Annotated in this window: 110 protein-coding genes, 2 tRNA genes, 2 pseudogenes and 1 riboswitch (1 of these 115 running past the window's edge); of the genes and pseudogenes, 51 read left to right on the forward strand and 63 right to left on the reverse strand. The window is 71.2% G+C overall.

The features are described from left to right. Positions 1-107: 107 nt before the first annotated feature. On the reverse strand, positions 108-647 hold the full coding sequence (locus FDO69_RS41650) for a DUF6415 family natural product biosynthesis protein (RefSeq protein ID WP_199838347.1): 540 nt from the start codon (positions 645-647) through the stop codon (positions 108-110). Next, positions 644-1,177 carry a hypothetical protein gene (locus FDO69_RS33575; protein ID WP_167526730.1) on the reverse strand — a complete coding sequence of 178 codons (534 nt, stop codon included), beginning with the start codon at positions 1,175-1,177 and terminating at the stop codon, positions 644-646. Before FDO69_RS33575 ends, FDO69_RS41650 begins: the two co-directional genes overlap by 4 nt. A gap of 199 nt (positions 1,178-1,376) precedes the next feature. Here FDO69_RS33575 and FDO69_RS33580 point away from each other — a divergent pair, with 199 nt between their 5' ends. Together FDO69_RS33580 and FDO69_RS33585 are read left to right on the forward strand one after the other, a co-directional pair. Continuing rightward, positions 1,377-2,120 (forward strand): helix-turn-helix domain-containing protein, encoded by a 744-nt coding sequence (locus tag FDO69_RS33580; protein WP_104785828.1) that lies wholly within the window; start codon positions 1,377-1,379, stop codon positions 2,118-2,120. After that, positions 2,120-2,590, forward strand: a complete 471-nt coding sequence (locus FDO69_RS33585; RefSeq protein ID WP_104785831.1) for an NUDIX hydrolase — start codon at positions 2,120-2,122, stop codon at positions 2,588-2,590. The genes FDO69_RS33580 and FDO69_RS33585 overlap by 1 nt, the downstream gene beginning before the upstream one ends. Positions 2,591-2,858: 268 nt before the next feature. On the opposite strand, the gene FDO69_RS41385 is transcribed toward FDO69_RS33585, so the two are convergent. Together FDO69_RS41385 and FDO69_RS33590 are read right to left on the reverse strand one after the other, a co-directional pair. Further along, entirely contained in the window at positions 2,859-3,032 is a 174-nt protein-coding gene (locus FDO69_RS41385; RefSeq protein ID WP_159030674.1) for a hypothetical protein, read from the reverse strand. 568 nt (positions 3,033-3,600) lie between these two features. Continuing rightward, positions 3,601-4,113 (reverse strand): GNAT family N-acetyltransferase, encoded by a 513-nt coding sequence (locus FDO69_RS33590; RefSeq protein ID WP_104785834.1) that lies wholly within the window; start codon positions 4,111-4,113, stop codon positions 3,601-3,603. Positions 4,114-4,471: 358 nt separating this feature from the next. On the opposite strand from FDO69_RS33590, the gene FDO69_RS33595 reads away from it, so the two are divergent. After that, positions 4,472-4,936, forward strand: a complete 465-nt coding sequence (locus FDO69_RS33595; protein WP_104785837.1) for a hypothetical protein — start codon at positions 4,472-4,474, stop codon at positions 4,934-4,936. 1,000 nt (positions 4,937-5,936) lie between these two features. Further along, the gene (locus FDO69_RS33600) at positions 5,937-7,295 is read left to right on the forward strand and encodes a lipase family protein (RefSeq protein WP_104785839.1); all 1,359 of its coding nucleotides are present in this window, start codon (positions 5,937-5,939) and stop codon (positions 7,293-7,295) included. Between the two features lie 773 nt (positions 7,296-8,068). Here FDO69_RS33600 and FDO69_RS33610 read toward each other — a convergent pair. Beyond that, on the reverse strand, positions 8,069-8,953 hold the full coding sequence (locus tag FDO69_RS33610) for a LysR family transcriptional regulator (RefSeq protein ID WP_104785845.1): 885 nt from the start codon (positions 8,951-8,953) through the stop codon (positions 8,069-8,071). 133 nt (positions 8,954-9,086) lie between these two features. Between FDO69_RS33610 and FDO69_RS33615 the strand changes: the two genes are divergently transcribed. Further along, positions 9,087-9,539, forward strand: coding sequence for a nuclear transport factor 2 family protein (locus tag FDO69_RS33615; protein WP_104785848.1), 453 nt, complete (start codon positions 9,087-9,089; stop codon positions 9,537-9,539). Between the two features lie 75 nt (positions 9,540-9,614). Beyond that, positions 9,615-10,457 (forward strand): NAD(P)H-binding protein, encoded by an 843-nt coding sequence (locus tag FDO69_RS33620; protein ID WP_104785851.1) that lies wholly within the window; start codon positions 9,615-9,617, stop codon positions 10,455-10,457. A gap of 385 nt (positions 10,458-10,842) precedes the next feature. Here the strand turns inward: FDO69_RS33620 and cdgB (FDO69_RS33625) are convergent, their stop codons facing one another. After that, complete coding sequence (cdgB, locus tag FDO69_RS33625; RefSeq protein ID WP_234388218.1) at positions 10,843-12,372, reverse strand: diguanylate cyclase CdgB; 1,530 nt, start codon at positions 12,370-12,372, stop codon at positions 10,843-10,845. Between the two features lie 1,928 nt (positions 12,373-14,300). Here cdgB (FDO69_RS33625) and FDO69_RS33630 point away from each other — a divergent pair. The 4 genes from FDO69_RS33630 to FDO69_RS33650 all read left to right on the forward strand — a co-directional run bounded on the left by FDO69_RS33630 (position 14,301) and on the right by FDO69_RS33650 (position 17,222). Beyond that, the gene (locus FDO69_RS33630; protein WP_104785857.1) at positions 14,301-14,501 is read left to right on the forward strand and encodes a hypothetical protein; all 201 of its coding nucleotides are present in this window, start codon (positions 14,301-14,303) and stop codon (positions 14,499-14,501) included. 358 nt (positions 14,502-14,859) lie between these two features. Beyond that, positions 14,860-15,489 (forward strand): DinB family protein, encoded by a 630-nt coding sequence (locus tag FDO69_RS33640; protein ID WP_234388208.1) that lies wholly within the window; start codon positions 14,860-14,862, stop codon positions 15,487-15,489. A 133-nt stretch (positions 15,490-15,622) separates the two neighbouring features. After that, entirely contained in the window at positions 15,623-16,045 is a 423-nt protein-coding gene (locus FDO69_RS33645) for a YciI family protein (RefSeq protein ID WP_104785864.1), read from the forward strand. Continuing rightward, positions 16,038-17,222: an RNA polymerase sigma factor gene (locus FDO69_RS33650; RefSeq protein ID WP_104785866.1), complete on the forward strand. Its 1,185-nt coding sequence runs from the start codon at positions 16,038-16,040 to the stop codon at positions 17,220-17,222. The genes FDO69_RS33645 and FDO69_RS33650 overlap by 8 nt, the downstream gene beginning before the upstream one ends. Positions 17,223-17,286: 64 nt before the next feature. On the opposite strand, the gene FDO69_RS33655 is transcribed toward FDO69_RS33650, so the two are convergent. The 3 genes from FDO69_RS33655 to phoU all read right to left on the reverse strand — a co-directional run bounded on the left by FDO69_RS33655 (position 17,287) and on the right by phoU (position 18,794). Beyond that, positions 17,287-17,538, reverse strand: coding sequence for an SCO4226 family nickel-binding protein (locus FDO69_RS33655; RefSeq protein WP_104785869.1), 252 nt, complete (start codon positions 17,536-17,538; stop codon positions 17,287-17,289). 143 nt (positions 17,539-17,681) lie between these two features. Beyond that, the gene (locus tag FDO69_RS41390) at positions 17,682-17,837 is read right to left on the reverse strand and encodes a hypothetical protein (RefSeq protein WP_167345925.1); all 156 of its coding nucleotides are present in this window, start codon (positions 17,835-17,837) and stop codon (positions 17,682-17,684) included. 255 nt (positions 17,838-18,092) lie between these two features. Then, on the reverse strand, positions 18,093-18,794 hold the full coding sequence (phoU, locus tag FDO69_RS33660) for a phosphate signaling complex protein PhoU (RefSeq protein ID WP_104785871.1): 702 nt from the start codon (positions 18,792-18,794) through the stop codon (positions 18,093-18,095). Between the two features lie 246 nt (positions 18,795-19,040). Between phoU and phoR the strand changes: the two genes are divergently transcribed. Beyond that, positions 19,041-20,327, forward strand: coding sequence for a two-component system sensor histidine kinase PhoR (gene phoR, locus FDO69_RS33665; protein WP_104785874.1), 1,287 nt, complete (start codon positions 19,041-19,043; stop codon positions 20,325-20,327). Next, entirely contained in the window at positions 20,324-21,004 is a 681-nt protein-coding gene (gene phoP / locus FDO69_RS33670) for a two-component system response regulator PhoP (RefSeq protein ID WP_104785877.1), read from the forward strand. Before phoR ends, phoP begins: the two co-directional genes overlap by 4 nt. Before the next feature lie 84 nt (positions 21,005-21,088). Here phoP and FDO69_RS33675 read toward each other — a convergent pair whose 3' ends face one another. Beyond that, positions 21,089-21,775, reverse strand: coding sequence for a copper chaperone PCu(A)C domain-containing protein (locus FDO69_RS33675; protein WP_104785879.1), 687 nt, complete (start codon positions 21,773-21,775; stop codon positions 21,089-21,091). Between the two features lie 581 nt (positions 21,776-22,356). Between FDO69_RS33675 and FDO69_RS33685 the strand changes: the two genes are divergently transcribed. The 6 genes from FDO69_RS33685 (at position 22,357) to FDO69_RS33710 (ending at position 28,812) form a co-directional block, all read left to right on the forward strand. Next, positions 22,357-22,839 (forward strand): CarD family transcriptional regulator, encoded by a 483-nt coding sequence (locus FDO69_RS33685; protein ID WP_003953493.1) that lies wholly within the window; start codon positions 22,357-22,359, stop codon positions 22,837-22,839. 328 nt (positions 22,840-23,167) lie between these two features. Beyond that, positions 23,168-23,932: a 2-C-methyl-D-erythritol 4-phosphate cytidylyltransferase gene (gene ispD, locus FDO69_RS33690; RefSeq protein ID WP_104785885.1), complete on the forward strand. Its 765-nt coding sequence runs from the start codon at positions 23,168-23,170 to the stop codon at positions 23,930-23,932. Continuing rightward, entirely contained in the window at positions 23,922-24,416 is a 495-nt protein-coding gene (gene ispF / locus FDO69_RS33695; RefSeq protein ID WP_104785887.1) for a 2-C-methyl-D-erythritol 2,4-cyclodiphosphate synthase, read from the forward strand. The genes ispD and ispF overlap by 11 nt, the downstream gene beginning before the upstream one ends. 101 nt (positions 24,417-24,517) lie before the next feature. Continuing rightward, positions 24,518-25,915, forward strand: a complete 1,398-nt coding sequence (gene cysS / locus FDO69_RS33700; protein ID WP_104785890.1) for a cysteine--tRNA ligase — start codon at positions 24,518-24,520, stop codon at positions 25,913-25,915. A gap of 129 nt (positions 25,916-26,044) precedes the next feature. Next, positions 26,045-26,986: a 23S rRNA (guanosine(2251)-2'-O)-methyltransferase RlmB gene (rlmB, locus tag FDO69_RS33705; protein WP_104785892.1), complete on the forward strand. Its 942-nt coding sequence runs from the start codon at positions 26,045-26,047 to the stop codon at positions 26,984-26,986. A gap of 128 nt (positions 26,987-27,114) precedes the next feature. After that, on the forward strand, positions 27,115-28,812 hold the full coding sequence (locus FDO69_RS33710) for a DoxX family protein (RefSeq protein WP_104785895.1): 1,698 nt from the start codon (positions 27,115-27,117) through the stop codon (positions 28,810-28,812). A gap of 168 nt (positions 28,813-28,980) precedes the next feature. On the opposite strand, the gene FDO69_RS33715 is transcribed toward FDO69_RS33710, so the two are convergent. Then, on the reverse strand, positions 28,981-29,385 hold the full coding sequence (locus FDO69_RS33715; RefSeq protein ID WP_104785898.1) for a MerR family transcriptional regulator: 405 nt from the start codon (positions 29,383-29,385) through the stop codon (positions 28,981-28,983). An 80-nt stretch (positions 29,386-29,465) separates the two neighbouring features. On the opposite strand from FDO69_RS33715, the gene FDO69_RS33720 reads away from it, so the two are divergent. Together FDO69_RS33720 and FDO69_RS33725 are read left to right on the forward strand one after the other, a co-directional pair. Next, positions 29,466-30,275 (forward strand): alpha/beta fold hydrolase, encoded by an 810-nt coding sequence (locus FDO69_RS33720; RefSeq protein ID WP_104785900.1) that lies wholly within the window; start codon positions 29,466-29,468, stop codon positions 30,273-30,275. Continuing rightward, a complete protein-coding gene (locus FDO69_RS33725; RefSeq protein WP_199838348.1) occupies positions 30,272-31,480 on the forward strand; it encodes an MFS transporter in 1,209 nt (402 codons plus the stop codon). The genes FDO69_RS33720 and FDO69_RS33725 overlap by 4 nt, the downstream gene beginning before the upstream one ends. A gap of 262 nt (positions 31,481-31,742) precedes the next feature. Here FDO69_RS33725 and FDO69_RS33730 read toward each other — a convergent pair whose 3' ends face one another. The 4 genes from FDO69_RS33730 to FDO69_RS33745 form a co-directional block, all read right to left on the reverse strand. Next, a complete protein-coding gene (locus FDO69_RS33730) occupies positions 31,743-32,474 on the reverse strand; it encodes a nucleotidyltransferase family protein (RefSeq protein ID WP_104785903.1) in 732 nt (243 codons plus the stop codon). Between the two features lie 100 nt (positions 32,475-32,574). Then, the gene (locus FDO69_RS33735; RefSeq protein ID WP_104785906.1) at positions 32,575-33,024 is read right to left on the reverse strand and encodes a hypothetical protein; all 450 of its coding nucleotides are present in this window, start codon (positions 33,022-33,024) and stop codon (positions 32,575-32,577) included. A 217-nt stretch (positions 33,025-33,241) separates the two neighbouring features. After that, a complete protein-coding gene (locus FDO69_RS33740; RefSeq protein ID WP_104785909.1) occupies positions 33,242-34,330 on the reverse strand; it encodes an ABC transporter ATP-binding protein in 1,089 nt (362 codons plus the stop codon). A 186-nt stretch (positions 34,331-34,516) separates the two neighbouring features. Further along, entirely contained in the window at positions 34,517-35,509 is a 993-nt protein-coding gene (locus FDO69_RS33745) for a helix-turn-helix transcriptional regulator (protein ID WP_170320982.1), read from the reverse strand. 105 nt (positions 35,510-35,614) lie between these two features. Here FDO69_RS33745 and FDO69_RS33750 point away from each other — a divergent pair, with 105 nt between their 5' ends. Then, positions 35,615-36,067: a DUF3224 domain-containing protein gene (locus FDO69_RS33750; RefSeq protein ID WP_104785914.1), complete on the forward strand. Its 453-nt coding sequence runs from the start codon at positions 35,615-35,617 to the stop codon at positions 36,065-36,067. A gap of 57 nt (positions 36,068-36,124) precedes the next feature. Beyond that, positions 36,125-36,198, forward strand: a tRNA-Thr gene (locus tag FDO69_RS33755). A gap of 406 nt (positions 36,199-36,604) precedes the next feature. Here the strand turns inward: FDO69_RS33755 and FDO69_RS33760 are convergent. From FDO69_RS33760 to selD, 6 genes are all read right to left on the reverse strand, one after another. Continuing rightward, positions 36,605-37,816 (reverse strand): ferritin-like domain-containing protein, encoded by a 1,212-nt coding sequence (locus FDO69_RS33760; RefSeq protein WP_234388209.1) that lies wholly within the window; start codon positions 37,814-37,816, stop codon positions 36,605-36,607. Further along, the gene (locus FDO69_RS33765) at positions 37,764-38,615 is read right to left on the reverse strand and encodes a phosphate/phosphite/phosphonate ABC transporter substrate-binding protein (protein WP_104785917.1); all 852 of its coding nucleotides are present in this window, start codon (positions 38,613-38,615) and stop codon (positions 37,764-37,766) included. The genes FDO69_RS33760 and FDO69_RS33765 overlap by 53 nt, the downstream gene beginning before the upstream one ends. Further along, complete coding sequence (locus FDO69_RS33770) at positions 38,612-39,742, reverse strand: acyl-CoA dehydrogenase family protein (protein WP_104785920.1); 1,131 nt, start codon at positions 39,740-39,742, stop codon at positions 38,612-38,614. Before FDO69_RS33770 ends, FDO69_RS33765 begins: the two co-directional genes overlap by 4 nt. A gap of 115 nt (positions 39,743-39,857) precedes the next feature. Further along, the gene (selB, locus tag FDO69_RS33775) at positions 39,858-41,630 is read right to left on the reverse strand and encodes a selenocysteine-specific translation elongation factor (protein ID WP_104785923.1); all 1,773 of its coding nucleotides are present in this window, start codon (positions 41,628-41,630) and stop codon (positions 39,858-39,860) included. Beyond that, positions 41,621-43,039, reverse strand: a complete 1,419-nt coding sequence (selA, locus tag FDO69_RS33780; protein WP_104785926.1) for an L-seryl-tRNA(Sec) selenium transferase — start codon at positions 43,037-43,039, stop codon at positions 41,621-41,623. The genes selB and selA overlap by 10 nt, the downstream gene beginning before the upstream one ends. Continuing rightward, a complete protein-coding gene (selD, locus tag FDO69_RS33785; protein WP_104785929.1) occupies positions 43,036-44,079 on the reverse strand; it encodes a selenide, water dikinase SelD in 1,044 nt (347 codons plus the stop codon). The genes selA and selD overlap by 4 nt, the downstream gene beginning before the upstream one ends. Before the next feature lie 76 nt (positions 44,080-44,155). Here selD and FDO69_RS33790 point away from each other — a divergent pair. Next, positions 44,156-44,248, forward strand: a tRNA-Sec gene (locus FDO69_RS33790). An 80-nt stretch (positions 44,249-44,328) separates the two neighbouring features. On the opposite strand, the gene FDO69_RS33795 is transcribed toward FDO69_RS33790, so the two are convergent. The 9 genes from FDO69_RS33795 to FDO69_RS33835 all read right to left on the reverse strand — a co-directional run bounded on the left by FDO69_RS33795 (position 44,329) and on the right by FDO69_RS33835 (position 49,446). Beyond that, entirely contained in the window at positions 44,329-44,613 is a 285-nt protein-coding gene (locus FDO69_RS33795; protein ID WP_104785931.1) for a hypothetical protein, read from the reverse strand. Then, complete coding sequence (locus tag FDO69_RS33800; RefSeq protein ID WP_104785934.1) at positions 44,610-45,062, reverse strand: hypothetical protein; 453 nt, start codon at positions 45,060-45,062, stop codon at positions 44,610-44,612. The genes FDO69_RS33795 and FDO69_RS33800 overlap by 4 nt, the downstream gene beginning before the upstream one ends. Before the next feature lies 1 nt (position 45,063). Beyond that, positions 45,064-45,639 (reverse strand): hypothetical protein, encoded by a 576-nt coding sequence (locus FDO69_RS33805; protein WP_104785936.1) that lies wholly within the window; start codon positions 45,637-45,639, stop codon positions 45,064-45,066. A gap of 82 nt (positions 45,640-45,721) precedes the next feature. After that, positions 45,722-46,036: a hypothetical protein gene (locus FDO69_RS33810; RefSeq protein ID WP_104785939.1), complete on the reverse strand. Its 315-nt coding sequence runs from the start codon at positions 46,034-46,036 to the stop codon at positions 45,722-45,724. After that, positions 46,033-46,569, reverse strand: coding sequence for a hypothetical protein (locus FDO69_RS33815; protein ID WP_104785942.1), 537 nt, complete (start codon positions 46,567-46,569; stop codon positions 46,033-46,035). Before FDO69_RS33815 ends, FDO69_RS33810 begins: the two co-directional genes overlap by 4 nt. After that, positions 46,566-47,120 (reverse strand): MauE/DoxX family redox-associated membrane protein, encoded by a 555-nt coding sequence (locus tag FDO69_RS33820; protein ID WP_104785945.1) that lies wholly within the window; start codon positions 47,118-47,120, stop codon positions 46,566-46,568. The genes FDO69_RS33815 and FDO69_RS33820 overlap by 4 nt, the downstream gene beginning before the upstream one ends. A 37-nt stretch (positions 47,121-47,157) precedes the next feature. Further along, positions 47,158-47,664 carry a hypothetical protein gene (locus FDO69_RS42425; RefSeq protein WP_234388210.1) on the reverse strand — a complete coding sequence of 169 codons (507 nt, stop codon included), beginning with the start codon at positions 47,662-47,664 and terminating at the stop codon, positions 47,158-47,160. A 626-nt stretch (positions 47,665-48,290) separates the two neighbouring features. Continuing rightward, the gene (locus tag FDO69_RS33830; protein WP_159030675.1) at positions 48,291-48,944 is read right to left on the reverse strand and encodes a L,D-transpeptidase; all 654 of its coding nucleotides are present in this window, start codon (positions 48,942-48,944) and stop codon (positions 48,291-48,293) included. After that, entirely contained in the window at positions 48,934-49,446 is a 513-nt protein-coding gene (locus FDO69_RS33835; RefSeq protein WP_104785951.1) for a SigE family RNA polymerase sigma factor, read from the reverse strand. Before FDO69_RS33835 ends, FDO69_RS33830 begins: the two co-directional genes overlap by 11 nt. A gap of 215 nt (positions 49,447-49,661) precedes the next feature. Here FDO69_RS33835 and FDO69_RS33840 point away from each other — a divergent pair, with 215 nt between their 5' ends. After that, positions 49,662-50,009, forward strand: a complete 348-nt coding sequence (locus tag FDO69_RS33840; protein ID WP_104785954.1) for a hypothetical protein — start codon at positions 49,662-49,664, stop codon at positions 50,007-50,009. 60 nt (positions 50,010-50,069) lie between these two features. Here the strand turns inward: FDO69_RS33840 and FDO69_RS33845 are convergent, their stop codons facing one another. The 4 genes from FDO69_RS33845 to FDO69_RS33860 form a co-directional block, all read right to left on the reverse strand. Beyond that, the gene (locus FDO69_RS33845; protein ID WP_104786196.1) at positions 50,070-50,960 is read right to left on the reverse strand and encodes an aminoglycoside phosphotransferase family protein; all 891 of its coding nucleotides are present in this window, start codon (positions 50,958-50,960) and stop codon (positions 50,070-50,072) included. A 210-nt stretch (positions 50,961-51,170) separates the two neighbouring features. After that, the gene (locus FDO69_RS33850) at positions 51,171-52,673 is read right to left on the reverse strand and encodes an MFS transporter (RefSeq protein WP_104785957.1); all 1,503 of its coding nucleotides are present in this window, start codon (positions 52,671-52,673) and stop codon (positions 51,171-51,173) included. Positions 52,674-52,741: 68 nt separating this feature from the next. Next, positions 52,742-53,725 carry a zinc-binding dehydrogenase gene (locus FDO69_RS33855; protein ID WP_104785960.1) on the reverse strand — a complete coding sequence of 328 codons (984 nt, stop codon included), beginning with the start codon at positions 53,723-53,725 and terminating at the stop codon, positions 52,742-52,744. A gap of 63 nt (positions 53,726-53,788) precedes the next feature. Then, entirely contained in the window at positions 53,789-54,949 is a 1,161-nt protein-coding gene (locus tag FDO69_RS33860; RefSeq protein ID WP_104785963.1) for an FAD-dependent oxidoreductase, read from the reverse strand. Positions 54,950-55,078: 129 nt separating this feature from the next. On the opposite strand from FDO69_RS33860, the gene FDO69_RS33865 reads away from it, so the two are divergent. Then, complete coding sequence (locus FDO69_RS33865; protein ID WP_104785966.1) at positions 55,079-55,756, forward strand: pentapeptide repeat-containing protein; 678 nt, start codon at positions 55,079-55,081, stop codon at positions 55,754-55,756. Between the two features lie 67 nt (positions 55,757-55,823). Here the strand turns inward: FDO69_RS33865 and FDO69_RS33870 are convergent, their stop codons facing one another. After that, a complete protein-coding gene (locus FDO69_RS33870) occupies positions 55,824-56,324 on the reverse strand; it encodes a hypothetical protein (protein ID WP_104785969.1) in 501 nt (166 codons plus the stop codon). 7 nt (positions 56,325-56,331) lie between these two features. Here FDO69_RS33870 and FDO69_RS33875 point away from each other — a divergent pair, with 7 nt between their 5' ends. Beyond that, positions 56,332-57,771 (forward strand): M1 family metallopeptidase, encoded by a 1,440-nt coding sequence (locus FDO69_RS33875; RefSeq protein ID WP_234388219.1) that lies wholly within the window; start codon positions 56,332-56,334, stop codon positions 57,769-57,771. 256 nt (positions 57,772-58,027) lie between these two features. Here the strand turns inward: FDO69_RS33875 and FDO69_RS33885 are convergent, their stop codons facing one another. Beyond that, on the reverse strand, positions 58,028-58,603 hold the full coding sequence (locus FDO69_RS33885; protein ID WP_030829245.1) for a TerD family protein: 576 nt from the start codon (positions 58,601-58,603) through the stop codon (positions 58,028-58,030). Positions 58,604-58,763: 160 nt separating this feature from the next. Between FDO69_RS33885 and arfB the strand changes: the two genes are divergently transcribed. Beyond that, entirely contained in the window at positions 58,764-59,201 is a 438-nt protein-coding gene (gene arfB / locus FDO69_RS33890; RefSeq protein WP_104785975.1) for an alternative ribosome rescue aminoacyl-tRNA hydrolase ArfB, read from the forward strand. An 83-nt stretch (positions 59,202-59,284) separates the two neighbouring features. On the opposite strand, the gene FDO69_RS33895 is transcribed toward arfB, so the two are convergent. Together FDO69_RS33895 and FDO69_RS33900 are read right to left on the reverse strand one after the other, a co-directional pair. Further along, the gene (locus FDO69_RS33895; RefSeq protein WP_104785978.1) at positions 59,285-59,752 is read right to left on the reverse strand and encodes a GNAT family N-acetyltransferase; all 468 of its coding nucleotides are present in this window, start codon (positions 59,750-59,752) and stop codon (positions 59,285-59,287) included. Positions 59,753-59,821: 69 nt separating this feature from the next. Continuing rightward, positions 59,822-60,406 (reverse strand): flavin reductase family protein, encoded by a 585-nt coding sequence (locus FDO69_RS33900; protein ID WP_167526731.1) that lies wholly within the window; start codon positions 60,404-60,406, stop codon positions 59,822-59,824. 337 nt (positions 60,407-60,743) lie between these two features. Between FDO69_RS33900 and cdgB (FDO69_RS33905) the strand changes: the two genes are divergently transcribed. Together cdgB (FDO69_RS33905) and FDO69_RS33910 are read left to right on the forward strand one after the other, a co-directional pair. Next, positions 60,744-62,402 carry a diguanylate cyclase CdgB gene (gene cdgB / locus FDO69_RS33905; RefSeq protein WP_104785981.1) on the forward strand — a complete coding sequence of 553 codons (1,659 nt, stop codon included), beginning with the start codon at positions 60,744-60,746 and terminating at the stop codon, positions 62,400-62,402. Positions 62,403-62,519: 117 nt separating this feature from the next. Then, entirely contained in the window at positions 62,520-63,467 is a 948-nt protein-coding gene (locus tag FDO69_RS33910) for a CBM35 domain-containing protein (RefSeq protein WP_104785984.1), read from the forward strand. Between the two features lie 42 nt (positions 63,468-63,509). Here FDO69_RS33910 and FDO69_RS33915 read toward each other — a convergent pair whose 3' ends face one another. The 3 genes from FDO69_RS33915 to FDO69_RS33925 form a co-directional block, all read right to left on the reverse strand. Continuing rightward, positions 63,510-64,439, reverse strand: coding sequence for a 1-phosphofructokinase family hexose kinase (locus FDO69_RS33915; protein WP_104785986.1), 930 nt, complete (start codon positions 64,437-64,439; stop codon positions 63,510-63,512). 120 nt (positions 64,440-64,559) lie between these two features. Then, positions 64,560-65,771: an N-acetylglucosamine-6-phosphate deacetylase gene (gene nagA / locus FDO69_RS33920; protein WP_199838349.1), complete on the reverse strand. Its 1,212-nt coding sequence runs from the start codon at positions 65,769-65,771 to the stop codon at positions 64,560-64,562. Then, a complete protein-coding gene (locus tag FDO69_RS33925) occupies positions 65,771-66,712 on the reverse strand; it encodes an ROK family protein (protein WP_104785989.1) in 942 nt (313 codons plus the stop codon). The genes nagA and FDO69_RS33925 overlap by 1 nt, the downstream gene beginning before the upstream one ends. Positions 66,713-66,841: 129 nt before the next feature. Here FDO69_RS33925 and FDO69_RS33930 point away from each other — a divergent pair, with 129 nt between their 5' ends. Next, the gene (locus FDO69_RS33930; RefSeq protein ID WP_170320983.1) at positions 66,842-68,095 is read left to right on the forward strand and encodes an ABC transporter substrate-binding protein; all 1,254 of its coding nucleotides are present in this window, start codon (positions 66,842-66,844) and stop codon (positions 68,093-68,095) included. 40 nt (positions 68,096-68,135) lie between these two features. Then, a complete protein-coding gene (locus FDO69_RS33935; RefSeq protein ID WP_104786203.1) occupies positions 68,136-68,381 on the forward strand; it encodes a DUF3263 domain-containing protein in 246 nt (81 codons plus the stop codon). A 104-nt stretch (positions 68,382-68,485) separates the two neighbouring features. Here the strand turns inward: FDO69_RS33935 and otsB are convergent, their stop codons facing one another. The 3 genes from otsB to FDO69_RS33950 all read right to left on the reverse strand — a co-directional run bounded on the left by otsB (position 68,486) and on the right by FDO69_RS33950 (position 71,838). Beyond that, positions 68,486-69,424 (reverse strand): trehalose-phosphatase, encoded by a 939-nt coding sequence (gene otsB / locus FDO69_RS33940; protein ID WP_104785995.1) that lies wholly within the window; start codon positions 69,422-69,424, stop codon positions 68,486-68,488. Between the two features lie 7 nt (positions 69,425-69,431). Next, positions 69,432-70,820 carry an alpha,alpha-trehalose-phosphate synthase (UDP-forming) gene (locus tag FDO69_RS33945; RefSeq protein ID WP_104785998.1) on the reverse strand — a complete coding sequence of 463 codons (1,389 nt, stop codon included), beginning with the start codon at positions 70,818-70,820 and terminating at the stop codon, positions 69,432-69,434. Between the two features lie 73 nt (positions 70,821-70,893). After that, positions 70,894-71,838, reverse strand: coding sequence for a glucosyl-3-phosphoglycerate synthase (locus FDO69_RS33950; RefSeq protein ID WP_104786001.1), 945 nt, complete (start codon positions 71,836-71,838; stop codon positions 70,894-70,896). 180 nt (positions 71,839-72,018) lie between these two features. Further along, a riboswitch (SAM riboswitch) is annotated at positions 72,019-72,175 on the forward strand. A gap of 18 nt (positions 72,176-72,193) precedes the next feature. Here FDO69_RS33950 and thrC point away from each other — a divergent pair. The 6 genes from thrC to FDO69_RS33980 all read left to right on the forward strand — a co-directional run bounded on the left by thrC (position 72,194) and on the right by FDO69_RS33980 (position 79,436). Continuing rightward, positions 72,194-73,480 carry a threonine synthase gene (thrC, locus tag FDO69_RS33955; protein WP_104786004.1) on the forward strand — a complete coding sequence of 429 codons (1,287 nt, stop codon included), beginning with the start codon at positions 72,194-72,196 and terminating at the stop codon, positions 73,478-73,480. 91 nt (positions 73,481-73,571) lie between these two features. Beyond that, the gene (locus FDO69_RS33960; protein WP_003991133.1) at positions 73,572-73,847 is read left to right on the forward strand and encodes a MoaD/ThiS family protein; all 276 of its coding nucleotides are present in this window, start codon (positions 73,572-73,574) and stop codon (positions 73,845-73,847) included. A 446-nt stretch (positions 73,848-74,293) separates the two neighbouring features. Next, complete coding sequence (locus FDO69_RS33965) at positions 74,294-74,497, forward strand: cold-shock protein (RefSeq protein WP_003949956.1); 204 nt, start codon at positions 74,294-74,296, stop codon at positions 74,495-74,497. 335 nt (positions 74,498-74,832) lie between these two features. Then, a complete protein-coding gene (groL, locus tag FDO69_RS33970; RefSeq protein ID WP_031103577.1) occupies positions 74,833-76,455 on the forward strand; it encodes a chaperonin GroEL in 1,623 nt (540 codons plus the stop codon). A gap of 210 nt (positions 76,456-76,665) precedes the next feature. Continuing rightward, positions 76,666-77,793, forward strand: coding sequence for an NADH:flavin oxidoreductase (locus FDO69_RS33975; RefSeq protein WP_104786007.1), 1,128 nt, complete (start codon positions 76,666-76,668; stop codon positions 77,791-77,793). 89 nt (positions 77,794-77,882) lie between these two features. Next, positions 77,883-79,436 (forward strand): carboxylesterase/lipase family protein, encoded by a 1,554-nt coding sequence (locus FDO69_RS33980; protein ID WP_104786009.1) that lies wholly within the window; start codon positions 77,883-77,885, stop codon positions 79,434-79,436. A 4-nt stretch (positions 79,437-79,440) separates the two neighbouring features. On the opposite strand, the gene FDO69_RS33985 is transcribed toward FDO69_RS33980, so the two are convergent. The 5 genes from FDO69_RS33985 to FDO69_RS34005 all read right to left on the reverse strand — a co-directional run bounded on the left by FDO69_RS33985 (position 79,441) and on the right by FDO69_RS34005 (position 82,837). Beyond that, positions 79,441-80,010, reverse strand: coding sequence for a hypothetical protein (locus FDO69_RS33985; protein ID WP_104786204.1), 570 nt, complete (start codon positions 80,008-80,010; stop codon positions 79,441-79,443). Between the two features lie 14 nt (positions 80,011-80,024). Next, a complete protein-coding gene (locus FDO69_RS33990) occupies positions 80,025-80,705 on the reverse strand; it encodes a Uma2 family endonuclease (RefSeq protein WP_234388211.1) in 681 nt (226 codons plus the stop codon). A gap of 59 nt (positions 80,706-80,764) precedes the next feature. Further along, positions 80,765-81,571 (reverse strand): hypothetical protein, encoded by an 807-nt coding sequence (locus FDO69_RS33995; RefSeq protein ID WP_104786011.1) that lies wholly within the window; start codon positions 81,569-81,571, stop codon positions 80,765-80,767. Positions 81,572-81,822: 251 nt separating this feature from the next. Then, positions 81,823-82,005: a DUF397 domain-containing protein gene (locus FDO69_RS34000; protein ID WP_324828167.1), complete on the reverse strand. Its 183-nt coding sequence runs from the start codon at positions 82,003-82,005 to the stop codon at positions 81,823-81,825. Then, on the reverse strand, positions 81,998-82,837 hold the full coding sequence (locus FDO69_RS34005) for a helix-turn-helix domain-containing protein (RefSeq protein WP_104786016.1): 840 nt from the start codon (positions 82,835-82,837) through the stop codon (positions 81,998-82,000). The genes FDO69_RS34000 and FDO69_RS34005 overlap by 8 nt, the downstream gene beginning before the upstream one ends. A 114-nt stretch (positions 82,838-82,951) precedes the next feature. On the opposite strand from FDO69_RS34005, the gene FDO69_RS34010 reads away from it, so the two are divergent. The 5 genes and pseudogenes from FDO69_RS34010 to FDO69_RS34030 all read left to right on the forward strand — a co-directional run. Beyond that, entirely contained in the window at positions 82,952-83,197 is a 246-nt protein-coding gene (locus tag FDO69_RS34010; protein WP_104786019.1) for a hypothetical protein, read from the forward strand. Positions 83,198-83,332: 135 nt separating this feature from the next. Next, positions 83,333-85,393, forward strand: a complete 2,061-nt coding sequence (locus tag FDO69_RS34015) for a CDP-glycerol glycerophosphotransferase family protein (RefSeq protein ID WP_234388212.1) — start codon at positions 83,333-83,335, stop codon at positions 85,391-85,393. A 65-nt stretch (positions 85,394-85,458) separates the two neighbouring features. Next, complete coding sequence (locus FDO69_RS34020; protein WP_234388213.1) at positions 85,459-86,100, forward strand: hypothetical protein; 642 nt, start codon at positions 85,459-85,461, stop codon at positions 86,098-86,100. Positions 86,101-86,152: 52 nt separating this feature from the next. After that, a pseudogene (locus FDO69_RS34025) lies at positions 86,153-86,239 on the forward strand (VOC family protein); the annotation flags it as partial. Positions 86,240-86,253: 14 nt separating this feature from the next. Beyond that, positions 86,254-86,442 (forward strand): annotated as a pseudogene (locus FDO69_RS34030) (TipAS antibiotic-recognition domain-containing protein); the annotation flags it as partial. A 5-nt stretch (positions 86,443-86,447) separates the two neighbouring features. Here FDO69_RS34030 and FDO69_RS34035 read toward each other — a convergent pair. From FDO69_RS34035 to FDO69_RS34050, 4 genes are all read right to left on the reverse strand, one after another. Next, positions 86,448-86,861 (reverse strand): VOC family protein, encoded by a 414-nt coding sequence (locus FDO69_RS34035; RefSeq protein ID WP_104786025.1) that lies wholly within the window; start codon positions 86,859-86,861, stop codon positions 86,448-86,450. Continuing rightward, on the reverse strand, positions 86,858-87,445 hold the full coding sequence (locus FDO69_RS34040) for a dihydrofolate reductase family protein (protein ID WP_104786028.1): 588 nt from the start codon (positions 87,443-87,445) through the stop codon (positions 86,858-86,860). Before FDO69_RS34040 ends, FDO69_RS34035 begins: the two co-directional genes overlap by 4 nt. Positions 87,446-87,615: 170 nt before the next feature. After that, positions 87,616-88,548 (reverse strand): N-acetylmuramic acid 6-phosphate etherase, encoded by a 933-nt coding sequence (murQ, locus tag FDO69_RS34045; RefSeq protein WP_104786031.1) that lies wholly within the window; start codon positions 88,546-88,548, stop codon positions 87,616-87,618. A gap of 46 nt (positions 88,549-88,594) precedes the next feature. After that, a complete protein-coding gene (locus FDO69_RS34050; protein WP_104786034.1) occupies positions 88,595-89,530 on the reverse strand; it encodes a MurR/RpiR family transcriptional regulator in 936 nt (311 codons plus the stop codon). 55 nt (positions 89,531-89,585) lie between these two features. Here FDO69_RS34050 and FDO69_RS34055 point away from each other — a divergent pair, with 55 nt between their 5' ends. Both FDO69_RS34055 and FDO69_RS34060 read left to right on the forward strand, forming a co-directional pair. Then, the gene (locus FDO69_RS34055; RefSeq protein ID WP_104786037.1) at positions 89,586-89,969 is read left to right on the forward strand and encodes a hypothetical protein; all 384 of its coding nucleotides are present in this window, start codon (positions 89,586-89,588) and stop codon (positions 89,967-89,969) included. 100 nt (positions 89,970-90,069) lie between these two features. Continuing rightward, positions 90,070-90,357: a DUF4031 domain-containing protein gene (locus FDO69_RS34060; RefSeq protein ID WP_104786040.1), complete on the forward strand. Its 288-nt coding sequence runs from the start codon at positions 90,070-90,072 to the stop codon at positions 90,355-90,357. Here FDO69_RS34060 and FDO69_RS34065 read toward each other — a convergent pair. Beyond that, positions 90,327-91,382: a GNAT family N-acetyltransferase gene (locus FDO69_RS34065; RefSeq protein ID WP_104786043.1), complete on the reverse strand. Its 1,056-nt coding sequence runs from the start codon at positions 91,380-91,382 to the stop codon at positions 90,327-90,329. The genes FDO69_RS34060 and FDO69_RS34065 overlap by 31 nt on opposite strands. 34 nt (positions 91,383-91,416) lie before the next feature. After that, complete coding sequence (locus FDO69_RS34070; RefSeq protein ID WP_104786046.1) at positions 91,417-92,079, reverse strand: HD domain-containing protein; 663 nt, start codon at positions 92,077-92,079, stop codon at positions 91,417-91,419. 46 nt (positions 92,080-92,125) lie between these two features. On the opposite strand from FDO69_RS34070, the gene FDO69_RS34075 reads away from it, so the two are divergent. Continuing rightward, on the forward strand, positions 92,126-92,806 hold the full coding sequence (locus FDO69_RS34075; protein ID WP_104786048.1) for a maleylpyruvate isomerase family mycothiol-dependent enzyme: 681 nt from the start codon (positions 92,126-92,128) through the stop codon (positions 92,804-92,806). A 546-nt stretch (positions 92,807-93,352) separates the two neighbouring features. Beyond that, complete coding sequence (locus FDO69_RS34080; RefSeq protein WP_104786051.1) at positions 93,353-94,045, forward strand: copper homeostasis protein CutC; 693 nt, start codon at positions 93,353-93,355, stop codon at positions 94,043-94,045. A 143-nt stretch (positions 94,046-94,188) separates the two neighbouring features. Here the strand turns inward: FDO69_RS34080 and FDO69_RS34085 are convergent, their stop codons facing one another. The 3 genes from FDO69_RS34085 to FDO69_RS34095 form a co-directional block, all read right to left on the reverse strand. Continuing rightward, positions 94,189-94,929 carry an ABC transporter ATP-binding protein gene (locus tag FDO69_RS34085; RefSeq protein ID WP_234388214.1) on the reverse strand — a complete coding sequence of 247 codons (741 nt, stop codon included), beginning with the start codon at positions 94,927-94,929 and terminating at the stop codon, positions 94,189-94,191. Next, entirely contained in the window at positions 94,926-97,025 is a 2,100-nt protein-coding gene (locus FDO69_RS34090; RefSeq protein ID WP_104786057.1) for a hypothetical protein, read from the reverse strand. Before FDO69_RS34090 ends, FDO69_RS34085 begins: the two co-directional genes overlap by 4 nt. 65 nt (positions 97,026-97,090) lie before the next feature. Beyond that, on the reverse strand, positions 97,091-97,384 hold the full coding sequence (locus FDO69_RS34095; protein WP_104786060.1) for a lactococcin 972 family bacteriocin: 294 nt from the start codon (positions 97,382-97,384) through the stop codon (positions 97,091-97,093). Between the two features lie 433 nt (positions 97,385-97,817). Between FDO69_RS34095 and FDO69_RS34100 the strand changes: the two genes are divergently transcribed. Next, positions 97,818-99,218 (forward strand): glycosyltransferase family 39 protein, encoded by a 1,401-nt coding sequence (locus tag FDO69_RS34100; protein ID WP_104786207.1) that lies wholly within the window; start codon positions 97,818-97,820, stop codon positions 99,216-99,218. Between the two features lie 77 nt (positions 99,219-99,295). Here FDO69_RS34100 and FDO69_RS34105 read toward each other — a convergent pair whose 3' ends face one another. Continuing rightward, entirely contained in the window at positions 99,296-101,335 is a 2,040-nt protein-coding gene (locus FDO69_RS34105; RefSeq protein ID WP_104786063.1) for a HelD family protein, read from the reverse strand. Positions 101,336-101,602: 267 nt separating this feature from the next. On the opposite strand from FDO69_RS34105, the gene FDO69_RS34110 reads away from it, so the two are divergent. Next, complete coding sequence (locus FDO69_RS34110; RefSeq protein ID WP_104786066.1) at positions 101,603-101,794, forward strand: hypothetical protein; 192 nt, start codon at positions 101,603-101,605, stop codon at positions 101,792-101,794. Between the two features lie 227 nt (positions 101,795-102,021). Here the strand turns inward: FDO69_RS34110 and FDO69_RS34115 are convergent, their stop codons facing one another. Continuing rightward, the gene (locus FDO69_RS34115) at positions 102,022-103,665 is read right to left on the reverse strand and encodes a DNA repair helicase XPB (RefSeq protein WP_104786069.1); all 1,644 of its coding nucleotides are present in this window, start codon (positions 103,663-103,665) and stop codon (positions 102,022-102,024) included. Positions 103,666-103,855: 190 nt separating this feature from the next. On the opposite strand from FDO69_RS34115, the gene istB reads away from it, so the two are divergent. Then, positions 103,856-105,295, forward strand: coding sequence for an IS21-like element helper ATPase IstB (istB, locus tag FDO69_RS34120; protein ID WP_234388215.1), 1,440 nt, complete (start codon positions 103,856-103,858; stop codon positions 105,293-105,295). Here the strand turns inward: istB and FDO69_RS34125 are convergent. The 3 genes from FDO69_RS34125 to FDO69_RS34130 form a co-directional block, all read right to left on the reverse strand. Then, positions 105,273-105,461, reverse strand: a complete 189-nt coding sequence (locus FDO69_RS34125; RefSeq protein WP_104786075.1) for a hypothetical protein — start codon at positions 105,459-105,461, stop codon at positions 105,273-105,275. The two genes, istB and FDO69_RS34125, sit on opposite strands and share 23 nt — an antisense overlap. A 138-nt stretch (positions 105,462-105,599) precedes the next feature. Beyond that, complete coding sequence (locus tag FDO69_RS42780) at positions 105,600-105,731, reverse strand: hypothetical protein (protein ID WP_267896267.1); 132 nt, start codon at positions 105,729-105,731, stop codon at positions 105,600-105,602. A gap of 232 nt (positions 105,732-105,963) precedes the next feature. Further along, a complete protein-coding gene (locus FDO69_RS34130) occupies positions 105,964-108,510 on the reverse strand; it encodes a helicase C-terminal domain-containing protein (protein ID WP_104786210.1) in 2,547 nt (848 codons plus the stop codon). A gap of 152 nt (positions 108,511-108,662) precedes the next feature. Between FDO69_RS34130 and FDO69_RS34135 the strand changes: the two genes are divergently transcribed. Further along, positions 108,663-109,679: a hypothetical protein gene (locus FDO69_RS34135; RefSeq protein ID WP_104786078.1), complete on the forward strand. Its 1,017-nt coding sequence runs from the start codon at positions 108,663-108,665 to the stop codon at positions 109,677-109,679. A 64-nt stretch (positions 109,680-109,743) separates the two neighbouring features. After that, positions 109,744-110,114 carry the 5' portion of an HAD family hydrolase gene (locus tag FDO69_RS34140; RefSeq protein WP_104786081.1) on the forward strand. Its footprint extends 253 nt past the window's final position, so only the first 371 of its 624 coding nucleotides appear in the window; it begins with the start codon at positions 109,744-109,746; the stop codon falls past the right edge of the window.

The raw sequence follows: 110,114 nt of genomic DNA on the forward strand, positions 1-110,114 counted from the left end.
GATCTCGAACATCGCACCCCTTGAGCTGGGGTGTTGCGACGATCGCTAGAACTCAAGTTCTTCGCGGGTCGGGGGCCTTTTGGCGGGGGCGGGCCGTCTCCGGTCCGTCAGAGACCATTCCCGGGGGCAGGACCGCGCCGGGCCTGCCGGAACTCCTCGTAGAGCCGGTCGCCGGCCACACAGTTGCCGACGGCCTCGCCGTTGTCATCCACCATCCGGCAGTCCCGGCACCCGGAGCAGTGCAGCAGCATGCGGACGTAAGCGGCTCGCTCGGGGGCGCCAGGGCACTGATGGTCCTCACTCTCGTAGTGGTCGCAGAGCGTGCGGACGGAACGGGCAAGGCGTTGCGCGTGAGCGGTCCGGGCCCCGGCAGACAGAACGCGGCCGGGCTCGGCGCTCAACCGCAGGCGGGCCTCCCCTACGCAGAAGAGCGCACATGCCCGCGCCACGCTGTCCTCGGGCAGAGCCAGCGCCGCCGTCTCGACCTCGGGGATTGCCAGCATGAGATGTCCGTGCAGCTGACGCGTGAGCTCCTCCAGTCTGTCCGGCGCCGACGCCTCAGTGTCGTTCGCGAGGAGCCGGTCCGCGCAGGCGCGCATCGTCTCGAGATCCAGCGGGGGCGCGGTCTCGCCGACGGGCACGGTCACGACTCGTCCTCCTCGACCGGGGATCGGCCCGCCACAACGAGCGCCAGCACGTCAACTGCCGCGCAGAGGCGGCCCGGTCGGGCCATGGGCACGGCCCAGTACGACGCCCGTCTGTGCTCGTCGAGCTCGACGCGGTCGACGCGCGGCACACCGAGATAGGTCCCTTCCCCCAGACACTCCGCGACCGGCGTGCACCACGTCCGTGTGGTGCAGTCCGGTACGAGGGCGTAGTAACGGCGGAAGCCGGGGTCATGGATGACTGGCCCACCGTTGAGGCGATGAGCGAGCCAGGCGGACGCGACCGGCCGGGTGTCGCTCCCGTAAGCGCGTCGGACGACGTCCTGCGAGATGCGGACCGCCTCGAAGCTCCGGCCGAGCGGGATCAACGCGAGTTCGGCGACGCTGCCCCATTCACGGAACGCGGTGCCCGGTGAAGGGTGGGCGGAGGCCAGCCATCTCTCAACCGTTCCAGGCGATGGTGAGCTCACCGGGGCTGTGCGGCCCGCTGCGCGAACCGTGGTCTCGGCCATGTCGACCTGCTCTCTCAGGTGGGTCACGCCCCGAGGCCGTCGTCAGCAGTCGCCGGGGCACCTTCGTTCCGCGATGGTCGTGCGCATCCCCGGGACGAAGGAACCTCTCCGAAAGGGCACTCCGAGGACGTCTTGGAGGGGGTAGAACGTCCTCGGGAACGTCCCGCCGAAACACGGGCGTTGGGGGGGGGGCAGTCAGATGCCGAACGAGAGGCTGCGAGCCGTCATGGTGGCCGGCGGCTGGACGTACGAATCCCTCGCTACGAAGGCGCAGGTGGACCCGAAGTCCGTGGAACGGTGGGTGAATCTGGGGCGGGTGCCCCGGCGTCGCACCGCCTTCAAGGCCGCCGACCTTCTGGGAGAGGACGTACATGCCTTGTGGCCGGCGCTGCGGCAGGGGAAGGCGGTACGGCAGGTCGGCCCGGAACTGGTCGGCCTGTACGCCCACCGCGCCGACCTGCCGGTCTCCGTGTTCATCGACCTGATCGCCGCAGCGCGTGAACGCATCGACGTCCTGGTGTACGCGGCCGTGTACCTGCACGAGGCGTACCCTCGCCTGAACGACTTGCTACGCGAGCGGGCAGAGGCCGGCTGCACGATCCGCTTGGCGGTCGGGGACGCGGACTCCCTCGCCGTTCGACAGCGCGGTCTGGAGGAGCAGTTCGGTTACGGCATCGACTCACGGTGCCGCTTGGCGCTCATGCACTATCAGCAGTTGCTGGAAGTGCCCGGTGTCGAGGTGCGGACGCATGGGACGACCCTCTACAACAGCCTGTACCGCGCCGATGATCAGCTGTTGGTCAACGCGCACGTGTTCGGAGTGAACGCCTACCGTGCTCCGGTGTGGCGGCTGCGCCGCAACGGCGACGGTGGCATGTTCGACACGTACGCCGACAGCTTCAGCGCCGTGTGGGAAACCGCCCGGCAAGCAAAGGGGACCTAGTGGCCCGGACCGAGTACTACGACGACCCCGCGGCCCCGACCCCCAACAGCCTCGTCGTGGCCGCTTCGGCGGTGGTCACCGACGACCAGGGCCGCATCCTGCTCCAGCGACGGCGGGACAACGATCTGTGGGCCCTGCCCGGCGGCGGCATGGAGATGAACGACTCCCTGCCAGGCTGCGCCGTGCGCGAGGTCAAGGAAGAGACCGGCTATGACGTCCAGATCACAGGGCTTGTCGGCACCTACACCGACCCCCGCCACGTCATCGCCTACACCGACGGCGAGGTACGCCGCCAGTTCAACGTCTGCTTCACCGCCCGCATCATCGGAGGAGAACTGGCCGTCTCCGACGAGTCCACGGAGGTCTGCTTCACAGCCCCCGCAGACCTGAACGCCCTACCCATGCACCACACCCAGCGCCTACGGCTTCACCACTTCCTCGAGAACCGCCCGACGCCCTATTTGGGGTAGTGGCCTGCCAGTCGGCCGTCCGCCAGGCTCTGGCCCGGGCACCGGTGCGGTGTCTAGTCCCAGGTGATGTTTGACGTTCTGGTCCCAGCTGATGCTTGACGGTGGGCCTAGACAACATCAGAAACTTTGTGGGGCTTGCAGGTCCACAGACTGCCCGACGCGCCGGAAGCTTACGGGGCCATGATCACTCGCCCCATGGCAGCTCCAGCCCAAAGTCGCTCCGCCGACCTCGTACTTTGTCCTGGGCTTCGTGCTGTCCGGCTCGCAGCTACTCAGCGCGTCCCTGGTTGCGGCTAGACCGGAAGTGCAGGACAAGCGAGGCGCCGGCACCGGCCACGACGGCGAAGACGGCGCCGCCGTAGTTGTCCTGAACGAGGACGCCAGCGGCAATCACGGTGCCGATGACGAGGGGTAAGCCAGTGGTCATGCTGTTCTTCTTCACGAAAGCTTCTCCTCAGGAGTATCTGCGGTCGAAAGCACCACGGAGATGGACAGGTCGTCCACACCAGTGCACGCGGCATGATCTCAGGTTCGCCGATGCCGGACCAGGCTGATCACGTTCGACGATGCGCTGCTGGTGTGCTGATCAGCAGACAGAGCGGAGCTCCTCGTAGGCGAACCGAGGAACCGCGGCCCCGCAAGGGGGGCCGTGGCCATGCCCCCCACGTGCCCGGTCAGATGGCCTGCGGCGGGGAACAACGGGGAGCGTCGGCGAGCTACCGGGGAATGCACAGGTCACCGTCTTGCCAGGTCAGCGCCGATCCGCATACGCGATCTTCCAAGCTGGTGCCGTACAGCAGCGAAGTACAGCAACCGCAGCAACCGGCCCCGGCCGGTTGAGCACTCACCCGGCCGTACCGCGACCGGTATGACCGCCAGCGACCGATCCACATAGAGCTACCGATCAGAAGGTCGCAGGTCGGCTCTCCGCTCAGTACGCAGGAACAGAGGCACCGGCTGGATCCGAGGCCTCTGTTGTGTTGGCCCCGGGGCTCTCCGCCCCGGGGCGATCAAATGGGTACTGTCATCCGCAGCCGGACGTAGTCATGGCCCAGTGGCCCAGTGCGGCGGGAGCCGTCCGGGCGCCAGCCGTGCCGGGCATAGAACGCCTGCGCCCGCGCGTTGGCCTCCCAGCACTCCAGCACTCCGTCGGTGAGTCCGTCCGCCTGCAGCCGCCGCGCGAACGCCTCCTGCAGCAGGCTGCCGACACCGCGCCCCCGGCCGTTCGGTTCGACTCCGATCTGCTGCAACTCGCGTACCGACGCGGCATCGAGGTCGTCGAACTTCGGCGGTCCATCCATGACGAAACCGACCACACGGTCCTCGGGGGTTGCAGCGACCTGCGCCCGGCCTTCAGCGACCGCGCGCTCCCAGTAGGCGCTGATGCGTTCCGCGCTCGCCAGCTCCTCCGGCGGCACGCCGCCCGCCGTGTAGTACGCCGTGCGAGTACGGGCATGCAACGCGGCGAGGGCCGCAGCCTCTTCCTCACGGGCCGAGCGGATGCTGATCCGTGTATCAGTCATGCGGACGAAGACGCCCCATGCCGTGACCTGGTTCCGACCGCAGCGGAAGCCGTCACATGCGCCCCAGCCGGGTGCCAGCGCAAAGCCGCTGGTGATAGGCGACAGAGGCTCCAGTCAGCTTTCGAACGGCCTGGTCGGACGGTGCCCGCGCGTCTCAGTTTCCGTCTCATTCAGCGCCGTTCACGGCCGTTCAGGCGAGACCCGGGGCCGTTCCCACCCGTCCGAACAACCGCCCATGAACCCAGGTAAACGGCCCTGCACGCACCCCTATCACCCCACCAACACAGTTGGAAATCGTGTTGGCGTGAGAACAGAGCGGGTACTGCGCCCGGCCGGTGATACATGATCAGCTTGGGGTGTGGAGACCATCATCGCCAGTGCCATAGCCGTTCTGAGAACCCTGCTCGGCTCGGGGCTCACCCTGGCGTTTCAGCAGCGCACCACCGACAAAGGGCATCAGTTCACCCGCCACGAGAGGCTCCGCCAGGAGCGACTCGATGCTTACTCCGCCTACGCCGGCGCACTCATCAACTACCGCCGCTGCCTGGTACATCTCTGGTTCTGCGAACACGAACAACCACCACACGAGGACCCCAGCGTGGTGCGAGTCCGCGCATACGACCTGCGTTCCAACGCCCAAGAAGCTCTCTTCCGGGTGCAGATGCTCACCGATGACGACGCCTTGAGCGAGGCGGCAGAAGCCACACTTGCGGACGTCACAGCCCTGCCCAAGACGGACAGCAGGACCGAACTGGACCAGCGCAGGGTGAAGACCCGCGACGACATCAGTCGACTGGTCAGAGCGTCCAAGCGCCATCTCTGATGCGCCTGCCAACGCGTCTGCACGTGCGGTCAATCCGTCAGAGCCGTGCGCCGGGCGGGCCGCACCACAAGCGCGCCAGATCAGGCGGGGAACAGCGGGGAATCACGGTGCAAGCGGTCCAGCCTGAGGAGGCGGCAACCGGGGCGTTCCCCCAGGTCATTGCCCGGACAGGCGTCAAATGCCCGCAGCTTCCCAAGCTGATGGCTCCATATGCGGAGCTCAGCAGCCTTCGCCAGCGGTTGCCCCACAGCCGCCCCTGCCCGCGCGCTCTGCCAGACTCGCTGCATGGGGAGTTGCGCCGGGGTGACACGGCAGGGACGAGCGTGCGGAAACCCCGCCGGATGGAACGGCTACTGCCATCTGCACGGTGGTGGAGGCCGACGAAGCCGAAGCCCACGTGTCTCAACTCCTCCCCGACTTCCGAGCATGCCGGCGCGTCCGGAACCGCAGCCCCAGGGCAGGCGGAGAGGCTGGTTCTGGTGGCTGAGGTGGCTCTTCATGGGTTGGTTCGAGGTACTGCGTAACGCGGTAAGCCGACGCTCATAACGGTGCTGGCTGGGCCGTCCCTGGGCCGTCCGAGGCCGCTCGGCAACGGCCAATGACGACCAACGACGACCACCAGGCGCACGATCCCACCGCCCCTGACCAGCAAAAACCCAGCACACCAAGATCCCCGACAAGACCCAGGGCAAGAAGAAGTAGCCCGACGCCATCAGGCCCCCGCCCCGCGGTTTCCTCGCGGGGCGGGGGTTTTTTGGTGGGGCGGGGCCGGCTCTGGTCCGTCAGAGGTTGTTTCCGGGGGCAGGGCGGGCGTTGGGCCTGTCGGCTGCCGGTCTTCTCGCCGTTCCGGGCGAGGGCAACGCCCAGCCTGCTTCGTGACGCCATGCGCTTGCTCGGGCAAACAGTTACCCGAACGTAACTCACGACGACGTTACCAGCGGTAACTACCAGTGCTAGTTTTTCGCGCAATCACGCACCGCAGCAGCGCGAGGAGTGAGCTGTGAGCCGTTACCGAAGCCGTCCGCGTTCCACCCCCAACCGTCTGGCCGCCGCCGCGCTCGCCACCGTGGCCTGCGTCTTCGTCGGCGCGAGCACTGCCGACGCCACCGCGACCGACACCGGACCCGTCGTGTCCCGGGGGGTCGGCATCCCGGCCTTCTACACCCCGCCCACCCAACTGCCCGCGACCAACGGCGCCTTGATCCGGCAGGAGCCGCTCCCCCTCGGGCTGTCGTTGCCCGGCCTCGACGGCCGCCCCCTGCCGGGCACCGCCACCCGGCTGATGTACAAGTCCACCGACTCCGACGGCCGGGCCGTCGCGGTGACCGGCGCTTACATCGAGCCGTCCGCGAAGTGGGAGGGCGACGGGCCCCGCCCGCTGGTGGCGGTGGCCTCGGGGACCATGGGCCAGGGCGACCAGTGCGCGCCCTCGTTCGCCCTGCAGCACCCGCTCACCGTCAACGGGCAGACACTGTCCGTCGGTTACGACAACCTCGCGATCTACCGTCTCCTCGCCACCGGGGCGGCCGTCGTCGTCACCGACTACGTCGGACTGGGCGCCACCGACCGTCTGCACACCTACGTCAACCGCCTGGACGAGGGGCACGCGGTGCTGGACGCCGTCCGTGCGGCGCGCGCTCTCCCCGGCACGTCCCTCACCTCCGGCTCCCGCGTCGGCCTGTACGGGTACAGCGAGGGCGGCGGCGCCAGCGCGTCGGCGGCCGAACTCCAGCCCACCTACGCGCCCGACGTACACCTGGCGGGCACCTATGCGGGCGCGCCGCCCGCCGACCTGACCGCCGTCATGAAGGGAATCGACGGGAGCGCTCTGGCCGCTGCCCTGGGCTGGGCGATCAACGGCTTCGTCCAGGCGTACCCCGACATGCGGGACGTCGCCGAGGCGAACCTCAACGACGCCGGGCGCAAGGCCCTCGCCGACGCGTCGACCATGTGCGTCGGCGAGGCAGTCGTCCGCTACGGCTTCGCCCGGAGCAGCGCGTGGACGACCAGCGGCAAGTCCGTCGCCGAGATCATCGCCGGGGAACCGCGCGCCCGGGCGGTCCTCGACGAGCAGCGCATCGGGACGCTCAAGCCGGCCGGTCCGGTCCGGGTGAGCACCGGCGTCCAGGACGACATCGTTCCGCACGCCCAGGCCCGCCAACTGGCCGTGGACTGGTGCCGTAAGGGCGGCAGCGTCACCTACGCGGCCGTCGACCTTCCCAACCTCGGCGACAGGCTCCTCACCAACCACCTCGCTCCCCTCATCACCGACCAGGGAGCGGCGATCTCCTGGCTCACCGACCGTCTTGAGGGCAAGCCGACCGCGTCCAACTGCTGGACGATGCCCTTCCAGCGCTGACCGGGCCGTCCCCGGGCCCCGCCCGCCCCTACGGAGCTTCCGGTCGTCGCAGTTCAGGAGCCGGTGGAGTCCGACGGCGGGCGTGGGCCGCCGAACCGTGTTCCGAGAGGTCGAACCAATTGCCCTCCGGATCCATGGCGCGGTACTCGGCGAAGGGGCGGTCGGTGAAGCGTTCAGTCGGTTTCGGAGTGCCGGCCGCCACCAGGGCCTCGGCGGTGGTCGCCGTGTCCTCGATGTGGAAGCCGACCGGGGTGAGTGGTTGAAGCCGACCGGGGTCGCCCCGTCGAGCTGATGCTTGATCAGGGCGAGCGAGAAGTATCCGTCGGAGAAGAAGCAACTTCCGTCCGGATCGCGGTGGAAAGGCTCCATCGCGAAGACCGAGCAGTAGAACTCGGCCAGCTTCTCCGGGTCTCGGGCCACGATCGCCGGGTGGCTGAGTCCGGGCCGGGGGGAGGTGGGTTCGTCCACGGCGGATTCCTTCGGCTCCACGGCGGGTCTTCGGATCCGGGGCGGGGGCCTGCTGCGCCGGGCGGGGCGCGGGGATCATGTTGTGGAACGCGCTGATCGACCACTGACGCTCCGCCGTCCGTTCCACGGAGTCGGGCGCGTTCGTCACAGCGGACATGGCGTGTGGTCTCCGGAGAAATGGGGGTGGGGAGGCCATGGAAGCGAGGCGCCTGGTACTTGCAGCCGCAGGGCGTGCCGCTTCGACGCCGTCCGTGCAGACCGCGCCGTCCTACGGAGTCGGACACCAAGGTCCCGACCCAGCCGGGTCACAACACGATCGGCCCGATATCCGCGGCTGTTTCGGCCAAGGCGTGGATCATGGGGTTGTCGGGCGAGGACCGCCACGTCAGGGCCCATGGGAGGGCGGGGGCGTCGGGGATGGGCAGGAAGACGATGCCAGGGGGGTTGTTGTAGCGGGCGGCGACTTCGCCCAGAGGCTGGACGCATTCTCCGGAGGCGACCAGGGAGAGCACCTCGTGGAAGGTCCGCGCGCGTGGTCCACGTGGGACGCGCCGGCCGAGCGGCGTGTGCAGGGGGATCATGGACGCCACCCAGTAGCCGGGGGCGTCGGGGCCCAGGTCGACCACGCGGTTGTCGGCCAGGTCCTCCAACGACGCGCTGCCGCGTGCGACCAGCGGATGATCTGCCGCCACGGCCAGCACGCGGGCTCCGGTCAGTACGGTGGGGCCCACCGTGAGATCCGGCTCGGCGACGGGCAGCCACACCACGTGCACGTCATGCTCGCCGGTGCGCAGGGCGGTGAACGGATCGCTGCCGTTGATCTCGCCGAACTGGATGTCGCTGCCCGGGTTGCGCGTGCGGAACTCGTCGACGAGAGGGCGCAGTTCGTGTCCGGCGTGGCCGAACACGCCGAGCCGTAGGGTCTGGCCCGCGCCGGCTGCCCGGGCCCGGGCCAGCCCTGCCTGGAGGAGGTCGACGGCCTGCTGGAGGTCTTCGCGCAGGCGCCGGCCGACAGGCGTCAGGGTCACCCGTCGGCTGGTGCGGTCGAACAGGGCGACGCCGAGGCGGCGTTCCTGCCTGCTGATGGCCTGGCTGACGCGGGCCTGGGACACGCGAAGCCGCTCGGCGGTACGGCCGAAGTGCAGTTCCTCGGCCAACGTCAGGAAGATCTCTATGTCGCGCAGCTCCATACATAACCCCCGCGTTATGGACAGCCTCGCACATTTCATCTTGTTCGGTCGCTGACCTGCGCTGATGCTCGTAACAAAGCCCCATCGGACAGGCGGAGCACGCCTGGCCACCGACCGACAAGGCAGGGTATCGATGAGTGACGTGCAGGCCATCGCCGACCGTGTCGAGATCGAGGCGCTGCGCGCAGAGATCACCGACGCGGTGATGATGCGCGACTACGACCGTGTCGCCTCGCTCTTCACTCCCGAGGGCACCTTGCGGTGGCCGCACGTCGACAGGGAGTTCGTCGGCCGGGAGGAGATCCGCGCGGGGGTCGAACGCGGGCAAGGACTCTGGGAGTTCTTCGTGCAGAACGTCCATCCGGGCGTCATCCGACTGGACGGCGACACCGCGGCCGGCCGTGCGTACATCCAGGAGTTCGGGCGGATGCGTGACGGCAGTTCACACCTGAACTTCGCCCTCTACCACGACCGTTACGAGCGCACTCCCGACGGCTGGAAGTTCAGCGAACGCGTCTACGAGGTCAGGTACCTGGACGCGTCCCCGCTCGCGGGCTCCCCGGCACCCAGGGCGGGGATGGTCTGAAGTCGCCCCACACGCATCCGCCTCACCCGAACCTCACTCGTCACCTCCACGCATCGAGCGAAGGAGCAACCGATCATGATCCTCGTAACCGGAGCCAACGGCGTCGTAGGACGTCAGGTGATGAACCAGCTGCTGCAGGCGGGCACGGCCGTCACCGCGGTCACGCGCGGGCCCGGCGAGGCCCGGCTCCCCGATGGCGTGACAGCCGTCCGCGGAGACCTGTTCCACCCCCAGTGGATCGAGGCGGCGCTGCACGGAGTGGAAGCGCTGCAGATCAGCCCGCGCGCCGTCGGGCCCGGCCTCGGCGAACTGCTGAGGCTCGCCGGCGAGCACGGCGTACGGCGGGCGGTGCTGCTGTCGGCCACCACCGTGGAGTACCCGGCGGGGGAGGCCCGTTTCGCCGCCCGGTTCAAGCACGCCGAGGAAGCGGTCATGAACTCGGGCCTGGACTGGACGATCCTGCGCCTGGCCGACTTCGCCGCCAACGCGCTGGCCTGGGCACCCCAGATCAGGGCCGGTGACGTGGTGCGCGGCGCGTACGGCCGGGCCGCCACCTCTTCCGTTCACGAGACCGACATCGCGGCGGTCGCCGTACGCGCTCTGCGGGGCAGCCTGCACGGGGAGGCGATCCACACGCTGACCGGCCCGCAGTCACTCGACCAGATCGAGAAGGTACGGCCCATCGGCGCCGCCATCGGCCGGACGCTGTCCTTCCAGGAACTCCCGCCCGAACAGGTACGGCAGGGCATGCTGGCCCAGGGGCTGCCCGAGGAGGTTCCCGCCCGGCTGCTCGGCTCCCTGGCCGACTACGCCAACCGCCCGGGCCCCACCACCGACACGCTGCCGGACCTGCTGGACCGACCCGCACTCACCTTCGCCGACTGGGCACGCGCCAACGCACCTGCCTTCGGCGGCTGATCAGACCAGTGCCGACGGCCACCCCGTCACTGCACGGTTCGTCCTACGCCGCTATTTCACGTTGTGCGAGAAGAAGCCGTGGGGGCAGTTGCCGCATTTGCCGTCATCGCCATGCGTCCATCCCTCGCACGCGCTGCACGCCAGACAGTTGAGTACGTCCGTGAAACCCGCGCCCTCCAGTCGGGATGCGGCCGTCCTGTGCACCTCGTCCAGCTGAGGTTCCAGCCTTGCGAGGTCGTCTGCGTTCTCTCTGAACGCTTGCTCCTGCGCGTCGGTCAAGTACGTGTTGAGAGCCACTGTCTTCCCTCATCTCACAGTAGAGAAGCCGTGTACTCATCCATTGTCGCCCCAGCCGGGCAAGGGAGCATCTGTACGCAGACCGCCCTCACGACGCGAACCCCCGTGCCGCGCGCAGGATGTCGCCGGGAGCCGCCCCGCACTGGGCCCATGCGATGCCGACACCCGCGTGCATGCGCACCGTCTGGTCGCCCAGGGGGATCGGCTGATGGATCCGGGACTGCATCCAGACCGCGGTGGTATGCGCGTCGGCGGAGCTCAGGCCGTCGGCCAGGACGACGAACTCGTCACCGCCGTACCGGGCGACCGTGTCGCCGTCGCGTACGGCCTGGCCGAGCCGTCGGGCGACCTCGACGAGGACGCCGTCCCCCGCGTCGTGCCCGAAACGGGTGTTGATCGCCTTGAAGTCGCGGAGGGCGAAGAACAACACGGCCAGGCCATGTGTGTTGCCGTCGCCCACGGGAGCCCGGACATGGGTGTGGGGCATCGCGGCCTCGGCGGCGTGGCCGAGGTAGAGGTCGACGGCCCCCTTCACGGCGTCGGACCCTTGCTCCGGATGTGCGCAGAGCCGGGCGTCGATGCGGGCGTGCAGCTCGGAGGAGTTCGGCAGGCCGGTGAGATCGTCGTGCGAGGCGCGGTGGGTGAGAACGAACTCGCGTCGCTTGCGCTCCTCGATGTCCTCGACGTGCGTGAGGAGGAAGCGCGGGCCGTCCGCGGCTTCCGCGACCACGCTGTTGCGCAGTGAGACCCACAGGTACGACCCGTCGCGGCGCCCGAGGCGCAGTTCCGCGCGCCCGCCCTCGGCGTTGGTGCGGAGCAGGGTGCCGATGTCCTCGGGGTGGACGAGGTCGGAGAACGTGTAGCGGCGCATGATGGAGGCCGGGCGGCCCAGCATGCGGCACAGCGCGTCGTTCGTCCGGAGGATGCGGCCGTGGCTGTCGCCGCCCATCTCGGCGATGGCCATGCCACTGGGCGCGTACTCGAAGGCCTGCCGGAAGCTTTCCTCGCTTGCCCGCAGCGACTGCTGCTCCCTTTCCAGCCTGACCAGTGCGCGTTGCATGTTGGCGCGCAGCCGCGCGTTGCTGATGGCGATGGCGGCCTGGAAGGCGTACTCCTCCAGGTCGCGGCGCTCGTCCGGTCTGGGACGGCGGCGGGTGAGGGGCCGGTCCACGGAGATCACACCGATCAGCTCACCGTGGGAGGCACCCGAAGCGCTGCGGGCGTACATGGGGGCGAAGAGGCGGTCGGCGGGGTGCCACTCGTCCTCGAAGCGGGGGGCGGGGCCGTCGGTGTACCACTGCGGGACGTCGTCGTCGTCGAGGACCCAGCCCTCGGTGTGGGGTATGAACACCAGGTCGCCCCAGTGCTCGCCCATGCCGAGGCGGCGCTCCCAGGACTCGCGCGAGCCGACCCGGCCGGTGATGAGGGCCTCGGCCTCGGGGTTCCCGGCGAAGGCGGCGACGACGAGGTCGCCGTCCGGCCGTACGAGGTTCACGCACGCCAGCTCGTAGCCGAGACCGGTCGCGATTCCGTCGGCGACGATCTGCAGGGTGTCCGCGAGACTGCGGGCGAGATGGAGGTTCTGGACCGCGGCCTGCAGATTGTGGCTCTTGTCGATGGCGAGCGCGCTGCGGGTGGCGAACTCGGCGGCGACCGACAGATCGGCGTCCTGGAAGGCCTGCTCGGCGGGGTGGCGCAGGAGGACCGCCGTGCCGATGATCCGCCTGCGACCGTGCAGGGGCACGAGGACGGTGTGGCCTCCGCCGGGTGTCTCGTGTCCCGCACCGAGCAGTTCCGGCAGCGCGGCCCCACCGACCGGCGAGTCGCCACCGATCGGCAGCGCCCCGTTCAGTACGTCGAAGAGCGCGCTGCCGGGGCGTACCTCGCACCGCGCGGCACCCCCGCCGGCGTGGAGCGGATGCACCTGTTGCAGCCGCAGCACCAGCGGGCCCACGTGTTCTTCGTCGCCCGTCGGGATCGGGTCCCGCAGATACACCATGACCGCGTCGGCGACGGTGGGGACGACGGCCCGGCACAGCCGCTTCACGATGTCCTCCGGGTCCCTGCCCCGGGTGATCCGGTGGGCCGCCTCGGAGATGTCGCCGTGGGGGTCGGCGGTCGGGGACCGCGGGGATTCGAGCGCGGGGAAGGATGTCTCCTGGCTGGTCGGCGGGTTGTTCGGGGTTGTTCCGGACAACCCGGCGGGTTGTCCCCCCGGGTTCTGCCCGACCTGGCCGGGCACGGACACGCCGGCTTCCGCCGGAGCAGCCGAGGGAATCGAGGGAATCGAGGGAACAGAGGGAGCCGAGGACGACCAGTAACCCACCTCGTCGGCGGCCTGCTGAACGGCCTCGTGCTCCTCGTCGAGAACGGCGCGCGCCTTGTCCAGCGCACGGTCCACGTCGTCGAGCGCGGCGTCGTCGGGGCTGAGCGCGCGCAGTTCGGGCTGGGACACGGGCGGCGCCGCCTCCTGGGTCCCGGGGGGCCCGTCCTCCCCCATGCGGAGCCGCAGCTCGGCCAGCTCGGCCTCCAGTTGCTGGATACGGCGTGCCGCGTGGTCGGCGACCTGCTGGGCGATGCCCCGCTCCCGCTCGGCGCGAACCAGCTGTTCGCGCAGGTCCGTCTCCTGCCGTTGCGCCCGTGAGAGAAGCTCCATCACCCCTTGGCCGTCGCCCAGTTCGATGGTCACCGACTCCAGGGCGTCGAGCCGGCGCCGCAGTTCGGCGACCTTCGCCTGGGCCTGTCCGAGCATGACGAACAGCAACGTGGCGATCGACAGGGCCTGTTGCCGCCCGTGTTCGCCTGCCTCGTAGGCCTGCCGGGCGCGCTGCATCTCCTGGAGGACCTCGATGGTGCGGTCCTTGGCCTCCAGTAACTCCCGGGCGGGCACCAGCTCCTGCGCCTCTGCGATCGCCGTGGGGTCCGTGCCCGCCCTGTCCCACAGCGTCCTCGCCTCCCCGAGGCGTCGCCGGGCGAGATCGGCCGGTTCATGGGGGAAACACACGTCGGCCACGGCCTCGACGAGATCCCACTCCAGCGATTCGCCGGCCAGCCGGTCACGCAACCGGCGTAACTCGGGCACGGCCTCGGCGACGAAGTGCTCGGGAGTGAGCCGTGCGTGCAACTCCCGTACGGACACCGCCGATTCGTCGAGCCAGGACCGCACCACCGCGACCAGCTCGTTGATCTCGACGCACGAGCCGCGGGCCGGTCCCCACGGCCGCCCCGCCCGCTTCCTCTCGCCGGCCACCCGTTCTCCCCCGTGGTTTGTTCGCCGGACAACCCCCTGTTGTCACCGGAGAAACATCCAACCGTCCCACCTGCGGTTCCGCCCGGGGATCGTCGTAATTCCCCATCGACATCACACGACAGCCCCCATCGACACCACACGACAGCCCTCACCGACATCACACGACAGCCCCCACCGGGACCGCACGACAGTCCCCATCGACATCACACGACAGCCCCCATCGGGACCGCACGACAGTCCCCATCGGGGCCGTACGACAGTCCTCATCGACACCACACGACCCAGGCGGTGCCTTCATGAACCACACCTTCCCGGCGTTCCTGCTCCTCGCGCTGGCGGTGGCCGTCCTCTTCTCCGTCGTCGCCGCGGCGATCGCCTTCGCCCTGGCCCGCTGGGAGGGAGCCGCGGTGCCGACGGCCCTGTCCCGCTGCGGCATCGCCTTCGCCGCGAGCCTCACCCTGTGCCTGGCGGTCCTGGCGGCGTTCGACCGGACGTAGCGGACGAGCAGGGAGGGGGCAGGCGGACGAGGGGACTTGCGCGACCCAGCCGGCCCTCTCTCCGATTCAAGGGCGTTCGCCGAACTGCAGGAGGCGGCCCACGGAGAAGCACGCGGCGCCGAGGAGGGTGCCCCAGCCGGCGACGCCGGCGCCGGCGGGGCAGGCGGTCGCGGCTGACGTCCGGAGCCCAGCAGGCCGGCTGACGTGCGGGAGCTCAGCAGGCCGGCTGACGTGCGGAGCCCAGCGGGTCGGCTGATGTCCTGAGCCCAGCGGGTCGGCTGACGTGCGGAGCCCGGCAGGACGGCTGACGCCCCGATATTCGGTGGCGGGCCCGCCCCGCCCCGTCCACCATGCCCGCATGGTCTCAGGCGAGCACACCGGCGAAGCAGTGACGCCCGCAGCGGCGGATACGACTCGGTGGACACGGGCGACCGTCCACCCCGACATGTGGGTCGACCCCGACGACGACCCCCGGGAGACCGAGGCCCAGCCCGTCGGCGAACGCGGCGTCCTCCTCGACTGCCTGCGGGCCTACCGCCTCACCCTGGAGATGAAGTGCGCGGGCCTGGACGCCGAGCAGATGGCCCGGAAATCCGTACCGCCGTCCACGATGTCCCTGCTCGGGCTGGTGCGGCACCTGACCGAGGAGGAGCGGCACGTCCGCCGGGTGATGGCCGGCGAGGACGCGCCGAAGCTGTACCGCACGCCGGACGACCGGGACGGCGACTTCAACGGGGCGATCGCCGACCCGGCGGTCGTGGACGCCGCCTGGCGGCAGTGGCGTACCGAGGTCGAGCGCACCGACCGCTACCTGGCCGGTGTCACCGACCTCGACACCGGCAACGCCGGCCACTCCGACTTCGGCCCCGAACCCGGCGGCCGGGTCCGGCTCCGCGACATCCTGGTCGCGCAGATCGCCGAGTACGCCCGGCACTGCGGCCACGCCGACCTCCTGCGCGAACGGATCGACGGCCGCGTCGGGCAGTGAGCACCCTCCGGCCGGACCCCTCGGAGACACTGCCGAAAAAACTTCGCCGACCGATGTCGAGAACCCGCGTCCGGCTCCGTCCCCGGGGTGAAAGCGGCCAAGATGGGCCGCACCGTCACCGAGGAGAACCACCATGGCGAAGTACCTGCTTCTCAAGCACTACCGAGGCGCCCCGACCCCGGTCAACGACGTGCCGATGGACCGGTGGACGCCGGAGGAGATCTCGGCCCACATCCAGTACATGAACGACTTCGCGGCGCGGCTGGAGAAGACCGGCGAGTTCGTCGACGGCCAGGCGCTCGCCCCCGAGGGGGCGTGGGTCCGGTACGACGGTGAGGGGCGCCCGCCGGTCACCGACGGGCCGTTCGCCGAGACCAAGGACCTCATCGCCGGCTGGATGATCATCGACGTCGACGACTACGACCGTGCCGTCGAGCTGGCCGGGGAACTGTCGGCGGCCCCCGGCGCGGGCGGGAAGCCGATCCACGAGTGGCTGGAGGTGCGCCCGTTCCTGACCGCCCCGCCCACCATCCCGGAGTGCTCCGTCCATGGATGAGGTACTGCTCCGCAGCCTCACTCCCAGCGTGCTCACGATCCTCGTCCGCCGCGGAGCCGACTTCGCGGCGGCCGAGGACGCCGTGCAGGACGCGCTGATCGAGGCGCTTCGCGTCTGGCCGGCCGACGGTTCACCGAGCTCTCGGCTTCGCCCGGGCAAGGGAGACCCCCTTCGGGACCCGAAGGGCTGGCTGGTCACCGTGGCCTGGCGCAAGTTCCTCGATCAGTCGCGGGCGGACAGCGCCCGCCGCCGGCGTGAGGACCTCGTCGAGGAGGAGCCGGCGCCCGGACCCGCGTCCGACGTGGACGACACGCTCCAGCTGTACTTCCTGTGCGCCCACCCCTCGCTGACACCGTCGTCCGCGGTCGCGCTCACCCTGCGCGCCGTCGGCGGGCTCACCACCCGGCAGATCGCCCAGGCCTACCTGGTGCCGGAGGCGACCATGGCGCAGCGCATCAGCCGCGCCAAGCGCACCGTCTCGGACGTACGGTTCGACCAGCCCGGCGACGTCGCGACCGTGCTGCGCGTCCTCTATCTCGTCTTCAACGAGGGCTACTCCGGTGACCTCGACCTGGCCGCCGAGGCCATCCGGCTCACCCGGCAGCTCGCGGCCGTGATCGACCACCCCGAGGTGTCGGGGCTGCTCGCGCTCATGCTGCTCCATCACGCCCGGCGCGCCGGGCGCACCGCGCCCGACGGCGGCCTGGTACCGCTCGCCGAGCAGGACCGCGGACGGTGGGACACGCGCCTGATCGCCGAGGGCGTCCAGATCCTCCAGGCGGCACTCGCCCGCGACCGGCTGGGCGAGTTCCAGGCCCAGGCCGCCATCGCGGCACTGCACGCCGACGCGCCCACCGCCGAGGAGACCGACTGGGTGCAGATCGTGGAGTGGTACGACGAGCTCGCGCGCCTCACCGACAGCCCGGTCGTCCGGCTCAACCGGGCGGTGGCCGTGGGCGAGGCCGACGGACCGCGCGCCGGTCTCGCGGCGCTCGCCGCGCTGGACGAGTCGCTGCCCCGCTACGACGCGGTGGCGGCCTACCTCCACGAACGCGACGGCGACCCGGAAACGGCGGCCCGGCTGTACGCCGAGGCGGCCCGCAAGGCACCCAACCTCGCCGAACGCGACTACCTGACCCGCCAGGCGGCCCGCCTCAACACCGGCCGGCGCCGCTGACGGGCCGCTTCCCGCGGCACCCGGCGGGCGGGGACGCGACGCCGGGAACCGTGGGCCGGGCAGGTCACCGCACCGTCAACGGCACGGGGTGCACCTCGTCCGCCTTGTGTCCGGCGCGCTCGTGAATGCGCTGGACCGCTTCGGCCGAGGGGGCCTCGGAGAGGCAGTAGACATGGCCGGACTCCGGATCCGCCCAGGCCGTCTCGAAGTGGACCTGCTCGTCCTTCTCGATCGCGAGGTCCGCGTTGTGGGCTTCACGCAGCTGCTCTTCCGTGATGCCCTCCATGCCGCGATGGACATCCATGAACTTGGGCATGCCTCGCGCCTCCTTCCTTGCCTCCCTCTCATGCTCCGCCCGTACGGCCACCCGGGCGACCCCACGTCCCACGACCCGACGCAGAGGGGCCCCGGCGACACCGCCGGGGCCCCACAGGTCGTACGGACGACGAAGCGTCGGTGTCAGCCGCACTGGCAGGGGCTGCCCGACTGACACCCGCAGCCGCAGCCCGAGCCGCAGCCGCACGCGGCGATCAGGGGCAAGCTCCTGATCTCGGCGGGCTGCTCGGTCTCACGCTGCCGGGCGGGGTCGGGCGTGGTGCTGGGGGATTCGGCCATGGGTCCCTCCTCGAGGCTGGTGCCTGTGCCCATTGGATGCCCGCCCGGCTGGGCGCATCAACGGCGCACTGAGGCGCCCCCGCGCCCCAGCCGACCCCGCCCCCGCTTCCAGGCGGACTCACCCCGGGCACCTGGGCCCGCTCCGGCCGGACTCACCTCGGGCACCTGGGCCCGCTCCGGCCGGACTCACCCGGGCACCTGGGCCCGCCCCGGCCGGACTCACCCGGGCACCCGGGCCCGCCCCGGCCGGACCCGTCAGGCGCTCTCCGCTCCCGGGGCCGCCTGGATCTCCGGCTGCACATCCGCCTGGAGCTCGTCCGCGTGCTCGCCCGTCACCAGGTACACCACGCGCTTGGCGACCGACACGGCGTGGTCGGCGAACCGCTCGTAGTAGCGGCCGAGCAGCGTGACGTCCACGGCCGTCTCGATGCCGTGCTTCCAGCGGTCGTCCATCAGGTGCTGGAAGAGCGTGCGGTGCAGCAGGTCCATCTCGTCGTCGTCCTGCTCCAGCTGGAGCGCCAGGTCGACGTCCTTGGTGATGATCACCTCGGCGGCCTTCGCCATCAGGCGCTGCGCGAGCTGGCCCATCTCCAGGATGGTGGCGTGCAGGTCGCTCGGGACCGCGCGGTCCGGGTAGCGCAGGCGCGCGAGCTTCGCCACGTGCTGGGCGAGGTCGCCCGAGCGCTCCAGGTCGGCCGACATCCGCAGCGACGTGACGACGATGCGCAGGTCCGTCGCCACCGGCTGCTGCCGCGCCAGCAGGGCTATGGCCCGGGCCTCCAGGTCGTGCTGGAGCTCGTCGACCCGCTGGTCGGCCTCGATGACGTTCTCGGCCAGCTTCAGATCGGAGTCGAGCATGGCGGTCGTGGCGCGCCCGATCGCCGACCCGACCAGCCGGGCCATCTCCACCAGACCGTCGCCGATCGAGTCCAGTTCCTCGTGGTACGCGTCCCGCATCAGGCTTTCCCTCTCGTGCGTCTCAGTCGGGGGTCCAAGGGCCGGAGCCCACCGGACGACCGGCGGTACGACCGTCGTATTACCGGCGGTCCGAACCCCACGCTCCCACGTTCCGCCCCGTACGCGTCCGTTTCCGGCATCCCAAATGAACCAATACTGGCTCCAAGGTGAACTCTGGGCGACGAGTGTTCGAGCTCGCACCCCGACGGCTGTGGAGGGCGCCCGAGCCATGCCTAACCTGGGTGCATGGACGTGAACGCGGCGGTCGCCGCAGCGGCAGCGATCGCCGGGGTGCTCACCGGTGTCATCGCCATGCTGGCGTTCCGCTTCAGCGAGCGCGAGCAGAAGCGCCCCACCCGTAGCTCCCTGCACACCGACGCGGTGCTCCCGCCGGGCGTGGACACGGTGCTGTCGGTCCTCAGATCGTCCGCCGTCGTCCTCGACGAGGCGGACGCCGTGGTCAAGGCCAGCTCGGCGGCGTACGCCCTCGGCCTGGTCCGCGGCGGCAAGCTCGCCGTCGAGCCGATGCTGCAGATGGCCCGGGACACCCGGCGGGACGGCGAGATACGACAGGTCGAGCTGGACCTGCCACGGCGCGGCACCGGACGCGGAGAGGCCCTGGCCGTCTCCGCGCGGGTCGCGCCGCTCGGTTCCCGGCTGGTGCTGCTGCTGGTGGAGGACCTGACCGAGGCCCGCCGCATCGAAGCGGTCCGCCGCGACTTCGTCGCCAACGTGAGCCATGAGCTGAAGACGCCGGTCGGAGCCCTCTCGCTGCTCTCCGAGGCCGTGATGGACGCCTCCGACGAGCCCGAGGCCGTCCAGCGGTTCGCCGGGCGCATGCAGATCGAGGCCACCCGGCTCACCAGCTTGGTGCAGGAGCTCATCGATCTCTCGCGCGTGCAGAACGACGACCCGCTGGAGGACGCCGAGCCGGTCCGCGTCGCCGAGCTGGTCGCCGAGGCCATCGACCGCTGCCGGCACCAGGCCGGCGCCAAACAGATCACCATGGCCGCGGGGGGAACCGCCGACCTGCGCGTCTGGGGAAACCGCGGCCAGCTCGCCGCGGCACTCGGCAACCTCGTCGAGAACGCCGTCAACTACTCACCCGCCCGCACCCGCGTCGGCATAGCGGCCCGCAGTGTGAACGCCCCCGGCGGGGACCACATCGAGATCGCCGTGACCGACCAGGGCATCGGCATCTCCGACAAGGACAAGGAGCGCATCTTCGAGCGCTTCTACCGCGTCGACCCGGCCCGCTCCCGTGCCACCGGCGGCACCGGACTCGGGCTGGCCATCGTGAAGCACGTGGCCGCCTCGCACGGCGGGGAGGTCACGGTGTGGAGCGCCGAAGGCCAGGGCTCCACCTTCACCCTGCGGCTGCCGGAGGCCGGTGCGGCCCGCGGCGCACATCAGCCCGCCCGAGAGACACGCGCAGGAGGCGCGGGCCTCGACGAGGAGGCCGGGCGGTCCACCCCTCAATCCCCCGAATCGAACGCGTACGAAACGCTTCCCGCCCCGGAGGTCCTTCCGTGACCCGAGTGCTCGTCGTCGAGGACGAGGAGTCCTTCTCCGACGCCCTGTCGTACATGCTCCGCAAGGAGGGCTTCGAGGTCGCCGTCGCGACCACGGGGCCCGACGGACTCGACGAGTTCGAGCGCAACGGCGCCGACCTCGTCCTCCTCGACCTGATGCTGCCCGGCCTGCCGGGCACCGAGGTGTGCCGCCAGCTGCGCGGCCGCTCCAACGTCCCCGTCATCATGGTGACCGCCAAGGACAGTGAGATCGACAAGGTCGTCGGACTGGAGATAGGAGCCGACGACTACGTCACCAAGCCGTTCTCCTCGCGCGAGCTGGTCGCGCGGATCCGTGCCGTACTGCGCCGCCGCGGCGAGCCCGAGGAGGTCAGCCCGGCGGCCCTGGAGGCCGGTCCGGTCCGCATGGACGTCGACCGGCACGTGGTCACCGTCGGCGGCACCAAGATCGACCTGCCGCTCAAGGAGTTCGACCTGCTGGAGATGCTGCTGCGCAACGCCGGCCGCGTCCTGACCCGCATGCAGCTCATCGACCGCGTCTGGGGCGCCGACTACGTCGGTGACACCAAGACCCTCGACGTCCACGTCAAGCGCCTGCGCGCCAAGATCGAGCCGGACCCGGGTGCCCCGCGCTACCTGGTGACGGTCCGCGGCCTCGGCTACAAGTTCGAGCCGTAAGCCGGCCGGATACGACAGCGACCCGAACGACACGAAGGGCGGGGCCTCTCCCGGGAGAGGCCCCGCCCTTCGTGTCGCGTCTGCTCAGTGCCCGGCGTCGGCGCTCGCGGAGGCCGCGTCGGTCGGCTTGCCGGACGCCTGGTGGCCACCCGGCGTCTCACCGCCGGCCGGCGCGCCCGACTCACCCTCGGCGGGAGAACCGGACGGCGAGCCCGACGGCGAAGCGGACGGGGACGACGAGGCGCCCGGCGCGGCCGGCACCTCGGTCGGGCCCCACTCCTTGAAGTAGTGCTCGGCGGGGACGACGAACGCGCGCAGGCTCACGGCACCCGTCTTGCTGAAGGTGAAGGTGACCTTCTGGGCGTTGCCGTCCTGCACGGCCTCACGGCTGCTCGGCAGCATCGCCGTGGCGTTGTCCTTGCCGCCCAGGACCAGCGAACCGCCGGGCGGGATGCTGAGGCTGCCGCCCTTGGCGGGCTTGAGCTCGGCGGTCTTGCCGGTGCCGGGGAGGGTGATGGACTCCAGCGTCTCGGCAGTCCTGCCGGAGTTGAAGAGGGTCGCGGAGATCGCGGCGGGGCCGGTCGACTCGAGATCGGGCTGTGTGATGACGATCGCGTTCTGGACCTTGATGTCGCCGACGCTGGTCGCCGCGTTGTCCGGCTTGATCTCCAGCGTCTGGGCGTCGTTGCCGGCGCCGCACGCGGCGAGCGAGGCGATCGAGAACGCGATGGCGGCCGCGGCGAGGGTGCCGCGTCGAAGGCTGCTGCTCACGGCGGCGGCAACTCCTTGACTCGAGCGGAGCGGCCGATAAAGCCGCTCTAAGTGTCTGTCAGCGGGCCTTAGGTTACCGAGCCGTCCGCGTCCGGCCGCACCCGACCCCCCGGCGCCGACGATCCCACCTGAGTCACACATGACTCCCGCGTCACATTGGCGTGGTGTCCGTCCGGCATTCACATAAGAGACCCAGGTGGCACCGCAAATGTTCCGTGAAGGAATGCGCGAGCCGCCCGGAATTGATCACCGACGGCCCGTCGGGGCACCTCGTGATCAATTTCGGATTCGACCGGAACCCCGCTCGGGCCGCCGAACGGAGTAGCGGAAGTCGATCATACGGAACCGGACATTTGGGGATGTTCGGCCCTATGGAGGATGCTCCGGATGTGTGTAACGTACGCGTTTCGCTCGCCCCGAAGAGCCGCTCCCACCTGCGAATACCTTCTTCCGATCCCTGTCCGAAGCACGTTCCTGTCGGAGTTGTCAAGCCCCGAGATACGCCCTGACCTGCGAAAACGCCATTCAGAACCCGCGATTTCCGTGTTACCCTGGATAGCCACGGAAGGGGTACCTGTCACATGACGTTCAAGGTTGGCGACACCGTGGTCTATCCCCATCACGGGGCCGCGCTGATCGAGGCCATCGAAACTCGCCAGATCAAAGGCGTGGACAAGACCTACTTGGTGCTGAAGGTCGCCCAGGGCGACCTGACGGTACGTGTGCCAGCGGACAATGCGGAGTTCGTCGGCGTGCGTGATGTGGTCGGTCAGGACGGGCTGGACCGGGTCTTCGAGGTGCTGCGCGCACCATACGCCGAGGAGCCCACGAACTGGTCCCGTCGATACAAGGCAAACCTGGAGAAGCTCGCCTCGGGCGATGTCATCAAGGTCGCGGAAGTCGTGCGTGACCTGTGGCGTCGTGAGCGTGAGCGCGGACTCTCCGCCGGTGAGAAGCGCATGCTCGCCAAGGCCCGCCAGATTCTGGTGAGCGAGCTCGCCCTCGCGGAGAACACGAACGAGGACAAGGCTGAGGCTCTGCTCGACGAGGTTCTCGCCTCCTGAGGCGAAGCCCGTCGCTCAGCGCTCTGCGCCGATCGAAGCTGCTGATCAAGGCTGCTGGTCGAAGCTGATCAAGCGCGCGCCTGCACATCGAAATGCCGCGGTGCCCGATGACGAATTCCTGTCGCCGGGCGCTGCGGCATGTTCGTACTCCGGCGCTGATGCGCCGCCACCCCGGGATGTGTTATCACTCACGCCCCGGTGTTCGGGGTGCCGGGCCCGGGCAGCCGGCTCGACCGGCGTCACGGAAGGGTCCGGTCGAGCGCGTCGCGCCCGGCACTCCTCCAGGCCATACCCACGCCAGGCCAGCACACAAACCTGACAGGAACCGATGTCTGACGATTCGCGACCCTCGCCGTCCGCCGGCCCCTCCGCGGCCCGAACGGCGGCCGTGATCCCGGCCGCCGGCCGTGGTGTCCGGCTGGGCCCGGGCGCCCCCAAGGCGCTGCGTGCGCTCGGCGGTACCCCCATGCTGATCCACGCGGTCCGCGCGATGGCCGCCTCCCGTGCCGTCGGCCTGGTCGTCGTCGTGGCCCCGCCCGACGGCACCGCCGAGGTCAAATCACTGCTCGACGCGCACGCCCTGCCCGAGCGGACGGACTTCCTCGTCGTCCCGGGTGGGCAGACCCGCCAGGAGTCCGTGAAGCTGGGCCTGGACGCGCTGCCGCCCGGCCACGACATCGTGCTGGTCCACGACGCGGCCCGGCCGCTGGTGCCGGTCGACACGGTCGACGCCGTGATCGAGGCCGTACGGGACGGCGCCCCGGCCGTGGTTCCGGCGCTGCCGCTCGCCGACACCGTCAAGCAGGTCGAGCCCGCCGGCACCCCCGGCGAACCGGAGCCGGTCGTCGCCACGCCGGAGCGCGCCCTGCTGCGTGCGGTGCAGACCCCGCAGGGCTTCGACCGGGCCGCGCTGGTCCGGGCGCACCAGACGGTGACCGGCGAGGTCACCGACGACGCCGGCATGGTCGAGCAGCTCGGCCTCACGGTCGTGGCCGTCCCCGGCCACGAGGAGGCCTTCAAGGTCACCCGTCCCCTGGACCTGGTCCTCGCGGAGGCGGTCCTGGCCCGCAGGAGGCTCAACGATGGCTTCTGACCAGCCTGTTCTGCCCCAGGTGGGCATCGGCACCGACATCCACGCCTTCGAGGAGGGCCGTGAGCTGTGGTGCGCCGGCCTGAAGTGGGAGGACGCGGGCCCGGGCCTGGCCGGCCACTCCGACGCGGACGTCGTCGCCCACGCCGCCTGCAACGCCCTCTTCTCCGCCGCCGGCCTCGGTGACCTCGGGCAGCACTTCGGCACCGGCCGCCCCGAGTGGTCGGGCGCCTCCGGCGTCACCCTCCTGACGGAGGCCGCGCGCATCGTGCGCGAGGCCGGCTTCCGGATCGGCAACATCGCCGTACAGGTGGTGGGTCCCCGCCCGAAGATCGGCAAGCGCCGGGACGAGGCCCAGAAGCTCCTGTCGGAGGCGGCCGGGGCCCCGGTGTCGGTCTCGGGCGCGACGACGGACGGGCTGGGATTCCCCGGCCGGGAGGAAGGGCTGATGGCGGTGGCCACGGCCCTGGTCGTACGCGCCGGCTGAGGGGCGAGCGCTCCGGGCGTGCCCGTTGTCAATGTCACGAATCCGGACGCCCCGAGGGTGAAGTACCTGAGGCACACCCCGGGGCCCACTACCCTGGAGGGGTGACTATTCGCCTGTACGACACCAGCGCCCGGCAGATCCGTGACTTCTCCCCGCTCCAGCCGGGTTGCGTCTCGATCTACCTGTGTGGTGCCACCGTGCAGGCCGCCCCGCACATCGGGCACATCCGCTCCGGGCTGAACTTCGACATCATGCGCCGCTGGTTCGCCTACCGCGGCTACGACGTCACGTTCGTGCGGAACGTGACGGACATCGACGACAAGATCATCGCCAAGTCGGCCGACCAGAACCGCCCCTGGTGGGCCATCGGCTACGAGAACGAGCGCGCCTTCAACGACGGCTACACCGTGCTCGGTTGCCTGCCGCCCACCTACGAGCCGCGTGCCACCGGCCACATCACCGAGATGGTCGAGATGATGCGCGGCCTCATCGAGCGCGGGCACGCCTACGAGGCCGACGGCAGCGTCTACTTCGACGTCCGCTCCTGGCCCTCCTACCTGGAGCTGTCCCGGCAGGACCTCGACGAGATGCGGCAGCCCGCCGAGGAGGGCATCACCGGCAAGCGCGACCCGCGCGACTTCGCCATGTGGAAGGCCACCAAGCCCGGCGAACCCGACTGGGAGACGCCGTGGGGGCGCGGCCGGCCCGGCTGGCACCTGGAGTGCTCGGCGATGGCGCACAAGTACCTCGGGGCCGCCTTCGACATCCACGGCGGCGGCCTGGACCTGGTCTTCCCGCACCACGAGAACGAGATCGCCCAGGCCAAGGCCTACGGCGACGAGTTCGCCCGGTACTGGGTGCACAACGCCTGGGTCACCATGAGCGGCGAGAAGATGTCCAAGTCGCTCGGCAACTCGGTCCTGGTCAGCGAGATGGTCAAGCGCTGGCGGCCCATCGTGCTGCGCTACTACCTCGGCACCCCGCACTACCGCTCGATGATCGAGTACAGCGAGGAGGCGCTGCGCGAGGCCGAGTCGGCGTTCGCGCGGATCGAGGGCTTCGTGCAGCGGGTGGTGGAGAAGGCCGGTGCCGTCGAGCCCGCCGCTGAGGTGCCGCTCGCCTTCGCCGAGGCCATGGACGACGACCTGGGCGTGCCGCAGGCCCTCGCCGTGGTGCACACCACCGTCCGGCAGGGCAACAGCGCGCTGGCCGCCGACGACAAGGAAGCAGCCGTGGCCCGGCTCGCCGAGGTCCGCGCGATGCTCGGCGTGCTCGGTCTCGACCCGCTGGATGCCCAGTGGGCCGGGGAGGGCGACCGCGGCGAGGACCTGCACGGCGTGGTCGACACGCTCGTCCGCATGGTCCTCGACCAGCGCGAGGCCGCCCGCGCCCGTAAGGACTGGCCCACCGCGGACGCCATCCGCGACCAGCTGAGCCAGTCCGGCCTGGTCATCGAGGACAGCCCGCAGGGCCCGCGCTGGAGTCTCGGCCCGCGCTGAGACGAGCCCCACGGGCTGATCGACTGTGCCGCCCGGGCCTCCGGGCGGCACACTGCATAGACGGAACAGACATACACAGCCGCGGACGCGGTCGTACGTACGCATCACCTCACGGAGACGAGTAGCTCAATGGCAGCCAACAACCGCCGCATGTCCGGCAAGAAGGGCGCGCAGGTCGGCAGTGGCGGCCAGCGGCGCCGGGGCCTGGAAGGCAAGGGCCCCACCCCGCCCGCCGAGATGCGCAAGGGACACAAGAAGAACCGCGTCGCGGGCGCCAAGGCGAAGCAGGCCGTACGCCGGCCCACCGTGCGCGGCCGCGGCGGCAAGGGCACGTCCGAGCTGGTCGTCGGGCGCAACCCGGTCCTGGAGGCGCTGCGCGAGGGCGTCCCGGCCTCGACCCTCTACATCCAGCAGTTCATCGACAACGACGAGCGGGTGCGCGAGGCCCTCCAGGTCGCCGCCGAGCGCGGTGGCATCAACCTCATGGAGGCCCCGCGTCCCGAGCTGGACCGGATGACCAACGGCCTCAACCACCAGGGCATGGTCCTTCAGGTCCCGCCGTACGAGTACGCCCACCCCGAGGACCTGGTGGCCGCCGCCCACGACGACGGTGAGGACCCGCTGATCGTCGCTCTGGACGGCGTCACCGACCCGCGCAACCTCGGCGCGGTCGTCCGCTCCGTCTCCGCCTTCGGCGGTCACGGCGTCGTCGTCCCCGAGCGTCGCGCGGCCGGCATGTCGGCCGGTGCCTGGAAGACGTCCGCCGGTACGGCGGCCCGCACCCCGGTCGCCCGCGCCACCAACCTCACCCGGGCCCTGGAGGCGTACAAGAAGGCCGGCATCACGGTCGTCGGCCTGGCCGCCGACGGCGAGTCCGAGGTCGGCGAGCTTCCGGCGCTGGACGGCCCCGTCGTCATCGTCGTCGGCAGCGAGGGCAAGGGGCTGTCCCGGCTGGTCGGGGAGACCTGCGACCACCGGGTGCGGATCCCGATGCCGGGTGGCGCCGAGTCGCTCAACGCCGGTGTGGCGGCGGGGATCGTGCTGTACGAGGCGGCTCGCCGACGCCGCTGAACAAGAGTCCGGAACTTCACCCGTACGGGGTAATTCCGGTGTCATGGGGGCGATGAGGACAAGCTTGACGGGGTCCGGACAGATCCGGCGGGTCAAAGCAGTGTCCTAACGCGACGTCACTCGGTTAGATGAGTGTGGACACCAGAACACCCCGCACACCCACGGGGGACCGCTCGTCGGGACTCGACGACGCTCCCGCGCTGAGCATGGTGAAGGTGCCGAGCGACCCGGCGCAGGTCATCGTCAATCACGCGAGTTTCCGCGTGCAGTTGGGCGTCTCGACGCGTCGCGTCCAGTCCCCCCGGGTCGCACGGCATCTGACCGCCACCGAGGACACCGCCCGCATCCCCCAGGTGAGGAGCGGGGCGGACGGGGCCACCGCCCGCCGCCGGCCCGTCGTCTGGAGCGGTAGATCCGCCCCCGACGACACCGGCGCGCACCGGCTCCTGCAGGCCGTCCGGCACGAGAGCGTCCGCCACGCCGAGGAGGCCGCCTCCGGCACCGGAGCCACCCGGGTCATCTCCCGCGTGGGCCCGGGCTACGACGGCCCCGGACACCAGGACGCGGGCTACGGCGGCGACGGCTACGCGGGCGACGGCTACGAGGGCGACCTCGCCCAGACCGTCGAGACCCCGGTCGTCGGCCCGCAGCGCACCCACGAGCCCGCCGACGGCGCCCGGCTGCTGCCGCCCATGCGCACGGTCGGCAGCGCCTACGACGAACCCGCCTACCAAGACGGCGAGTTCGAGGAGTCCGGCACCGAAGCGGACGAACTCGGGCGCCGGGCCAAGCGGCACGGCGACGACCCGGCCCGGCACGCCTACTACCCCGGGCGCCGGATGAACCTCGGCGTCGTCCTGCTTCCGCTGCGCGTCTTCCTCGGCTTCATCTCCATCTACGCCGGCATGGGCAAGCTGTGCGACCCCGTCTACTTCGAAGGCGGCAAGCGTGGCTCCATGGTCAAGTGGCTCAACACCCTGCACCCGTGGGAAGTCGCCGAGCCGCTGCGCCAGTTCGCCCTGGAGCACCCGGTCGGCGCCGGCCTGGTCATCGCCTTCGCACAGGTCATCGTCGGCGTCCTGACGGTGCTGGGCTGCTGGCAGCGGGTCGCCGCCTGCCTGGGCGCCCTGCTGTCGGCGGCGCTGCTGGTCACGGTCAGCTGGAAGAGCGTCCCCGCCTACGAGACCCCCGACATCATCTATCTCGCCGCCTGGTCCCCGCTGATCATCGCCGGCGCCCCCGTCTACTCCGTCGACGGCCGCCTGGCCGGCAGTGCCTGGCGCCGTCTCGGCCCCCGTGCCGACATCTGGGACCTGCGCCGCTACGTGCTGCGGCGCGGCGCCCTCGTCACCGCCATCGCCACCGGCGTCACCCTGCTCGTCGGGTCGCTGCTCGGCGGCGCCGTCCGTGACGCCGACCGGGTCGTCGTCCCGGGCCCCGGCGAGGCCCCGCGCAACGAGCTGCCCGGCTCCCCGCTCCCGGGCGAGCCCGGCAAGCGCAAGGAGAAGCGGACCCCGTCGGCCTCCTCCTCGCCCACCCAGGGCGCCACGGCCGGCTCGGCGAGCCCCAGCGCGGGCACCACGACCCAGCCCGGTGCCACCCGCGACACCGGCACCGTCACCGGCGGTTCCCCCAGCCAGACCCAGGGCACCGCGGGCCAGGCACCGCCCCAGCAGTCCACCCCGGAGAACCAGGCGCCGAGCACCACGACCGGCCCCACCTCCGGCGGCACGACGACGGGCGGCTCGGGCTCGACCGGCGGCTCGGGCACCGGAGGCTCGTCCTCAACGGGCCGCCCGGGCCTGGTGGGCGGCCTGCTGGGCTAGCACCCGACCAGAACGCCGGAAGGCCCCGCATCACGCAGATGCGGGGCCTTCTTGCGCGTAGGCAGGGGTGCCACCGAGGTACGCGTCGACGGGGCAGCGAACTGACCTGCTCCCCGAGACGAGCGTCCGGTACGGCACGTCGGGCGGCATCGCGGCAGGGGCTTTTCGTCAGCTTGCCTCGGCAACGCCCGGCTGAGGCGACGTCGGGGTTCCGGCGCCCTCAGGGGGCGCGGCGGCGATGATGGAGTCGAGGATCGCGTGGGACGCCTGCAGGTCCTCGATGGCGCGGGTGATGCGCTCGCCCTCCCGGCGCAGCTGGGCGAGCAGGTCCGGACAGGTGGGCATGAGGCGCTCGTCGTCCGCCCGGATGCACGGCAGAACCTGAGAGATCAGAGCGGTCGGAAGGCCTGCCGCCAGCAGGCAGCGGATGCGGCGCACTGTCTCGACGTCCGACTCGCCGTAGACGCGGTAACCGCTGGGCAGCCTGCCGGGCGTCAGGAGTCCTTGCTGTTCGTAGTAGCGCAGCAGCCGCTCATGGACGCCGGTGCGCCGCACCATCTCCTTCATGCGCATGCCGCTCGCCTCATTCCCGCTTCCCTCTCCCGCGCCGCGATTTGACTCTGACATTGATGTCGGAGTTTAGCGTCGGCGCCATGACCACTGATCACGCGCTTCCCACCTCCCACCTCGACGTTCTCGTGCAGGGGCGCGGCCCCGCGCTGCTGCTGGCGCACGGCGCGGGCGGCAGCATCGAAGGGAACTTCGGCCTCGTCCTCGACGATCTCGCCCAGGACCACACTCTCGTCGGTCCGCACTACCCCGGGGCCGGTGGCTCTGCCGTAGCCGCCGAGCCCCTGAGCCTGGACGACCTCGCCGACCGCCTGGTCGCGGCCGCCGTCGCGGCCGGCCAGGACTCGTTCGCCGTCCTCGGGGAGTCCCTCGGCAGCGCCGTGGCCGTCCGGATCGCCACACGGCACCCCGACCGCGTCCGGGCCCTCGTCCTCACCGCCGGCTTCGCCGCCGCCGACCCCGTCCTGGCGCTCGCCGCCCGGCTGATCAAGTCCCTGGCAGCCGCGGGGCAATGGGAGGACGTGGCACGGCTCGCCCTCCTGTCCTGCATGTCCCCGGCGGACCTGGCCGACCTCGAACCGGCCGCCCTCGACGAGCCGGTCGCCCGGACTCTGGCCGCGATGCCGCCGGGCATGTCGGACCACTTCGACCTGGTGTCCCGTGTGGACGTGCGGGCCGATCTGGCGAAGGTGTCCGCCCCCACCCTGGTGGCGGCGCCGACCGGCGACCGGCTGGTGCTGCCCGAGAGCTCGTACCGTCTGGCGGCCGGCATCCCGGGCGCCCGGCTGGTCGAACTGCCCGGCGCCGCACACATCCTGAACCCGGCAGACCGGGCGACCTGGCTCCGCCACGTACGCGAGTTCCTCGCCGCGCTCCCCGCCACGTCGGTGTGAGCGCACCACGTCTCACGGAGCGGGCCGGTCCGCCCACGACGTCGCCTCGTCGGCGCCGGGCCGGCCTGCTCGTTCTCGCCACCACGACCTTCGTCGTCGTCACCACGGAGCTGCTGCCGGTCGGGTTGCTGACGCCGATCAGCGACGATCTGGGAGTCGCGCGATCACAGGTGGGGCTGCTGGTCACCGTGTACGCCTTCACCGTCGGCCTGACGGCAGCCCCGCTCACTCACTGGGCCGCCGGCTGGCCGCGCAAGCGCCTCTACATGACCGTGAGCGCGATCTTCTCCCTCGGCACCGTGCTCTCCGCGGCCGCCGAGAGCTACCCGGTCTTGGCGATCGGACGGTTCCTGTGCGGAATGGCGCACGGCGTCTTCTGGTCGATCGTCGCCGGATACGCGGCCGCGCTGGCCCCGCCCGGCCGCTCGGGCCGCACCACAGCCGCCGTCTTCGCCGGGAACTCGGCGGCCCTTGTTCTGGGTGTCCCCCTGGGCGCGGTCCTCGGCGGCGTCGCCGGATGGCGCGGTGCCTTCTGCGCCGCGGCGGCGCTCGGTCTCGGGGCACTCGCCGCCGCCCAGCGGCTCTTGCCCGGCATTCCCCACCGCCCCGCCCCGCCGCAGTCGACAGGACTCGGCGGCGCGCTGCGCCTGCCCGGCCTACGACGCATGGTGACAGCGACCGCGCTGCTCGTCCTCGGGCACTTCACCGTGTACACCTACGTGACCCCCCTCCTGCACGACGCCGCCGCCTTCAGCGAGGCCGCCACCGGCATGCTCCTGGCGGTGTACGGACTGGCGGGCTTCCTGGGGACATGGCTCGGCGGTGTCCTGGTGGACCGTCGCCCGCACACCGTCCTGCTCGGCACCATCGCCCTGATGGCCGGCTCACTGGTGCTGCTCGGTGCGAGCATCCGAGTGCAGCCACTCGCCGTGGCGGCCGTGGCCCTGTGGGGCGTCGCCTTCACCGCGCTGCCGGTGACGTTGCAGTCGGGTGTTCTCCGCCTGGGTGCCACCGCACCCGACGCCGCGTCCTCCTGGTACGTCTCGGCGTTCAACCTGGGCATCGGGGGAGGAGCCCTGGCCGGCGGGCTGCTGAGCACCTTCCCGGTGGAGGCGCTCCCGTGGATGGCACTGATCTCCGTCGTACCGGCCTTCGTCGTCGCCTGGACCACACGGGCAGCCTTCCCGCCTCCACAGCCGCGGTGATGCCGGGTTCACCGGCCGCCCCTCCGGTGATCATCACGACCCGCGGTGAACGATTCCGGCCCACAGAGGGGAGGGGTACGCATCCACCACGGTCGTGCCGGGAGGCGGAGCGGACGGGGGGCGCGGGGAACTGCGCGACAAGCCACGACGAGCTGTCGGCCGCCGACGGGAGGCAACCGGCCGAGCTCTCGGCGCTTGAACGCCCCCAGCTCCTCGACGGGGGGGCAGGCCCCCTCGCCACCCGGCCCGACCGGCGGAGCCCTCAGCGTCCCAGCGCCGCCAGTTCCTTCGCCGCCTCGGTCAGGTCCTTCGCCGTGTCGATGGCCCGCCAGTACGACCCCTGGGGGATGGTGAACCCGGCCAGCCGGCGCTCACGGGCCAGGTGGGGGAACGTCGTCCGCTCGTGGTCCCCCCGGTGCGGCAGCAGCCCGGCGAACTCGGGGGAGAAGACGTACACGCCGGCGTTGATCTCGAAGGTCGACGGCGGTGCCTCGATGAAGTCGGTGATGCGTCCGAAGCCGTCGGTCTGCACCGCGCCCCAGGGCAGCCGGGGCCGCGCCAGCGCAAGGGTCGCGACGGCGTCCCGCTCGGTGTGGAAATCGGCCATGTCCCGCAGCGAGAACCGCGTCCAGATGTCGCCGTTCGTCGCGTACCAGGGCTGGTCGGGGTGGGGAAGGTGCGCCGCGGCGTACTTGAGGCCGCCGCCGCGCCCGAGTGGCTCCGGCTCGACGACCGTCGTGACGGTGAGGGGCAACTCGGCGGTGTCCAGCCACTTCTGCAGCACCTCGGCGAGGTGGCCGCAGGAGACCACGACGTCCGTCACGCCCTCGTCGGCGAGCCAGGACAGCTGATGGCCGATGATCGGCGTCCCGGTCCCGGGGATCTCGACCATCGGCTTGGGCCGGTCGTCGGTGTACGGACGCAGCCGGGAGCCCTGGCCACCGGCCAGAACGACGGCTTGAACGGGGCGGGACGCGGCGCTCGGATCGCTCATGGACACGAACTGTACGTGGCGTCCCGCCCGGGGTCTGCGGCCGACGAGGGTTCCGGCGTCAGCCGTTATGGACTTCCTACCCGGTGGCAGGGCGGTGTGCTCAGCTGTGCGCGGCGGCGACGCCGGTGGCGAAGGCGGTGTCGCAGACCGGGCGCGCGTACGACTGGGCGCGGGTCGGGCCGTAGACGGCGACGGCGGCCTGGCCGAGGGCGCGGGCGATGGACGCGCAGTGCTTCGCCAGCGACGGGCGGCCGTTGACGGCCTGCTGGAGGTGGCCGAGTGCGACGCCCGGGTCCTCCTCCTGCAGTTCGGTCAGCAACTTGTCGCGCAGGACCTCCTGAGGCGCGCGCTTGGCCGCCCGCGGGGTGCCCACGGAGGTGTCCGCGGCGGTGAGTACCGGTTCGGTGGAGTTCCCCGACCAGTTGACTCGGGTGACCGCGAGGGTCCCGGAGAGCACCAGGACGACGGGCAGGACGAAAGCGAGGGTGCGGCCGACCCGGCGGGCGGGGCCCTGACCGCGTCGCGTCTGTTGGTTCATGGAGTGCTTCACGCGTGTGAGGGTAGCGCCCGGTAATGGTTTGTAGACATTTAGTCACCGGTTCGGGGGATGAGAAAGGACCACTTTCCGGGTAGGGCGTTGACGCACAGTGCTCGAAACGTCCGGTCTGCCGGGGTATTTGTCGACAACGAGAAGGGCCCCGCGGCACGCCGCGGGGCCCTCGTCGTCAACCTGGGTGATTCACCCGGGTTGTGCGTTTGCCGGTTGATCAGTCGGACAGGCGCGCACCGGTCGACGTCGAGAAGACGTGGGTCTCGCCGGAGCGGGGCACGACGTGCAGCTGGCTGCCCTTCTCCGGGACGTCACGACCGCTGACACGGACGACGAGGTCCTTGGACTCGTCGCCGACCTTGGCGGTGCCGTAGACGTACGCGTCGGCGCCGAGCTCCTCGACGACGTTGACGGTGACCGCGAGGCCCAGCTCGGCGTCCGGGCCGGCCACCTCGAAGTGCTCGGGGCGGACGCCCACGGTGACGGTCTTGTCGGTGGCGGCGGCGATCGCGTCGCGCTGCACCGGCACGACCGACTTGCCGAACTTCACGCCGCCGTCGGTGATCGGCACCTCGACGAGGTTCATCGCCGGGGAGCCGATGAAGCCGGCCACGAAGAGGTTGGCGGGCTTGTCGTACATGTTGCGCGGGGTGTCGATCTGCTGGAGCAGACCGTCCTTGAGGACCGCCACACGGTCGCCCATCGTCATGGCCTCGACCTGGTCGTGGGTGACGTAGACGGTGGTGATGCCCAGACGGCGCTGGAGCGAGGCGATCTGCGTACGCGTCGACACACGGAGCTTGGCGTCCAGGTTGGACAGCGGTTCGTCCATGAGGAAGACCTGGGGCTCACGCACGATGGCGCGGCCCATGGCGACACGCTGGCGCTGACCACCGGAGAGGGCCTTCGGCTTGCGGTCCAGGTACTCGGTGAGGTCGAGGATCTTCGCGGCCTCTTCGACCTTCTGCCGGATCTCCGCCTTGTTGACGCCGGCGATCTTGAGCGCGAAGCCCATGTTGTCGGCGACCGTCATGTGCGGGTAGAGCGCGTAGTTCTGGAACACCATGGCGATGTCCCGGTCCTTGGGCGGCAGGTGCGTGACGTCACGGTCGCCGATGCGGATGGCGCCGCCGTTGACGTCCTCGAGCCCCGCGAGCATGCGGAGCGAGGTGGACTTGCCGCAGCCGGAGGGGCCGACGAGGACGAGGAACTCGCCGTCCTCGATGTCGATCTCCAGCGCGTCGACGGCGGGCTTGGTGGAACCCGGGTAGATCCGGGTCGCCTTGTCGAACGAGACAGTGGCCATGGTGAATGAACCCCTTCTACCGGCAGGAACGTGCCGGACGATCCGAGTAGGAAGGCGGTGCCACGACGGGTGATCCGTTGTGGTGTAGTCCACGCGTGTGAACTGGCTCAGGACGGTACCCGGCGTTCACACGTCTGTCAGTAGTTCCGGACCTGTGAACTTCGCGGAAATTTTCGAAGCGGTACGTTACGGCTGTCCGGACGTGTTGGTTTCCGGTTCCCCGTAACGGTCCGCGAGCACCGCGACCGCCCGGGCCACTGCCCGCCGGAGCCCGGGAGGGCCGAGCACCTCCGCCTCCGTGCCGAGCCGGAGCAGATCGCCCACGGCCACCGCCTCCGACTCGACGGTCAGCTCGACCTCCACCCAGCCGTCCCCGTCGGGCGGCCCCGCGCCCTCCAGGGCGTGTACGCCCGCCGCGCCGAACTGCATCGGCAGCAGCCGCCGCGCGCGGGGCGAGATCCGGAGCCGGGCGGTGTCCTGACGCAGGGCGGCCTCCAGGCGCCGGGAGGACTCGGCCCAGCAGGCGGCGAGGTCGAAGCCCGCGGGACGCTCGAACACCTCGCCGGTGTCCTCCACGGCCAGGACGCGCGAGACCCGGTAGGTCCGTACGGTCTCCTCCGCCAGGGCGACCAGGTACCAGATGCCGCTCTTCAGGACGAGCCCCAGCGGCCGCACCTCCCGGCGTACCTCGCCGCGCCAGCGCCGGTAGTGCAGCCGCAGCACCCGCCGCTCCCACACGGCCGCCGCCACGGCCTCCAGGCACGGCACCGGGTCGGCCTCCCGGAACCAGGCCGGCGCGTCCAGATGGAACCGCTCCTGCACCCGCCGCGCCTGCCCGGCGAGCTCCGTGGGCAGCGCCGCCTGCACCTTCAGCTGGGCGCTGGCCAGTACCGCGCCCAGCCCGAGATCCCGGGCGGGCCCGGGCATCCCGGCGAGGAACAGCGAACCTGCCTCGGCGTCGGTCAGTCCGGTCAGCCGCGTCCGGTACCCGTCGACCAGCCGGTAGCCGCCCTCGGGCCCCCGGTCGGCGCACACCGGCACACCGGCCGCCCCCAGCGCCTCGACGTCCCGGTAGACCGTCCGCACCGACACCTCCAGCTCGGCGGCGAGCTCGGGCGCGGTCATCCGCCCGCGGTTCTGGAGCAGCAGGAGCAGGGAGAGGAGCCGGTCGGCGCGCATGGGGGCCATTGTGGCGGCGTTCGGCGCCGTACCTGACAGGAGATGTCAGGTACGGCGTCCAGGCTGGTGGTCGAGGACATCCGGAGCCGACCGAGAGGACCACCCATGCCCGGCACCCGCACGACCACCGGCCACTTCACCTTCGCCGACTGGCAGGAACGCGTGATCGGCCCCGGCGAGGACGCAAACCCCCGCCTCGCCCACGCCTCGGTCCGCAACACCTTCACCGGCGGTATCGAGGCGGCCGGGACGACCTGCGAGTACGCGATCGTCTACGTCACCGAGAAGACCGGCTCCTTCAGCGGCATGGAACTGCTCACCGGCCGCGTGGACGGCCGTGAGGGGAGCTTCGCGGTGGAGGAGCGGGGGTGGTTCGGCGAGGACGGAACCGTGCACTGCACGTTCGAGGTGGTGCCGGGGTCGGGCAGCGGCGAGCTGACCGGCCTCACCGGGAAGGGCGGTTTCACCGCACGGCACGGCGAGAAGGCGGTGGCGTATCGGTTCGCCTACGAGGTGGAGCAGGGGGCCGGCCGAACGGAACTTCGTGGCTCGGCGTAACGGGCTCTGTGTACAGTGGTGCCGCCCTCACGCGCGGCGACGCGGTGCACGGCACCCGCCTCCTTAGCTCAGCTGGCCAGAGCAACGCACTTGTAATGCGTAGGTCGTCGGTTCGAATCCGACAGGGGGCTCTGCTGAAACCCCAGGCCAGATTGTCACTGACCTGGGGTTTTCTTCTGTCGCTTGGGGGAGGCGCGTCACACGGCCTGGTTGTCGTGGGATCACGTGCGTGAGCGGTGACCGTGAGGGAGTGCCGGTCGAGGTTGGTCTCCGGCCAGGGCTGCCCGCACGCCTCGTCGGGGTGGTCGAACGTGATGATCTGCCGGCCGACCGCGTCGTTCAGGGCAGCGCGGAGCGTCGCCTTCATGGCCTTGCGGCGGGCCCGGTTCTCCAAGCCCTTCCACGGCACGGTCGCAGGTCCTCGACCGCCGCCCGCCGCGGGGCGTTCTGCTCCAAGGATCTCGGCGTTGGCGTCGGTCGCCGGTGCGGGGATCAACGCGAGCCACGGCGGGACCTCCTTGCGGGCCGTGGGGGCTCTCACATGAAGTTTTTGGTGTGCAGGGCTGCCAGCGCCGCCGCTTCATCCTCGGGGAAGCCGATGAAGGCCAGGCGTCTTCGGCGGCCTTCGTCCATGGCCTGTTGAAGCTGTTGCACCTTTTTCCAGCCGCGTTCGATGGCCGCCGGCTGCCACGAGCCGGCGGCGATGAGGACCAGGGCGTCGAAGACGTGCTGGTTGAGCCCGGCGGTGTCCACGAGTGCGGCGTGCCTGCGCTCCACGGCTGTGCGCAGACGCGTCAGGAAGGCGGGGTCACGTTCGACCGCATGAGCGGTGTGGGCGACCCCGAACGCGACATGCCGGGCCTCGTCACGCGCGGCCAAGCGGGTCACATCCGCCGTGACGGAGTCCGGCGCGTGCCGATGGAGGAATCGGAGCAGGTCGACGAAGGATCCTTCCCCCAGGACGGACAGCAGGAAGGAAGCGAGTGTGAAATCCGGTTCGTCCAGCAGTGTCTGGAGCGAGGTGCGGCCGCCTGCGCCCGACACCCCCAGTTCGGTGCGGTTGAGCAGCGCTCGGCGGGTGAACACCTCCATGTGACGGGCCTCGTCGGCGACCTGCACGGCGAGGAGTTGCATGACCTCCCTGAAGTGCGGATGCAGGCGGGAGAGGAGGCGGGCCGGCAGGACCAGGGCGGCCTGCTCGTTCTCCACCAGGTAAGTCATCACCTGCACCACGGCGTCCTCGACGGCTGCGGGAAGCTCCACCCGCGTGTCCCAGTCGACCGCCGTCGCCGGATCCCACTGCCCCGCAGCCGCCTGTGCGTACAGGCGTGGAGCCACATCCGCCCACACGAGGTCGCGGTCCACCCAGTCCACCGAGAGGGCGGGGCCGCCGGGCTCGACGAGAGCACCGCGGGCCGCGAGTCCCCAGCGCCGGTCGGCGCGCTCGACGACCTGTCCCGGAAGCGCGCTGCCGGCCCGCTCGGCACCGTGCCGACGGCTCTCGTCCGACGATCCGTTGACGATCACGGGGAGAGGGCCGGCCATGTCGAACCCGTGACCGTTCGCCCGGCACCAGGCGCGCAGGTGGACGGCGAGCGCCGGGTGCCGTCCTCGAACGGCCAGGCGCGTCCCGGGCGGGCGGTTGAGCAGGGCGTGCTGTACGAGGAGGTGGCCGCCGACGTCGAGTCCCAGGTTCTCAAGGTCGATAGTCGGCAGCCGTGACGCGTCCTCGTTCGTCGTAGAAGCCACTCGTGCTCACCGCCCTCTCCAACGCCGTATAGCCCTGGAGGCGACCCGGTCGCCATTCCTTGAGCCCTTCCAGGTCGAGCAGGGGCCTGACCTCGGCGTCTGCGTAATCCATGGCGAGGAGCAGCCGCGTGAACGCCTCGACGGCCGCCGGGTCCGCCGACGGCCCCGCCGTCATGTTGCAGTGGTCGTAGGGGTCCGTCTGGGCGATCACCCTGACCGCCCCGGAGGGCATGAGCCCCTCGCGTGAGAACGTCAGCAGGTTCGTGTCGCTCAGGCACGCGGCATCGGCCTTTCCGGCCATGAGCGCCTCCACCGCCGCGCGCTCGCCGCCGATGTGGTCGCCGTGCAGTCCCGTACCGATGTCGAAGCGCAGTACGCGGACGTCTCGCAAGTGGCCCGCCGTACGGAGCTGTTCCAGCGGCAGCAGGGTCGCCTGGGGCGAGTCGACGGCTCCGGTGGCCAGGGTGCGGCCGGAGAGGCCGGTCGGCGAGGTCAGTGAGGAGTCCGCGCGCACGACGACGACGGAGGTCAGGTCACAGTCGGTGTCTCGCATGGCCACGGCCCGCACCTGCTCGCCGCGCGCCTCCGCGAGGCGTCTGGAACGCACCCAGGCCAGCGGGGAGTTCCACGCCGCGTCGATCCGCCCGGCCAGGAGATCGGTCACCTGCCGCTCGTAGTGGGAGTACAGGACGTAGTCGAACGCGAAACCCTGGCCACGGAACCAGGTACGGAAGCCGTCCCAGATGGTCACGACCTTGGGGTCGTACGCCACGGCACCCAGCACCAGAGAGGTCGTCACTGCGCGCCCCCGTCCAGGAGCGGCAGGCCGAGCAGGGCACGTCCGGTGAAGTCGAGGAGTGCATCGGTGGTGGGGGCCATGACGCGTGCGGCCCGCGAGTCGCGGAAGCGCCTCTCGAGGCCCAGTTCCTTGCGGAACGCAGCTCCGCCGCAGACTTTCAGCGCCGCGTCCGCCACTTCCGCCGACGTCTCGGCGGCGGCCGCCTTCACCTCCAGCGTGAGCAACTGTGCCTCGGGAAGCCCCTGTTCCAGGGCATCGACGGTCTTGTCGAGCAGGGCACGTGCGCTGTCGGTCTCGATACGCATCCGGGCGGCGGCGGCCCGCGCCACGGGCTGGTCGGCCAGTGACTGGTCGAGATGCTCGAGCCGGGTGCTGCGGAGGTGCTGGAGCGTCTCCGCCACGACGGCGTCCGCCAGTCCCACGCTCGCTGCCGCGTTGAGCACGAGGAACCAGGGCAGGGCCACGGTGAGTGCGAGATCGAGGCCCGAGCCGTCGGCCCCGAGCCTGCGGTCCTCGGAAACGTGCAGGCCCTTGGTCTCGACGGGTGCCGAGTGGTTGCCTCGCAGACCCAGCCCGTCGAAGCGCCGTGTCACCGACAGTGCCGGATCCTTCGAGTCGACCAGCCACAGTGTCATGGCTCCCGGCGAGGCGGCCGGCCGGCTCGACCACACATAGCTGTCCGCCTCTCCGGCGGACGTCACCCAGCTCTTGCTCGACTCCAGCACGATGGCGCCGTCACGGGGTGTCGCCGTGCCCATCGGCGCCCAGAAGTGACTGCGGGAGCCCGCCTCGGAGAAGGCCAGGGTCGTCAGGTGGCGTCCGGAGGCGATGTCCTGGCGCATCTCGTCGGTCCCGACGGCCGTGATGAGCGCGGTGGCGCTGTAGTGCATCAGCACCACCATTGCCGTTGAGCCGCAGGACCCGGCAAGACGACGGACGACATCGGCGGCTGCCCGTACGGTCTGTCCGCCCCCTCCGGACTCCCGTGGCACCGTGAGCCCCAGCAACCCCGCGCCACCCATCGCTTCCACGGCTTTGCGGGGGAAGATGCCGTCGCGGTCGACCCGTTCCGCCTCGGGCTGCACGACGTCTTCGATGATCTGTTGCAGGGCTTCTTCGTACGGCATTTCTTCTCCTGATCCAGTGCGCGGTGCGCGGTGCGCGGTGAACGGTGGCAGGTGGAGGTGGCAGATGGCGTGGGACGGAGGGCGAGGGGACGGAGGGCGAGGGGAAGGGGTGAGTTCAGGTGCACTGCCTGTGTGTCGCGTCGATGCGCCTGGTGAGCCCCGTCCGGTCCATCAGTTCCAGGAGGGGCACCGCGACGCGGCGGGTGGTGCCCAGTGCCTGTCGTGCCTGGCTGAGTGTGAACGGCCCGGAGAGGGCGGACAGACGCTGCCGGGCTCGCTGCGGTGCGTCGGGCAGCAGCACGACGCTCCCCGGCAGGCGCAGCAGCAGCCCGTTGCGGGCGGCCGCGGCGACATGCCGTTCCGTCAGCCCCAGCGACAGCAGTTCGTCCACGGAGGGGGCCCCGAAGGGTGTCTCGGTCAGACGATCGCGAACGGATCGCATCGCGCGTTCGACGGCTTCCGGGAACGCGGGCCTCGCACCCGCACGGTGCACTCCGGTCGCGTCGTGCACCAGACCGGCTTCGCCGACGAGGGCGTCGAGCAGACCGGGGTCGGGCAGCGCCAGTTCCCGCACGGCCGTCTCGCGGGAGATCCCGGGCGCCAGCGGGTGTTCTCGCGCCCACTCGTCCGTGACCTGGCACAACCGCGTTCTCCAGGTGTCCCACTGTCTCGTGTGGACCAGCCAGTCTCCGACGGTGACAGCGTCCAAGGCCGGTTCGCTGCCCGGGGGCAGGACCCCTGTGGCCAGCAACCGGCTTCGGGTGACGGCGCCCAGGCGTTCGACTTCCAGGGCCGGCTCGGGAATGTCGGGCACGTCGGCGAGTGCCGCGCCGCGCGCCGCTGCCGCCCCACGCCGGTCGAGCGGCGGCGGGAGGACATCGAGGACGACCGCGCCGATGATGATCTTCCGGTTCCCCGGCGCGCGGATCACGCCGCGTTCGCCCTGGTGCACTGCGATCGGGTCGGCGAGTCCGAGACGTGCGGTGTCGGGGCCGAGGGGTCTGGCCCGTACGGGTATGGCGGCGGAGCCGAGGTGGAACACGAGTTCCTTGGGCAGTCGCTCCACCAGCCGCGTCAGGCGGACGTCCAGTTCGCCGGCGACCGTCCATCCTTCCGGGCCGATCAGCGCCTGCCCGCGCCTTACCGAGGAGCAGGCGCTGCCGCGCAGATTGAGGGCGACACGGGAGACCGCCGCAGCGCCGCTCACCGTCGCCTTGAGGCATTCCATCGAGCGGACGCGGACGGTGCGGCCGGTCGAGGCGATCCGGAGCTCGTCTCCGACGGAGATGCTGCCGCTGCCGAGCGTGCCGGTGACCACGGTGCCCGCGCCCGGCACGGTGAAGACCCGGTCGACCCACAACCGGGCGGGCCGTCCCGGGTCCGGTGCCGGCATCCGGGCGACCATCCTCGCGCAGGTGTCACGCAGGATGTCCATGCCGTATCCGGTGATCGCGCTGGTTTCCACGATGTCGACGTCCGCCAGCGACGTGCCGGCCAGGTGCTCACGAGCCTCCGCGACAGCCGGTGCGGGGTCGGCGAGGTCGGCGCGGGTGACGGCGAGAACGCCGTACCGCACGTCGAGGGCGTCGAGTACCGCGAGATGCTCCTCGGTCTGTCTCGCCCACCCCCCGTCGGCCGCCACCGTGAGCAGAGTCGCGGGTGCGGGTCCCACGCCGGCCAGCATGGTGGTGAGGAACCGCTCGTGCCCGGGAACGTCGACGAAGGCCGCTGTCTCGCCGCCCGGGAGGGTGGTCCACGCGTATCCGAGGTCGATGGTCATGCCGCGGCGCCTCTCCTCGGGCAGCCGGTCGGTCTCCATCCCCGTCAGGGCCCTGAGCAGTGCGGTCTTGCCGTGGTCCACATGACCGGCGGTGGCTATCACTCGCATGCGGCCTGCCCTCGTTCCTGGGAGCCCGCGCCCCGCCGCTCGGCCGCGCCCCGCCGCTCGGCCGCGCTCCGTCCACCGGCGTGCTCGGCCTCCACGACCGTGGAGGCCCGCAGGACCGCCCCCGCCAGCTCGCCGTCGCGTTCCGCCGGCACGCACCTCAGATCCAGCAGGCAGTGCCCGCGTTCGGCCCGGCCCACCACGCAGGGCTCACCCGCGCGCAGCGCCTGTGTGTACCCGGAGGGCAGACGGACCGCCCAGCCGGGCAGCCCGACGCCCGGTGCGCCACCGCCGCCGACGATGCCGTCGCTCGGTACCGCACCGGCGGGTATCTGCCGGGCGGTGAGTCGGCGGGCCAGTTCCTCGGCGCGGGCGCGCAGCTCCTGGGCGTCCGCGTGCAGGAAGGTGAAGGCGGGTGGCCTGGGCCCCAGGAGGGTCGCTTCCAGGGCGGCGAGGGTCAGCTTGTCCACGCGCAGGGCCCGGGCGAGAGGGTGGGCGCGCAGGGCGTCGACGACCTCGCGGGTGCCGAGCAGCAGGCCCGCCTGCGGGCCGCCCAGAAGCTTGTCGCCACTGGCGGTGACCAGGTCTGCTCCCTGTGCGAGCCAGTCGTCCGCGTCGGGCTCCTCCGGGAGCACCGGGTCGGCGGTGAGCAGGCCGGAACCGATGTCGGCGACCACCGGTGGGCCGAGCGTGGCCAGGTCGGCGACGGAGACGGAGCTGGTGAAGCCCTCGACGCGGAAGTTGGACGGGTGGATCTTCAGGAGGAAGCCCGTGCGGGGGCCGATCGCCCGGCGATAGTCGTCGAGATGTGTGCGATTGGTCGTTCCGACCTCACGCAGTTGCGCGCCGGTGCTGACCAGGAGGTCGGGCAGGCGGAAGCCGTCTCCGATCTCGATGAGTTCCCCGCGGCTGACGACGATCTCTCGGCCCGCGGCGAGGACCGTGGCGGCGAGGACCAGGGCGGCGGCGCCGTTGTTGACGACATGGACTTCCTCGGCCCTGGGTACGACCGCGCGCAGGGCCGCCAGGGTGCCCCGCCCCCGGCGGGCTCTCGTCCCGCTCTCCGTGTCGAACTCGACGTCCACGTAGCCACTGGCCGCCTGTACGGCCTCGACAGCGGCTGCGGACAGGGGCGCACGGCCGAGGTTGGTGTGCAGGACGACGCCCGTCGCGTTGAGGACCGGGCGCAGTGTGCCGGCGGTCGGCGGCAGCAACGCCGTGGCCAGGTCGGCGACGGCTTCAGGGGGTATCTCTCCGCCGCGTGCCCGCCGCTGGGCCTTGTGGACGGCTTCCTTGACGACTCCGTGCCCGAGCCGGCGGGCCGCGTCGGCGAGACGGAGGTCGGCCAGCAGGGAGTCGGTGCCCGGGATGCGTCGGCGCGGATCGTCCGCGGCGCGTCTCGCCGTCGTCATCCGACCACGAGGGTGTGGTCCTGGGCGGGCAGCAGTTCGCCGATGACCGGAGCCCCCGGTATCTCGCCGACGATCAGCAGTCCGCCGGACGTCTGGGCGTCGGCCAGCAGCAGACGCTCCTCCTCGTCGACGGCCGCGCCCCACCGTGTGTGAGGGTCGACCCAGGCGAGATTGCGCCTGCTCCCGCCACTGACGAATCCGTCCCGGACCGCCTCGCGGGCACCGTCGAGGTAGGGAACGGCGGCCGGGTCCACCCTGGCTGTGACGCCGCTCGCGCGCGCCAGCTTGTGGAGGTGTCCCAGCAGTCCGAAGCCGGTGACGTCGGTCGCGCAGACGGCGCCCGCGGACAGTGCCGCCGAGGAGGCGTCCCGGTTCAGGGTGGTCATGGCTGCGACAGCTTGCGGGAAGTTCTCCCCGGTGCGTTTGTGGCGGGTGTTGAGGACGCCGATCCCCAGGGGCTTGGTCAGTGACAGGGGCAGACCGGGCCGGCCGGCATCGTTGCGCAGGAGGCGGTCCGCGTCCGCGATCCCGGTCACCGCCAGGCCGTACTTGGGGTCGGCGTCGTCGATGCTGTGTCCGCCCGCCAGATGGCAGTCGGCGGCGCGGGTGACGTCGAGCCCGCCACGCAGCACCTCCCCGGCGAGTTCCATGGGCAGGGTGTCGGTCGGCCAGGCCAGCAGGTTCACGGCGACGACAGGGGTGCCGCCCATGGCGTAGACGTCGGAGAGGGCGTTGGCGGCCGCGATGCGGCCCCAGTCGTAGGCGTCGTCGACGACCGGTGTGAAGAAGTCGGTGGTGAGAATGGTCGCCTGCGTCCCCTGCAGACGTACGACGGCCGCGTCGTCGCCGCCGTCCAGTCCGACAATGAGTTCCCCCTGGCCGAACTCTCGTGCAGGATCGGGCAGCTGAGCCACCATCGATTCGAGCCGGCCCGGGTCGATCTTGCAGGCACAGCCTCCGCCGCGGGCGTATTGCGTCAGTCGTACGTCGGGTGTCCGTGGAGCGGAACGCGTCTGCTGGGGCTGGGTGTCGGTGTGCATGCTTCCCACTGTCGAAAGGAGCTTCAGTGATCGAATCCGGCTGTCGTGCCAGGGACGGGTCGGTTACGGTGGCGCCGGAGGCGTCAGGGTTCCTGGTGGGCCTCCCCGCCTTCAAAGCGGGTGGGGCGAGGCATCCTCGCCCGGCGGGTTCGATTCCCGTCCGCCTCCGCCGGGTCGAGCGGCTCTCGCCGCTCCGGAGACCGGTGCCGGGCCGCTTCTCTCGGCCCGGCACCGGTCTCCTGCCTTTGCTCAGCCGAGCAGCGGTCCCATACCGGAGCGGCCGGGCCTGACGAGGACCACGTCCTCGGGTCCCGAGGTGACCCGCACCTGTCCGGCCGTGCGCCGCATGGAGCCCACGGACTCCATGCGTATCGCTTCGTCGACGTCGACTCCCGGGCGGTTCAGGTGCATGGAGATGACGTCCTGAGGGCTGCCGTCGGCAGCGACGTCGGCGGCCACGTAGACGTTCGAGGTGCCGTCCGGGTTGTCCTTGATGAAGGCGACGCCCCGGTCTGTCGGAGTACGAGTGATCACGAGTGGTTCCTCCTGTCTGTGTGAAGGTCTGTGTGAAGGTCTGTCTGAAGGTCTGCGTGCAGGGTGGAACCTGCGGCGAACAGCGGTTCCCGTGCAGCGGTCGGCGTACCGAACATGACCTGCTTCCACTCGCCGCTGTAGGCGTAGATCCCACAGGACGTGGTGGCGCGCAGACGGGCCGGTAGGCGCGACGCCGTGATGTGACGCTGTGACTCGCCCATGGCATAGACACTGTCCAGCCGGTCCCAGAGCGAGAAGCTCAGGAGGGTCCGGCTGCGCCACTGGACGAGCGTGGTGTGGCCGAGGTAGCCGTCGGCCACCCGGCGCACCTCACGTTTGACCCTGTGGTGCAGGGCGAGGATGAGCAGCAGGGAGAGCAGGCCGCGGCACTCGAAGCGGGTGAGGACCACCTGCCCCCGCGGATCACTGACACGCCGATGTCCGGTCATCTCACCAGTTCCCCAGGGTGACGACCGCGGCGACCACCAACAGGGCGACACCGCAGGTCCTTCGGATCAGGGTGAACCAGAGCCGAATTCTGTCGCCCTGGTCGGGCATTCCGTTGATGCTGTAGTACACGCTCCGCACCGCGATCGTCAGCACACCGACCACGGTCATGCCGACCAGGACCCACCCCGCGGCGGACGGGACCAGCAGCCCCGTTCCGACGAGAGCAGCCCAGGTCAACGAGGTGCTCTTCTGCGTCGTGAACAGCAACGACAGGTCGAACCCCCAGACCAGACCGAGCCTCCCGGGGGGAATGCTCCGGACGTACGCCTGAGGTACCTGGCGCCAGGTGTGCGGTGTGCGGTTGGCGATGTCGGCAAGGCCGAGCAACACCAGCATCACCGCGACCGCCACCAGCCGCACATGGGGCGGCAGCCACCACTCCAGCAGTGTGCCCAGTGCGAACAGGACCGCTGCGAAGAGCAGTGAGGCGACGCATCCGCCGACGAGAAGCCCCGTCAGGAACCTGGTGCCTTGTGCTTTGTTGCGGCGCAGCATGGGACCGGCGACCCCGGCCATGGACTGGCCTCAAGGGCTGAAGACCTGAAGGACCGCCGCGACACCGGCGATCACCAACCATGTCACCATCGTGGAGTCTCCGTCAGCTGTGCAGGCACTGGGCCGCGGACAGCCTGTTGCCCGCCGTCTCGCAGCAGGCGCAGTGGAGTGCGCCCGTGGAGCTCTCGCAGTACCAGATGTAGGCCGCGTGCGACTTGCAGTAGCTGTAGGTGGTGTTCTCGGGCCAGTTGGCCAGGTTGCAGCACGCGGGCGCGGCCGCGGCTTCCTGCGTGCCGGCGAAGACACCTGCCGAGGCCGCGAGGCCGGTGGCGCCGATGCGGCCCAGGAGCCGACGGCGTCCCACGCCCTTCTTGGGCCCGGCGCCTTCGGCCGACGCAGCACTTTTGCGGAACTTCACTTGAGTTCTCCTGTCATCACGGTCTGGAGCTTCTGCTGGATCGCGCGGAACGTTCCGAACGTGTAGGCGTCGGTCAGCACTCCTTCCTCGAACACCAGGGCGGAGGGGCTGCTGTTGACCCCCAGACTCCCGACGGTCCAGGTACCGCCCTCGTCGACGTAGTGAGGGATCTTGTGCAGCGCGTGGCGGGAGACGAACTCCGCGCCCGCCTCGGCGCTGCCGGAGGAGACGATCAGCCTGTACTGGTCGCCGAGTTCCTCCGTAGCCAGGTGGGAGAGTTCCTCACCCACCTTGCTGCACGTGGCGCACACCGGGCTGAGGACCAGCAGGACTCTGCGTCCCCGGTCCATGTGCGCACCCAGCGCGTCCGGCCAGTCGGCCGGCGCGACACCCAGGGTCGCGTCCCGCAACGGGACGACGGACTGCTCCTCGCCTGGATCGGGCACGCGTGAGGAGAGTTCCCCCATCATCGCGAAGAGCAGTGCGACGGCTACGGTCAGAACGAGCAGTGCCACTGAGATCAGGACGGTCATGCGGCGGGCTCCGGCTGTTTGAGTAGGTTTCCGAGCACGGTGTATGCGCGCTTGCGATGCGAGTGGAGCAGCCAGCCTCCTGTCACGATCGCCCCCAGCCCGGCGACACCGGCGGACGCGGAGCCCGTCTGCGAGGTGCCCACGCCGTGCACCCACAGCGACGACACCGCGGCGGCAAGGATGGCGACACCCATCACGACGTTGCTGACACCGAGCGGGCTGGTGCTGTCCGCACCGAAGCAGCCGCACGGCTCGGTGCTGCCCCGCAGCAGTCCGAGGATCCCGGCTCCGGCGAAGAGGACACCGAGCGCGGCCAGCGGCACATGCACCGGCCCGCGCAGGGAGGGCAGCGCCATGGCCACGGCCACCGTGATCTCCACGACGGCCAGGGCACGGATGACAGCAGCGGGCACGGGGCCCCTGCCGGGTCGAAGCTCACCTGCGGCCGCCGCTGCGAGCGAGGGCGCGACCAGCTTGGCCGCGCCGCCCCTCACGAGCAGGGCGACGGCGACCGCGTCGGCACACACCAGTAAGGCATCAGTGGTTGTCATGTGTCCCCCGTTGATTGCCGTGGCGTCACGGCCGTTCTCAGCCGGCGAGGTACTCCACGTCGAGGCTGTCGGAATGCCCGGCCCAGGAGAGGGAGAACGTCCAGCATCCCGGCTTCGGCATGTCGACGAGGGAAGGGCCGGGCCCCCTGACCGAGCGGGTCACCACTTCGTCCGTGCCGGCGAGGTTGGCCTTGATGGTCAACCGGTCGTCGGGCCCCATGTCAGCGGCCCCCTCGGCGTCCTTCGCCACCCAGAGGATCTTGTTCTCCCGGCCCTTGGCTGCCGGAGCGTGATACGGGTATCCGAAGAGCACCGCGGCGATTTCGCCCTTTTCGCCGATGATGTGGCGCTGTGATACCTCTCGCGGGAATCCCTTCCGCGCCCACGAGGGAAGGGAGCCCTGCTTCACCGCGGGGCTGCAACTCCCTGCCGCGTTCGACCCGGCGACGGTTCGAGTGGATTTCGTCGCCTTCGTATGGTCCGGGCTGTTGTCGGCTTTGCTGCAACCGCTTGCCGTGAGCACCGCGGCCGTCACCAGAGCCATGAGCACACCAGGCACGGCGGAGCCGTTCGGACGCCGCGCGATCAGTCGACTCAGGTGTACAGGCATCCCGGCTCCGATGCATCGCTGCAGCTCGCCTGGGCGAAGCCCGGCGAGCGAGTTGAACGGTGAATGACAAGTGGTCACTGTTCCACGGGTCTCGAAGGGCCGGGAACGTGCTATTTGGCCAAGCCCACAGGCGCCCCAAGGGCACGGACGCCCCTGTCGCGGGCGCCTTCCGGATGCAGGTTGGGCACAGTGCGCGAGGAGCGAGGCAACCGGTACAGCATGTCGAACGGTGCAGTTCACGGCCGTCGCACACCGGAGCACGTGCGGGCGCACACGGCGCCACACCGCCACTCCCGTTTCGTGTTCCGCTTGTCGACGCCGCGGCGGCCGTACGCCGCTGAGAGCTCGGTTTCAGCCTTCCGCGGGCGGCTTCCGAGCGACTGGAACTCGGCCTACGGCGGCAACCGCTTTCCGGGCCGAGGGGGCGCCGAACTCGTCCGGCGAGCAACGCTTTCGTCGACTTGCTCCGCCACATCGACGGCGTGCGAACGGCGCCTCCCACACGCCGGCCGTCGTCTGCTCGGGGGATCGACGAACCGGCCGGGTGAAGGTGCTCGGTCTCAGCCCGGGGCCGGGCCCGTGCGGTTGACGCGGATGACGTCGCCGGGCCGCAGCAGTCGGTAGCACCACTTCGCGTCCGCCGAGCGCAGCCCGATCCAGCCGCGTGTGACGTCGCGTTCGCCGGGGGCCTGCTCGTTGTGGGCCAGGGCGACGAGATAGGTGGTCGTGCCGTCGGCGGCCCGCAGCTCGACCACCCAGTGCATGGCGACGTCGTACTCCGTGCCCAGCCCCACGGTCGCGCCCGGCAAGCGCCGTTCGGGGTACTTGGCGACGACGGTCATCCGGCCGGTCGGAGTCGGATGCTGCGCGGTGCCGCCGGATACGGGCAACCGGCGTCCGGACAGGACGAGTTCGTGTTGCGTGAGGTCGACCGTCGCCGTCGCCCGCTGCGGTTGTTCCGGTGACGGCCGGGGCGGCGCGGTGGCGCTCGCCGCGGCGGGTGGTTCCGGGCGGGCGCCGTCGTGACCGGTGAACGCCACCGCCAGACCGCCGGCGAGGACCAGTACGACGGCGGCGGCCCCGCTCGCGTATGCCGCACGGCGCCGGCGTCCACGGCGCTCGGCCAGCCGCCTGATCTCCTGCCCCGGCACCGGCGGGGCGGCCCGATGCCGGTCGGCGACCTCGTGCAGCAGGTCGGTGAGGTCATCGGACACGGTCGCCCTCCTTCTCACCGCTGTCGTTCCGCTCGGAGCCGAGATGCTCGGCGAGCGCGGCCCTGCCGCGTGACAGGCGGGCCTTCACCGTTCCCACGGCCGCGCCGGTCTCGGAGGCTACCTGTTCCACACTCAGGTCGCACAAATGGTGCAGAACGATCGCCGTGCGCTGTGCCTGCGGCAGCCTGCGCAGGGCCTGGACCAGTGCGGTGTGCTCCGGCCCGGGCCCGGGGACGTGCTCGGGGGCCGCGTGGTGGCGCACCAGTTCCAGCCAGCGCCGGGCACGACGCCAGCGGCTGACCGCGAGCCGTACCGCGACCGTCCGCACCCACGCCTCCGGTGCCTCGTCGGTCAGCATGTCGCGCCGTCGGTCCCAGGCGCGCACGAACGCTTCCTGTACGACGTCCTGAGCCTCCGCCAGATCCCCCGTGACGGCGTAGACCCGCCCGACCAGCCGCGGGAAGGCCGAGGCGTAGAAGATGTCGAACTCCTCCTCGGTCATGCCCCGTTGCGCCCCCGTGTGGTCCTCGCCCGGAAGTCCGGGGAAAGAGTTCGTATCCGCTGCAACCCGACTGCCGTGCCGTGCGTACAGGTGGCGTACATGGAAGCACAGGGCGACCGCACGACGAGATGCCGTCCGTTCAGGACGGTGCCTCGCAACAACAGAGGAGACAGACGACGATGCAGCGTTTCACTTCACGTTCGATGATCAGAGTCATGACCGCGGCGGCCGCGACGATCCTCGTCGGGGCCGCTACGGCCGCTCCGGCGGTTGCCGCGCCGGGCCAGCAGAGCGAGCGGGCCACCGCGACCGTCAAGGCCAACCAGACGGTCGTCACCTGGATCAACGGCAACGTGCGGATCGGACCGGCGACGGGCTACCGGATCGCCTACACCGTCGCGGCGAACCAGAGCCTCAGCGCCGAATGCTGGCTCGTGGGCGGTCCCGTCACCGCCAACGGCATCAGCCACGACAAGTGGGTGCTGCTGTCGGACGGCAACTACATCTGGGGCGGCCTGCTCAAGGGCAACGAGGTGGGCAACGTGTCCAGGCCCTGTTTCTGACGGGCCGGCACCGCTGTTCCCGTCCTCACGGCCTGCTCGCCTTCCGCCTTGCTCCACCCGTCAGAGTCCGCGCCCGCGGAGCCGCCGGGCGATCTCCAGCTGGGCGTCGTCGAGGGGGCGGCCGTCCTCGATGTCCCACAGGGCGTTCTGGAGGAGGCGGGCGAGGGTCCAGGCCCGGGCGCGGTCGCGGTCCAGGGCGAGGACGTCGGTCATGGCGTCGAAGCGCCAGAGGATGTCGTCGGGGTCGAAGCGGTTGTCGAGGGCGGGCCAGAGTTCGAAGCCGGGGTCGCCGGCGAGGGGCTTGGGGTCGATCGCGAGCCAGGGGGCGCGGTCACAGGCCAGGACGTTGTCGAAGTGCAGGTCCCAGTGGAGGAGCCGGTCGCCGGGTTCGTCCACGACCTGGCGGACGGCGGCGGCCAGGTCGGCGACGACGCGGCGGGTCTCCGGGTGGGGGATGCGGCCGAGCGCCCAGGGGGTCCGGTCGAGCATGGCCCGGGCGATGTCGCCGAGGCTGCGCATGCCGGGCGGGGCCGGGAAGGACGTGAGGTGGGCCAGCAGCTCGGCGATGGTGACCACGGCCCGGTGGGTGTCCGGCACGCGGGACAGCATGCGGTTCTCGTCGAGGCGTTCCAGCAGCATGGTGCCGGTCGGCTCGTCGTGGTTGAGGAGGCGGACGGCTCCGTCGCCGTCCCAGGCGCGCAGCGCGACCGGTTCGCCCTCGCTCTCCTCGTCGAGGATCTGGAGCTTGAGGACCGCCGGGGTTTCGTCGGCGGTTCGGACGACCGGCACGACCAGGGCGGAGACGCCGTGCATCGGGGGGCCGTCGGGCTTGAGGCCCCAGTGGTCGAGGAAGCGGGCCGTCTGCTCCGGCAGTCCGGCGATGAAGGCGCGGCCCGCCTCGCCGTTGAACTTCTCCTGCGATGCCGCCAGTTCCCGGGGAATGTCGATCACTCCCGGGACGGTAGTGGGGCGCACCGGGTCGGGCACGCGAATTCCGCCATGGCGCCCCGCCCCCCGAGTTGTAGTGGGCTCCCCCCGGCCGTAATGGGCTCCCGTCCCCCCAAGCCGTAGTGGGCTCCCCGTCCCCCCAAGCCGTAATGGGCCCCCCGTCCCTCCGGGTCGTAGCCCCGGGCCCCAGCGCCGTAGTGGGCTCTCCGTCCCTCAGGTCACCGGTTCCGGCACGGGTGCGTCCGCCTGTGCGCCGTGTTTCGGGGCCTTCGTCGTCACCATCAGGCCCGCGATGAGCCCGGCCAGCAGCATGATGCCGGCGGCCCACCAGATGGCGACGGTGTACCCGTGGACGACACCCTCGCGGGCGACCCGGGTGCGGTCCGACGGGTTGGTGAGGTGGGCCGCGACGTACGTGGCGGTGCTGGTCGTCGCGATGGTGTTGAGGAGGGCCGTGCCGATGGAGCCGCCGACCTGCTGCGAGGTGTTGACCGTCGCGGACGTCACGCCCGAGTCGTGCGGGGCGACGCCCGCGGTGGCGGTGGCGAAGACCGGCATGAACGTCAGGCCCATGCCGAGGCCGAGCAGCAGCAGCGCGGGCAGGATCTCGGAGGCGTAGGAGGAGTGCGTCGTGATCTGGGTGAGGAGCACCATTCCGGTCGCGGCCAGGACCATGCCGGGGACCATCAGCATGCGCGGCGGCACGTGCTGGAGCAGCCGGGCGGAGATCTGCGTCGAGCCGATGATGATCGCGGCCGTGAGAGGCAGGAAGGCCAGGCCCGTCTTGACGGGGGAGTACACGAGCACGGCCTGGAGGTAGTACGTCAGGAACAGGAACAGGCCGAACATGCCGATCACGGCCAGTGCCATGGTCAGGAAGCAGCCGGCGCGGTTGCGGTCGCGGATGATGTGCAGCGGCAGCAGCGGCATGGGCGCCCGGGACTGCCACCACACGAACACCGCGAGCAGGACGGCGCCCGCGGCGAACAGCGACAGCACCATCGGATCGGTCCAGCCGCGGGACTGGGCCTCGCTGAAGCCGTAGACGATCGCGACGAGACCGCCGCAGCCGAGCAGGACGCCGGGGACGTCGAGGCGGGCGCCGGCGTGACCGGGGCGGTCGTGCAGCAGGGCGAGGGCGCCGAGCACGGCGGCGATCGCGATGGGCACGTTGACGTAGAGGCACCAGCGCCAGCCCAGGTATTCGGTGAGCAGACCGCCGACGATGAAGCCGAGCGCGGCGCCGCTGCCGGCGAGGGCGCCGTAGATGCCGAAGGCCTTGCCCCGTTCCCTGGGGTCGGTGAAGGTCGTCGTCAGCAGGGACAGTGCGGAGGGGGCCAGAAGGGCGGCGAAGACGCCCTGGAGGGCGCGGGCGCCGAAGAGCATGCCCGCTCCGGTGGCGGCGCCGCCGAGCGCGGAGGCGGCGGCGAAGCCGGCCAGCCCGATGACGAAGGTCCGCTTGCGCCCCACCAGGTCGGCGATCCGGCCGCCCAGCAGGAGCAGTCCGCCGAAGGCGAGGGTGTAGGCGGTGATGACCCACTGCCGGTTGCCGTCGGACATGCCGAGGTCGCGCTGTGCGGAGGGGAGGGCGATGTTCACGATCGTCGCGTCGAGCACGACCATCAGCTGGGCCAGGGCGATGACGACCAGGCCCCACCAGCGGCGCGGGTCGGTGTCCACGGGAGGGCCGCTCTCGCCTGTCCGGGTGACACTCATCTGGCCAGAAGACCACGGATCGGGGCGGCCTGCATCCGCGACATCGTCGCCGCCGGTGGGGCGTCGGGTCATGGCTCCAGAACCACCTTCCCGGTCGTGCCGCGGGTCTCCAGGGCGCGGTGCGCGGCCGCGGCCTCGGCGAGCGGGAAGCGCTGCACGGCCGGGGTGAGCCGGCCGGCGGCGGCCTCGGTGAGGGCGCGCAGTTCGAGGGTGCGCAGGGGGTCGGGCCCGCCGGCCTTCCCCAGCATCACCGGGCCGAGGACCTGCTCGGAGACGCCGTCGACGAGGTAGGGGCCGCCGCTGCGGATTCCCTCGCCGGACCAGCCGAAGACGATGTGCCTGCCGCCCGGGCCGAGGAGGGCGACGGCCTCGCGGGCGACGTCCCCGCCGACGCCGTCGAAGACGACGGTCGCGGTCCGGCCGCCGAGATGGGCGCGGACCTTGGCGGGCCAGGCCGGGTCCTTGTAGTCGACGGCGAGATCGGCGCCGCCCGCCTGCACACGGGCGGTCTTCTCCGGCCCGCCCGCGAGGCCCACGACGGTCGCGCCGGCGTTCTTGGCGTACTGCACGAGGAGGGTGCCGATGCCTCCGGCGGCGGCCGGGACGACGACCACGGAGTCGGGGCCGAGGTCGGTGAACTGCAGGATCCCCATCGCCGTACGGCCCGTGCCGATCATGGCGACGGCCTCGGCGAAGTCGAGGTTCCCGGGGATCTCGTGCAGGCGCTCGGTCTCGGTGACGGCCAGCTCGGCGTAGCCGCCGGGGACGAAGCCGAGGTGGGCGACGACCCGCTTGTCGAGCCACAACCCGGCGACGCCCTCGCCCAGGGATTCGACGACACCGGCGACCTCACGGCCGGGGACGGTGGGCAGGGTCGCCGGCTCGTTCGCCGGGCCGCCCGGCATGCCCTCGCGCAGGGCGGCGTCCAGGAGGTGGACGCCCGCCGCACGTACAGCGACACGCACCTGGCCGGGGCCGGGCCGGGGGTCCTCGACCTGCTCGTAGGTGAGGTTCTCGGCCGGGCCGAAGGCGTGCAGGCGGATGGCGTGCATGACAGCTCCTCTGGGGGCGTTCGCTTCCTCTGACGGGGCGTTCGATGCGACCAGCCTCCAACCTCAAGCTTGCTTGAGGTCAAGCTCGCGTCGGCCGAGGGCCAGGGAGACCGCCGTCAGGGCGCTGTTGAAGGACACCTCCGACAGCACTCCGGGGGCCGCGACCTGGTCGCCGGTGAGGTAGACCCCGTCGCCCCGGTCCACGGCCGGCCGGTCGCGCCAGCTGGTGCCGGGCAGGTCGACCGCGCCCGTACGGCCGTTCGCCACCGACTCGCGCCGCCAGGTGAGCCGCTCGCGCCAGCCCGGGAAGCCGAGGTCGAGCAACTGCTCGGCGCGGGCGGTGCCGTCGGCCCTGGACTCGTGCGGGGCGAGGGGGATCTGCCCCTGGATCAGCTGCTCCCCGGCCGGGGCCAGGCTGCGGTCCTGGGCGGTGAACCGCTCCAGCCAGCCGGGTGCGTCCAGGTCGGAGACCGCGAAGGCGTCCCCGCGCCGGGTGCGCACGGCCAGGTCGACGAGGGCGGTTCGGCCGCTCGGCCAGCTCAGGGAGTCGTCGCCGAGCAGGCGGCGGGCGGCGTCGAGGGAGGTGGCGACCACGACCGGCGTGTCCGTGGGGAGCGAGTCGACGCGGGACAGGGTCTCCAGCCGGACGCCCAGGTTCCAGGCGCGGGCGGCCATCCGGTCGATGAGGCTCGCCCAGCCGCCGCGCGGGTAGTGGGCCTCCGGAGGCAGGTTGGTGGCGCGGCGCAGCCGCTCCTGCACGAACGCGGCCGACAGCGACCCCGGGTCGTGGTGGAACAGGGCGACCGCCGAGTAGTGGGCGGCGGCCCGGGCCCCCTCCTCGCCCGCGATGCCCGTCGCCCAGGTCAGGAAGTCGGCGTCCACGGGTGCCTGCCGGCCCGTCCGGCGCAGCAGCTTCAGCAGGGCGAAGGGCGGGGTGCGGCGCAGCACGCCCTGGTGCCGCAGCCGGAGCCGGGCCGCCTCCAGGGGCGGGAGGGGGGCGAGCGGGCCGATGAGGTCGCGCTGCTTGAGCCAGGCCCAGTGCGGGCCGCCGTTGTAGAGGGCGTGCGGACCCTCGTTGGTGCGGTACGGGCCCTCGGCGGTGCGCGCCCGGCCGCCGAGGGTGTGGTGGGCCTCGTGCAGGGTGACCTTGGCGCCGGCCTCGGCAGCGGTGATGGCCGCGGTGAGTCCGGCGAAGCCGCCGCCGATGACGGTGATGCGGTGCATGACTGTGGATCTCCCTCGGATCGGGGCCGCCTTCCGGGAGTACGACCGATCGGGGACGCCGGAATGTGACATCACCGATGTCCGCGCAGGTCAGGGCCCTTTGTCAGTGGCGGGGTGCAGCATGGGGGCATGGCGAGGAGAGCGGCGGGCGGTACGGGTGTGAAGGGCGCGCGGCGACCGGAGGTGCGGCTGCCGGTGCTGGAGCCGTACGGAGGCGGGGAGCTGGAGCCGGACGGGGACTACGACGGGCTGGAGTTCCGGGAGGCCGACCTCTGCGGGCAGGACGGATCGGGTGCCCGTTTCATGGACTGCGCCCTGACGGGCTGCGCGCTGGACGAGACTCGGCTGCGGCACGCCCGTCTGCTGGACTCGGCCCTCACCGGCGTCCGGGGCGTCGGCACCGACCTCGCCGAGGCGACCCTGCGCGACGTGGAGCTGACCGACGCCCGGCTCGGCGGACCGCAGTTGCACGGGGCGGTGCTGGAGCGGGTGCTGATCCGCGGCGGCAAGTTCGACTATCTGAACCTGCGCACGGCCCGGCTCAAAGACGTCGTCTTCGAGGGCTGCGTCCTGGTCGAGCCGGATTTCGGCGGGGCCCGCCTGGAGCGCGTGGAGTTCGTGGACTGCGCGCTGAAGGGCGCCGACCTGCACGCGGCGACCCTCACGGACGTCGACCTGCGCGGCGCCGCGTCCCTGGAGATCAGCCGGGGCCTGGACCGGCTGTCGGGGGCGGTGATCAGCACGGCGCAGCTGCTGGATCTTGCGCCGGTGCTCGCGGCGCAGTGGGGGATCCGGGTCGAGGGCTGAGGGGGCCTTTCACCCTGGGCGCGCGACCCGGGTGGGCGTGGTGAAGGGGCCCTGAGCCGGGCGGTGGCTACGGCAGGCGGGGGAAGCGGGCCTGGAGGGTCCAGATCGCCGGGTTCTCCGCGAGGCCGTCGTGCAGGTCGGTGAGGTCGGCGATCAGGTCGTGCAGGAAGTCCCGGGCCTCGCGGCGCAGTTCGCTGTGGGAGACGGTGAGAGGGGGCTCCTCCGCGCGCATCCAGTCGGCCTCGATGTCCACCCAGCCGAAGCGGCGCTCGAACAGCATCCGGTCCGTCGACTCGGTGAAGTCCAGCTCCGCCCGCTGCGGCCGGGACGCCCTGGAGCCCGCCGGGTCCCGGTCGATCCGCTCCACGATGTCGCACAGCGCCCACGCGAAGTCGAGCACCGGCACCCATCCCCAGGCTGTGGACACCTCGTGGTCCGTCTTGGTGTCCGCCAGATAGACGTCCCCGCAGAACAGGTCGTGCCGCAGTGCCCGGACGTCCGCGCGCCGGTAGTCGGTCTGCGGCGGGTCGGGGAAGCGGTTGGAGAGGGCGTAGCCGATGTCGAGCACGGAGGTGATGGTGTCACGCGCCCGTAGGATCGCGAACGTGGCCCGATCTGTGCGTCCTGTCCCCACGTTGCCCGCAGCCACGCTGCTCGTCTGCGCCCTCACCGCCTGCGGCGGCGGGGTGCACGGCACCCCGGGCGGCTCCGGCGTCCGCGACCCCTACTTCCCGAAGGCCGGCAACGGCGGCTATGACGTCACCCACTACGGCCTGCGCCTCGCCTACGACCCCGGCGCCCACCACCTCACCGGCACGGCCACCCTCACCGCCCGCGCGACCAAGGACCTCTCCGCCTTCGACCTCGACCTGCTCGGCATGGAGGTCGAGCAGGTCACGGTCGGCCGCGAGGTCGCCCGCTGGAACCGCGCCGGGCAGGAGCTCACCGTCCGGCCGCACGGCGACATCGGCCGGGACGACACGTTCCGCGTGACCGTCCGCTACTCCGGAGCGCCCGAGACCGTCACCGACCCGGACGGCTCCGAGGAGGGCTGGCTGCGCACCCCGGACGGGGCGCTCGCGGTGGGCGAGCCGACCGGGTCGATGACCTGGTTCCCCGGCAACCACCACCCCTCCGACAAGGCGGCGTACGACCTCACGGTGACCGTGCCGAAGGGGCTGCGGGCCGTCTCAGGCGGGGAGTTGCGCAGCGAGACGACCGCCCGCGGGCGTACGACGTTCGTGTGGCACACCGGTGAGCCGATGGCGAGCTACCTCGCCACCCTCGCGATCGGCCGCTTCGACATCAGCCGTTCCCGGGCCGGGGACCTGCCCGTGTACACGGCCGTCGACCCGGCCGAGGCGGCGGCGAGCCGGGGCGTGCTCGGGAGGCTTCCCGAGGTGCTGCGGTGGTCGGAGCGGCGGTTCGGCCCGTACCCCTTCTCCACGACCGGCGCGATCGTCGACGACGCTGCCTTCGTCGGCTACGCCCTGGAGACCCAGAGCCGGCCGGTCTTCCCGGGCGCCCCCGACATCACGTTCCTCGTCCATGAGCTGGCCCACCAGTGGTACGGCGACTCCGTCACGCCCGAGAGCTGGCGGGACATGTGGCTCAACGAGGGGTTCGCGACGTACGCGGAGTGGCTGTGGGCGGAGGACCACGGCGGCCGGAGCACGCAGGAGACGTTCGACGCGGTGTACTCCGGCGCGTACTTCGACACGGAGGAGGCGGGGGAGGAGATCTGGGAGTTCCCGCCGGCGGACCCACCGAGCGCCGCGCGGATCTCCGGCCCTCCGGTGTACTGGCGGGGGGCGATGGTGCTGCAGAAGGTGCGGCAGGCCGTCGGGGACGACCGGTTCTTCCCGATCCTCAAGGGGTGGGCGGCGACGCACCGGTACGGGAACGCCGACACCGCCGACTTCACGGCCTATGTCGAGAAGCAGGCGCCCGGAGCGGACCTGGAGGGGGTCTGGGAGACCTGGCTGTTCGGAGACGGGAAGCCGGAGCGGCCCTGAGGCCTCATGGGGTAGTCAGTTCCTCGCGCAGGACCGTGCGGGGGCGCCCGTGTTGCAGATCCTCGCGGTGGTCGACGACCCGGTAGCCGAGGGCGGTCAGAAGGCCAGGGCCTTCGGGTTGTTCGCCGTAGGGGCTCGGGTGCTCTGTCCGTGCGGGTGGGTTGTGGCTTGGCGCGCAGTTCCCCGCGCCCCTGGGGGAGTCCCCAGGGCCGGTCGTGCGGCCCTGGGACTCCCCTGCGGAACGCTCAGGCGTCCGTCAGACGTTCACGCCGAAGTCCTGGGCGATGCCGACCAGGCCCGAGGCGTAGCCCTGGCCGACCGCGCGGAACTTCCACTCGGCGCCGTTGCGGTAGAGCTCGCCGAAGACCATGGCCGTCTCCGTCGCCGCGTCCTCCGACAGGTCGTAGCGGGCGATCTCGGCGCCGCCGGCCTGGTTGACGATGCGGATGTAGGCGTTGCGGACCTGGCCGAAGTTCTGGCTGCGGTTCTCGGCGTCGTAGATCGACACCGGGAAGACGATCTTGTCGATGTCGGCCGGGAGGGCGGCGAGGTTGACGTTGATCGCCTCGTCGTCGCCGGCGCCCTCGCCCGTGCGGTTGTCGCCGGTGTGGACGATCGTGTTGTCCGGCGTCTGCTTGTTGTTGAAGAAGACGAAGTGGGCGTCCGAGTAGACCTTGCCCTGCGTGTTGACCGCGATCGCCGAGGCGTCGAGGTCGAAGTCCGTGCCGGTGGTGGTGCGGACGTCCCAGCCGAGGCCCACGGTGACGGCGGTCAGGCCCGGAGCCTCCTTGGTGAGCGAGACGTTGCCACCCTTGGACAGGCTTACAGCCATTGTTGGGAGTCCCTTCCCTCGTTTACGTGCGGCGAAGAAGCTGCGGCACCGAAGCTACAGCTACCCCCATGAACGTGGAGAGGGGTACGCGAGGTTCCAGGTCCTTTACTTTCTTTACTCGCCGTTATTGGGATGACGTGGACGGGACAGAAGCGGGAACATGGACGGCATGTCCGGTCACCACGTCATCCGCGGCTCCGTCTCCCTGCCCGAGGCCGAGCTCATGTGGCGTTTCTCGCGGTCGTCGGGGCCGGGTGGGCAGCACGTCAACACCAGCGACTCGAAGGTCGAGCTGAGCTTCGACCTGGCGAAGACCGAGGCGCTGCCCGCGGTGTGGAAGCAGCGGGCCCTGGAGCGGCTGGCGGGGCGCCTGGTCGACGGGGTCGTCACCGTGCGGTCCTCGGAGCACCGCTCCCAGTGGCGCAACCGCGAGGCCGCGGCCGTACGCCTCACCGCGCTCCTGGCCGAGGCCACGGCGCCCCCGCCCAAGCCCCGCAAGCCGACCCGGATCCCCCGGGGCATCAACGAGCGCCGGCTGCGGCAGAAGAAGCAGCGCTCGGAGACGAAGCAGGGGCGCTCCGCGCGGAACTGGGGCTAGCGGGACACCCCCTGGGCCGTGTCCGGAAAGTCCCGTCGTCCGCCCGGAGCCGCGGGGCAGGCGGGGCCGTGCGGACACCGCCTCTAGGACAGGTCCAGGACGCCCACGGTCTGGTCGCCGCTGGTCTCGCCGTTCGGGCGGAATCCGAGCCCCAGGTAGAAGCCCCCGGGGCCGTCGGGTCCCGGGTGCCAGGTGACGTAGAGCTGCTTCGTGCCGCGTCGGCGCAGTTCCGCGGCGACGGACTCGACGGCGAACCGGCCGTACCCCCGCCCCTGCTCCCCGGCCGCGATGTTCAGCCGCCACAGGCCCGAGCGGCGGACGCTGCCGTCCTCGTACCAGTCGATGTCGAGGAAGGCCATGAGGAAGCCGACCGGGCGGTCGCCGTCGACGATCAGGCGGGGCCAGGCGGTGCCCGGGTGGACGTAGGCCTCGGCGAGGGACTTCACGACGGGGGCGACCGCGTGTTCCTGGCCGGGGCGGACATGGACGCCCAGGGCGGCGTCGAGGTTCGCGGGGGTGATCTCTTCGAGGCGCGGGCCGGGTGTCGACATGCGCGCACCCTAGGCGGGCGGCTCGGACCCCGGCCAATGGTTTCCGCAGCGCGCTGCGCCCGGGGCCGCTCAGCCCAACTGCCGGTACTTGCCCCGGAAGTACGCCAGCGGGCCCCCGTCCGTGCTCGGCACCCGGGCGGTCAGGACACGGCCGATCACCAGTGTGTGGTCACCGGCGGGGACCCGCTGCTCCGTGCGGCACTCCAGGACGGCCAGGGCGCCGCCGACCAGCGGGGAGCCGGTGTACTCGCCGCGCGTGTACGGGATGTCCGCGAACAGCAGCCGGTCGCTGACCCGGCCCTTCATCGCGAAGCGGCCCGCGATGTGCCGCTGGCTCTCGGAGAGGACCGAGACCGCCCACAGGTCCCGTTCCTCCAGCAGCTCGTCCATGCGGGAGCCCGCACGCAGGCTCACCAGCACCAGGGGCGGGTCCAGGGACACCGACATGAAGGCCGTGGCCGTCATGCCCACGTCCTCACCGCCCGGCGCCGTGGGGTCGTCCGGGTCGAGCGGCGGCTCCTGCGCGGTCACCAGGACCACGCCCGAGGCCAGCCGGGACATGGCGGCGCGGAACTCGTCGTTGCTCACCCCCTCAGCATGCCCGGAGGCGGGCGACGGAATGATCGGGGACGTGGCAGCGGGAGTGTTCGGCACACCCGGAACGCTAATCTCCGCCCCGCGGGCCCGGCATCGGACTCCCGCCCGATCACGGTCCTAGGACCACCGGCGGACATCCGCGGTCGCCTGACGGGTACCGGGGAAATACATGTGCGCAACCTGACAAAGTTTGCGTTCGGTAGACGTACGTGAAAACGCAGAAACTCCACTCAAATGTTCAGGTTTGCCTGTGACTTGAGTCACAAGGGGCAGGAATTGTTGACCCTGTGTACCGAGTGAGCAGCGCGCTGTGATTCAGTGGCGGGGAAGCTGCCAGGGCGGTACGCCGACGAGAACCCTTGAATCGCTGCGAGTACTCGGGGGGAGGGCGAGCATGGAGACCGAGTCGGAGCCCTACGTCCGTCTTGCGTCCCTGCGACAACTGCACCAGGTCATGGCCGACATGAACACGGCCCGCAGCCTGGCGGACACACTGCAGACCGTCGCGGAGGGCGTCGTCACCGCCCTCGGGTACGAGCTGGCGTGCGTGAACCTCGTACGGCCGGACGGCGACCTCGTCGTCGCCGCCTTCGTCGGGAACCCCGCCGCCGAGGCCCTCATCACCGGCCGGGTCGGCTCGCGCGAGTCCTGGGAGCGCCGCCTCGGCATGGGCGAGCACTGGGGCGACCTGGTGTTCATACCCCACACCGAGGGCTGGGTCCTCGACGACGACGACGTCCCGCAGTGGTACACCGACGGCCCCGCCCCCCGCTTCGAGGACGAGTGGCACCCCGCCGACCGCCTCTTCGCCCCCATGTACGCGCCCGCCCCGAAGGGCAGCGGGACGTGCGGCGAACTGATCGGCGTGCTCTCCGTGGACCGGCCGCGCAACGGCCGCCGGCCCGGAGCCTGGGGCCGCGAGGCGCTCCAGATGTACGCCTTCCAGGCCGCCATCGCCATCAGCAACGCGCGGCTGCGCGCCAACATGCAGCGCGCGCTCGTCCGCCTGGAGCGCGAGCAGCAGGCCCTGCGGGCGAGCGAGGAAAGCTTCCGGCAGGCCTTCGAGTACGCACCGTCCGGCATGGCCATCGCCGAGATGGGCGGCGACCAGCACGGCCGGATCCTGCGCACCAACGACGCGCTGTGCCGGCTGCTCGGCCGCCCCGCCTCCGCGATGCGCCGCTACTCCTTCTCCGACCTGGTCCACCCCGAGGACATAGGCACCCTGCTGCGCACCTCGGCGGAGGGCGGGCGCGCGGAGCTGCGCCTCGGCCGCCGGGACGGCACATACATCTGGGTCAGCCTGCGCAACAGCGTGGTCGCCGACGCCGCCGACGGCCCGCGCTTCCTCCTCACCCACGTCGAGGACATCGAGGAGCGCAAGCGACGCGAGCTCCAGCTCGCCCACCGTGCCTCGCACGACTCGCTCACCGGCCTGCCGAACTCCGCGGAGCTGCGCTCGCGCCTGTCCGCCCGGCTCTGTCAACGCGCGTCATCCCCGCACACCGCCGTGGAATCCGTCGACGCGGCCTACGGCCATCCCGACTTCGACGTGGTCGGGCCCGGCTTCGACTTCCGGCAGAGCGCCGAGCCGTACGGCGCCTACGACCACCATGTGCACACCGTCGCCCCGGAGGGGAGCCACGACGACGGCACCAAGGGCCTCGCCGTGCTCTTCTGCGACCTGGACGGCTTCAAGTCGATCAACGACCGGTTCGGGCACAACGCGGGTGACGCGGTTCTCATCGAGGTCGCCCGGCGGCTGAGCAACGGCGTCCGCGACGGTGACACGGTCGCCCGGCTCGGGGGTGACGAATTCGTCATCCTGGCCGACGGGCTCGGCCGCGCCGACGCGCAGGACCTCGCGGTCCGCCTCCGTAACGAGATCATCCAACCCATCCGCGCCGAGGGGCGGGCCGTCCGGGTCGGTGCCAGCTTCGGCATCGGATGGGCACACTGTGGAATGACGGCGGACGAAGTGTTGAAATCCGCTGACGAGCGGATGTACGTCGAGAAACGATCTCGTCCCAAACAACACAGACGCGCCGGGTGAAGCCCTGGTCAGCGAGTTGATGCGGTCTGAGTCACCCGTTTGGGTCTCTGGGAGCGGGTAGGCTCGCTAACTCACCCGTGTACCGCATGCACCGCACCTGACTGAGGAGACCAAGGGATGACGCCCGGCAACAACGGCGCGAGCACGCCCGAGGACGACGACCCGTTCGGCTATCTCTACGCCGACGGGCAGGCCAACGGAGCCCAGCCGCCGTCCGGGGGCTACGGCTACCCGAACTCGGTCAACCGGGTCAGGGCGGTCGGCACGCGCCCCTATGGCCAGCAGTCGCAGAACGCGACGGCGCCGTACGGCCAGGTCCCGCAGCAGCAGGGCGCGTACAGCCAGCCGAACGCGCACTACGCGGCGCCGGAGACGCTGCCGGGTGGTGCGCAGACCGCGCAGCAGCAGATGCCGGCCGGTGGCGGTGGCGGCCGGGGTGGCCGTGGCCCGAATCACAAGGGTCTGCTGATCGGCGCGATCGCGGTGGTCGCCGCGGTCGTGATCGGCATCGGTGTGGCCATGCTGGGCGGCGACAAGGACAAGGACGGCGCGTCCGACGAGGTGGGCACGAAGCCGACCCAGTCCCAGGACGCGAAGCCGAGCCCTTCGGCGAGCAAGGGTGGAGCGACCCGGCAGGATCTCCCGAAGACCGACGCGAAGGCGTTGCGGCTCGGGCCGGGCGTCTCGACCGCGTCGGACATCAAGGGCTCGAAGTCCGACGGCGGCGTCTATGTGACCGGCTTCAACCATGTGGGAGCCACGGTCACCTGGACCGTCGACGGCATCAAGAAGGCCGGGAACTACCGGCTGTACGTGCGTTACTCCGTTCCGGGCGTCGATGCCAACGCCACGCTGGTCGTCAACGGCAAGCCCGAGGACCGGCCGCTCAACATGGAGAACTTCGGCGGGACACCGAAGGGCGACTACGAGAAGGGCTGGAAGGAGACGTGGTCCAACGTCAACCTGACGAAGGGCACGAACACGGTCGAGGTCGCCTGTAACGAGGGCAACCAGTGCGACGCGTTGCTCGACAAGCTCTGGATCGCTCCGGAGCAGGGCCAGTAGAGCGGTAGCGGTCTCGCACCGGGCCGGGTCGGTGAACCGGGCTCACGCCGCGCTGACCTCTCCCGACACCGACACCCGCCCCAGCAGCTCCTCATAAACCCCCCGGTCGAACTCCCCGGCCACCGGTGCTGTCACCGTCGCCGCCGCCAGGGCCGTCGCCCGGATGAGGCGGGTCGGCCAGGGGAGTCGGTCCGACAAGCCCGAGAGCAGGCCTGCCACCGCCGCGTCGCCCGCGCCCGTCGGATTGCCTCGTAGCGAGGTAGGGGGGAGCGCACGCCAGCGGCCTTCCCGGGTGACTGCCAGGAGGCCCTCCGGGCCGAGGGACGCGACCACCGCGGCCGCGCCTCGGCGGCGGGCGTCCTGGGTCGCGCGGAGTGGGTCGTGGGAGCCCGTGAGTTCCGCCAGTTCGTCGGCGTTCGGCTTGATGATGTCCGGGCGGGCCGCGACGCCCCGGCGCAGGGGCTCGCCGCTGGTGTCCAGGAGGACCGGGACCGCGAAGGAGCGGGCCGTGCGGACCAGTCCCGCGTACGCCCCCACCGGGACGCCCGGCGGCAGGCTGCCGCACAGGGCCACCGCGGAGACGGACGGGAGCAGGGCCTCGTAGGCCTCCTGGAAGGACGACCATTCGGAGGGTGTGATCGTCGGGCCGGGTTCGTTGAGCTGCGTCGTGTCGCCGGTGCGCTCGTCGACCACGGCGACCGTGCGGCGGGTCGCGCCCGACACCGGGACCAGCGCGTCCACCACCCCCGGCACCGCCGCGAGCTGCTCCTGCACGACCCGGCCCGTCGCCCCGCCCGTGAATCCCGTCACCGTCACCTCGTGCCCGAGCGCCGCCAGCACCCGGGCCACGTTGAGCCCCTTGCCGCCGGGGCGTTCCGTCACCTCGGAGACGCGGTGGGAGGCGTGCGGCCGGAGGGAGGGGACGCGGTAGGTGATGTCGAGAGCGGTGTTCAGTGTGACCGTGAGGATCACCCGGGCCGACCTCCCCCGATGTGCGTGCCGACGTGAACGTGCAGGTAGCCCGATCATGCCAAAGAGACGGCGGTCGGCCCAGTCCTGGAGTCGGCCACCGTCTCCCGACTGCGGGACGGATCAGCCCAGTTGGGGAGGGACCACCCATTCGCCCCGGCGCATCACGCCCTTCAACTCGTAGGTGGAGTCCAGGATCAGCAGGTCGGCGTATTTTCCGGGCTCCAGTGAGCCGATCGTGTCGGCCAGGCCGAGCAGCCGGGCCGGGTTGGCGCAGAGGGCCGTCACCGCGTCCTCGACGGTGAGGCCGTCGACCGTGACCGCCCGCTGGAACGCGCGGTCCTGGGTGAGGGTCGAGCCGGCGATCGTGCCGTCCTCCACCAGCCGGGCCACGCCGTCCGCGACCTCCACCTCCAGCGGGCCCAGCCAGTAGCGGCCGTCGCCGAAACCGGCCGCGTCCATCGCGTCCGTGATGAAGGCGACCCGGTCCGCGCCCGCACGGTGGAACGCCAGTTGCAGCGCGGCGGGGTGGAGGTGCGTGCCGTCGTTGATCAGCTCGACCGTGATCCGGTCGTCCTCCAGGAGCGCGGCGATCGGGCCGGGGGAGCGGTGGCCGAGCGGCGGCATCGCGTTGAAGAGGTGGGTGGCGACGGTGGCGCCCGCGTCGATGGCCTCCACCGTCTGCTCGTACGTGGCGTCCGTGTGGCCGATCGCAGCGATCACGCCGTGGTCGGCGAGCAGGCGTACGGAGTCCAGGCCGCCGGGGAGTTCGGTGGCGAGGGTGAGCATCCTGGCCCGGCCCCGGGCCGCGTCGATCAGCTTGCGGACGTCCGCGGGGTGCGGGTCGCGCAGGAGTGCCTCGGAGTGGGCGCCCTTGCGGCAGGGGGAGATGAAGGGTCCCTCGAAGTGGATGCCGGCGATCTCGCCCTGCTCGGCGAGTTCGCTCAGCAGACCGGCGCGGCGGGTGAGGCTCTCCATGTCGCCGGTGACGGTGGAGGCGACCAGGGTGGTGGTGCCGTGCAGGCGGTGGGTGTGGATGCCCTTGAGGATGTCGCCGACCGTGCCGGAGGTGAAGGAGGCTCCGCCGCCGCCGTGGTTGTGCAGGTCGACGAAGCCGGGGATGACGTAGTGGCCGGTCACGTCGATGACCTGGGCGTTTTCCGGTGCCGACCGGGTGATGCGGGTGCCGTCGACGGTCACCTGGCCGTTTTCGACGGGTCCTGTGGGGAGGACGACGGTCGCACCGGTGAGGATCGTGGGGTGTCCGGCCGTCGCGGGGTGCGGGTGGTGTGTGGCTGGTCGCGCAGTTCCCCGCGCCCCTGAGTCCGCTGCCATCAGGGCGTTACCTCCATGCGGTCGGTGTGGTCGAGGAGATCCCAGGCCAGGAGCCCGGCACCGAGACATCCGGCCGTGTCACCCAGCGCCGCCGGGACGAGTGACGGCTGTTTCTGGAAGGTGACCCGCTGCCGGATGGCCTCCCTCAACGGCGTGAACAGGGTCTCTCCCGCTTCCGCCAACCCGCCGCCGATGATCAAAATGCGGGGGTCCAGCAACGTCAGGGCGGTGACCAGGCCGTCCGCCAGGGCGTCGACGGCCTGTTGCCAGACCGCCTCGGCCCTCGGGTCGCCGGAGTCCACCGCCTTCGCGCAGTCCGCCGCGTCCGCCCCCGGGTCGCCGGAGGCCGCGGCCCAGGCCCCGCTCACGGCCGCCGCCGAGGCGAAGCGCTCCAGGCAGCCGCGCTGTCCGCACGGGCAGGGCGCCCCGCCGGGGCGTACGACGATGTGGCCGATCTCGCCCGCGAAGCCGTGCGCGCCCGCCTCGACCCGGCCGTCGACGCCGATGGCGCCCGCGATGCCGGTGCCCAGTGCCACGAACAGGAACCGGTCCGCGCCCCGGCCCGCGCCGACCCGCCCCTCGGCGAGACCGCCGGTGCGCACGTCGTGGCCGAGGGCTACGGGCACGCCCAGCCGCTGCGCCAGCAGGTCGCGCAGGGGGACGTCGCGCCAGCCGAGGTTGGCCGCGTAGGCGGCGACGCCCCGGGCCTCGTCGACGATGCCGGGGACGGCGACGCCGGCGGCGGACGCGGGCGTGCCGAAGTGTTCGGTGCCGTACGCGCGCAGCTCTTCGGCGAAGTCGAGGATGCCCGCGACGACGGCGTCCGGCCCCTGGGCGCGTCCGGTGGCCCGGCGGGCACGGTGCAGCACCTCGCCCCCCGGCCCGGCCAGAGCGGCCTTCATTCCGGTGCCGCCCACGTCGAGGGCGATGACATGTCTCACGGGAACAGTGTGACCCGGGGACCCGCGAGAGGTCTAGTCCACTCACGTGGTGTAGACCTTGTTCCGGATATCGAAATGGTTTGGCGGCGGTGACGCCGGGGTTGGGGAAGAACAGCAGTGCAGCGGCGGATGGCAGGAACGATCGCGGTGGTGTCCGCACTGGGCATGACGGCGGTCCTCGGCGGCTGCGGCCTCACGGGCGGCTCGGCCGACGTGACCCTGAAACTGGTCGCCGCCGACTACGGCGACAACGCGGCCAACAGCTCGAAGAAGTACTGGGACAAGCTCGCCGACGAGTACGAGGCCGACCACCCCGACGTCGAGATCGACGTCAGCGTCTACTCCTGGAACGACGTCGACCGCAAGGTCCGGGAGATGGTCGCCGCCGGTGACCCGCCGGACATGGCGCAGATCGGCGCGTACGCCGACTACGCGGCCAAGAACCAGCTCTACAAGGCCGACGACCTGCTCTCCATACCCGTGCAGGCGGACTTCGTCGGGCAGCTGGCCTCCGCGGGCCAGGTGAAGGGCGTGCAGTACGGGATGCCGTTCGCCGCCTCCACGCGGGTGCTCTTCTACAACAAGACCCTCTTCGCCAAGGCCGGCATCACCCCGCCCGAGTCCTGGAACGACCTGGCCGAGGACGCCGAGGCGCTCAAGGCGGAGGGTGTGAAGTACCCGTACGCGCTGCCCCTCGGCCCGGAGGAGGCGCAGGCCGAGACCATGCAGTGGATGCTCAGCGGCGGGGGCGGCTACACCGACAGCGTCGACAGCTACGCCATCGACTCCCCGGAGAACATCGACACCTTCTCCTGGCTGAAGAAGGACCTGGTCGGCAAGGGCCTGACCGGGCCGGTCGCGCCGGGCGAGCTCAACCGGGCCGCGGCGTTCGCCGCCTTCGCCAAGGGCGAGGTCGGCATGCTCGACGGCCACCCGTCGCTGATGAAGATCGCCGCCAAGGGCGGCGTCAAGTACGGGATGGTGCCCACGCCGGGCCACGAGGGCCCGAGCAGGTCCACGCTCGGCGTCTCCGACTGGATGACGGCGTTCCGCAAGAACGGCCACCGCGACCAGGTGGGCGACTTCCTCGACTTCGTCTACAGCGAGAAGAACGTGCTGGCCTTCTCCCGCGAGTACGACCTGCTGCCGGTCACCTCCTCCGCGTCCCGCACCATGGCCGCGTCCGAGGAGGACCGGCACCTCAAGCCGTTCCTGGAGGAGCTGCTGTCCTCCGAGCTCTACCCGGTCGGCAAGACGTCCTGGGCCGACGTCGCTTCCCAGGTCAAGGGGCGGATCGGCAAGGCCGTCGCGCCCGGTGGCAGCCCCTCGGGCGTCCTCGGCACCCTCCAGGCGGCGGCGACCCGGGCGGAGAGCGCGGAGTAGCTTCGCTGTGCTGTCGGTGGCGGGCGTTACGGTGCCGGGTATGGACGAGGAGACGGGTGAGCGGGGGCTCGGGCGCAGGGAGCGGGACATTCTCGCGCTCGAACGCCGGGGCTTTCCCGGGCCCGGGGCGAAGGAGCGGGCGATACGTGAGGAGCTGGACCTCGCGCCTGTTCGTTACTACCAGCTGCTCAATGCCCTGCTGGATGACGCTCGGGCGTTGGCGCATGATCCTGTGACGGTGAATCGGTTGCGGCGTGTTCGGGAGCGGCGTCGGTCCGAGCGGTGAGGGTTGAGCGGTGAGGGGCGGGGGGGGGCTTCCGGCCGTCGTGCGGGTGCGGTTGCGTCGTGGTTGTTCGCGCAGTTCCCCGCGCCCCTGGAGGGACGTGTCCTTCAGCCGATCCGGTCCGCCAAGGCCCTCAGCAACTCAACGACCCCCTCCGGGCCGTCCACCACCACGTCCGCCCGGTCCCTGAGTTCCGTCACCTCGTCGCTGCCGCTGCACACCAGCAGGCCCGGGGTGCCGGTCGTGCGGAGGGTGTCCACGGCGGTGTAGGCGGGCAGGTCGCCGAGGTCGTCGCCGGCGTAGAGGACGGAGCCGGCGGCGATCTCCCGGGCGAACTCGCTCAGGGCGACGCCCTTGTCCATGCCGGGTGGGCGCAGTTCGAGGACCATGCGGCCGGGCTCGACGATCAGGCCGTGCCGGGTCGCCAGGTCCGTGAGCGGCTCGCGCAGGGCCTCGAAGGCGGCCTGCGGGTCGGCGGCCCGGCGGGTGTGCACCGCCACCGCCCGGCCCTTGTCCTCCACCCAGGTCCCGCTCCCTTCGAGCAGCCCGGGCAGCTCGGCGCGGACGGCGCCGACGCCGGGGTGCGGGTCGGGTGCGGTGACCTTGCCGCTGCGGGCGTCCCACCGCTCGGCGCCGTAGTGCCCGAGGACGACCAGGTGCTCGAGGCCCGGCACGTCCGCGAAGCCGCCGTTGCGCACGGCGACCTCGGCGGGCCGGCCGGTGATCACGGCGATGGCGGCGACCTTCGGGGCGAGCGAGGTCAGCGCGGGGAGTGCCTCGGGGTGGGCCCGGGCCCGCTCAGGGTCGGCGACGATCGGCGCGAGCGTCCCGTCGAAATCCAGGGCGATCAGGGCCTTGCCGGGCTGCGCGAGGAGAGCGGCGAGTCCGTCCTGCCCGGCAGGCGTGGCAGGGGTTGGGAGGGTGCCTGCGTCGGGGGCGTACGGCGGGGCCGCCGCGTCGGGCCGGGGCAGGCCGCCCTGCCCGCGCCGCGCGGTCGATGAGTCGTTGGCCGGGCCCCGGCCCGACGCGCCCCTCTGGCTGCTCATCCGGTTCTCAGCCCCTCAGCGCGTCGAGCTGGTCCAGGAACCACTGGGCCGGTGGCAGGGCCGTCGCCGCCGCGGCCAGGCGCTTGGTGCGTTCGGCGCGTTCCTCCGGGCGCATCGACAGCGCCTCGTGCAGGGCCGTCGCCGTGCCCGTCACGTCGTAGGGGTTCACCGTGATCGCGTCCTCGCCCAGCTCCTCGTGCGCCCCGGCCTCCCGCGACAGCACCAGCGCGCAGCCCCCGTCGGAGACGACCGGGACCTCCTTGGCGACGAGGTTCATGCCGTCGCGGATGGGGTTGACGAGGGCCACGTCGGCCAGCCGGTAGGCGGCGAGCGAGCGGGCGAAGTCGTCCTTGACGTGCAGGACGACCGGCTTCCAGCCCGGCGTGCCGTACTCGGCGTTGATCTCGTCGGCGAGCCGCTGCACCTCGGCCGTGTAGTCCCGGTACACCGCGAGGTCCTGCCGGGAGGGGTAGGCGAAGGCGACGTGCACCACCTGCTCGCGCCACTCGGCGTGCGCCTCCAGCAGCCGCCGGTAGGCCAGCAGGCCGCGCACGATGTTCTTGGACAGCTCGGTGCGGTCCACCCGGACGATGGTGCGGCGGCCCTCGCCGATCTCCTGCCGCAGCGCGGCCATCCGCTCCTCGACGTCCGGCTCGTGGGCCCGCCCCCGCAGGAAGTCCGCGTCGGCGCCGAGGCCGTGCACCCCGACCCTGGTGCCGCCGAGCCCGCCCGCGAACCGCTCGGCGCAGGCGGTGAACGCCTCCGCCCACCGCTCGGTGAGGAAGCCCAGCCGGTCCGCGCCGAGCATGCCGCGCAGCACCTGCCCGGCCACGTCGTCCGGCAGCATCCGGAAGTACTCCGGCGGCGCCCACGGCGTGTGCGAGAAATGCCCGATACGCAGGTCGGGCCGCAGCTCGCGGAGCATGCCCGGCACCAGCGTCAGGTGGTAGTCCTGCACCACGACCGCCGCGCCCTGCCCGGCCTCCTCGGCCAGTGCCTCGGCGAACGCCCGGTTGTACGCCTCGTAGGACGCCCACTGCCGCCGGAACTCCGTGTCGAAGACGGGCTCCAGCGGCGTCTGGTAGAGCATGTGGTGCACGAACCACAGGACCGAGTTGGCGATGCCGTTGTACGCGTCGGCGTGCACGTCGGCCGGGATGTCCAGCATCCGCACGCCGTCCTCGCCGACGCCCCGCCGCACCGCCTCCCGGTCGCCGTCGGAGAGCGCCGAGCACACCCACAGCGCGTCCGCGTCCGAGCCGATCGCGGAGAGCCCGGAGACCAGCCCGCCGCCGCCCCGCTTGGCGTCCAGCGAACCGTCCTCGCCCACCGTGTACGAGACCGGGCCACGGTTGGAGGCCACCAGCACCTGTGCAGCACCGTACGTCGAAGCCATAAACCTCAACCTAGCCCGGCCCCCGAACGCTCAAACGTGCGGATCTGCCGCGCCCGGCCGAAAACGGCCCCGGTCAGGCCGCCTTCCGCGCCTGGTACTCGGCGATCTCCACCATCGGCGGACGCTCCTCGGTGTCCACGGAGTACGTCCGCGGCTCGAAGCCGTCCGCCCCCCGCTCGAACTGGGTCAGGGACGGCCGGATCAGATGCCCGCGCGCCAGCCGCAACTGGGCCGTGCGGTAGATCGCGGCGGCCATCCGGCCCAGCGCCTGCCCGTCCTGGTGCCGGTGCTTGCGCACCCCCACGTCCACCTGGGCGAGGGCGTCCAGGCCCGCCAGGTGCAGGGCGTCCACCAGCATGCCCAGCTCCACGCCGTACCCGACCGGGAACGGCAGCTGCTCCAGCAGCGAGCGGCGGGCCGCGTACTCGCCGCCGAGCGGCTGCACGAAGCCGGCCAGCTGCGGCCAGTGCATGTTGAGCAGCGGGCGCGCCATCAGCTCGGTGACCCGGCCGCCCTGCCCGGCTGCGCCGGCGAGCGGGCGGTCGTACATGGCCTTCACCAGGTCCACGTCCGGGTCCGTGAGCAGCGGGCCCACGATCCCCGAGACGAAGTCGGACGAGAAGTCCCTCAGGTCCGCGTCGACGAAGCAGACGATGTCCCCGCGGGTGACGAGCAACGAACGCCACAGCACCTCGCCCTTGCCGGGCACGGCGGGCAGCCGCGGGAGTATCCCGTCCCGGTGCACCACCCGCGCGCCCGCGGCGGCGGCCACCTCGGACGTACGGTCGGTCGACCCCGAGTCGACGACGACCAGCTCGTCGACGAGCGGGACCTGCCGCATCAGATCATGACGGATGACGGAGGCGATGTCGCCGACCGTCGCCTCCTCGTTGAGCGCGGGCAGCACGACACTGACCGTCTGGCCCGTGCGCTGCTTGGCGGCGAGAATCTGGTGGAGCGGGCGCTCGTTCGCGGACCAGGAACGGGTGCTCAGCCAGCGTTCGACTTCTTCCAGCACCGTGGCGGCTCCTTTGCGTGCTCTCTGCGGGACGGACTGCCCGCCGCGGTAGCGGCTGACGGGTACAGTCATCTCGCGGTTCGGACGACTGTCTCAACTGTCCTGGTCGTCGGTTACAGTCTTGAACAAGGCGGATGACCATCGCATGTCCGGGGTCACCCGCCGCCTACAACCACATACAGCTCATCCAGAGGGGCAGAGGGAAACGGCCCGATGAAGCCCCGGCAACCCTCCAGTCGGTACTCGTAGGTCACTGGCGACCACACGCGCGAGGCTCCCGGCTCGGGAAGGTGCCAAATCCGTCTCACGGCGAGATGCGTCGTGAGGAAGATGAGGAGAAAGGGCCTCGCCTCACATGGCTGCGCAGACTGTTGCAAGCACCACTGAATCCACCGTAGACCTCGGCCCCGCCGCAGCGCTCAGCTGCCGCGAGTGCGGCCACCGCGTACCCCTCGGCCCGGTCTTCGCGTGCCAGGAGTGTTTCGGCCCGCTGGAGATCGCCTACGACTTCTCGGCCTACGAAACCGAAGAGCTCCGCAAGCGCATCGAAGCGGGCCCCGCGAACATCTGGCGCTACGCCCCGCTGCTGCCCGTCCCCGCCGACGTGGCGGACAAGCCGAACATCAACCCGGGCTGGACCGCGCTGGTCAAGGCCGACAACCTCGCGCGCGAGCTGGGTGTCGACGCCGGCAAGCTGTTCGTGAAGGACGACTCCGGCAACCCGACGCACTCCTTCAAGGACCGCGTCGTCGCCCAGGCCCTGGAGGCCGCCCGCGCCTTCGGCTTCACCACGCTCTCCTGCTCCTCCACCGGCAACCTCGCCGGTGCGGTGGGCGCCGCCGCGGCCCGCGCCGGCTTCCGCTCCTGCGTGTTCATCCCGCACGACCTGGAGCAGGGCAAGGTCGTCATGGCCGCGATCTACGGCGGCGAGCTCGTCGGCATCGAGGGCAACTACGACGACGTGAACCGCTTCTGCTCCGAGCTGATCGGCGACCCGGCCGGTGAGGGCTGGGGCTTCGTCAACGTCAACCTGCGGCCGTACTACGCGGAGGGTTCCAAGACCCTGGCGTACGAGATCTGTGAGCAGCTCGGCTGGCAGCTGCCGGACCAGCTCGTGGTGCCGATCGCCTCCGGCTCGCAGCTCACGAAGATCGACAAGGGCCTGCAGGAGCTGATCAAGCTCGGTCTGGTCGAGGACAAGCCGTACAAGATCTTCGGTGCGCAGGCGCTCGGCTGTTCGCCGGTGTCCACGGCGTTCAAGGCCGGGCACGACGTGGTGCGTCCGCAGAAGCCGGACACCATCGCCAAGTCCCTCGCCATCGGCAACCCGGCGGACGGGCCGTACGTGCTGGACATCGCGCGGCGGACCGGTGGTGCGGTGGAGGACGTGACGGACGAGCAGGTCGTCGAGGCGATCAAGCTGCTGGCGCGGACCGAGGGTGTGTTCGCGGAGACCGCCGGTGGGGTGACGGTCGGCGTGACGAAGAAGCTGCTGGAGAACGGGCTGCTGGACCCGTCGAAGTCGATTGTCGTGCTGAACACGGGTGACGGTCTGAAGACGCTGGATGCGGTGGCTGGGACTGGGCTCACCGCGACGATCCGTCCCAACCTTGATTCGTTCCGTGAGGCTGGGCTCGTCTGATCGTTGTCGCCTGCGGGCCGGTGGGGGCTAATCGCGCAGTTCCCCGCGCCCCTAAAAGCAGGTCTGCTACCCAACCGGAGGTATTGAAGTCATGAGCGTCACCGTTCGCATCCCCACCATCCTGCGTACCTACACCGGCGGGCAGGCCGAGGTCGCCGCCGAGGGCGCGAACCTCGGCGAGGTCATCGCCGACCTGGAGAAGAACCACACCGGGATCGCCGCCCGCGTGCTGGACGACCAGGGCAAGCTGCGGCGGTTCGTCAACGTCTACGTCAACGACGACGACGTGCGGTTCGAGCAGGGTCTTGAGACGGCGACGCCGGACGGTGCCGGTGTGTCGATCATTCCCGCCGTCGCCGGCGGCTGAACCGGTCGACCGGCTTGATTGTTACCTTCGGTAACGACAGTCACTGAGAGTTTATCGAATTGCCCCCTCCGTGAGAGAAGCGGAGGGGGCAATTCTGTGTGGTTGAGCGGGGTACAGTTGGGGAACACGGTCCCGATTCCCTGATCGGAACCCTGAATTCCCGCTACGAGCCCGACAAGATGTAGCCAAAGTGTGTACGTCTTTTGCGGCTTTTGTTCCCTTTGTGTGGCCCGACTTGCCCTGAATTCGGGCGAATTCTCCCCACATTCCGGACCCTGCGCGTCCAGAATTCTCGTCCGATTGACCTGTTGCAGACGGCAGTTGGACAGATACATTCAGCCGCGGTCGACGCGTTCCGGCGCACGCCCCCAACCGTGGGGGGTGAGGTCTGACCCGGGTTCACGAAGTGTGGATCTGTGCAAGGGCCAGTAATAGGGGAGTTAGGCATGGCTCAGGGCACCGTCAAGTGGTTCAACGCGGAGAAGGGGTACGGCTTCATCGCGGTCGACGGTGGTGCGGATGTTTTCGTCCACTACAGCGCGATTCAGATGGACGGCTACCGCACCCTTGAAGAGGGCCAGCGGGTCGAGTTCGAGATCTCGCAGGGCCAGAAGGGACCGCAGGCCGACATGGTTCGCGTCGCTGCCTGAACGCGCACCACGACCAACGCTCACGCGACCGGTCTTCTCAGAAGGGCCCGTACCCCCCGGGGTGCGGGCCCTTCGGCCTGTTCGAACGGCCCGCGGGGCGGTGTTCGCGGGCGGCTGACGCCCCTGCCCGATCCCCGGGAGGCGCTTGCACTCGCAGGGGTCGAGTGCTAATCATTGCGTTAGCACTCTGAAGGTGAGAGTGACAACGTAAGGACCGGGTCGGTGAGGCCCGCAGGCCAAGTGGGGGAAGGAACCCACGAGGCAAGCGAGCCGTCCGTCGCGGGCGCGGGCGCGGTCCGAAGTAATCACCCCCAGTCCTGGAGGGACCACTTCACATGGCCAAGATCATCGCGTTCGACGAGGAGGCGCGGCGCGGCCTCGAGCGCGGCATGAACCAGCTCGCGGACGCCGTCAAGGTGACGCTCGGCCCCAAGGGCCGCAACGTCGTCCTCGAGAAGAAGTGGGGCGCGCCCACGATCACCAACGATGGTGTCTCCATCGCCAAGGAGATCGAGCTCGAGGACCCGTACGAGAAGATCGGCGCCGAGCTGGTCAAGGAAGTCGCCAAGAAGACGGACGACGTCGCCGGTGACGGTACGACCACCGCGACCGTTCTCGCCCAGGCCCTGGTCAAGGAGGGTCTGCGCAACGTAGCCGCCGGCGCCAACCCGATGGCCCTCAAGCGCGGTATCGAGCGTGCCGTCGAGGCCGTCTCCGCCGCCCTGCTGGAGCAGGCGAAGGACGTCGAGACCAAGGAGCAGATCGCCTCCACGGCCTCCATCTCCGCCGCCGACACCCAGATCGGCGAGCTCATCGCCGAGGCCATGGACAAGGTCGGCAAGGAAGGCGTCATCACCGTCGAGGAGTCCCAGACCTTCGGTCTGGAGCTGGAGCTCACCGAGGGTATGCGCTTCGACAAGGGCTACATCTCGGCGTACTTCGCCACCGACATGGAGCGTATGGAGGCCGTCCTCGACGACCCGTACATCCTGATCGCCAACTCGAAGATCAGCAACGTCAAGGACCTGCTGCCGCTCCTCGAGAAGGTCATGCAGTCGGGCAAGCCGCTGCTGATCATCGCCGAGGACGTCGAGGGCGAGGCCCTGTCGACCCTGGTCGTCAACAAGATCCGCGGCACCTTCAAGTCCGTCGCCGTCAAGGCTCCGGGCTTCGGCGACCGCCGCAAGGCGATGCTGCAGGACATCGGCATCCTCACCGGCGGCGAGGTGATCTCCGAGGAGGTCGGCCTCAAGCTGGAGAACGCCACGATCGACCTGCTGGGCAAGGCCCGCAAGGTCGTCATCACCAAGGACGAGACCACCATCGTCGACGGTGCCGGCTCCGCCGACCAGGTCGCCGGCCGGGTCAACCAGATCCGCGCCGAGATCGAGAACAGCGACTCGGACTACGACCGCGAGAAGCTGCAGGAGCGCCTGGCGAAGCTCGCCGGCGGTGTCGCGGTCATCAAGGCCGGTGCCGCCACCGAGGTGGAGCTCAAGGAGCGCAAGCACCGCATCGAGGACGCCGTGCGCAACGCCAAGGCGGCCGTCGAGGAGGGCATCGTCGCCGGTGGTGGCGTGGCCCTGCTCCAGGCCTCCTCGGTCTTCGAGAAGCTGGACCTGGAGGGTGACGAGCAGACCGGCGCCAACGCCGTGAAGCTGGCCCTGGAGGCCCCGCTCAAGCAGATCGCCGTCAACGGTGGTCTCGAGGGTGGCGTCATCGTCGAGAAGGTGCGCAACCTGCCCGTCGGTCACGGCCTGAACGCCGCGACCGGTGAGTACGTCGACATGATCGCCGAGGGCATCATCGACCCGGCGAAGGTGACCCGCTCTGCCCTGCAGAACGCCGCGTCGATCGCCGCGCTGTTCCTCACCACCGAGGCCGTCATCGCCGACAAGCCGGAGAAGGCCGCCGCGCCCGCCGGCGGCGGCATGCCGGGCGGTGACATGGACTTCTGATCGACCCCAGGGTTGATCAACGTCCTTACCGAGGGCGGCACCTCCTGTTCCGGCAGGAGGTGCCGCCCTCGGGCGTGTCCGGGACACCTGCTGGGCGGGTGGCCGGGATCACAGTGGGGCCGGGATGGCGGGGCGGGACCGGATGGTTGAAGGTTAGGTCCGTCCTATGCGCATGCACATACCTCCCGGTATCCGAAAGTGAGCCCCCACGTGACTGTCGCCGCCTCCGCTTCCCGCGCCGCCGAAATCCTGTCCCGGCCCGTAACGCTGGGCGGCCTGACCGTTCCGAACCGGATCGCGATGGCGCCTATGACCCGCATGTTCTCCCCGGGCGGCGTGCCCGGCGAGGACGTCGTGTCGTACTACGCGCGCCGCGCCGCCGCCGGAGTCGGCCTGATCGTCACCGAGGGCACCTATGTCGGCCACGAGTCGGCCGGGCAGAGCGACAGCGTGCCGCGGTTCCACGGCGACGAGCAGCTCGCGGGCTGGGCGAAGGTCGCCGAGGCGGTGCACGCCGCGGGCGGCACGATCGTGCCGCAGCTGTGGCACATCGGCATGGTCCGCAACCAGGGCGAGCCCCCGTTCGCCGACGCCCCGGCCGTCGGCCCCTCCGGCCTGCGCATCGGCGGCGACGAGCCCACCGGCAAGGCCATGACGCAGGCCGACATCGACGCCGTGATCGGCGCGTTCGCCGAGGCCGCGGCCGCCGCCGAGCGCATCGGCTTCGACGGTGTCGAACTCCACGGCGCCCACGGCTACCTGCTCGACCAGTTCCTCTGGGAGGGCACCAACCGCCGCACCGACGCCTACGGCGGCGACCGGGTCGCCCGCGCCAAGCTCTCGGAGGAGATCGTCGCGGCCGTCCGCGAGAACGTCTCCGCCGACTTCCCCGTCATCTTCCGCTACTCCCAGTGGAAGCAGGAGGCCTACCGCGCCCGCCTCGCCGAGACGCCGGAGGAGCTGGAGTCCATCCTCGCCCCGCTGGCCGCCGCCGGTGTCGACGCCTTCCACGCCTCCACCCGCCGCTACTGGGTCCCCGAGTTCGACGACTCGGACCTCAACCTGGCCGGCTGGACCAAGAAGCTCACCGGCAAGCCCACCATCACCGTCGGCTCGGTCGGCCTGGACGGTACCGACTTCCTCAAGTCCTTCCAGGGCCAGGGCGCCGAAGTCGGTGACCTCGACAACCTCCTCGACCGCTTCGAGCGCGACGAGTTCGACATGGTCGCCGTCGGCCGCGCCCTGCTCCAGGACCCCGAGTGGGCCCGCAAGGTGCTCGACGGCCGCTTCGAGGAGCTGGCCCCCTACAACCCGGCGGCGCTGAAGACCCTCAGCTGACCTCCCTCGCCAGAGAGTCTGGATCTGCTTGCGTCAGTCAAGGACACTGACCGAGCGCCTGTTCACCGGCACCGAGTGAGGAGATCCAGATGACGACGACCGAGTCCCGCCCGCCGCACGACGGTTCCGCAGGGCAGCCCGGACCGGTGGTGCGCACCACCGCCGGTGCGGTCCGGGGCCGAAGGGAGGCGGGGCTCGCGGTCTTCCGCGGCATTCCGTTCGCCGAGCCGCCGGTGGGCGAGGCCCGCTTCCAGGCGCCTCGCCCCGCCCGGCCCTGGGATGGCATACGGGAGGCCCACGCCTTCGGCCCGCCGCCCCCGCAGGACCTCGGCAGCCTGGGCGGCCCGGGCCTGCTCGACCTTCCCGAGGGTGACGAGTGGCTCACGGTCAACGTCTGGACGCCCGAGCCCGACCCGGCGGCCCGACGGCCGGTGATGGTGTGGATCCACGGCGGCGCCTACAAGCTCGGCCACTCCGGCAGCCCCGGCTACGACGCCCGGCACATCGCCGCCGACGGCGACCTGGTGGTCGTGTCCCTCAACTACCGCCTGGGCATGGAGGGCTTCGCCCACATCGAGGGAGCCCCCGCCAACCGGGGCCTGCTCGACCAGGTGGCCGCGCTGGAGTGGGTGCGGGACAACGTCGAGGCGTTCGGCGGCGACCCCGACCAGGTCACGGTCTTCGGCGAGTCGGCGGGCGCCGGTTCGATCGCCGCGCTGCTCTCCATGCCGCGTGCGACCGGACTGTTCCGCCGGGCGATCGCGCAGAGCGTGCCGGGGACGTTCTTCTCCGACGCCCTGGCCCGCGACATCGGCACGGCCCTCGCCGCGGAGCTGGGCCTGCGTCCCACGGTCGCCGACCTGTCGACGATCGCCCCGCGCAAGCTGACCTCGGCGGGTGAGACGCTCGGCCCGAAGATGCCCCAGCACATCGACCGCTGGGGCCAGGCGGCGCCGACGGTCACACCGTTCTCGCCGGTGGTCGACGGCGAGGTGCTGCCGACGAGCCCGTGGCAGGCGCTGAGGTCGGGCTCCGCGAAGGACGTCGAGCTGCTCGTCGGTCACAACCGCGACGAGTACCGCCTCTTCATCGCCATGGCGGGCCAACTCGGCCGGATGTCCGACGAGAGGGTGACTTCGGCCCTGCGCCTGTTCGCCCCCGGACCCGACGGCGAACAGGCCTACCGCGCGGCCTTCCCCGAGGCCTCACCGAGCGAGCTGTACGAACGCGTCCAGACGGACTGGCTGTTCAGCATGCCTTCCCTGCACCTGGCCGAGGCGCAGCGTGCGGGCGGCGGACGCGCCCACGTCTGCGAACTGACCTGGCCGGCCCCGGGCAACGGCGGCGCACTCGGAGCCTGCCATGCCCTGGACATCCCGCTGCTGTTCGGCACGTACGGGGCGGACCTGGGGCTGCTGCTGTTCGCGGGCACGGAGCCGTCCGCCGAGGCGCTTTCGCTGTCGTCCCGCTTCCGCGCGTCCTGGACGTCCTTCGCGAGGACGGGCGACCCGGGCTGGCCGGCGTACGACGAGCGGCGGCTGGTGCAGGTGCTGGACGCGGAGCCGGAGGTGCGGGCGTACCCGGAGGAGGCGTCGCGGCGGCTGTGGGAGGGGTACGAGTTCCTGCCGCTGCCGCTGCTGTAGGGGCCTAGAGGTTGCCCATCGGCTCGATGTCGACCCGCACGGGTGTCCCCCACACCCGCAGCACCTCGTAGTCGGTGAACTCGTGCACCAGGCGGTACGCCATCGCGGCCCGGGGAGCCTTGCGCTGGGCGTTGATGAACAGCTCCGCCTCGCGTCGGTCCCGGCGCGGGGTGCCGCACAGCTGCCAGGCCTGGCCGTTCCACAGCTCTGCCAGCCAGCGCTGCTGGGGCTGGGGACGGTCGCCGCGCACGCCGTAGCGGGACGGCGTGGGCTCGGTCTGCGGCTGCTGCGGGGCGGGTCCGTTGAACTCGTTCCGGCGGGCTGCCCTGCGGCGCGTCTCGCACAGCAGGCACAGATCGGGGGCGGCCTCGTCGACCGGGCCGTTCGGGTGCTCGGGGCAGCGGGTAGTGGGCGCGGCGCCCGTGACACTCTCGTCCAGCAGGTCCAGGGCGCGCTTCAGGTCGGCTTTGACCTCGTGCAGTTTGCCGTCCGGGGTGTCGGCGGACAGGGCCTCCCCGTGCTCGCCGAGGAGACGGAGGGCACGGCCCAGGGCGGTGAGCTGAGCGTGGTTCATGGTGCCCATTGTCCTCAGTCGGCGTAGTCCTTGAGCTTCTCGGTGTCCAGGGTGATGTTCACGGGGGCGGGGAGCTCGACGGTGGCGCCCCAGGGGTGTCGGGAGATCTGCTGGTAGCGGCCGTCTTTCGGCTCGCTGTGGACAGTGAGTGTGTTGTTGTCGCGGTCGATGAGAAGGTAGACGGGGATGTCGGCCGCCGCGTAGCCGACGGGCTTGTCGATGCGGTCGCGCTGGTCGGTGTCGCGGTCGTGGGAGGTGATCTCCAGGGCCATCAGCGATCCGTCGGGGTTCGACCACTCGCCATCGCCTCGGAAGTGGTCCACTGGCACCAGAGTTCCGTCCGTGCGCGCGCGGCCCTTGCGGTAGGCCTCGGCCTTGACACCGGACTCGGGCACGAGATCCAGGTCAGGCCGGTGCTGCATGCACTGGCGCAGCAGCCACATGAAGATCGAGCGGTGGTTGCCGTCCGGCACAGCTTTGACCTCTACCTTTCCATTGATGTATTCGAGCCGCACCGTCTCGGGGGCTACCGCGGCAAGCTCCTCGAACTCGTCCACGTCGAGCGGGCCGTGCCGGATGCACAGGCGCCCGCCCAGGAACTCCAGCCTGTTCCGGATCTCCCTCGGAGCCCTGCTCACGAGTTCGTCGAAGTCCTCGACATCCATCTGCGGGCGGTCGGTCGTGTCTCGGGTCATGGCTTCGCCTCCTTTCCTCCATCGTGCCCCGGGCTGGTGGCGCCGGACCGTAGGAGCCGTCATGCGTGTGCCCTCTCTTGTCGTTGTCGGGACATCGCAGCGCGGATCTGGGCCGCGTGGTCGTGGACTGTGGGGGCGGACAGGGGCGCGGGGGGTTGCGCGGGGGCACGCTCGCCCCGGCAGGCGCTGCAACGTCCCCCTGGCAGGGTTTCCGGACGGCCCGGGGCGCCGCAGTTCGCGCACTCCAGGATCCGGAGGGGCGGCCGTGGGGTGGGTGGGGGCGGGAGTTTGCTGGTCAGGCGGTTGCGGACCAGGGCGGCGGGGTGGTGGACGGGCGTCGGCAGGCCGGCGGTGAGCGCACGCAGTACGTCGTCCTCCGCGGCGCCCCGTTCGAACCAGTCCGTCACGAGTGGGGCGAGGGTCGCGCAGTCCGCGTCGGAGAGGGACAGCACGGGTGCGGTGCGGCCGAGGGCGGCCAGGAGGATGTGGGCGCGGGAGCGGGTGGGGCGCGCTGACTGTCGCGGTACGTCGCCGCGGGTGAAGGTGGCCCACCAGTCGTCGTCCCGGGCGCTACGGGACCACCACGAACGGGTGATCCATCGGGAGCTGCCGTCGTCGGCCGTGATGCACTCCCGGCCTCGGCGCAGGTGCCCCGCCTGCTGGATGCGGTTGAGGGCCGTGCCGAGGGCGCACTGTCCGTACGGGAGCTGTTTGGCCAGCGTCTTCACGGAGATGTCGGCGCCGTCGGGGAGCTGGTCGAGGTACGCGGCGATGGCGGCTTCGCGGGGTGGGAGGTGGGCGAAGTCGTGGTTCGTGCGCGGGGGTTGGCCGGGGGTCGTGCGTTTGCCGTAGCCCGGGCCCGCCATGGGGTGCGCGGACGGGGAGGCAGCACTAAAGTTGGCGTCAGCCATGGGATCGACTGCTTTCGATCTCGATGGTTAAGCCCCCGCAGGTGTTGGTAGCACCGGGCGGGGGCTGTTGCTTGTCCAGGAACGGTAGAGGTAGGTGACTGTCCGTGGCAAACCGGATGCGTCGCGTCAACTCACCGGGTGGGAGGGTGGGTTGAGGCTCTCCACCCGTTCCTTGAAAAGAGAGCTCGAAGCTCGGGTCCCGAAGCTCAGGCCGTCTCGTCCTTGAGGTTTTCGACGAAAGCGGACCAGGCGGCGGCCCGGAACTCGAGCTTCGGGCCGTGGGGGGACTTGGAGTCGCGGACGGGGATGACGTCAGGGATTGCCTGGGTGACTTCCAGGCAGTTGTCGCCGGTGCCGCCGCTGTAGCTGGACTTGTACCACTCAGGCATGTTCCTCATGGTCGTAATCCTGCGTCATCGCATCGAGGAGGGCCAGGGACTTCCCAGGCGAGAGCGCCGAAGCCGTGAGGAGCTCGAAGTAGAGCCTGTAGCGCGCGACGGTGGCGGGGTCGTCCTCCAGTTGCCCGGTGTCGACCCCTTCCAGGTAGGCGAGCGGAGGGGCGTCGTCGAAGTCCATCAACCTGACGCACCCCTGCATCCCCGGGTGGGCCCCTGCGTCGAACGGCAGCACCTGAACGATGACGCGGTTCCGGCGGATTAGGCCGATGAGGTGGCGTAGAGCCCCCGCCATCACCTCCCGCCCGCCCGTCGCGCGGCGCAGTGCGGCCTCGTCAATCACCGTCCACAACAGAGGCTTTGTTGGATCGCGGAGGATCCGGGCCCGCTCCATCCGGCCCGTCACCAGCGCCTCGATGACCTCGTCTGCCGCTGAGGGCTGGTAAGCGCGGCTGACGGCTCGTGCGTAGGCGGGTGTCTGGAGCAGTCCGGGAATCAGCATCGACGTGTACTCCCTGATGGCCGCGGCCTGCGCCTCCACCTCTGCTGCTTCTGCGAAGTGCTCGCGGTACTTCGACTTCGCCGCCGCCGCACAATTCCGCTGGAAGAAATCCTCCGTCCCCAGCACCTCGTCCAACAACCGCGCGTACTCCCGCTGCAGCCTCCGCGTCCCCGCCTCCAGCTGCCCGATGAACGACCCGCTCACGAACAGCCGCTGGCCCAGTTCCTCCTGGCTCAGGCCGGCCTTCTCGCGGGCGTGGCGCAGTTCGGCGCCCAGGAGGGCTCGGGGGGAGGAGGACGGGTCGAGGTCCCTGGAACCGGGCATGGGCAACTCCCTGTCGTACGGATCGGGTTGTTGGACCGCCGTATCTGGCCAGGTTAGGGACGCGTCGGACACGCTGTGTGGCGAATCGCAAACTCAGCGTGGAGGTAGGGAAAAGTGCGCTCGACCGAAGAGATCGTGGAGTCGTTGCGGGACGCGCTCGCCGGAGTCGGGGTCGTGTTGCCGTCGCTGGATGTCGACCCGGTGACCGGCGCGAGCGACGAGCCGTTCGCGCTGGTCGATCTCGGGCGGTGCAACGTACGGACCGCCGAGCACCTGACCGACGTACTGCGCTCGTTGCCCGCGGGGGAGACGCTGCGGGCTCGCGTGCGGCAGGTCAACCGGGAGATGAAGTCACGGTGACGTAATAGCCAACGGTGGATGTACAACCATTCACCCTTCACCACCGTCGAACAGGCGTATCGCGCATACGCCGGCGTTCGCCCCACCGCACGCCACTCCGGAAATCACATCCTTTCCCCAGAGGAATCCTGTCTTATGACGTTCCGTTGGCTGTGCGGTGTCCTGCGTGTGCGCGGGAAGACCGATCTTTTGCTTGTGTTCCTGTTCGCCGCCGGTTTCGCCGCACTGCCCGTCTTCGCGTTGCTCCCGTCACTGTGGGGCTTCGCCGTCGCCTCGGCCGTGACGTACGCCGCCGACGAGGTGCTGCACACGCGCTCGCCCGCCTTCGTGCGGCGACTGGCCGCGCTGCAGCTGACCCGCACCATGCGGTTCGCCGTACGGACGGTGATGCTGCTCGCGCTGGCCGAGCGGATGGACGCGCCGGACGCGGTGCTGGTGGCCGCGCTCGCCGTGCTCGCCGCCCACTTCACCCTGGTCATCATGTTCACAGCCGTGCACCACGCCATCCGGCGGCGCCGCACGCTGCCCGTCGTGGTGCGCAACCTCGACATGAGCGGCGCGGGCATTCCGCAGTCGCCGCCCGCTCTCCTCTACCGGCGTTTCCTGCGCAGGCTGCTGCACCTGGACCTGCCCGCCCACGCGGGGCTGCTCGTGGCCCTCGCGGTGGGAGCCTGGCAGCCCGCGGGCATCGGCTTCGCGCTCACCGCAGGTCTCGCGGTCGCGGCCGTGGCGGCACTGCTGGGGCAGCTGCGCCTGGCCCGCCGGATGCCGTCGGGCGACGAGGTGATCGCCGAGGTCAACCGTCAACTCGCCGGTTACCGGCCGGAGGTGGCGCTGTACTTCAGTTTCGCGTCCGTGTCCCGGGACTTCATGTACCAGGTCAACATGTGGATCGAGACGCTGGAGCAGCTCGACCGGCGGCCGTTGATCATCCTGCGGGAGCGGGCCTCGTTCCGCTACCTCGGCCGTACGTCGATCCCGGTCGTGTGCGTGCCGAAGGCCGACGACGTGGCGCAGCTGGAGCTGCCCGAGCTGCGGGTGGTGCTCTACCCGGGCAACGCGGGCAAGAACGTGCACATGCTGCGCGTCGCCGAGGCCAAGCACGTGTTCATCGGGCACGGGGACAGCGACAAGCTCGCCAGCAGCAACCGGGTCAGCAAGGTGTACGACGAGATCTGGGTGGCCGGCCGGGCCGGGCGGGACCGCTACCAGCGGGTGCGGCACGCCATCAGCGACGAGGCGATCGTCGAGGTGGGTCGCCCGCAGCTGTCGTCGATCCGGCTGCACGCCGACCATGTGCCGGGGCCGCTGCCGACCGTGCTGTACGCGCCGACCTGGGAGGGCTGGAGCGACGACGACTGCCACACGTCGCTGATCCCGATGGGTGTGCCGCTGATCGAGAAGCTACTCGCCGAGAACGTACGGGTCCTCTACAAGCCGCATCCCCTCACCGGGAAGCGCTCACGTGCGGCGGCCGAGGCGGACCGGGCCATCCGTGAGCTGCTGCGCGCCGACGACGAGCGTCGCGACGCGCGGGAGGCCGAGGCCGCGATGGCCGTCGCCCGGCCGCGGCTCGCCGAGATCCAGGACCGGCTCGGCGAACTGTCGGGGCGGCTCACCGGCGACGACGCGCAGCAGACGCGCGAGGCTCGGGTGACCGGCCTGGAGGGGGAGGCCGAGTGGCACGAGCTGCGTGCCGCATGGCACCGGATCTTCTGGGAGAGCCGGGGCCCCGTCGGGCACCAGGTGATCACGCGGCAACTGCCCACGCTCTACGAGTGCTTCGACCAGGCCGACATCCTCATCAGCGATGTGTCGTCCGTGGTCGCGGACTTCGTGGCGAGCCTCAAGCCGTACGTGCTGACCAACGCGAACGACCTGCCCGACGAGGACTTCCGGGCGGCGTACACCACCGCAGGGGGCGCCTATCTCCTCGACCGGGACTGCGCCCGGCTGCCGGAGATCCTCGACTCGGTACGCGAGCCGCGGCACGACCCGATGGCACCCGAGCGCCGGATCCTCAAGGAGTACGTCCTCGGCCCGGACCGTCCCACCTCGATGGAGCGGTTCAACGCCGCCGTCAACGCCCTGGCCGAGAAGGCCGTCGCGGAGCAGGACGAGCGTTGCGAGGGGAAGGCAGCCGCTGGTAGCCGGGCTTTCGGGCCGACCGGGGCCGATCCGGTTCCGGTGGGCTGAGGCGCCGGCCGCTTGGATATCGTGGCGGGCGCCGACGAACGTTCGAGTGACAGGGGATCGGGACCATGAGTGCGTCCGAAACGGCGGTGGCGGCCGACGGCGCCGGAGGGGCGGGGAGTTCGCGGCCCGCCCCGTCCGGCGGACGCAAGACCTTCAGCTCCGTGCTGTGGGCCGTGCTGGTGCCCGTGCTGCTCCTCCTCGGCGCCGCCCTCGGGCAGTGGATGACCTGGGCCGGAGTCGTCGTCGCCCTGGCGGCCATCGCGGTCGCCGCCTGCGTCATCGGTGGCTCCTGGCACCGGGCCGGAGCGGCGACGCTCGTCTCCTTCGGCGGCTTCGCGCTGATGCTGTTCGCCGGGCCCGCCGCGTACGAGGCGTACATGCAGACGCTCGGAGAGCCCGTCGACGCCGTGGTGACCCAGGTGGTCGACCGGGACCAGCGGCGCGGGCCGGACATGTCCTGCACGGTCCGGGAGCTCGGCGGGAAGCGGACGACGTACGAGGTGTCCCAGCAGGAGAACTGCTTCGGCCAGGCCCGGCCCGGCGACCGCGTCGAGATCCGCGAGGACCCCCTCGGGCTGCTCGACCCCCGACTGCCCGACAGCCCCGACCAGCGGAACACCACGGAGATCACCCTCGCGGCCACCGCCGTACTGACGCTGCTCGTCGCCGGGGGCACCCTCTACGGCGGCCTGCGCCGACGGGGCTGACCGCACCGACCGGCTTGACCCTCACGCCGCGTGAGGCCGGAGGGTGGGGTGCATGAGCGACTACTCCCACGCGTTCGAGATGAGCCCCGTGCCCCCTCCCGGCCCGGACGCCGTCGTGCCGGAGCCGTTCCGCGGCATCTAGAGGATGCCCACAGCCCGGGGGCGAACCGGCTCGTGGAGCGGCACCGCGAGGTGTGCGCCTCGTACTTCCCCCTCACCCGGCAGACGCAGGTGTGTCCGGGGCGCAGGTATGAGGCCGATCCGGGGTTGGCCGCCCACCACGACGGCATCCGCCCCGGCCTCGCCTCGTGGTTCCGCCGGATCGGCGCCCCACCACCGTGACCGCATCAGGAGAAGTCCGCTTCGGTGATGCCATCGCCGTGTCCGGGCGGCCACTGCACCAACTCGATCCGATAACCGTCCGGGTCGGTGAGCCACGACGTCTTCGGGCCGTGGGGGCCGCCCGGGTGCTGGACGGGCCCCGGCTCCAGGCCGGCTTCGGCCAGCGTCTCCAGGGTGGTGGCCAGCGTGTCCACCTGGATCGCGAGGTGGTCGAAACCATTGCCCACGTCGACGCGTCCGGCGCCGGGACGGTGGGCCAGTTCGAGCGTGGCCGCCGGTTCGCCGGGGAACTTGAGAAGGACGAGGCGAGCCCCGTCGTCGCTGGTGACCCTGCCCACCTCGGCGTAGCCCAGGGCGGTGTAGAAACCGAGCGAGTGGTCCAGGTCGGTGACACGGCAGGAGACGAAGAGCGTCCTCATGCGGCGGCCTCCTGGGGACGCCGCACCCGGTAGCGCAGGTGCGTGACGTCGCGGTCCTCGAGCCGTCGGACGAGGTCGAGTTCGATGTGATCACCTCCGAGGTGGCCGAACAGCCGTCGACCTTCCCCGAGGAGCACCTGAACCAGGTGGATCTCCATCTCGTCCAGCTGGCCGGCTCGCAGAAGCGCTTGGGCCGCGCCCGCCCCGTGGACCATGACCGGGCGGTCCCCGGCGGCCTCGCGAGCCGCACGAGCGCACTCCTCGACATCGGTGACGAAGCGCGCGTGCCCGGGCGGCACGTCCCCGTCGTCCGCGCCGTGGGTCAGCACGAAGATCGGCACGCCGTCGTGATGGTCGCCCTGCCAACGCCCGGCCAGTTCGAACGTCCGACGGCCGGAGATCAGCGCGCCGGTCGCCAGCGCTTCGCGGTACACCTGTCCGCTCGGGCCGTCGGACTCCCGATCGTCGAGCCAGTTGAAGAGACGTCCACCGTTGCGTCCGAGTTCCTGGCCTGGCCGATCGTCCGGTCCGGCGATGTAGCCGTCGAGCGACATCGACATGTACAGCCGAATGGGGTTGTTCATCCTGGGTCTCCGTCCGTGCTCCGGGATGCACCGCAGAAGCGGGGGCACAGGGAAGACCCCACGCGATGGGGAAACTCATCGGCCGGATGAGCCGGCCCCGCTGTCGGCGACCGATCGCGCCCGGCGGGCGGGGGCCGTTCGAGACGGGTCATCGCGCGAGGCGGACGCGTTCAGTCGGTCGCCGCCAGTGCCGCCCGCAGGTGCCCGTCGGACTCCTCCAGCAGGCGGGCCGCCGTCGGGCCGTCCACGTCGGCCAGGATGCTCAGGATGGCGTTCTTCACCTCGCCGTCGGTGGCGGCCAGGGCGCGGTCGATCTCGTCGTCCGCCGCGCCGGTGGCGAGGGCGACGATGCGGTGGGAGCGGGCGCGGAGCTTGTCGTTGGAGGCGCGGACGTCGACCATCAGGTTCCCGTAGGTCTTGCCCAGCCGGATCATCGTGATCGTCGAGATCATGTTGAGGACGAGCTTCTGCGCCGTGCCGGACTTCAGGCGGGTGGAGCCGGTGAGCAGTTCGGGGCCCACCACGACCTCGATGCCGTGGTCGGCCGCCGCCGCGAGCGGGCTGCCGGGGTTGCAGGCGAGGCCGATGGTGAGGGAGCGGCGGGCGCGGGCGTGCTCGACCGCGCCGATGGCGTACGGGGTGCGGCCCGAGGCGGAGATGCCGACCACCGTGTCGTCGGGGGTCAGGGCGAGGGCGTCCAGGTCCGCCCGGGCCAGTTCCCGGGAGTCCTCCGCGCCCTCGACCGAGGTGACCACGGCGTCCGGGCCGCCCGCGATCAGGCCGACGACCCGGGAGGGGTCGGTGTTGAACGTGGGCGGGCACTCGGAGGCGTCCAGGATGCCCAGCCGGCCCGCCGTGCCCGCGCCCGCGTAGACCAGGCGGCCGCCCCGGGCCATGCGCCGCGCGACGGCGTCGATCGCGGCGGCGATCTGCGGCAGCCGTGCCCCGACCGCCCCGGCCACGGTGGCGTCCTCGCCGTTCATCAGCCGGGCGATGTCGAGGGTGGGCAGCCGGTCGATGTCCGCGAGCTCCGGCCGGAAGGCCTCGGTGGTCAGGGACTCCAACTCGGTCCTGAGATCACGGGGGTGGGAGGTGGAGGTCATGAACGGCTCTTTCCGTGTCTTTCCGGTGCTGGGCGGGGCGGCTGCCTCAGGAACGGTGCCGGTGGGCCAGCGCCTCGTACGACGCCGACAGCGCGGGCGCCGCCTTCTCGTACGTCCGCTGCGCCACCCCCACGAACAGGCAGTCCACCACGAGGAGCTGACCGGTCCGGGACGACATGGCCGCCGGACGCAGCTCGCTCTCCCGTGCGGTGGACGTGGTGAGGACGTGGTCGGCGTACTGCGTGACCGGGCCGTCGGGGCGGCCGGTGACCGCCACCGTCGTCGCCCCGCGCTCGAAGGCCACCCGCAGCGGCTCTATGACGTCCCCCGTCGACCCGGAGTGCGTGATGGCGATCGCGACGTCGCCCGCGCGCAGTTGCACGGCGTTGGTGACGGCCAGGTGCGGGTCGCTGTGCGCGTGCGCCATCAGCCCTATGCGCAGCAGCTTCTGCGTGAGGTCCTGCGCGACGAGGCCGGACGCCCCGACCCCGTAGACGTCGGTGCGGCGGGCGGTGGTCAGCGCGGTGACGGCCGCGGCCAGTTGGACCGTGTCGAGGCCGGCGGCCGTGTCGGCGAGGGTCTGCTGCTCGTCGTAGGCGAGCTTGGCGACCACGTCGGCGATCGGGTCGTCGACCGCGATGTCCGTCGTGATGGCCGGGGCGCGGCCCGACTGCTGCTGGGCTGCGAGGCCGGCGAGGGCCAGGCGCAGGTCCCGGTAACCCGGATAGCCCAGCAGGCGGGCGGTGCGTACGACGGTGGCCTCGCTGGTGCCGGTGAGCTCGGCGAGGCCGGTGACCGTGAGGGCCGCGCAGCCGGCCGGGTCGCTCGCGACGGCCTCGGCGACGCGCTGCATGGACCGCGTCATGGAGGGGCCCAGCGTGCGGACCTTGGCCGCGAGGGCGGCCGGGGCGGGCGGTGCGCCGCTCGCGCCGGAGGAGCCGCCACGCTCACGGGCGAAAATTTCCTTCACGTCACGGGTCACGATTGAAAGATATTTTCGGGACGGCGACGGGGTCAAGAGTGCGCACAATGGGTGCATGGAACCCATCAGCCCCCTGGAGCAGGCGCTGCACGCCGCGCGCGCCCTCGTGCTGGCCGACCTCGTCGCGGGCCGCGTCGCCGACGCGGATGTCGTGTCGCTGGTCGAGGAGTCCGTCAAGGAGCGCCGATGGTGGGTCGAGCAGTGGCCCGAGGGCGCCCGGTACGTGGCCGGCCTGGTCGCGCAGGACGTCCAGGACGCGCTGCTGGAGAGGTACGGCCGCTGGCCGCTGTGCCCGGTGTGCGGCACCGGCGACCCGCACGCCCTCGACGTGGAACCGGAGTTGGGGCCCGACCCGCACTGGGTGTGCAGCGAGGCGGGCGTGAAGGTCGCCGCGGTGGGGTCGCTGGGCGAGGCCGTCGGCGGGCCGGCGTCCTCGTGAGACGTGGTGGGTACGCTGACGCCGGCGCCCTGGTGAAGCTCCTGGTGAGACCTGGTGGCGATCCTCGTGAGGCCCTCGTGGAGCTCCCGGTGAGGTCCTGGTGACGATCTACATCGACCCGCCGACCTGGCCGGGCCACGGCCGCCTGTGGTCCCACCTCGTCAGCGACGTCTCCTTCGACGAACTGCACACCTTCGCCGCCCGCCTCGGCGTGCCGCCCCGGGCCTTCGAACGCGACCACTACGACATCCCCGACCAGCGGTACGCCGACGCGGTGCGGGCGGGGGCCGTGGAGGTCAGCAGCCGCGAGGTGGTGCGGCTGCTGCACGCGGCGGGGCTGCGGCGGCCCAAGGGCCGCTATCCCTCGCGGGGTTCGCGCAGCTCGTAGGCCAGCTGCTCGGGGTCCTCGGCGACCTGGGTGAAGCCGGCCCGCGCGAGCACGTTCTGCGAGGGCAGGTTGTCCCGCTCGACGTTCGCGACCACGGTCCGCGCCTCCGGCCGGCCCAGCGCCCACTGCGACAGCGCACGCAGCGCCTCGGTGGCGTAGCCGTGGCCGCGGGCACCCTCGACCAGGTCGTAGCCGACCTCGACCCGTCCCTCCTCGTCCGGGACGCTGTGGAATCCCATGGCGCCGATCGCGCGGCCGTCCTCGCGCCGCACCAGCACGTAGGTGCCCCACTCCGGCCGGTGGACGCCGTCCTCGTACTGCTTGTACACCAGCCCGGTGCCGACCCGGGTGCCCTCCATCGGGCCGCCCTCGATCCACTCGAAGCCGCCGTCACCGACCGTGGACAGGTCGGCCGCGGCCGCCGGGGTGACGCCCTCGAGGGTGAGCCGCTCGGTGCCGATCACCGCGTTGTTGTTCCAGCGCCACTGCGTGACCGGGGCGCGGCCGGCCAGTTCCCCGCGGCCGGTGGCCCACAGCAGGGTCGGCCACGGGGTGGGCCCCGGCTGCACGTACGGGAAGATCCGTGTGAGCACGAAGTCGCACAGCTCGGGCGCCGGTTCGTACGACACGCCCAGCCCCTCGGCGATGTCGTGCGTGTGCAGCAGCACCTCGGCCACGCCCATCGCGGCGAACCCCTCGCGGTTCGCGCTGCGGAACGGGTACGGGTGGAAGGCCCGCACGTCACGCGGGGTGGTGCGGATCGTCGCGGCGAGCAGGGCGCCCGTCGTGCCGATCACCCGCAGCACGTCCGCGTTGCCGGTGTCCTCCTCCATCGAGAGCAGGAACGGCGACCACCGGTCGTGCTCCCGCCCCGCCATCTGCCCCGCGTACGCGATGAGGTTCTCGGCGATGTGCACCGCCGTCTCCCGGCAGTCCCAGTCCGACCGCCCGGCCCGCACCCCTTCCCAGTCGCGGTCGGTGACCGCCCCCAGCAGGCCGACGCACTCGTCGACGGCCTGCTCCACCTGTTCGGCACCCGTTGTCCACATGAGGGGCAGGCTACGAGGCGTCGTGGGGTGGGAGCGACAGCATTTCCAGCTCGGCGGTCAGGTTGTAGCGGGCCGTGGCCTCCCACTCGGCGGCGCCGTGCGGTGTCCTGAACAGACGGGGAAGGCCGAGCAGTTGCCGCAGGATCGCGGCGCGGCCCTCGCGGAAGGCGTCGCTGGGGACGAAGTGGTACTCCGCGCGGACGGCGGTGGTGTAGGCGGCGTACGCCGACGGGGGCGAGGCGAGGATCGCGAGGTCGGCGTCGCACAGGACCTGGCCGTCGGGGTCGTCGTCGGCGGGGTCGTGGGTGACGGTGAGCCGGACCAGGCGGGCCACCTCGGCGGTCTTCGCGTCGGGGAGGCCGGCCTCCGCGAGGGCGCGTTCGGCGAGGCGGGCCGAGCGCTCCTCGTTCTCGGAGCGGTCGGGAAGGTAGACCGCGTCGTGGAACCAGGCGGCCAGCCGGACCACGTCCGGGTCGTGCGCGTACCGCTGGAGTTCGTCGACGCGGTCGAGGACCGCCGTGAGGTGCTCGACCGTGTGGTAACGGCGCTGGGGCTCCTGCCAGCGGGCCAGCAGGTTGTCGGCGTACGGCGCGGGGTCCGGGCCGGCGGCCGGGCCCCGGGCCGCTTCCAGGGCGCGGGCGAAGCGGGTGCGCAGCGAGTCGAGATCGGCCATGGGGGTATTCTCCCGCCGAGCGGCCCCCGGCACCTAGCGTGGGTGTATGACGACTCCTGCTGATGTGCATGACGTACGGGACCCCGAGCAGCCCGGGCGGCTGCTCACGATCGAGCGTGACGCGCTGATCCCCCTGCTGCGGGGCCGGGCCGGGGAGGACTTCGCGCGGCCGGTCGCCGCGTGTCCGGGATGGACGGTGCGGGACGTGCTGGCGCACTGCTCGGCCGCGCTGACCCGGGTGGCGGAGGGCAGGTTCGAGGAGGGCGTGTTCTCACCCGAGTCCAACGACCGGGACATCGCGGAGCGGGCCGACTGGAGCGACGCGCAGGTCGTCGACGAGCTGGAACGGGGGATGGGCGAGGCCGGGCCCGTGATCGCCGGGGCCGGCGGGAAGCTGGACGGTCTCGCCCTCGGGGAGTGGGTGCACGCCGGGGACGTGCGCGAGGCCCTGGGCGAGCCGGGGGCGTACGGCGGGGCCGGTCTGCCGGACGCGCTCGCGCTGCTCGCGCGGATCACCCGCGAGCGGGGGCATGTGCCGGTCCACGCCGACCTCGACGACCTGGACGAGCCGCTGCGGCTCGGCGAGAGCGGCGGGGAGCGGCCCCCGGGCCGTTTCATCGGGGACGGGCCGACGCTCGTACGGCTGTACACGGGGCGGCCGGTCGCCGGGGCGCCGGCGTTCGAGCTGGCCGGGGTGGAGGCGAAGGAGCTGAACATCTTCGGCTGAGGCACGCGCTCGGGGCCGGGGTTCCGTGCCGGGAGGCGTGCCTCGGGCTTCGGGGTTCCGGCCTGGGGGCGTGGCTCGGGCTTCGGGGTTCCGGCCTGGGGGGGCGGGCTTCGGGGTTCCGGCCTGGGGGTGTGGTTCGAGCTTCGGGGGGCCGCGCGGGGACGATCGTGCCCGCGGTGGGTTCCGGCGCGACGACCGGGGGGAGCGGCTTCGGGGTTCCGGCCTGGGGGCGTGGCTCGGGCTTCGGGGTTCCGGCCTGGGGGGGCGGGCTTCGGGGTTCCGGCCTGGGGGTGTGGTTCGAGCTTCGGGGTTCCGGTCCGAGGGGTGTGGCTTGGGGCCGGGGTTCCGTGCCGGGAGGCGTGCCTCGGGCTTCGGGGTTCCGGCCTGGGGGGGTCGGGCTTCGGGGTTCCGGCCTGGCGGTGCGGTTCGAGCTTCGGCCCTGGGTCTCGCGGCGCGGGGGCTTCGAGTCCGGTGTGAATGGGCAGCGTAGTCTTGATTGGACTAGACCTGTCATCGAACGCCGACGCATGCCGACGAAGGGGCCCCATGAGCAAGCGTGCAGTCCTGGAGGTGATCGCCCTCGGCGTCGAGGACGCGGTCGCCGCCCAGGCGGGAGGCGCGGACCGCCTCGAGCTGGTCACCGACATGGCGGCCGACGGGCTCACCCCGTCGGCCGCCACCGTCGCCGCCGTCCGGCGCGCGGTCGACATCTCCCTGCGGGTGATGATCCGTCCGGCGGACGGGTTCGCGGCAGGTGACGTCGACAGGCTCGCCGGTACGGCCGAGGAGCTGCGGGAGGCCGGGGCGTCGGAGTTCGTGCTGGGCTTCCTCGACGGTGGGGGTGCGGTCGATCTCACCGCCGTGGAGCGGGTGGTGGCGGTTCTGGACGGATGCCCCTGGACGTTCCACCGGGCCATCGACCGGGCCGCCGACCGGGACGCCCTGCGCAAGCAGCTGGACGGGATGCCGGGGCTGGACACGTACCTGACGGCCGGGTCTGCGGACGGGGTCGACGGCGGGTTGCCCGTGCTGCTCACGGAGGCCGGGCGGTCGGGGGAGCCGGGGTACGAGCAGCGGTTGCTGGTGGGGGGCGGGCTGCGGCTGGAGCATGTGCCGGTGCTGTTGGAGGCCGGTGTCGACGGGTTTCACATCGGCGGGGCGGCTCGGCCGCGGGGGTGGGACGAGCCGGTGTCGGTGGAGGCGGTGACCCGGTGGCGGGCGGCGCTGGACGCCCGTTGACGACGTACTCAGCGCGCCGGTGACACCGGGCCTGCGGCCTGTGGATCACGAAGGGGCGTCCGGCCCTGCGGCAGCGTCTCGGCGACTGTGGTCAGGGCCGGAGTGCTGCCACGCGGTGCCCAGGGAACTGGCTGCGCGACGGGTCAATGACCGGCCGGGGTCGGGCTGGCCGCTTCGCGTGCCGGGGTGGTGGCGAACGATGACTCGTGTACGGCGAAGACCGTGTCGCAGCGGTCCCGGACGCCGGCGTCATGGGTGGCGAGCACGACGGCGCACCCGGCTCGGCTCAACTCGCGGAGTATGTCGATGACGGCGTTGGTGTTGACGTCGTCGAGGGCGCCGGTGGGCTCGTCCGCAAGGACCAGCGTCGGGCGCTGAACCAGGAGCCGGGCCAGCGCCACGCGTTGCTGCTCGCCGCCGCTCAGATGGTGGATCCGTTCCTTGCCCCGGCCCGCCAGGCCGACCCTGTCGAGGGCCTCCGCGATGCCTGGAACGTCGCTGTCCTGTCTCTTCCGCCGTGGTCCGATGGCCACTTCCAGGTTCTCCTGGACAGTCGCGTTCTCGATCAGGGCGTAGTGCTGGAACAGGTAACCGAGGGTGTCACGACGGAACCGGCGGATCCTTCCCCTGCCGAATCGTGTGATGTCGTCGCCCTGGTACCGGATCACTCCTGTCGTCGGTCTGTCGAGTAGTCCGAGGCAGTTGAGGAGGGTGGACTTCCCTGATCCGCTCGGGCCGATGAGTGCGAGCATCTCACCCTGGCTGACGGTGAAACTCACGCCGCGCCACACAACCCGTGACCCGAACGACTTGGACAGCTCCTCGACCTCGATCACGACCTTCTCCGAATGGGACGAGGGGGTTCCGGTTCTTGCAGAGCTCATGCGGAGGCCGCGCCTTCCTTCACTATCCGACGATGAAAGAACGCGAGAGCGAGCAGCACGGCTCCGAATTCCACTGCGACCAAGGTCGTGATGACGCCGGCGTCCAGCACGGTGAGGTGAGCGGGTTGAAAAGGAGCGGGCGCACCAGCAGCCGCGTACTCTTTCAGTTCCTTCCCCTGCTGCCATGCCTGGAAAGGCACCCGGGTGGCGAATATCGCTGCGATAGCCAGTTCCACGGCGAGAATGAAACGATGCGTGGTGACATATCTCCAGCCGCTGATGTGTCGCGCGAATATCGTCTGCGCGTTCTTGCGGGAGTAGATGATGCAAACACCGACACCGGCGATCAGGAGAATGATGGCCGAGACGATGAGATTGAACACGTGAAGCCGTAGTTCGCTGACCGCCTCCCTGAGATCCAAGGCGGTTTTCTGGCCCACGGGACTGATTCCGCTGATGTAGTCCTGAAGGCTGTTCGTCTTGATGCCGTTCAGCGCGTCATCGGGGTCGGGGAAGATCAATCCCGACTGAGAGGCGTAGGTGGTGTATGCGTCGTCGGTGAGAAATCGCGAACCATTGGGTACGGCGATGATCACCGGGTCGCGCACCATGGACCGGTCCTCGTCGGGGCCGTGTCCGGAGTTGTAGACATGGGTGCCGGTGTTGTACCCGAAGAGGCGCTGTCCCGTCTTGCTCCTCAGTGCATCGAGCGGGACGTTCCGGTGTTGCCGTGAGCCCATGATGGTGGAAGCCGTCTTCGTGATCACCGCCGTATGAGAGGCGAGAGAATCCGGGATGATGACCCGTAAAGACCGAGAGTCCGGAGCCTTGCCGTGCCTGGGTTGAGCGGTGTAGCGGCGTCCTGCCGGGTCCCGTACGGGCTGCTTGGCGAGATACGTGTCGTTGACGATGAGGAACTCGCCGGACGGCAGACCGGCGCCGGGGGCGGAGGCCTGGAGGTCCCTGCGGCCGGCGAGGACGACCTGACCGCGCCGGTCGGCCTGGCGCAGCCATGGCCCCACGTGCTCGTCCAGTTGTTCCGTGCGCATGGCGAACGCGCCGCTGAGGCGGATCGAGACCGCCTCGCCCACCGTCTCGTAGGCCTTCTGGTTGTCCAGGCGCATCAGCACGCCGCGGCCGGCGAGGGTGACGTTCGTGGCGATGCTGAGCGCGAGCAGCAGCGCGGGGATGCGTACGGCATACACGCTGATGGACGCCGCCCGTGCGGGCAACTCGCCCTTGAGGGACCGCAGTACGTCGACCTTGTAGGTCAGCGCGAGCACGGCCGCGTGGGCCGCGAGCACCAGAATGATCAGGAGGGCGGCGGCCACCGCAGCCACCACGGCGAACAGACCGAGCCAGGCGAAGCCGTTGTAGAGGCCGAGCGAGGTCAGCGTCACCGCCGTCACGGTGCCGGCTGCCGCGAACCAGTAGACCGCCAGTTGTCGCAGGTCACGCAGGAGGATGCCGGTGAACGACATGCCCTGCATCCGCAGGACCCCGTAGGTTTTGGCGTTGAGCAGCACGCTCGCGCCGGTTATCGTCACGGCCGCGAGAGCGACCACGCCGAAGGCCTGGAACAGCGGGTCGTCCGAGTACCGGCTACTCAGCTCCGCGTATGACAAAGGGTGGGTCACGCTCGTGGTGAGACCCAGACGACCGAGCTGGGCCACCAGCGCGTTCACGGTCGCGGCTGGGCCGAACACGTAGTACGAGCCCCGAGGATCCAGCGCTCCGACCTCGGATATCGGGTGCACGCGTGTCGCACGGTTCTTGCTGAACTGCGGATAGCCGTCGTCCAACCAGTCCTCGGTCATGGAAGTGCCGACGGGAGTCAGATACAGATGCCGCAGGCCGTCGGGATTCATCATGTCGGGCATCTCGCGGGCTACCCCGACCTTGTACTCGGCCGAGAAGGTTTCGACAGCCCGGACGACTTGGGCTCCGCTCTTTGACCCGTCGGAGTCGATCACTTCGACAAGGGCTGTGTTTCCCAGTACTCCGGTCTCGTCCAGGCCGCGCACGAAAAGAAAGGACAGTGCTGCGGCGAAGGCGAGAACCGCGGCGTGGACGAATCTCGTGCCTCGATGCAGCATCTCTTACCAGTCAATCCATGAGGGAACAGCTGTGGGGGCGAGCACCCGCCCCCACAGCTGAGTTGTCAGCAGCTGGGGTCGTAGTGGTACGAGATGGCGCCGCCGTTCTTCGTGCCCGAAGCCAGGGACCACGGGCCCGGAGACGTGCAGCCGCTCTTGAAGGTCTGACTGCCGATCTTCACGGACGACGAGTGCCAATTCGACGCGTGCTTGAAGTTCGACCACGCCGTATTGGCGCCCTGGTCGTAGCTCCACTTTCCGCCGGCCACATCGACGGTGGTGGCGATCGCGGGTGTCGCCGCAGCGAAAAGGAGGGCCGCAGATGCGACGGCCGCCTTGACCACGTTCTTCTTGTGCATGGTAAATCACCTCTCACTGTGAACTTTTCATGGACTTGTCGTGTGCACCCCAAAGCTTGAACGGAAAGTGATCACGGCGCAACAGGCTGATCGTTTTCGGCTTTCAGTTGGCTGAAAAGCCATGCCGTGGATCATGAGGTGGGGCGGCGCGAACGGCGTGAGGGGCGAATCCGGACAGAGGCGGGATTTCTGCCGTCACGATGGCCCGCAGGAGCAAGTGCGTTGCGGCGTGGGCCAGGGTATTTGGCTTAGAGTGCTACGGGTCGTGGCCGGTAGCGATCTGGGAATCCGGCCCCATCGCCAACCGTCCTCGGGAGCCCACTTCATGTCGACCGGCCAAAAGTTAGAGACGGCATTCCGCTTTTCCCGGCCGGAAAAAGAAGCTGTGGCGCGGACCGCCTCGTATCGCGTTGCCCTCGTCTGGCTGCTGCCGATGCTGTGGACGTTGGCCTGCGGTCTGTGGGGGCTGGCGCGGCAGGACAGCGTATGGCGGGACGAGGCCGCGACCTGGCAGGTGGCTCAACGCTCGACAGCGGAAATCTGCCACATGCTGGGGAACGTCGATGTGGTCCATGGGCTCTACTACCTGCTGATGCATGCGCTGTTCGAGTGCTTCGGCCCCGGCACCACGACGCTGCGGCTGCCGTCGGTGCTGGCCACGGGGGTCGCTGCGGCTTGCGTGGCCGTCGTCGGCCGCCGACTGGCCGGCGCTTGTGCCGGCCTGGCCGGCGGGATGACACTCGGACTGCTGCCGGCCGTGCAGTTCTACAGCCAGGAGGGCCGGTCGTACGCGTTGGTGGCGGCCGGGACCGGGGTTTCCACACTGCTCCTGGTGACCGCTCTGCAACGGCGGGTCCAAAGGCGTCACTGGGCCGCTTACAGCGGCGTCGTCCTCTTCGCGGGCCTGCTGAACTGGCTCTCGTTGATGGTCCTCGCGGCGCACTTCGTCACCCTGCTCTGGACTTCCGCCGGGCGCGCGGTGCTGGCTCGCTGGGCGGTGGCGGCCGGGTGCGCCACGGCCGGGGTGCTGCCGTTGATCATGTTCAGCCGAAGTCAGTCCGGGCAGGTGTCATGGATACCGCCGCTGTCCGGGCACATGCTGATCGGCCCCGCCGTTCTGCTGGCGATCGGGGGCATCGGCGCACTGCTGGACCGGCCGCGGGTCGGCCGGTTGTCAACGGCGGCGGTGGGATTGCCGCTGCTGGCGGTGCCGCAACTCGGCCTTGTCGCGCTGTCGTTGATACAGCCGTTGTTCCTGGACCGCTACATCCTCTACAGCATGCTGGGGCTGGCTCTCCTGATCGGTACCGTCGTCCACTCGGCGGTACGGGCGGCCAGACCCCGCTTCCCGCAAGCGTCAAGGTGCATCCTCCCGATGGCGCTCGCCGTGGCGATGCTGGCACTGCTGCCGCAGTCACTGGCCAAGCGATCGCCGGCGAGCAGGGTGGACGACGTCCTGGCGGTGGCCTCGGACATACAGCGCCTGAAGCAGACCGGGAACGGGGTCCTCTTCATACCGTCGGCCCGTCGGGACACCAAGTCCGTCTCCCCGGAGGCCTTCGCGGGGCTGCGGGACATAGCACTGGTGGAGACCCCGGTGGGATCGGGCACCCTGAAGGGCGTGGAAGCGGCCCCGGACCGCATACGCGCTGCGCTGCTGGCCGAGCACCGGGTCCTCCTGGTGACGGACGCATCTCCGGTGGCCCGCCCGGTGACGGCTGCCCGGGACAGAGTGAAGGCAGCCGTCTTACGCAGGTACTTCACCCCGGTGGCCGACGAACAGATCCGCGGCCGCAGGGTGACGGTGTACGAACGCGGGCCGACGACTCGCTGACCGCCACCGTGGACTTCCTGGCCGGGCGGTCGCAAGTCCTTGGCCGCGAGCGCGGCGCGTACGTCCGGAAGATCCGTTCAGGTCAATTGCGGGGGCAGTGGAACCGTGTGGGTCACCGTCAGTCCCGACACCGCTCGCGTGAGTGCCACGTACAGGCGGCGCAGGCCCGTTCGTTCGTCCGGTTCGCCGTCCACCACCGCACGGGGTTCGTCCAGGACCACGTAGTCGTACTCCAGGCCCTTCGCCAATGAGGCCGGGACCAGGGTCAGGCGGGTGTCCGTGGTCGTTTCCTCGCCGGGGCCGAGATGCGGGAGGCCGGCTTCCGTCAGGGCCTTGGCCAGTTCGGGCACGCGGGCGTCCGCCGCGATGAGGCCCGTCGAGCCCTCGTGGCGCAGCAACTCGCGGCACGCCTCGACCACGTCCTTCGTGCCGGAGACCTGCCGGACCTCGAAGTGGCCCGGGTTCTCGCGGATCGAGGCCACCGGGGTCAGGCCCGGGGCGATGTGCGGGAGCAGCCGGGAGGCGTAGGTGATGACGTCCGTCGGGACGCGGAAGCCGGCCGTCAGCTCCTCCACCAGGGCGTCCTGCTTGCCGAGATGGGTCAGCGCCTCCTGCCAGCTCCGGGTCGCCCAGGGCGTCGTCCCCTGCGCCAGGTCACCGAGCACGGTCGCGCTTCCGGTGGTGCAGCGGCGGCCCACCGCCCGGTACTGCATGGGGGAGAGGTCCTGCGCCTCGTCGAGGACGACATGCCCGAGGGAGTGCGTGCGCTGGATCAGGTCGGTGGCCTCGTCGATCAAAACGGCGTCCGCGGTGGACCACTTCGCCGACTTCACGCTGCGCGCCGGCTTCTCCCAGAGGATCGCCTTCCGCTCGTCCTCGTCGAGGATCCCCTCGGCGTGCGCGGCGAGGAACTCCGCGTCCGACAGCAGCCGCAGCACCAGCTTCGTCGGCTCGACGGCCGGCCAGACCGTCTTCACCGCCGCCTTCACCGCGCTGTTGCGGGCCACCGCGTCCTGCACGCGGTCGTCCGGCGCCTCACCCGACCGTTCCATCTGGACCAGCACGGCGTGCGCGATGCGCTGCGGCAGGGCCTCGCGCGCGGCACCGTAGCGGATGTCGCGGTCGAGCAACTCGCGGACGATGTCCTCCAGTTCGTACGCCGGGACCCGCCAGCGGCGGGAGCCGCGCACGACCACGACCGGCTCGGTGGGCATGGTGACGTGCGCGTAGAGGGCCCGGCGCAGCACCTGCGCCAGCCGGGCGTCGCCCTTGACCACGGCGGCGCGCGCGTCGTCCGTGCCCTTGATCTCGACACGGCCGACGAGGTCGTCGACGGTCGCCTGCTGCACGGTCAACTCGCCCAGTGCGGGCAGGACTTGCTCGATGTAGTGCAGGAAGGACCGGTTCGGCCCGATGACCAGCGTGCCGGTGCGGGCGAGCCGCTCGCGGTGGGCGTAGAGGAGGTAGGCGACCCGGTGCAGGCCGACGGCGGTCTTCCCGGTGCCCGGGCCTCCCTGCACGCACACCGTGCCGGAGAGACCGGACCGGACGATCTCGTCCTGCTCCGGCTGGATCGTCGCGACGATGTCCCGCATCGGACCGACACGCGGCCGCTCGATCTCCTGCTGGAGCAGCTTGCTGGTCCGGGCCGCCTCGGCCGGGTCCGACAGGTGCTCGTCCTCGTACGCCGTGATGTCGCCGCGGGTGTAGCCGAAGCGGCGGCGCAGCGCGATGTCCATCGGGTCCTTCTTGGAGGCCCGGTAGAACGGCTGCGAGACCGGCGCACGCCAGTCGATGACCATGGGGTCGCCGTCGTGGTCGTGCACATGGCGGCGACCGATGTAGAAGCGTTCGCCTTCCGCGCCCTCCGCCGCTTCGGCGCCGGGGGCGTGCAGGTAGTCGAGCCGGCCGAAGAACAGCGGGGTGTCGCTGAGGTCGGCCAGCGCCTTGATGCGCTCCTCGATCTGGCGGGCCAGCACCTCCGCGTTGACCCAGTTCGCGGTGACGTCGCTGATGTCGAGGGCCTCGACGTCCTCGCGCATGGCACGCAGGGCGGATCGGGACGAGGAGAGGTGGGAGCGCTCACGCGCGAGCGGGTCGTCGACGGGCGTGGACAAGGGGGTGCCTCCGGAAGGGCCTGCTGAGACTGGGCGGTGAGGTGCCGACCGGTTTCCGTCCGGTCGGCGGCACTCCGTGAGGGAGGCGGGCAAGAGCGGAGATCTTAGAGGAGCGGGGGTGGTGACCGCGAACGGTTTTTCCGTCCCCTAGGGGACGGGCCCCTCATCCTTGAGGGGAGCGGGTCGGCCCAGCGGCGTACACGGCCGCCGGGAGGTTCGGCCCCGAGACCGACGCGGGCCTTATGGGCCGAATCGCACCATGGAGACATGAGCGCAGCAACCATCCACCCCGCCCCGGCGCCGGGCCGCCCGCCCGGCGCCACCGCCGTGACAGGCAGCCACCGTCACCGCCTCGGCGACGCCCTGCGCGCCGTCAAGGTCTTCGCGGGCGCCGCCTTCGACGTGATCGTCCTCGGCCAGTACGGCGAGGAGGTCGGCGTGGTCCGCCGCCACAAGTGACCCGTCCCGCCCGCCCCGTGAAGTGACCCGACCCGCCGGTCCGTAAGAGTGACCCGCCCTGCCGGTCCCTGGAAGTGACCCGCCCTGCCGGTCCCTGGAAGTGACCCGCCCTGCCGGTCCCTGAAAGTGACCCGCCCTGCCGGTCTGTAAGAGTGACGCGCCCTGCCGGTCCCTGGAAGTGACGCGCCCTGCCGGTCCTGGGCGATGAGCCGGGCCGCCCCTCCTGCTCAGCTCTCCGCGAGCAGCTCGTCCGCGTCCACGATCCGGTACGCGTACCCCTGCTCCGCCAGGAAGCGCTGGCGGTGCGCGGCGAAGTCCTGGTCGATGGTGTCCCGGGCGACCACCGAGTAGAAGTGCGCCTGATGGCCGTCCGACTTGGGACGCAGCACCCGGCCGAGGCGCTGGGCCTCCTCCTGCCGGGAGCCGAAGGTGCCCGAGACCTGGATCGCGACCGTCGCCTCCGGCAGGTCGATCGAGAAGTTCGCGACCTTGGACACGACGAGCACGCTGATCTCCCCCTCCCGGAAGGCGTCGAAGAGCTTTTCCCGCTGCGCGTTCGACGTCTCGCCCTTGATCACGGGCGCCCCGAGGTGCTCACCCAGCTCGTCCAGCTGGTCGATGTACTGCCCGATGACGAGGATCTGCTGCCCCGCGAACTTCCGGACCAGCGCCTCCGTGACCTTCCGCTTGGTCGCGGTCGTCGCACAGAAGCGGTACTTCTCCTCCTGCTCGGCCGTCGCGTACGCGAGCCGCTCGGAGTCGGTCAGATTGACCCGGACCTCCACACAGTCGGCGGGCGCGATGTAGCCCTGTGCCTCGATCTCCTTCCACGGCGCGTCGAACCGCTTGGGGCCGATCAGGGAGAACACGTCCGACTCCCGGCCGTCCTCGCGGACCAGGGTGGCGGTCAGGCCGAGCCGCCGCCGCGCCTGGAGGTCGGCGGTGAACTTGAAGACCGGCGCGGGCAGCAGGTGCACCTCGTCGTAGACGATGAGCCCCCAGTCCCGGGAGTCGAACAGCTCCAGGTGCGGGTAGACGCCCTTTCGCCGGGTGGTCAGCACCTGGTACGTGGCGATGGTGACGGGCCGGATCTCCTTGCGGGTGCCGCTGTACTCGCCGATCTCCTCCTCGGTCAGCGAGGTCCGCTTCACCAGCTCGTGCTTCCACTGCCGCGCCGAGACGGTGTTCGTGACGAGGATGAGGGTGGTCGACTTCGCCTGGGCCATCGACCCGGCCCCGACCAGCGTCTTCCCGGCACCGCAGGGCAGGACGACGACGCCCGAACCGCCGTGCCAGAAGTTCTCCACGGCCTGCTTCTGGTACGGCCGGAGCGCCCAGCCGTCCTCGGCCAGCTCGATGGCGTGCGCCTCGCCGTCGACGTACCCGGCGAGGTCCTCGGCGGGCCAGCCCAGCTTGAGCAGCGTCTGCTTGATCTGCCCGCGCTCGGAGGGGTGCACGGCGACCGTGTCCGGGTCGATGCGGGCGCCGACCAGGGGCGTGATCCTCTTCGATCTGAGGATCTCCTCCAGCACCGGGCGGTCGGTGGTGGTCAGGACCAGACCGTGCGTCGGGTGCTTGGACAGGGTGAGACGGCCGTAGCGGTCCATCGTCTCGGCGATGTCGACGAGCAGCGCGTGCGGCACCGGGTAGCGGCTGTACTTCACGAGCGCGTCCACGACCTGCTCGGCGTCGTGGCCGGCCGCGCGGGCGTTCCACAGGCCGAGCGGGGTCACGCGGTAGGTGTGGATGTGCTCCGGCGCCCGCTCCAGTTCCGCGAACGGGGCGATGACTCGGCGGCAGTCGTCGGCCTGCTCGTGGTCGACTTCCAGGAGCAGGGTCTTGTCGGACTGGACGATCAGCGGACCATTCACGCGAGGCACCCTTTCTGTGGCCAAAGGACTCGGACGGCTCGACAGCGCGACGCCTCGGCCAAACGTCCAGTGTGCCTGATCGACCGCGTCAGGTGGTGTGATCTGCGCGTCCGGTCGTACTGAATGCCTATTCATCCCAACGTGTGGTGTGAATTCAGTTTTTCCCTCGCGGCCCCGAAGAATGGCGCAGGTGCGCAACCCGACGACCACCACGCTCGGATACGCCCTCTTCGCCACCCGCTGGCTCCAGGCCCCGCTGTACTTCGGGCTGGTGGCCGCCCAGGGCGTCTACGTCTACAAGTTCTTCAAGGAGCTCTGGACCTTAGTCCTGATGTGCGTGAGCGGGCACGCCACCGAGACGTACGTGATGCTCGCGGTGCTCAAGCTGGTCGACGTCGTCATGATCGCCAACCTGCTGATCATGGTGATCGTCGGCGGCTACGAGACGTTCGTCTCGCGCATCGGCCTCCAGGGCCACCGTGACCAGCCCGAATGGCTCTCGCACGTCAACTCCAACGTGCTGAAGGTCAAGCTCGCCACGGCGATCGTGGGCATCTCCTCGGTGCATCTGCTGCAGATGTTCGTGGACGTCCACCACACCTCCCACCACGCGCTGCTGTGGGGGACGGTGATCCACATGGCGTTCATCGCCTCGGCGGCGATCCTCGCCTACATGTCGGGGCCGATGGTCGCGCAGGCGGACCGCGGCCACACCGACCGGGCACCGGCAGGGCACGGGCAGGCGGGGCAGGCCCAGGCAGGGCACGCGCACGCACAGCACGCACCGGCCGGGCACGCGCACGCACAGCACGCACCGGCCGGGCACGCGCACGCACAGCACGCACCGGCCGGGCACGCATGCGCACAGCACGCACCGGCCGGGCACGCGCACGCACAGCACGCACCGGCCGGGCACGCGCAGCCCGGGCACGCGCAGGCCGGGGACCAGGAGGAGAGCGACCGCGGAGACCGGCACCTGGCCCAGCCGGGACCCGAGGCCCCGGTGGTCACACCGGCCCTCCCTCGACAGCCCGGACCGGACGCCGACGCCGACGCCGAGGCCCGGATCCGTGCCGCCGGCTTCCCCGCCCGCAAGCTGCTCGAGGACTTCGACCAGCAGCACCCCCGGGACTTCGACCGGGAGACCGTGGCGCGGCTGGGCAAGGCGGAGTTCGTCACCGCCCGGCGCAACGTGGTCCTCGTCGGGCCGCCCGGCACCGGCAAGACCCATCTCGCCGTCGCCCTGGGCGTCCGTGCCTGCCAGGCCGGGCAGCGGGTGCTGTTCGGGACGGCCGCCGAGTGGGCGGCCCGGCTCTCGGACGCCCGGGCCGCCGGCCGGCTCGACGCGGAGCTGACCGCTCTCGACGATCACCCCCTCCTGATCGTCGACGAGATCGGCTACACGCCCTTCGACGCGGCGACCGCGGGCCTGTTCTTCCGGCTCGTCGCCCACCGCTACGAGCGGGCCTCGCTGATCGTGACCAGCGACCGCCCGCTCGGCCGCTGGGACGAGGTCTTCGGCCCGTCCGCCCCGGCGATGACGGACCGCCTGGCCCATCACGCCGACATCGTGCGGCTCGACGGGGACAGCTATCGCACGCGCCGCGCTACTTCAGCGTGGGCAGACTGATGGTGTTGACCAGCGGACCCTCGACGCTGACCCCCTCGGTGACCAGTGGTTCCACGGCGGCGACCGGCAGGGGCAGCGGCGCCGCGGGTGCCGCTGCGGCCGAGGGCGCGAGCACCCCCACGAGCGCGACGGCACAGAGAGCGGCGGCGGGCAGGTTCTCACGCATGGGGACGGCAGAGCCTTTCGGAGACTGACATCGGCGGACGGCGACACCGCACCGCCGTGAGCCGGTTCGGGGACGCCCGGACCGGCCCGCGGAGCACGCGGGAGCGCATCGGACGGGTGCGGATCGGGCGGGTGCGGATCAGACCTGCGGTGTCTCCAGGACGAGGCCGGCGACGTCGATGCTCACCGCGGAGGCCGGGGTGGCGAGGCCGCCGAACGTCATCAGGGCGGCGGTGACGAGGACGGCGGCGACTCGACGGACAGCGCGCATGGGGGGAATTCCTTTCGGACGGCTCACAGGACACCCGGTGGCTGCCCCCGCGCGCACGGCGTGATGCGGCACGCCCGGAAAGGTCGCCCGAGCGTGGGAAATCCCCGGCGTGGCGTGCATGAACGCCCGCGCGCACCCGATCGGGTGACGCGGCCCGTCGACCGACAAGTCGCGCGCCGCAACCGACACCCCCGGGGGCCGGTCCGCGTCGTCGGCGCGTGACGCGGGGCCGTCAGCCCGCGTCGTCGGCGAGCTCGGCGACCCCGGTGATCCGGTGCAGCGGATACGTACGGACCTCGTCCGCGGTGTGGTCGTACGCCGTGACGAAGCCGCCCTCGACGCGGATCGGGGCGATGACCCGCTGACTGGCGGTGCCCTCGGCGTTGACGTAGCCGATCCACACGGCCTCGCCGGTCAGAACGGCGGCCTGCATGGTCGCGAGGGTCTCGGCGGCGCCGGTGCGGGGCGGTTCGCCGTTGGCCGCCGGGGCGCTGCCCGGCTTGCGCGGGGCGGTGGAGGCGAGGTCGCCGGCCCGGATGGCGCGCAGCGCGGCCGCCAGGAGGGTGTCGTCGGGGACCGGCGGGCCGTCGGGGACCGGCTCGGGCGCGGCGCGGGGCGGGGTGCGGTGGGCCAGGGCGCGGGTGATCAGCACATCGCCCTCCGCGGACTCGGCGGCCGGCGCGAACCCCATCGCCCGCAGGCCCTCCAGGAGCCCCACCGGGTCGGCCTGGGCGGCCAGCACGGTCGGGGCCAGCCGGCGCAGCCCGAGCCCCGCGCCCCGCTTGTCGGCGAGGATCTCGCTGAGCACCGCGTCGTCGTCGCAGCGCACGTACGCCGAGGCCGCGCCGACCCGCAGATGGCCGTGCCGGCGGGCCACGTCGTCGATCAGGTACGCGAGCGGCTGCGGCACCGGCGTGCGGGAGTGCGCGGCGAGGAAGGCGTGCAGGTCGGAGGCGGCCTGACCGGCGTCCAGCGCGCGCCGCACCGAGCCGGGCGTGAACCGGTACACGGTCGCCCCACCCTTGGACTCGACGTCCGCCAGCACGCCCAGCATGTCCGCGAGCGGCCGCCGCAACGGTCCGGGCGCCACCGCCGTCAGGTCGGCCTGGAGCAGCACGTGGTCCAGCGGTTCGGGCAGCAGCGGCGCGAGAAGCCGGGCCGCGGCGGCGGAGGCCACGGCCTGTTCGGCCGGGGAGAGGGGAGCGGACGGGGCGGAGCGGTGGTGGTGGACGGGCAGCTTGTCGCCCGGCCCGGCGGGCTCCGCTTCCGGGCCCTTCGCGGCAGCCGCGGGAGCAGCGGGCGCGCCCAGCAGCGCCCGGCCCTGGGTCGACAGCGCGCCCCGGCCCGTGACGCCCAGCAGCTCCGCCTCGGACAGCGCCCACTCGGCGAGCCGGCCGCGCAGGTCGTCCTCGCGCCGGTCGCCGCGCAGGGGCCGCTCCCAGCGCAACCGGGCGAGCACCGACTCCGCGGCGGGCGCGGCGCCTTCCGGCAGCCCGGCGAGCAGCGCCAGCACCCGGTGCCGTACCTCGGGCGCCGCCGAGCGGTCCAGGCCGGGCCCGAGCGCCGACAGCGTCCGGTCCTTGGCGTCCCGCCCGCCCACCAGACCGGCCGTCCTGGTCGCCGCGAGCCACGCCGTGACCAGTCGCGACCAGCGCTCCGCAGGGGGCTGCTCGAGCCACTCGTCGTAGGCGGGGGTCGCCGCGTACCGTTCGTCGGCCTCGCCGTCGGAGGCGATCAGACCGGCCGCGTACGCCAGTTCCACCCAGAACGCGGCCGTCGGCTCGGGCACGTCGAGGGCGACGGCGGTCCGCTTCAGGTCCCGCACGCTCAGCCCACCGGCCCGCAGCACCGCCGGCCCGCCCTCGTCCCAGTCCTTCAGCAGCTCCTCGACGGTCGCGAGCGCGGTGTACGCCTGACCGGCGGCGGTGCTGTCCACAACCTGTGGACGATGTGCGGCGGCCGCCTCGACCACCGGCGGTACCGGCTCGGCCACCCGGTGCGCCAGACCCCGCCGCAGGTGCAGGGCGACCTCGCGCGGCAGGACGACCGTCCCGGGCGCCGTCGGCAGCAGCAGCCCGCGGTCCAGCAGCCAGCGCAGCCGGGGCGCCGGATCGGCGGTGACCTGCCCGTACGGCGGCCCCCACACCAGGCGTTCCAGTACGTCGAGGGAGTCGGCCGGGGCGTCGGCGAGCAGCGCGGCCATCCGGGCCCGGTCCGTGAACAGCCCGGCCAGGGCGGTCACCGCGGAGACCGAGTCGTGCGTCGAGGCCAGTCCGGCGGCGGCGACGATCTCCTGGATCCGGCCCGGGGACATCCCGGCGGTGGCCTCCTGGACCGTCGGGCCGAGCCCGGTCGGCGAGGGGTGCTGCGGCGAGGGGGCCAGCAGCTCACGCGCCGTGCGGAGCAGCCGCAGCCGGTCGTCGTCGCCCCACACCAGGGCCTGCTCGCGCAGCAGGCCGACGGCGTGCGGCAGGGCGGCGACGACGGCCGGGTCGGCGTCGTCCCCGGCCATGAGCCCGAGCAGCTCGCCGTACGTCGCCGGGTCCGCGGCCACGGCCAGCGCCTCCGCCGTCTGCAGCGCGAACCGGTCCAGCCGCTCCAGGGCCCGCACCACCGAGGCACGGGTGCCGGCACGCGTCGCGAGCTGGGTGAGGTCGGTGGGGACGGGCGTGATGAGATCCGGGCGGCTGCGCAGGAGCGCGCCCAGCGAAGCATCGCCCCGCGCGCGGAGCGCTTCCGCGAGGGAGCGGGGGGCCGGGGGCCTGTCCTCGGTGCTCATCCGGTCCACGGTAGCGGGTCGCCCGCGGCGGCCGGGCCGATCGTGCGCGGCCTCGCCCCCGTACGCGGGACGGGCTTTTGGCCGCCCCGAGGGCACTCGCGGTACCGTCGTGCGACGGCGTCACGCAACGCACCCGCCCCGGAGGGGACTTCGTGGGGATTGAGAGCGACCAGGTCGTTTACGAGTATCTGAGCCGCGTCGGCGACGTGGCCCAGCAGCGGCAGTTGTCGTCGGCCACCCGCATGCGTCTGGTCGCGGACCTGCGCAACGAGATCGACAAGCGCCGCTCGAAGGCCACCGTCGACTCGCCCGCCGCCGTCCGCCGCATCCTGTCCCGCCTGGGCAGCCCCGACGACGTCGTGACCGCGGCGGCGGGCGGCACGACCGGTGAGCCCTACGGCGTCGCCCCCGCCTCCGTCCCGGTGCAGCGCGAAACCGAGCCGGAGGAGCGGGGCGAGCGGGCGAAGGGCGTCATGCGGCGCGTCGTACCGCGCCCCCGCCCGGCGCGGCCCGTCGAGGACCCGCACCCCGCGCCGTCCGACGGGGCGGCCCCGCCGCATCTGGCCGCCGGGCACGAGCTCGGGGACAGCGCGCTCCAGCCGGACTGGTGGCGGGTGGAGAGCGGCCCCTTCGGCGTGGGCGACGAGGTGCCGGGCTTCGTGGGCGGTGTGGAGCTGCCCGACCTGCTGAAGCCGCCGGCGCAACGGAAGGCGCAGCAGGAGAGGCCGGACGCCGAGGAGACGGCCCCGGCCGTGGAGGCGGCCGAGGTGGCGGACGCGGCCGACGTGACCGGGAAGGGGGGCCGCCGCCGTCTGGTCCGCCTCCCCGCCGGGAACTGGAGCAACCCGCTCCTGCTGATCGCCGCCGGGCTCCTCGTCGCCGGTGCCGTGCTAGGCAACTGGTTCGTCCTGCTGCTCGGCTGGCTCATCGCCTACGCCTCCCGCCGCCTCACCCAGGCCGAGACCAAGTGGGCGGTCGTGATCCTGCCCGGCCTCTCCCTGGCGGGGGGCCTGGTCTGGCTGTGGGGCCGGATGAACGGCCGCTGGGGCACCCCGATCGCCGAGGGCCACATGAACGCGGCGGTGTCGGAGACCTGGCCGTGGGTGGTCAGGGGCGCGGCGGTGGCATCGGCACTGTTCCTGGTGTGGCGTTCACAGCGCTCGCGCTAGCCGACGCCCCGGGGGTGTCCGCCGATCACAGCCGGACGTCTGCCGTTCACACCGCCTGGGCACAATGGCCCATATGGCACTCACCGTCGGCTTCGACCTCGACATGACCCTCATCGACTCCCGGCCCGGCATCCGCGCCTGCTACCAGGCACTGTCCGAGCGCACGGGCACGCACATCGACGCCGACCTGGCGGTCACGCGGCTCGGGCCGCCGCTGGCCGATGAACTGATCAACTGGTTCCCGGCCGAGGAGATCCCGGTCATGGCGGACCTGTACCGGGAGATGTACCCGACGATCGCCATCGCCGCGACCCCGGCCCTGACCGGCGCCCGGGAGGCCATCGCGGCCGTACGGGAGGCCGGCGGACGCGCGATAGTCGTCACCGCCAAGTACGAGCCCAACGCCAAACTGCACCTCGCCCACCTGGGCATCGA

The organism is Streptomyces tibetensis (assembly GCF_007655005.1).
Classification (GTDB): Bacteria; Actinomycetota; Actinomycetes; order Streptomycetales; family Streptomycetaceae; genus Streptomyces; species Streptomyces tibetensis.

Coding starts and splice junctions, on each gene's coding strand:
- FDO69_RS33575 (WP_167526730.1), bottom strand. CDS start 1,177: ATGGCCGAGACCACGGTTCGCGCAGCGGGCCGCACAGCCCCGGTGAGC.
- FDO69_RS33580 (WP_104785828.1), top strand. CDS start 1,377: ATGCCGAACGAGAGGCTGCGAGCCGTCATGGTGGCCGGCGGCTGGACG.
- FDO69_RS33590 (WP_104785834.1), bottom strand. CDS start 4,113: ATGACTGATACACGGATCAGCATCCGCTCGGCCCGTGAGGAAGAGGCT.
- FDO69_RS33610 (WP_104785845.1), bottom strand. CDS start 8,953: ATGGAGCTGCGCGACATAGAGATCTTCCTGACGTTGGCCGAGGAACTG.
- FDO69_RS33615 (WP_104785848.1), top strand. CDS start 9,087: ATGAGTGACGTGCAGGCCATCGCCGACCGTGTCGAGATCGAGGCGCTG.
- FDO69_RS33620 (WP_104785851.1), top strand. CDS start 9,615: ATGATCCTCGTAACCGGAGCCAACGGCGTCGTAGGACGTCAGGTGATG.
- FDO69_RS33630 (WP_104785857.1), top strand. CDS start 14,301: ATGAACCACACCTTCCCGGCGTTCCTGCTCCTCGCGCTGGCGGTGGCC.
- FDO69_RS33640 (WP_234388208.1), top strand. CDS start 14,860: ATGGTCTCAGGCGAGCACACCGGCGAAGCAGTGACGCCCGCAGCGGCG.
- FDO69_RS33645 (WP_104785864.1), top strand. CDS start 15,623: ATGGCGAAGTACCTGCTTCTCAAGCACTACCGAGGCGCCCCGACCCCG.
- FDO69_RS33650 (WP_104785866.1), top strand. CDS start 16,038: ATGGATGAGGTACTGCTCCGCAGCCTCACTCCCAGCGTGCTCACGATC.
- FDO69_RS33655 (WP_104785869.1), bottom strand. CDS start 17,538: ATGCCCAAGTTCATGGATGTCCATCGCGGCATGGAGGGCATCACGGAA.
- FDO69_RS41390 (WP_167345925.1), bottom strand. CDS start 17,837: ATGGCCGAATCCCCCAGCACCACGCCCGACCCCGCCCGGCAGCGTGAG.
- phoU (WP_104785871.1), bottom strand. CDS start 18,794: ATGCGGGACGCGTACCACGAGGAACTGGACTCGATCGGCGACGGTCTG.
- phoR (WP_104785874.1), top strand. CDS start 19,041: ATGGACGTGAACGCGGCGGTCGCCGCAGCGGCAGCGATCGCCGGGGTG.
- FDO69_RS33685 (WP_003953493.1), top strand. CDS start 22,357: ATGACGTTCAAGGTTGGCGACACCGTGGTCTATCCCCATCACGGGGCC.
- ispD (WP_104785885.1), top strand. CDS start 23,168: ATGTCTGACGATTCGCGACCCTCGCCGTCCGCCGGCCCCTCCGCGGCC.
- ispF (WP_104785887.1), top strand. CDS start 23,922: ATGGCTTCTGACCAGCCTGTTCTGCCCCAGGTGGGCATCGGCACCGAC.
- rlmB (WP_104785892.1), top strand. CDS start 26,045: ATGGCAGCCAACAACCGCCGCATGTCCGGCAAGAAGGGCGCGCAGGTC.
- FDO69_RS33710 (WP_104785895.1), top strand. CDS start 27,115: ATGAGTGTGGACACCAGAACACCCCGCACACCCACGGGGGACCGCTCG.
- FDO69_RS33715 (WP_104785898.1), bottom strand. CDS start 29,385: ATGCGCATGAAGGAGATGGTGCGGCGCACCGGCGTCCATGAGCGGCTG.
- FDO69_RS33720 (WP_104785900.1), top strand. CDS start 29,466: ATGACCACTGATCACGCGCTTCCCACCTCCCACCTCGACGTTCTCGTG.
- FDO69_RS33730 (WP_104785903.1), bottom strand. CDS start 32,474: ATGAGCGATCCGAGCGCCGCGTCCCGCCCCGTTCAAGCCGTCGTTCTG.
- FDO69_RS33740 (WP_104785909.1), bottom strand. CDS start 34,330: ATGGCCACTGTCTCGTTCGACAAGGCGACCCGGATCTACCCGGGTTCC.
- FDO69_RS33745 (WP_170320982.1), bottom strand. CDS start 35,509: ATGCGCGCCGACCGGCTCCTCTCCCTGCTCCTGCTGCTCCAGAACCGC.
- FDO69_RS33750 (WP_104785914.1), top strand. CDS start 35,615: ATGCCCGGCACCCGCACGACCACCGGCCACTTCACCTTCGCCGACTGG.
- FDO69_RS33770 (WP_104785920.1), bottom strand. CDS start 39,742: ATGCCGTACGAAGAAGCCCTGCAACAGATCATCGAAGACGTCGTGCAG.
- selB (WP_104785923.1), bottom strand. CDS start 41,630: ATGCGAGTGATAGCCACCGCCGGTCATGTGGACCACGGCAAGACCGCA.
- selA (WP_104785926.1), bottom strand. CDS start 43,039: ATGACGACGGCGAGACGCGCCGCGGACGATCCGCGCCGACGCATCCCG.
- selD (WP_104785929.1), bottom strand. CDS start 44,079: ATGCACACCGACACCCAGCCCCAGCAGACGCGTTCCGCTCCACGGACA.
- FDO69_RS33800 (WP_104785934.1), bottom strand. CDS start 45,062: ATGACCGGACATCGGCGTGTCAGTGATCCGCGGGGGCAGGTGGTCCTC.
- FDO69_RS33805 (WP_104785936.1), bottom strand. CDS start 45,639: ATGGCCGGGGTCGCCGGTCCCATGCTGCGCCGCAACAAAGCACAAGGC.
- FDO69_RS33815 (WP_104785942.1), bottom strand. CDS start 46,569: ATGACCGTCCTGATCTCAGTGGCACTGCTCGTTCTGACCGTAGCCGTC.
- FDO69_RS33820 (WP_104785945.1), bottom strand. CDS start 47,120: ATGACAACCACTGATGCCTTACTGGTGTGTGCCGACGCGGTCGCCGTC.
- FDO69_RS42425 (WP_234388210.1), bottom strand. CDS start 47,664: ATGGCTCTGGTGACGGCCGCGGTGCTCACGGCAAGCGGTTGCAGCAAA.
- FDO69_RS33835 (WP_104785951.1), bottom strand. CDS start 49,446: ATGACCGAGGAGGAGTTCGACATCTTCTACGCCTCGGCCTTCCCGCGG.
- FDO69_RS33840 (WP_104785954.1), top strand. CDS start 49,662: ATGACCGCGGCGGCCGCGACGATCCTCGTCGGGGCCGCTACGGCCGCT.
- FDO69_RS33850 (WP_104785957.1), bottom strand. CDS start 52,673: ATGAGTGTCACCCGGACAGGCGAGAGCGGCCCTCCCGTGGACACCGAC.
- FDO69_RS33855 (WP_104785960.1), bottom strand. CDS start 53,725: ATGCACGCCATCCGCCTGCACGCCTTCGGCCCGGCCGAGAACCTCACC.
- FDO69_RS33860 (WP_104785963.1), bottom strand. CDS start 54,949: ATGCACCGCATCACCGTCATCGGCGGCGGCTTCGCCGGACTCACCGCG.
- FDO69_RS33865 (WP_104785966.1), top strand. CDS start 55,079: ATGGCGAGGAGAGCGGCGGGCGGTACGGGTGTGAAGGGCGCGCGGCGA.
- FDO69_RS33875 (WP_234388219.1), top strand. CDS start 56,332: ATGGTGTCACGCGCCCGTAGGATCGCGAACGTGGCCCGATCTGTGCGT.
- FDO69_RS33885 (WP_030829245.1), bottom strand. CDS start 58,603: ATGGCTGTAAGCCTGTCCAAGGGTGGCAACGTCTCGCTCACCAAGGAG.
- arfB (WP_104785975.1), top strand. CDS start 58,764: ATGGACGGCATGTCCGGTCACCACGTCATCCGCGGCTCCGTCTCCCTG.
- FDO69_RS33895 (WP_104785978.1), bottom strand. CDS start 59,752: ATGTCGACACCCGGCCCGCGCCTCGAAGAGATCACCCCCGCGAACCTC.
- cdgB (WP_104785981.1), top strand. CDS start 60,744: ATGGAGACCGAGTCGGAGCCCTACGTCCGTCTTGCGTCCCTGCGACAA.
- FDO69_RS33910 (WP_104785984.1), top strand. CDS start 62,520: ATGACGCCCGGCAACAACGGCGCGAGCACGCCCGAGGACGACGACCCG.
- nagA (WP_199838349.1), bottom strand. CDS start 65,771: ATGGCAGCGGACTCAGGGGCGCGGGGAACTGCGCGACCAGCCACACAC.
- FDO69_RS33930 (WP_170320983.1), top strand. CDS start 66,842: ATGGCAGGAACGATCGCGGTGGTGTCCGCACTGGGCATGACGGCGGTC.
- FDO69_RS33935 (WP_104786203.1), top strand. CDS start 68,136: ATGGACGAGGAGACGGGTGAGCGGGGGCTCGGGCGCAGGGAGCGGGAC.
- otsB (WP_104785995.1), bottom strand. CDS start 69,424: ATGAGCAGCCAGAGGGGCGCGTCGGGCCGGGGCCCGGCCAACGACTCA.
- FDO69_RS33945 (WP_104785998.1), bottom strand. CDS start 70,820: ATGGCTTCGACGTACGGTGCTGCACAGGTGCTGGTGGCCTCCAACCGT.
- thrC (WP_104786004.1), top strand. CDS start 72,194: ATGGCTGCGCAGACTGTTGCAAGCACCACTGAATCCACCGTAGACCTC.
- FDO69_RS33960 (WP_003991133.1), top strand. CDS start 73,572: ATGAGCGTCACCGTTCGCATCCCCACCATCCTGCGTACCTACACCGGC.
- FDO69_RS33965 (WP_003949956.1), top strand. CDS start 74,294: ATGGCTCAGGGCACCGTCAAGTGGTTCAACGCGGAGAAGGGGTACGGC.
- groL (WP_031103577.1), top strand. CDS start 74,833: ATGGCCAAGATCATCGCGTTCGACGAGGAGGCGCGGCGCGGCCTCGAG.
- FDO69_RS33980 (WP_104786009.1), top strand. CDS start 77,883: ATGACGACGACCGAGTCCCGCCCGCCGCACGACGGTTCCGCAGGGCAG.
- FDO69_RS33985 (WP_104786204.1), bottom strand. CDS start 80,010: ATGAACCACGCTCAGCTCACCGCCCTGGGCCGTGCCCTCCGTCTCCTC.
- FDO69_RS33990 (WP_234388211.1), bottom strand. CDS start 80,705: ATGACCCGAGACACGACCGACCGCCCGCAGATGGATGTCGAGGACTTC.
- FDO69_RS33995 (WP_104786011.1), bottom strand. CDS start 81,571: ATGGCGGGCCCGGGCTACGGCAAACGCACGACCCCCGGCCAACCCCCG.
- FDO69_RS34000 (WP_324828167.1), bottom strand. CDS start 82,005: ATGCCTGAGTGGTACAAGTCCAGCTACAGCGGCGGCACCGGCGACAAC.
- FDO69_RS34005 (WP_104786016.1), bottom strand. CDS start 82,837: ATGCCCGGTTCCAGGGACCTCGACCCGTCCTCCTCCCCCCGAGCCCTC.
- FDO69_RS34015 (WP_234388212.1), top strand. CDS start 83,333: ATGACGTTCCGTTGGCTGTGCGGTGTCCTGCGTGTGCGCGGGAAGACC.
- FDO69_RS34020 (WP_234388213.1), top strand. CDS start 85,459: ATGAGTGCGTCCGAAACGGCGGTGGCGGCCGACGGCGCCGGAGGGGCG.
- FDO69_RS34035 (WP_104786025.1), bottom strand. CDS start 86,861: ATGAGGACGCTCTTCGTCTCCTGCCGTGTCACCGACCTGGACCACTCG.
- FDO69_RS34040 (WP_104786028.1), bottom strand. CDS start 87,445: ATGAACAACCCCATTCGGCTGTACATGTCGATGTCGCTCGACGGCTAC.
- murQ (WP_104786031.1), bottom strand. CDS start 88,548: ATGACCTCCACCTCCCACCCCCGTGATCTCAGGACCGAGTTGGAGTCC.
- FDO69_RS34055 (WP_104786037.1), top strand. CDS start 89,586: ATGGAACCCATCAGCCCCCTGGAGCAGGCGCTGCACGCCGCGCGCGCC.
- FDO69_RS34070 (WP_104786046.1), bottom strand. CDS start 92,079: ATGGCCGATCTCGACTCGCTGCGCACCCGCTTCGCCCGCGCCCTGGAA.
- FDO69_RS34075 (WP_104786048.1), top strand. CDS start 92,126: ATGACGACTCCTGCTGATGTGCATGACGTACGGGACCCCGAGCAGCCC.
- FDO69_RS34080 (WP_104786051.1), top strand. CDS start 93,353: ATGAGCAAGCGTGCAGTCCTGGAGGTGATCGCCCTCGGCGTCGAGGAC.
- FDO69_RS34085 (WP_234388214.1), bottom strand. CDS start 94,929: ATGAGCTCTGCAAGAACCGGAACCCCCTCGTCCCATTCGGAGAAGGTC.
- FDO69_RS34090 (WP_104786057.1), bottom strand. CDS start 97,025: ATGCTGCATCGAGGCACGAGATTCGTCCACGCCGCGGTTCTCGCCTTC.
- FDO69_RS34095 (WP_104786060.1), bottom strand. CDS start 97,384: ATGCACAAGAAGAACGTGGTCAAGGCGGCCGTCGCATCTGCGGCCCTC.
- FDO69_RS34100 (WP_104786207.1), top strand. CDS start 97,818: ATGCTGTGGACGTTGGCCTGCGGTCTGTGGGGGCTGGCGCGGCAGGAC.
- FDO69_RS34110 (WP_104786066.1), top strand. CDS start 101,603: ATGAGCGCAGCAACCATCCACCCCGCCCCGGCGCCGGGCCGCCCGCCC.
- FDO69_RS34125 (WP_104786075.1), bottom strand. CDS start 105,461: ATGCGTGAGAACCTGCCCGCCGCCGCTCTCTGTGCCGTCGCGCTCGTG.
- FDO69_RS42780 (WP_267896267.1), bottom strand. CDS start 105,731: ATGCGCGCTGTCCGTCGAGTCGCCGCCGTCCTCGTCACCGCCGCCCTG.
- FDO69_RS34130 (WP_104786210.1), bottom strand. CDS start 108,510: ATGAGCACCGAGGACAGGCCCCCGGCCCCCCGCTCCCTCGCGGAAGCG.